Genomic DNA, 115343 nt, shown 5'->3' with positions numbered 1-115343 from the left:
GAGAGCCCGTCGCCGCGGATGAGTACCGGCATCGCATCGGCTCCCCCGACGGTTGCGATCGGCACGATCGGTACCCCCGCCTTGATCGCCATGCGCACGAATCCGGCGCGGCCCGCCAGGTTCGCGACGTCACGCTCGCTCCACGGCCGCAGCGAGTCCACCTCACCGCCCGGCCAGACCGCCACATCGTGGCCCTCGGCCAACGCCGTGGCCATCGAATCGGGCGCGGCCGGCAGGACCCCCATGGCCCGGAAGTACCGGCCGATCACCGGCATCGCCATCAGCGCATCGTGCGCAGTGCCGTGCAGAGTGCGCTCCTGACCGAACCGGCGCCACCACTGCACCCCGACCGTCCAGGCATCCCAGACGAACGGGGCCCCGGAGTGGATACCGACCAGCAACACAGGCGGGTCGGGCAGGTTCTCCCAGCCGTCGAACTCCATCCGGAACCAGTGGTCCACCAAGAAGTTCCACAGGTACTTCTGGCGTTGCATCGTGGTTTCGTCCTGCCCACTGAGATCCCACTGCCCAGTGCGCTCGTTGAGCCAACCGCTGACGCCGCCGTCCGCGGTCTCCGCCCGTCGCTGCTCCATCTTGCGTCGGGCCTGGTCAGCGTGTCGCTGCGCTTGCCGGCGGACGGCCGCTGGGCGCGAATCAGTGTTGGTCATGTCGCCGGTGTACCCCGGGTGTGGGGCGGGTCACACGTACCAAACCGCGGCCGGCGCCGGAATGTCCCGGCAGCACCTTGAGACCGACAACCGCCACGATGATGCCCGCCAGGCACAGCAACTTCGGCACGCTCACCGGCTCGGCGCCGGTGACGATCGCGAAGCCGACCGTCAGCGCCGCTCCCAAGCCGGTCCAGATGGCATAGGCGGTACCGATGGCAATGGTTTTCGTCGCCATCGCCAGGCCCAACATGCTGAACACGAGTGCCATCACGAATACCGCAGTGGCCCGTGGATTGGTGAAGTTGTCGATCTCACCCAGCGCGGTGGCCCAGACCGCCTCCAGTACGGCGCTGACGAGCAGGACCGACCACGCCACGGCTAGCTCACCACCTTGAGTCCGACGACCGAACCCACCAGCAGCACAAGCATCAACAGACGGCCCACGGTCGCCGCCTCGTGTCGCCGGACCATCGCCCAGAGCACGGTCAGTGACGCGCCGATGCCGACCCAGACCGCATAGGCCGTACCGGTCGGCACTGTGCCCATCGCCGAGGCGAGGCCGATCATGCTGCCGATGAGCGCGAGGACGAATACCGCGGTCGGCACCCGTCGGCGCAGACCGCGTGACTCCCCCAGCGCTACGGCCCAGACGGCTTCCAGAATTCCGGAGAGCACCAGAATCACCCATGCCATGACCAGACTCCTCCTGCGAGTCAGTCTTGTCCTGGGCGGGTACTGCTCCCTCGTCCGCCAACACCCGGAATCGGGGTCGCGACAGCCAGTTTAACCGACCGGCCGGCTCGGGTCACCCAGGTTGCCCAGCCGAAATAGTCTGTGCTGTGGCCGGATTCGCTGCGACAAGCGCAGACACGCGATCGGGAGAGACCCATCACCATCGGTGATGGCCGCCGTGACAAGTTTCTTACGGGCCAACCCGACGGAGTGGGTATGGGGGAAGATTGCACGAGATGCGCACTGGAGTACACCGCGAATCCCAGAACAGGAGAAAGTCCGTGGGACCCGTCGAACCGGCTGGTGAGAAGTCGCTGCTGGTGCCCGGCGACACGTGTTGGCGCACGGCGGAAGCCGACCGCTTTGCCGCGATCATCGACGGCGCGGACTACCTGCGGCACCTCAAGGCCGCCATGTTGCGGGCCCGGCACCGGATCGTCGTCGTCGGCTGGGACCTCGACTACCGAACCGCCTTCGAACGCGGCGGGAAGACTCTGGACGGGCCTAACCACCTCGGACCGTTCCTGCATTGGCTGCTCGAGCGGCGTCGCGGACTCAACGTGTACCTGCTCAAGTCCAACCTTCGCCTCCTTCCCGCGTTCGACGGGTTCTGGTTCGGCGTGACCCCGGTTAGTGTGCTCAACCAATTCACCTCGGCGCGTATGCATTTCGCCGTCGATGGCGCGCACCCCACCGGTGCGGTGCACCACCAGAAGATCGTGGTCATCGACGACGCCGTGGCGTTCTGCGGCGGGCTGGATCTGACGCTTGGGCGGTGGGATACCTCCGAGCACCTCCCCGCCGACCGCCGCCGGACCGGCTTCGGCGGCGCCTACGGCCCCCGCCACGAAGTGATGGCCGCGATGGACGGCGCCGCAGCGGCTGTACTTGCCGAACAGGCCCGAGACCGGTGGGAGGCGGCGACCGGACAGGCATTGCCGCCAGTGAAGTCGTCGCCGCCCGCCTGGCCCGATGGGCTCATCCCCGGTCTGCGCAAAGTCGAGGTCGGGGTGGCACGCACGCTTCCCCGGCTGCAGGGCCGCAGCGAAGTCCGGGAAGTCGAGGCGCTCGATCTCGCGGCCATCGCCGCCGCGCGCGACGTCATCTACCTTGAGAACCAGTACTTCGCGTCGCGCCGAATCGCTGGAGCGATCGCTGCCCGACTGCGTGAGCCTGACGGACCAGAAGTCGTGATGGTTCTTCCGCGCAGCTCAGAAAGCCGGCTGGAGCAAGAGTCGATGGACAGTGCCCGCCAACGACTCCTCCGGATGCTCAAAGAGGCTGACGAGCACGCGCGGCTGGTGGTCTACTGGCCGGTGGCGGGCCGGGGCGTCTCGGTCTATATCCACTCGAAGGTCCTCGTGATCGACGGCCGGTTACTTCGTATCGGCTCGTCGAACTTCAACAACAGGTCGTTGGGCTTCGACAGCGAGTGCGATATCGCGATCGAATCCCTGCCCACGCGTGACGATTCCGCGGCGGTGCAGGAGGAAATCCTGCACGTGCGAAACACGCTCGTAGCCGAACACCTCGGTGTGTCGGCCGATACTTTCCGCGACGAGATGGCAGGCCACGGTTCATTTTTGGCGACTGTCGAAGCGCTACGAGGGACCGGGCGATCACTTCGGGCGCTCACCGACACGATGGTGGCCGCAGACGCGAGTCCGTTCGCGGAGAACGACCTGATGGATCCCGCCCGAGTGCCGCAGTCCCTCCCGGAGAGTGCCCTGAGGCTCATCGAGTCGGTGGTGACGTGGCCGCTACGGCATACCGTCCTCGGTGGCTGGCTCCGGAAACTTCGGGGTTTGTGACTCGGGTCAACACGAAATCGACCTCATGGTCGTCAACCGCGGGGCGTCACAACCCTCAGGTCGATCTCGCGACCCGCAAGGCGCTCAGCCCAGTGCCAGTCACGCGGCGGCCGGCTCCGCGCTGTAGGGTTCCTCGCCCTCCGGCCCGAATCTCGCACCGGACCTGGCCAGGCGGCGCTCGAACAGCCGCTGTAACGGGGTTGCGACGAACGTGGTGATGATCGTCATGACCGCCAGAATCGTGTAGAGCTTGCCGGAGATCAGGCCTGCTTCGAGACCGATGTTCAGCAAGATGAGCTCCATCAAGCCGCGGGCGTTGGCCAGTGCTCCCATGGAGCCCGCCTCGTACCAGCTCATGCCCTGCCACCGCGCGGCCAGACCGACGGCCCCGAACTTCGCGGCGAAGGACACGACCAGGACGATGCCCGCCATGAGCAGAGTCGACGAGTCGAGTATCAATGTCAGTTCGGTGTTGAGTCCCGAGTAGATGAAGAACGCCGGAAGCAGCAAGTAGGCCACCAGCGGCTCGAATCGCTCGCGGATCGCATCCAGAAATGCGCCACGGGGCATCACCACGCCCGCCACGAAAGCACCGAAGACGGAATAGATTCCGACCAGATCGGTGAACCAGCTCGCGGTGAGTACGACCAGGAGCACGACGCTCATCTGCGCGATCGGTAGCCCGCCGGTGCGCTCGACCGCAGCACGTGGCGGCGTCCAGGTCTCCAGCCGGCGCAACAGTGGACGGCCGACATAGAGCATCAACAGCAGGTAGGCGACCCCACCTCCGATGGCCAGAATCGCCCCGGACACATGCCCTTTCGCAGTGGCTACCACCGTCGCCAGCAGTATCCAGGAGCAGGCGTCGTCAATTGCCGCGCAGGACAACGCCATCGTTCCCAGCCGGGTCTTGAGCAGTCCGGAGTCGTAGACGATCCACGCCAGCATCGGGAACGCGGTGATGGCCACCGCGGCCGCCACGAACAGGCCGCCCTGCCAGTGCGCCACCTTGTCGGTGAAGTAGCCGCCGAGGCTCACCATCACCCAGCCCAAGACTCCCCCGAGGATCAGAGGTATTCCGATGCCGGTGGCGGCGGTGGCACCTGCCTGTCTCGAGTGGGCTCCCAGGATGCTCAGCTGAAACGAGGACCCCACCAGGAACATGTACAGGACGAGGCCGAGCTGACCGACGACATAGATGACCGTGAGGTTCGGGTGCACGATCGTTTCGGCGCCGATCGTCAGCTTCGCGGGAAAGAGCCACTGCTGCGCGGCGGGCCAGATCCAGCCCAAAACCGAAGGCCCGAGCAGGAAACCGGCGACCATGATGGCGACGACCTGCACCTGGGCCAGCCTGCGGAACACCGGCCACAGCAGCCGGTAGGTCAGCAGAATGACCGCGATCTGCAGGAAGAAGTGGTAGGCGATGGTCAGCAGCGGCGGCATGGGTGTCAGCTCTTGTCCGACCACCGGAAGATGTACAGGCAGGCCATCAGACCGCCGATGCTCCATCCGGCCAGCACCAGGAAAATGCGCCCGTGATCCCAGCTGCCGGCCGGCTCGAAGGCAACCATCTGCGCGGGCAGCAGCACCGAGCGGAATCCTTGCGCCATCCACTTGACCGGGAAGATGGACCCGACGATCAACATCCAGGTCGGCAACGCCATCAGTGGCACGTAGGTGCCCGACACGAACTGCAGACCGACGGCCGGGCCGTTCGTCATGACCGCGGCGGAGACGGCGTTTCCGGCGAAGTTGCTCACCAGGATGCCGAGCAGCGAGCAGCTGATAATGCCCAAGACGAACACCCAGGCCAGCGTGAACCACGCGTACACGTCGGTGGGCAGTTGAAGCTGAAAAGCCGCCACCCCCAACACCACGAGCACGACCGCCTCGGCGAGGCTGGCGATGGCAACCAACGTGATCTTGCCGATGAAGTACGACGATGCGGTCGCCGGCGTCCCGCGCAGCCGCCGCAGAGCACCGGTTTCCCGGTCGGCCGCGATACCGATGCCGAGATTGATGAACGACGTGGAGAGGATGCCGTAGGCCAGCATGCTGGCGGCGATCACCGCGCCGGTACTGGTCTGCGTGCCAGGGATCTTCGCGGAGAAGATGGATCCCAGCAGTACGCAGATGATCGCCGGCATCGAGAACGTCAGCACCACTTGCTCGGGGCGCCGGTAGAACATCTTCAGCTCGGGGACGACTCGCGAGAACCCGATTCGTACGGCCGAGGGCAAGGCCGCTGCCGGTGCGAGGCTGCGATGCCGCAGCTGGGCCGGGTTGCGCGGGGTTGACTCGACCGCCATCACGCCATCCCGATCAGTTGCAGGTAGGCATCCTCGAGGGTGGGCCGGGTGACGGTGAGCTGGGCCAGTTCGGTGCCATCGGCGGACTGTTGCCTGATGAACTCGGTCGGATGGTCGGTGTGCTGCACCCGCAGCTGGTCGCCGTCCATCCACTGCACCGTCGCCGCCGTGTTGACGTGCGCGGTCAGCCGCGCGGGCGAATCGACGGCCGCCACCCGGCCACCGGCGACCACGGCCACCCGATCTGCCAGTGCGGCAGCCTCTTCCAGATAGTGGGTAGTCAGAACGATCGTCGTGCCGTCGCTGGCCAGGAGCCTGATCAAGTCCCAGAACTGTCGCCGCGCTTCCGGATCGAATCCGGTGGTGGGCTCGTCGAGAAAGAGAAGTTCCGGTTGGGCGATGATGCCCAGCGCGACGTCGAGGCGGCGACGCTGCCCTCCCGACAGAGTCCGGACCCGCGAGCCGGCGCTGGACGCCAAGCCGACCAGTTCGAGCAGCTCCTCGGGGACCCTGGCCCGCGCCTCGCCGTAGCATTTCGCGAACATCCGCACGGTTTCCAGCACCGTGAGAACCCCGAAGTCGCTGGTCTCCTGCAAGACGATGCCGATTCTGGCGCGCCAACTGCGTCCCGCTTCTGCCGGATCTTCGCCGAGCACCTGGACCCGCCCGGAGTCGCGTTTGCGGTGCCCTTCCAGAATCTCGATGGTCGTGGACTTGCCCGCCCCGTTGGGCCCGAGGATCGCGAAGATCTCGCCGTAGCCGACCTCGAGATCGAGATCGCGAACCGCCTGCAGCCGCCCATAGGACTTGGACAGTCCCTCGACCTGCACCGCCGATCCGGCGGTCATGAGATAGCCTCTCCGGCACCCGATTCGGGCTCGTCCGCCAACTGTGCCAGGAGTTCCTGCAGTTCCGCGTCGGACATCTCGGCCATCAGCTGGTCCAGCTCGTCGCCGAGATCCGCCGCCTCGGTCGGCTCTGTCGGTTCGGCGGTCGCCGTGGCGACTTCCCCATGGATGAAGTGCAACTCGGCCAGTACCCGGTCGGCCAGCGAGTTCACGCTCACGCCGCGAAGTATCTCGAGCACCGGCAGGTCGATTGAGAAGGTCATGTTGATCCGCACTCGGAACTCCATCGCCATCATGGAATCCAGACCAATGTCCTCGAGCATGTCATCCGGCTCGAAATCATCTATGGCACAGTCGAAGACGGCTGCCACGAGATGCCGCAGCCGGTCAGCGATGACAGCAGGCCGGTCAGCTTCGGGAGTCGTCGCGAGCATCATGAGTATCGAACCGTCGGATTCGGCTGCGCCGGGCACTGTCTCGGAGGTCCCGAGTTCGGCGAACATCATCGGCAGGCGGCTGCCGAGCCCGGCGTGGCGGGCCCGGCCCCAGTCGGCGCTGATGGCGACCACATCGGGCGGTTGCTGGTTGATGAGCCGGTCGAGGACCAGGGCGCCCACCGCGGGGGTGATGAGTTCGATGCCCCGCGCAGCGTAGAGCTTTTCGAGGTTGAGCTCTTCCACCATCCCCACCGACCAGGGGCCCCAGCCGATCGTGAGTGCCGGCAAGCCCTGCTCCCGCCGATAGTGCGCGAATGCGTCGAGGAAGGCATTGGCGGCTGCATAGTTGCCCTGCCCCGGCGAGGCGATCGTCGATCCGGCAGAGCCGAACATCACGAAGAACTCGAGCTCGTGGTCTTCCAGGGCGTCGTGCAGCACGCGGGCACCGGTGACCTTGGCCGCCATCACCGCGGTGAAGTCATCTTCGCTGATGTTCACCAGCAGCTGATCGTTGACCGATCCTGCGGCGTGGACGATTCCGCGCACGGGCTGTCCGCCGGCGCGGGTGTGGTCGCGCAACCATGCCGCCACCTGATCGCGCTCGGCGACGTCGATGCTCGCCGTGCTGATGTGGACGCCGCGGCGTTCGATGTCGACGATCGTCTTGACGGTCTCGTAGTGGGCATGCTCTTCGGTGAGGCCGGACCAGCTCTCTCTCGGAGGGAGGGCGCTGCGGCCCCACAACGCGATGTGCCGCGCTCCCCGCTCCGCCAGATACGTGGCCACCACCCGGCCGAGAGCGCCGGCGCCGCCGGTGACGACATAGGTCGCGTCCGGGCTGAGTTTGGTGGGAAACGGCCTCGTCAGCTGATCGCACGGCCGCAGACGCGGCACGTAGGTCATCTCACCGCGGATGGCGATCTGGTCTTCGGGCCCGCCGTTGAGAACGTGTTCGCACACGCGGGCTGCGGTCCGGGCGTGGTCGTCGGCGGCGTCGATGTCGATGAGTCCGCCCCAGTGTTCCGGCAACTCTTGGTGGCCGATGACGCGACCGAGACCCCACACCGCGGCCTGGTCGACACCGCGGAGTTCGGTTCCCGGTGCGGGTTGGGCGTTCGCGGTGACCAGGTGCAGGCGAAGCTGGTCCGAGGTGTCCTGTCGGGCAAGGGCTTTCGCGAGCCGCAACGCGGTGAGCACACCGAGCTGTTGTTGGTCCTCGACTGAACAGGAGTCCGTGATGTCCAGCGGCCAGCAGTCGATGATCCCGCGGAGATCGTCGTCGAACAGTGCGGCGAAATCTATCGCAGCGAGTTCAGCTCGGCCGTCGTGGCCGACTACGCGGACGCGGTGGCCCCGGCGACACATCTCCTGGGCGATTGCCGTACCGACTCCGGTGCCATCGGTGAGCAGCAGCCACGACGCCGGGTCGGCGGCGCCGATCCCCTCCTCGGCCGGATGGACCTCCATCGGCTGCCACTGAATCTGCAGGACTCCCTTGTCGATACGGTCGGGCGACATCCGCGATGACTCGCTCAGCGACTGGACCACGAACCCGGTGATGACCGCGAGCGGCGTACCGGTCGGGTCGGTGATCGTGATGTCGCTCTCCACGTGCGACCTCGTCGCCGACACCACGTGAACGTGAACCGCCATCTGGGGCACGGGTGCGCCGTAGACGGCACAATGCCGAATCCGGGTCGGCAGGAACGGATCCTCGTTCTCGTCCTGTCCGAGGAACGGGGCGCCGAACAACGCCTGGAACGCCCCGTCGATGAGTGCCGGGTGGAAGTGGAATCTGGCTACCTCATCGGCGATCGAGTCAGGTACCGCGATGTCGGCGACGGCCCAGTCCTCCCCCGCGGTGACCTTCCGGACGGTCCGGAAGGAGTCGCCGTAATCGAACCCGATGGACTCGGTGCGCCGGTAGAAGTCGTCGCCGCTGACCGAGACGACCGCCTCGGCGCTGTCTGACGCGCGCGGCGGCTTGGGTGCGGGTGGCAGAACGTTGAGTTCGGCGGTGGCGGTGACGGCCCACTTCGGCTCGCCGTCGGCAGTCGCGGTGAACGACGCGAATTCCAGTGTGCCGTCGTCCTCGTTGAGGGTGGTCCGCAGGATCGGATCGCAGGTGTCGTCGAGGATCACCGCACGATGCAGCACCACATTGTCGACGCTGAAGTTCGAGCCGTAGACGGCGTGCGCCACCGCCATACCCATCTCCACGTAGACCGCACCCGGCACGACCACACTGCCCTGCACCCGATGGTCGGCGATGAAGGGGTTGAACACGGTGCTCAGTTCTGCTTCCCAGGTGGGGTGCAGGGCGCTGACCTGCTGGCCGAGAAGGGGATGCACTGGCTTGTAGAACAGGGCTTCGGTGGCTTCCCGAGTCTCATTCCAGAAGCGTTTGGTCTGCCATGGATAACTCGGCAGCTTCACCGGGCGGGCGTCCGCACGGTGCTGAAGTGCGCCCCACGCCACATCGTGTCCGTTGCAGTGCAGCGTGCCAACACAATTGAGGAGGGTGCGGACGTCGTCGTGGTCGCGCCGCTGGACCGCGGCCACCGAGACTCTCTGCTGGCCTGCGGTTTCCACGATCGACCCAGCCAGTGCCGGGTGCGGGCCCAGCTCGACGAAGTGGGTGTACCCGTCCTCCACCATTCGCCGGATCGCAGGCTCGAAGAGCACGGTCGCCCGCGTGTTCTGCCACCAGTACGCTGCGCCGGCCTGATAGCCGTCCAACCGCTCGCCGGTGACTGTCGAATACAGCGGCATGGTGGCGTCCTTCGACGACATCCCGTCGAGCGCGCCGAGCAGGTCGTCCTTGATCGCATCCATGAAATGCGTGTGGTACGGCACCTTTCCGGTGAGATACCGGTTGAAGATGCCGAGCTCATCCAACTGCGGAGCCAACGCGGCGAGGACGTCCGCGTCCCCGGCAACGGTGACCGCCGACGGGCTGTTGATCGCCGCTATCGAGATCTGCCTGCCGAATGCTGCCTGCAACTGCGGGTCCATCACCCGGATCAGCGAGTCGGCGTCCGTGCCGACGGCGAGCATCCGGCCCTGCCCACTGGTGCGCTGCTGGAGACGGCTCCGGTGGTAGACGACCTCAACCGCCTGCTCGAAGGTGAGCAGCCCCGCGAGGTGATGGGCGGCGACTTCGCCTGCACTGTGCCCGACTACGGCATCCGGACGGATTCCGTACTGCGCCAGCTGTTCGGCCAGAGCGATCTGGACGGCGAAGTTGGCCGGCTGAGCCACCTCGGTCTCGGACATCCGTGAGCTCGTCTCATCACGTCGCAGTTCGTCGACCAGCGACCACCCGGTGTACTGCGCAAGTTCGCGATCGCTGCGCAGGATGCTGTCGGTGAAGGCGGGAAGGACGTCGAGAAGTCCTCGGCACATCCGCCACCACTGCGGGCCCATCCCCGTACACACGAAGGCGAGTTTGGGCGCGGTGCCGGCGGTGCGTCCCGAGATCGGACCACCGTCGGCTAGGAGCCGAAGTTGTTGCCGTGCATCATCTGTGCTCTCTGCGATGACGACATGCCGGTGGTTCAGATGTGAGCGGCGCATACCCAGCGTGTACTGAAGATCCGGCAGTGCCAGGTCCGGGTTCGCGTCGAGATGTCCGGCGAGCCGGTCGGCTACCGCAGCCAGTGCCTCCTCGCTGCGCGCCGAGATCGGAAGCACCGCAGGCATTTGCGGTTCGCGCGATTCGGGGGCGGGTGCGGCGGTGGCGGGTGGCTCCGCGAGCACCACGTGGGCATTGGTACCGCCGAAGCCGAACGAGTTGACGCCGACGAGCCGTCGCTTGTCGGCGGGGAACGGCCGGCCGGTTGCGGGCACGTCGATCTTGAGTTCCGTCAGGGAGACGTGGCGGGTGGGCTCGTTCAGATGCAGGTTGGCCGGAATGTAGCCGTGCTTGGCCACCAGCGCGGCCTTGATCAGCCCGGCGACACCGGCGCCGGCTTCGAGGTGCCCGATGTTGGTCTTGATCGACCCGATCAGCAGCGGATCGGACGGCGGTCGGTCCGCGGTCAGCGCACTGGCCAGGGCGCGCATCTCGATCGGATCGCCGACGGGCGTGCCGGTTCCATGCGCCTCGACATATCCGATGTCGTGGGCCGCGACGCCTGCTCGCTCCATGGCCGTCCTGATGGCGGCTTCCTGAGCCTCCTGACGCGGAACGGTGATGCCGTCGGTGTGACCGTCCTGCGACACTGCGGTGCCGAGGATTTGGGCATAGATGTCGTCGCCGTCGTCGAGCGCTTGGCGCAGCGGTTTGATGACGACGATGGCGCCACCTTCGCCGCGGGCGTAACCATCGGCGGAGTCACTGAAGGCTTTCGAACGTCCTTCTGGACTGAGAAATCCGCTCTTGGACTCCGCGATCGCCGTGTTGGGCCCGCCCATGATGTTGACCCCGCCGGCCAACGCGACAGTGCACTCCCCGTTCCAGATGCTTTGCGCGGCAAGGTGGACGGCGACCAGCGAACCCGAACAGGCGGTGTCGACCGTGACGCTGGGGCCGCGGAAGTCGAATGCGTGTGACAGCCGGTTGGCCAGCATCGTCATCATCATCCCGGTGGCCGAATGCGCCTTGAACCGGTAGCGACTGGTACGGCCCTGGTTCTGCAGCAGCTGATAGTCGAGGGTGAAGCCGCCGATGAAGACCCCGACATCGCTCCCGGCGAGGCTGTCGGCGGGAAGTCCGCCGTCCTCCAGCGCCTCCCACGTGACATGCAGGAGCAGCCGCTGCTGCGGATCGAGTGAGTGCGCCTCACGCGGCGAGATCCCGAAGAACTGGGGATCGAATTGGTCGATCTCGCTGAGGAACCCGCCGCGGCGAGTGACGATCTTGCCGACCTTGGCCGGATTGGGGTCGTGATAGCGGTCGGCGTTCCAGCGCGACTCGGGAACGACACAGGTCGCGTCGGTTTCGCTGCAGAGCAGGTTCCACAGACTGTCCACCGAATCGGACCCGCCGGGCAGGCGGCAGCCGATACCGACGATGGCCAGCGGCTCGCGGCCACTGTAATCACTGAGCATGGTCACGGTCAGCTCGTCTGAAGCGCGGGCGAGGTACTGACGATCCAGTCGCTGCTGAGGGGGTCGTGTTCCTGCTGCCTGCGGTAGGCGGACCGCAGCTCGTGCAGCAGCGGATCGCGTTGCCACACCTGCACCTGGTGCATGACGTCGTCGTCGCCGAACATCGCCGACTTCTCGGCGAGGACCGTCTCGACCAGCTGTCCGGCCAGTCGGCGCAGCATGTCGGCGTTGGCGTCGAACTGCTCGTCGAAGTTCTCGCTCGGGCCCATCATCGCTTTGTGCAAGGTCACCATGAAGTTAAGCGGTGCGTACAGGTCGACGAACGACACCGCGGGAGTGCCGGTTTCGACCGCAGCCCACTCACGGAAGAACTTCTGCACGCGATTGCTCAGGGCGATGAGTCCGTCGAGATGAGGAACAAAGCCCGGATCGTCGGCGAGACTCACGTACCGGCCGTTGACGTACAACAGCCCGATGAACCCCCAGTAGAAGGCGACGTCCCAGATGATCTTCGCCGACATCACACTCGGCACACCCATCAGCGAGTACTGGTCCTGGTAGACCGCAAGCCACATCTCGGTGAGTGAGCGAAAGAGGGTGTCGCTGATCTGGGCGCGTGCGACGACGTCGTCACCGTCGAGTTCGCGGGTGATCATGTCGGTGATCAGACCGTTGCCGATCGCGACGAGATCCAGCCCCGACGAGTACAGCGGGTCGAGGAAGATGCCCGCATCGCCGGTCAGGCACCAGCGCGCGGTTCCGTCGTACACCTGCGCCGCGCCGTGGCTGTACTTCTTCATGACCCGGAAGTCTTTGATGTCACTCGCATGTGCGTCGACCACGGCGGCACACTGGGGCTCACGTTCGCGCAGCCATGCGGTGGCCTTGGCGAGCGTGTTGAAGGAGTCGAACGGATGGTAGGCCGGGTCGGCGACGATGCCGACGCTGGTGGCGCCGGACGCGAGACGGATCAGCCAGACCCAATAGCCCTCTCCCATCAGGTGATTGGTGGACAGCGCGCGGTCACCTTCGACCAGGCGGCCCTGCCAGTCCGGGTCGTCACTCCACCGCCCGACGTCGATTTCCGTTGCGACGCGGAACCATACGGCGTTGCAGTCGTGTGCGTTGGCCCGCCGGATGTTCAAGTGGCGGGGCAGGAATCGGTTGCGTCCCGATGCGTCGACCACCCACCGTGCCGTGGTCCGGGTGACGGACTCGCCGTCCTGGACCGAAATGGTGTGCGGACCCTGGCCCTGACTCAGTTCCACCGCACTGACCCGGCCGTGGGTGATCTCGACACCCTCAGCCAGGCAGCGCCGGCTGAGTTCGTTCTCCAGTCGCCCGCGGTCGATCTGGTAGGTCACCTGCGGCACGAACGACGAACTGCCGAGCTCCATCCGCTGGGCGACGTCGGTGTTGCGATCGACGGAGAAGAACATCCGCAACCCCATCTTGCGGATCTGCGCGGTGCTCAGGTGGTCGCCGAGGCCGAGGCGGTCGCGCAGGTAATGAGCCGATACCTCGACGGTCGACTCCCCCACCGTGTGGGTCATTTCCGGGACCGGGTGCACGCGCGGTTCGATCACCTGGACTCGGGTGGTCGGCCGCGCCCGGCGGAGTTCCAGAGCCAGTGTCAGTGCCGCAGCGCCGCCACCCACGACACTGACATCGTGATCGACGGACGCTCCATCGGATTGGGCCATTCGGGACCGGATGCGCCGGGCCAGCGCGTCACGTCGTTCGCGACTCAGCTGCGAAACCTGCGCTTGGGCATCCACCCGTGACCTCCCTCGAGTCGTGGCCGATGGGTACCCCGCACATCTGACGGGTACGCATGGCGGCGCTCTTGCGATAGGCAACGTCTCGGCACCGGATCGCTCATTGCATCGCGACGCCAGACCTCGACGAAGCGCTCTTTCGAGCGAATCACAGCTACGGCAGGGGTGCCATGTCGAGAGCCATTACCGATTGCTGACGTCTGCGTCGAGAATGTCCGCGGCCCGAGTCAGGAAGACCCGATGGGATATACACACCGGATGAGTGAGCACCGTGGAGCCGACGACTGCGACGTACTGGTGATCGGTGCCGGTCTCGCGGGGTTGCGATGCGCGGTTGTATTGGCCGAGCGCGGGTGCGAGGTGGCGGTATGGGAGGCCGAGGACCGCGTGGGCGGGCGCATCCGCACCGACGTTGTCGACGGGTTTCGCTGCGACCGCGGCTTTCAGGTGCTCAATCCCGCCTATCCGGCGCTCCGACGAGCGGTGCCGGTCCGCGACCTGGGGCTGCAGCCGTTCGACGCCGGTGTGGTGGTCCGCCGCGACCACGACCGCGTGAAGTGGGTGCATCCGCTGCGTCAGCCACGCGAAGTCCCGCGCATGCTGATGGGCGGCGGCCTGTCGCCGCGTCAGGTGGCGGCTCTGCTTCGATGGGCTGCTCCTGCTGTGCGTTCGGGGGTCCTCGCGGCGGCGCACCACGACACGGATCTTCGGGACGCCCTTGATCACTGCCGAGTCGACGGCATCAGCCGCCGCGTGCTCGACCGTTTCCTGGCGGGCGTGCTCCTCGACGACACCGGCTCGACATCCAACGCGTTCGCTCTCCTGCTCACGCGGATGTTCGCGCTCGGCGTTCCAGGTCTGCCCGCCGATGGCATGCAAGCGCTACCCGAGTTGCTCGCCCGGCCGATCTTGGACCGGATTCACCTGCAGCACAAGGTGACTCGGATTGCGCGCACCGGAGCCGACTGGACCGTCACCGCCGGTGACGTGACCGTACGGGCCCGTGAGGTGGTCGTGGCCACCGATGCGCCCGCGAGCAGCGTCCTGACCGGCGCGCCCCCACCAGCGACGAAGGGGGTGGTGACCGACTGGTGGGCCGTGGACGACCTACCGCCCCGTCCGGCGATGCTGAGTGTCGACGGGCGAGCCAGGCCGCCGGGACCGGTTCTCAACACCGCGGTGATCAGCTCGGCAGCGCCCACCTACGCGCCGCCGGGCCGCCACCTCATCGCCGCTTCCGCACTCATCGGCCCGCAGCACCCGACGCCGTCGGAGGCAGTGCTACGTCGGCACGCCGCCGACATACTCGGTCTGGATGCATCCACGTGGACATTGGTTGTCCGGCACGAGATTCCGGATGCGTTGCCCGCCCAGCCCGCTCCCCTGGTGGTTCGGCGCCCGGTGCGCAGTCCGGACGGACTGTGGTTGTGCGGCGACCATCGAGACACCGCGTCGATCCAGGGTGCGCTGGTGAGTGGACGCAGAGTCGCCGAGGCGATCATGGCGCGCCGAAGCGCGGCCACGATCTGACCGTGCCGCCGTCAGCGCTTGGCGCGCGGAATCCCCGTCGCCCACAGCGCCCACGCGACGAGCACCGGTTGGAACAGCAGCCTCACGAAGCGACTGGTGTCGCTGTTGAGACCGAAGCCGTCGGCGTGGTTGACGTACTGCGCGATGTTGCCCGGGAAGATCAGGATGAAGAACGCCGCCAGCAGCCTGCCCACCAGCACACGGTCCCGATTCAGTACGGCCAGTCCGACGCCGAGCGTGATCTCGACGCCTCCGGAAGCCATGACGACCCCGTCGGCGTCCATCGGCACCCACCGCGGGACCTGAGCCTGGAATTCCTCACGGGCCCAGAACAAGTGACTGAATCCGGCGAAGATCATGGCACCCGCCAGGGCAAGTCGTGCGATCGTCCGCGCACGGGTGGTCGGCGGCGGTGGAGGCAGTTCGGACAAGGTTCAACCTTTCGTCGGATTCGGGTCGGAGAAATCAGTTGGTGGTGCGGGCGTGCAGCTCCGCGGTGATCAGGCGCAGGGCCTCACGCAGCGCCGCGAGATCCGCGGCGGCCGAATCGTCGGAGCCCAACAGCCGGTCCGGAATGCAGGCCGCTCGCTCTTCGAGGGCACGCCCCTTGGCCGTGAGGGTGATCTCGACCCGGCGCTCGTCGGCCGGGCTGCGCTGCCGACGCACGAAGCCGGCCGATTCGAGCCGTTTGAGCAGCGGTGACAAGGTGCCCGAATCGAGATGGAGCCGGCCGCCGAGATGGCTCACCGTGCACGGCTCCTCTTCCCAGAGCACCAGCAGCACCAGGTACTGCGGGTAGGTCAGGTCGAGTTCATCCAGCAATGGGCGGTAGGCGGCAGTGACGGCCCGCGACGCCGAGTAAAGCGCGAAGCACAGTTGTTCATCAAGACGCGGACCGGGCATGCAGCCACCGTATCGCATGCAATCTAATTGTGCACAATTGAATCTGATCGATCGGACGCGCCGCCCTCGAAATGACCGTGACCTGTGGTGATGTCGTGCTGTAAGCACGGCCACGGTTGCGGCTGCACGAGAAAGTCGTACCGGCCGCTTACGATTCCACCGGCGACGCATCCAAGGGAAGGGCCAGACGTGAGCTACACCGCCGCTGACATCACCGAGCTCGACGATGTCCAGCACACACGCCTTCGGCCGGCGGTCAACCTCGGTCTGGACGTTCTGAACACCGCATTGCGGGAGCTGATCGACAACGCGGTGGAAGAGGTGGCCGATCCCAGTCACGGCGGGTCCCGCGTCACCATCACGCTGCACGCCGACGGATCGGTCACTGTTGCCGACGACGGGCGCGGGTTGCCCGTCGACACCGACCCGACGACCGGAAAGAACGGCATCGTCAAGACGCTGGGCACCGCGCGGGCCGGCGGGAAGTTCTCCGCACATACCGACGCCACCAGCACCGGCGCCGGCCTGAACGGAATCGGCGCGGCCGCGGCCGTCTTCATCTCCGCGCGCACCGACGTCTCGGTGCGGCGGGCCGGAAAGACCTACCTCCAGAGCTTCGGCAAGGGCTATCCCGGCGTGTTCGAGGGCACCGACTTCGACCCGGATGCGCCGTTCACCCGGTCCGACACCCAGAAACTGCGCGGCACCAGCAACCGCAAGCCCGACGCTCAGGGCACCGAAGTGCGCATCCTGTTCGACCCGGCCGTCGTGCCGGATTCTCGCGTCGACATCGGCGAGGTGCTGCTGCGCGCCCACGCGGCGGCGCGGATGTCGCCCGGTGTGCACTTGATCGTCGTCGACGAAGGGTGGCCCGGCGAGGAGATCCCGCCGGCCCTGCTCGCGCCGTTCGACGGCCCCTGGGGCACCGACACGTTGCTCGACCTCATGTGCACCGCCGCCGACACTCCGGCACCCGCCGTGCGGGCTGTCGTGGAGGGCCGGGGCGAATACACCACCAGCCGTGGCCCGACGCCGTTCCGGTGGTCGCTGACGGCGGGCCCTGCCGAGCCTGCGACGGTGGCCGCGTTCTGCAACACCGTGCGAACCCCGGGCGGCGGGTCACATTTGACGGCGGCCATGAAGGGAGTGTCCGAGGCCCTGGCCGATCGCGCATCCCGCATTCGCGACCTGGGCCTGGCCAAGGGCGAAGAAGGCCCGGAGCCGCAGGATTTCGCGGCGGTGACCGCACTGGCCGTCGACACCCGCGCTCCCGACGTGTCGTGGGATTCCCAGGCCAAGACAGCGGTCTCGTCGCGCTCGCTGAACGTGGCGATGGCCCCGGATGTGGCACGCAGCGTCACCGTCTGGGCGGCCAACCCGGCCAACGGCGACGCGGTGTCGCTGTGGACGAAGCTGGCGCTCGAGTTCGCCAGGGCGCGGCGCAGTGCCGAAGGCGCCAAAGCCCGATCCCGTGCGGCGTCCAAGGCCAAGGGGCTGGGCACGAACCTGTCGCTGCCCCCAAAACTGCTGCCCAGCAGGGAAACCGGGCGGGGCTCAGGTGCAGAGCTGTTCCTGTGCGAGGGCGACTCGGCGCTCGGCACCATCAAAGCCGCACGCGACGCGACCTTTCAGGCCGCGTTCCCGCTGAAAGGCAAGCCGCCCAATGTCTATGGATTCGCCCTGAGCAAGGCCCGGGCCAAGGACGAGTTCGATTCCATCGAACGCATTCTGGGCTGCGGGGTTCGGGACAACTGCGATCCCGAGCAATGCCGCTATGACCGGATCCTGTTCGCCTCCGACGCCGACCCCGACGGCGGCAACATCAATTCGAGCCTGATCTCGATGTTCCTGGACTTCTACCGCCCGCTCGTCGAGGCCGGGATGGTCTACGTGACGTTGCCGCCACTGTTCGTGGTGAAGAACGGTGACGAGCGGATCTACTGCCAGGATGAATCCGAGCGCGATGCCGCTGTCGCGAAGTTGAAGGAGACTTCCAAGAAGCGGGTGGAAGTGCAGCGCAACAAGGGTCTCGGCGAGATGGACGCCGACGACTTCTGGAACACCGTGTTGGATCCTGCGCGGCGCACAGTGATTCGGGTCCATCTCGATGACGACGACAAGAAGTTGCACCACACGTTGTTCGGCGGACCGCCCGAGGGCCGGCGCACGTGGATGGCCGACGTGGCCGCCCGTGTCGACACCTCCGCGCTGGACCTCGACTAGGAGTATCACGTGACCGCCACCCTGGACATTCCAGAGCAGAACGCCGACCTGGTGCTCGACCAGAGTGCCGACGAGTACTGGAACCACTACCAGTTGACGTTCGCGCTGTACAGCGTCAGCGACCGCGCGATACCGTCGGCGTTCGACGGCCTGAAGCCGGGCCAGCGACGCCTGCTCTACCAAATGCACGACTCGAGGCTGCTGCCCGGGAACAAGCCGCAGAAGTCTTCGAAGGTCTGCTCGGCGGTCACCGGAAACCTGCACCCTCACGGTGGTGCGTCGATGTACGGCGCCGCGGCCCTGATGGCTGCCGAGTTCCAGCGCGTGAAAGTCATTGACGGACAAGGCGCTTTCCCCCGCATCCAAGGTGACATCCCCGCCGCCGATCGCTACACGGAGATGCGGTTGTCTGCGCCCGGCGCGGCGCTCACCGCGGAACTCGACGACCACGCCGTACCGATGGTGGCGACGTTCGACGGCGAGTGGACCGAACCGACGATGCTGCCCGCGCAGTGGCCGGTGCTGTTGTGCAACGGTGCCGTGGGCATCGCCGAAGGGTGGGCCACGAAGGTGCCCGCGCACAATCCCCGCGAGATCATGGCCGCCTGCCGCGCGCTGTTGAAGACCCCGAACATGACCGATGACAGGTTGGTCAAGCTCATTCCCGGACCCGACTGGGGATGCGGGGCGACGGTCGTCGGCACCGCCGGACTGCGGGAGTACATCACCACCGGCCGCGGCGCGTTCACGGTGCGCGGCACGATCACTGTGGACGGCAAGAACTGCGTCATCACCGAACTGCCACCCGGCGTCGCGAGCAACACTGTGCAAGAACGCATCCGGGCTCTCGTCGAATCCGGCGAGATGTCCGGCGTTGCGGACATGTCGGACCTCACCGACCGCCGCAACGGGTTGCGCATCGTCGTCACCGCCAAGCGTGGCCACAGCGCCGAGGACATCCGCGAGCAGTTGCTGGCACTGACCCCGCTGGAGTCGACATTCGCAGCCAGCCTGGTCGCACTCGACGAGAACCGGGTGCCGCGCTGGTGGTCGGTGCGTGAATTGATTTCCGCTTTCCTGCATCTGCGTGACTCGGTGGTACTGCACCGCAGCGAGTATCGGCTGGAGAAGGTGACCGCGCGCCGGCACCTGGTGGCCGGGTTGATGACGATCCACCTGGACATCGACGCCGCGGTCGCGGTCATTCGCGGCTCAGACACCGTCGACGAGGCGCGCCAGGGACTGCAGGAACGATTCGCCATCGACGCCGTCCAAGCCGATTATGTTCTGGCGCTTCAGCTTCGCCGGCTCACCAAGCTCGACGTCATCGAACTGCGCGCCGAAGCCGAGAAGCTCGACGCCGAGTTCGCCGCGTTGACCGAGCTGGTGTCTGATCCCGACGCGCGCCGCAAGGTCATCGACTCCGAGCTCGTCGAGACCGCGAAACTGTTCAAGGGCCCGGAGTTCGACCGCCGGACCGTCCTCGACGCCGAGGCCACTCCGGTGACCTCGACTGCCGACGAAGACGGACCTCGCGAGCGAAAGATGAACGCCGCCTGGCGGTTGGACGATCGCGGGGTGTTCTCCGACAGCCACGGCGAACTCCTCACCTCCGGCCTCGGTTGGGCGGTGTGGAGCGACGGGCGGGTGAAATTCACCACCGGCAACGGTCTGCCCTACAAGACTCGCGATATACCGGTCGCACCGGACATCACCGGGCTGTTGTGCTCGGGAGTGCTCCCGCCGGGTTACCACCTGGCGCTGGTGACCCGGCGTGGCAAGGTACTGCGGATCGACCCTGCCGCGGTGAATCCGCAGGGCGCGGCGGGCAATGGTGTGGCCGGGGTGAAGCTCGCGGCTGGCGACCCGGAGGACACCGTGATCGCCGCATTGCCGGTCTCATGCGGCAACGGCGAAGCCATCTTGTCGACGTCGGAAAAGAGTTGGAAGGTAACCGAAGTCGCCGATATCCCGGTCAAGGGACGAGGCGGCGCCGGCGTCGGCTTCCACCCGTTCGTCAAGGGTGAGGACGCCCTGCTGTCGGCGTCGATCTCGGCGACCGGCTACGTGCGGGGCAAGCGAGCGGTGCGCGCGGAGAACCGCGCGAAGGCGTCGATCAAGGGGTCCGGGACGGACGTGACGCCAGCGGACTGATCACGTTTCGGTGGTGAGCGCCCGCGCGACCGCAGCGCGCCACCCGGCGGCCTCGGATCGGCGGATACGGGCGTCCATATCCGGGTACCACGCCGCTGCGACATGCCGGTTAGCGCGTAGAGCGGCGCGGTCGGACCAGTATCCGACCGCGAGCCCGGCCGCATAGGCTGCGCCCAGCGACACGGTCTCCGAGACGAAGGGCCGCATCACCGGCACGTCGAGCACGTCGGCGACGAACTGCATGAGCAGGTGGTTGGAGGTCATTCCGCCGTCTACCGCCAAGCGCGCCAAAGGAACACCCGAATCGATCGTCATCGCGTTGACGACTTCCCAGGTCTGCCACGCCACTGCCTCCAGTACAGCGCGCGCCAGGTGTCCTCTGGTGATGTACGACGTCAGTCCAACGACGATGCCGCGCGCATCGGAATCCTAATGGGGAGAGAAGATTCCGGAGAAAGCGGGCACGATGTAGCAGCCGCCGTTGTCCTCGACGGTACGCGCCAGGGTTTCAATCTGGGGTGCGGTGTTGATGACGCCGAGCGAATCGCGGAACCATTGGACCAACGAGCCGGCCACCGCTATCGGGCCCTCCAGGGCATACATGGGTTCGGCCCCCGGCGCAGCGTAGGCCACCGTCGGCAACAGCCCGTGCGTGGACCGAACGATGGACGTTCCCACATTCATCAGTAGAAAGGCTCCGGTGCCGTACGTACATTTGGCGTCGCTGGGTTCGAAACACATCTGCCCGAACAGCGCGGCCTGCTGGTCACCGAGTGCCGCAGCGATGGGCACACCGGCCAGCACGGTCGCGCAGCGGGCGTAGACCTCTTGGTTGGAGACGATGCTGGGCATCATGGCCTCCGGGATGTCGAAGACCCCAAGCAGCTTCGAACTCCATTGCAGCGTATGCAGATCCATCAACAGGGTTCTGCTGGCGTTGGTGACGTCAGTGACGTGGACTCCCCCTTTGGGGCCGCCGGTGAGATTCCAGATCAACCACGATTCGAGGGTCCCGAACAGGACGTCGCCCTTGCGCGCCCGTGATTCGAGTCCGCGGATGTTGTCGAGAAGCCATCGCAGTCGGGGCGCGGCGAAATAGGTTGCCGGGTCGAGTTCGGCGATGCGGCGGAATTCCCCGGCGTGCTCGGCGATCTGGTCGACAACCGGGCTGGTCCGGGTGTCCTGCCAGGTGATGGCCGGTGCCACGGGCTTGCCGGTGCGGCGGTCCCAGACCACGGTCGTCTCACGCTGATTGGCGATTCCGAGTGCGACGACGCGGGACCTGTCCAGCCCCGCCGCCGACAAAGCCTCCGGCACGATTCGCCGGACGTTGCGCCACAGCTCAAGGGCATCCTGTTCAGCCCAACCGGGCTGCGGGAAGCTCTGGCGTTGCTCACGCTGGGCGATCGAGAGCATCCGTCCGCGCTGATCGAACACCATGCAGCGCGCGGACGTCGTGCCGAGGTCGATCGCTGCGACGACGCGTTGTTCGCTCACCGCGCGAACTCGAGTGCATGGACCACCGCTGCCGCGGCGTGCCGCAACTCATCGAGGAGGTCCGGCCGGGGATTGCCGTCGCGGGTGAAGAGTTCTTCGGGCGCGCCATGTAGCGCCATCGCCGCAACCCCTGAACGCCGGCCGTGGACGGGAACGGCGATGTCGGCGAAGTCCGGGTCGTACTCGCCGTCGGCGGTTGCCACCCCTGTGGTCCTGATCAGCGTGACCGCAGCAGCCAATCGGGCGCGATTGGTCGACGTTCGGCGAGTGAGCCGATCGAGGGTCAGGTTGCGCAAAAGGCGTTCCCGCAGTGGCGAATACGCGAGCACCAGCTTGCCGCACCCCGTTGCGTGTAACGGGAGGAGTTCGCCGACGCGCAGTGTCTGGCGCTTATCGTCGGGTCGGAAGACGTGGTGGACGATCTCGGCCTCCTGACCGTTGAGCATCGTCATCAAGACCTCGAACCCGGTTCCCAGCGCCAGAGCGTCGGCCCACGGCATCGCCGTCGAGCGTAGGTCGTTGCCGTCCAGTTCGACGATGTCGTGGGAGAACAGCCGCGGCCCAGGCGCATAATCGCCGGTGTCCGGGTCCTGCTCCAGGTATTCGAGGTCGACCAGGGTACGCAGAATCCCGTGAGTGGTCGTCTTCGACAGACCGACATCCTGGGCGATCTCGCGCAGTTGCATCGCCCGGTCGCTGCGCTCGATCAGGTCGATGATCGCGGTGGCTCGGGCGATGGCCTGGATGGGACCGGGCATGGGTGCTCCTCACTTCACGCCTGAGACGAAGGCCATGGCGCCGCGTTCGACATTGTCGAACAGCGGCGGTTGATGTGCGTCACACGGGGTCCTTACGTTCGGAACACGTCACTAATCCAGTGCCCGTTCTCGGGACGTCGCGAACGCTCATAGAGGAGTCAACGATGAAGACGAAGCATCCATTTCTCGGCGAGTTGTCCGGAGAGATGCTTGGTACCGCCATCCTGGTCTTGTTCGGCTGCGGCGTCGTCGCACAGGTCGTCGCCGGAGGGTTCCCCAAGTCGGTCGGTGCCGGCGACCACAACTCGATCGCGTTCGGGTGGGGACTGGGCGTGACCATGGCCGTCTTCGTCGCCGGCCGCATCAGCGGCGCTCACCTGAATCCGGCGGTCACCGTCGCCCTGACCGTCTTTCGCGGCTTCGAGCGACGAAAGGTGCTGCCCTTCATCGGCGCACAGACGGCGGGTGCTTTCTTGGGCGCGTTGATCGTACGGTTCGTCTACGCCGACCAGATCGCCGCTGTCGATCCCGGCCACACTCGAGCAACGCAGGGCATCTTCTCCACCTCCCCCGGCGAGGGCGTGTCGATCACGACCGCATTCGCCGATCAGGTCGTGGGCACCGCCCTGCTGGTCATGGTGATCTTCGCCCTGACCAGCGCGATCAACAATCCGCCGATGGCCAACATGGGCCCGGTGATCATCGGTCTGCTGGTGGTCGCCATCGGCATGGCATGGGGGACCAACGCCGGATACGCCATCAACCCGGCGCGCGATTTCGGCCCCCGACTGGCCTCCTGGATCAGCGGCTACCAGGACGCGATGTACTCGGCCAACGGTCCCGAGTTGTACTTCTGGCTACCGATCGTCGCCCCCATCATCGGCGGATTGCTGGGCGGGGCGCTGTTCGTCTACGGCATCGAGCGGTTCCTGCCGCCCGACGATGCGCGACCCGACGAGATAGGTGTCTCCGAAGCGACCGCAGTTCCCCACCGCTGAACCTGCTCGTCATCGTTGTTTCCGACCCCCAACACGTCAGGAGAGTAATCCCATGCCCGATTTCGTCGGTTCTGTCGACCAGGGAACGACCAGCACCAGATTCATGGTCTTCGACCACGGCGGCAATGTCATCGCCGCGCATCAGCTCGAACACGAGCAGATCCTGCCCCAGGCCGGCTGGGTGGAGCACAATCCGGTGGAGATCTGGGAGCGCACCTCCTCGGTCATCCAGACCGCGCTCGGCAAGGCCGGGCTGGTCAGCAACGACCTTGCCGCCCTGGGCATTACCAACCAGCGTGAGACCACGGTGGTGTGGAACAAGCGGACCGGTCGGCCGTACTACAACGCCATCGTCTGGCAGGACACCCGCACCGACCGGATCGCCAGTGCGCTGGAGGCAGCAGGCCACGGCGAAACCATCCGGCACAAAGCCGGTCTGCCACCGGCGACCTACTTCTCGGGCGGGAAGATCAAGTGGATTCTCGACAACGTCGACGGTGTGCGGGAGGCCGCCGAGCGCGGGGATGCGCTGTTCGGTAACACCGACAGCTGGCTGCTGTGGCGGCTGACCGGTGGTAGCCACGGTGGCGTCCACGTGACTGACGTGACCAATGCCAGTCGCACCATGCTGATGAACCTGGAAACCCTGGACTGGGACGACGAACTTCTGGCAATCTTCGGAATTCCGCGTCAGATGCTGCCTGAGATCGTGCCGTCATCCTCACCCGAGCCGTACGGCATAACCCTGGCCGACGGACCACTGGGCGGCGAGGTGCCGCTGACCGGCGCGCTCGGCGATCAGCAGGCCGCCACCGTCGGCCAAGTGTGTTTCGCACCCGGTGAGGCCAAGAACACCTACGGCACAGGCAATTTCATGTTGATCAACACCGGCAACGACATCGTGCGCTCCTCAGCGGGCCTGCTGACCACGGTCGCCTACAAGTTCGGTGACACCGAGGCGGTCTACGCGCTGGAAGGCTCGATCGCCGTCACCGGTTCCGCTGTGCAGTGGCTGCGAGACCAACTCGGAATCATCAGCGGCGCAGCACAATCAGAGGTCTTGGCCCGTCAGGTCGAAGACAACGGCGGGGTGTACTTCGTTCCGGCGTTCTCCGGGCTGTTCGCCCCCCACTGGCGCTCGGATGCCCGCGGCGCGATCGTCGGTCTGTCGCGGTTCAACACCAACGCCCACGTGGCGCGGGCGACGTTGGAGGCGATCTGCTACCAGAGCCGCGACGTCGTCGAGGCGATGGAAGCCGACTCGGGGGTTCACCTCGAGGTGCTCAAGGTCGACGGCGGCATCACCGCCAACAACTTGTGCATGCAGATCCAGGCGGATGTCCTCGGCGTCGACGTGGTCAAGCCGGTGGTCGCCGAGACCACCGCGCTCGGCGCCGCCTACGCGGCGGGTCTGGCGGTCGGCTTCTGGAAGGACACCGATGAGCTGCGCAAGAACTGGCTCGAGGACAAGCGCTGGAATCCGGCCTGGTCCGACGAGCAGCGCCAAGCCGGCCACGCCCAGTGGCGCAAGGCCGTCCAGCGCACGCTCGACTGGGTCGACGTCGGCTGAGCCGGCAGCGCGCCGACTCCCTGCACCTCGAAAGGTCAAGTGACATGGAATCATTCCCGTTGTCTCCGCTCAACCGCGAGACCGCGCTCGTCGATATGTCCGAGACGCCGGTGGACATCCTGGTCATCGGCGGCGGCGTGGTGGGCGCCGGCGCCGCGCTGGATGCCGCTACGCGCGGCCTGCGGACCGGCTTGGTCGAGGCGCGCGACCTCGCCTCCGGGACCTCCAGCCGCTCCAGCAAGCTGATTCACGGGGGGCTGCGCTATCTGGAGATGTTCGATTTCGGACTGGTCGCCGAGGCACTTTCCGAGCGTGGGCTGATGCTGGAGAAGTTGGCCCCGCACCTGGTGCGACCGGTGAAGTTCCTCTACCCGCTCAAGCATCGGGCATGGGAGCGGGTCTATCTGGGAGCCGGACTGGCGCTGTATGACGCGATGTCGAAGGCATCCGGGCACGGTGCCGGCGTCCCCCTGCACCGACACCTGACGCGTCGCGGTGCACTGCGGGTTGCGCCATCGCTGGACAAAGGCGCACTCGTGGGTGCTCTTCAGTATTACGACGCCCAGGTCGACGATGCCCGGCACACGATGACCATCGCCCGCACGGCGGCCGCCTACGGCGCGCGGATCGCGACGCGCACGCGTGTCGTCGACCTGCTGCGCGAGGGAGAGCGGGTCACCGGAGCCCGGGTGATGGACCTGGAATCCAACCGCCAGTACATGATTCGGGCGCGTCAGGTCATCAACGCGACCGGGGTGTGGACCGACGATACGCAGACACTGGCCAACGAGCGCGGACAGTTTCATGTGCGCTCGAGCAAGGGCATCCACCTCGTGGTGCCGCGCGACCGCATCCGGTCGTCGAGTGGCATCATCCTCCGAACCGATAAGTCAGTCCTGTTCGTCATCCCGTGGGGCCGGCATTGGATCATCGGCACCACGGACACCGACTGGTCGCTGGACAAAGCCCATCCCGCGGCCAGTCAGCGTGACATCCGCTACCTGCTCGACCAGGTGAATTCCGTGCTGCGAGTGCCGCTGACCGAAGCCGACGTCGAGGGGGTCTTCACGGGACTGCGTCCGTTGCTGGCCGGCGAGAGCGCCGATACCTCCGCACTGTCGCGCGAACACGCGGTGGCGCATAGTGTTCCGGGCCTGGTGGTGATCGCGGGCGGCAAGTACACGACCTACCGGGTGATGGCCAAGGACGCTGTCGACGAGGCCGTTCACGGGCTGGGCGAGACCTTCGACCGCAAGATCCCCGGCTGTATCACCGAGGACATCCCCTTGCTCGGCGCCGAGGGCTTCCGGGCGATGTGGAACGCCCGGACCCAGCTAGCGGCCGAATCCGGGCTGAATGAGGCGCGCATCGCTCGGCTGCTGAATCGATATGGCTCGATGGTCGGTGAAGTGTTGGCCCTGATCCGAGATGATCCGTCACTGGGCGCACCGCTGCCGGCCGCCGACGACTACCTACGTGCCGAGGTCGTGTACGGCACCACCCACGAAGGGGCGCTACACCTCGACGACGTGTTGTGCAGGCGGACCAGGATCTCCATCGAGACGTTCGACCGGGGAACCGAATCCTGCTCGGAGATCGCCGATTTGATGGCGCCGGTGCTGGGTTGGTCTGACGAACAGAAATCGCGCGAGGTTGCGCATTATCTGGCCCGTGTCGCCGCCGAGCGGGAAAGTCAGTCGATGCCGGACGACGAGACAGCCGATGGTGCGCGGCTCGGGGCCGCCGACATCGTGCCAGTAGGCTGACTGACTGACTGACTGACGGGCCCGACAGTTCAGCGGAGACGACGTCGCCGAGATGGCGTAATCGCCGGCGGATACCTCCTGTGCAGCCAGAGTTTCCGACAGAAATGGACGCAGATGACCTCGGAGATCCCGGCTACGACGCGCTCACAGCACATCCTCGCGCTTGTCGTATCGCTCGTCGCTGTCGCCGCGGTAGCAGCCCTGGGCGGGCTTGCCTCTGCTGGTGCCGCGAGCGAGTACGGACGGCTCGCACAACCCGATTGGGCGCCGCCGCCCAATGTTTTCGGACCGGTGTGGACCATCTTGTACGCACTGATGGCGATCGCCGCCTGGCTCGTGTGGCGGGCCGACCCTCGATTCGGTAACCCGGCGATCATCCTGTACGCCACGCAACTGGTCCTGAATCTGATCTGGTCGCCGCTGTTCTTCGGCCTCGGCTGGCGTGGTGTGGCACTCGTGGACATCCTCCTGCTCGACGTAGTCCTGGCCGCGACCCTTGTGCTGTTCTTAAAGGCCAACCGCATGGCGGCCGCGCTGCTCATCCCGTACTTCGCGTGGAGCCTCTTCGCGACGGTCCTGAACTACTCGGTGTGGTCGCTGAACAGCTGACCCAGCTCGGGATCGAGGCAGGGGCGCACCAAAGTGGACGTGACGCCGACGGACTAACCGTCCGTTCGTTCGCCGATGAACTCCACCCCGGCATTGATCGCGGGACGGTGCCGAAGGACTCGGTAATGGGCCAGTCGGCCGAGCCCTTTGGTCGTCAGTAGTCGCGCGCCGTGCCATGACGCTGCCAGTCGCTCGGTGGCGGCATACGGGCTGTCCGGGTCGTCGGGGTCGTGGATGAGAAGCAGCGGAGGGTAGTTGGCTCGTCGACCGACTCGCGTCATGTTGGTCTCATGCAGCGGCATGTCGATTCGTTTTTCCAGACGGCGGTGGAGGCCGGCACGGATACGGCGGCCGAAGCCATGGCGTGCGGCGAACAAGTCGAGATAGAGCGGAAAATCTGCCATCGGCGCGAAAAAGACCAGCCGTCCTACCGGTGCGCCCTGCGCGGCCGCCAACGCCGTCGCGTTCGCGCCAAGTGAGTGGGCGACCACAGCGTGCGCCGGCCCATGAGTCTGGATCATCGCCGCGATCGCGTCGGCACACTCGGTGGCGGTGGTACGCCCGGGAGCGAGCGCACCCGGGTCGGATTCGTTGTGGCTGGGCAGGTCGAACGCAACGACCCGGTGCCCGGCCTCCACCAGTGGTTTGACGAACATCGCCAGATGCGGGCGCTGTCCGCCCCACCCGTGAACCAGATATATCGGCGGCCCCTCGCCCCATTCCTCACCAACGACCCGATGCCCATCCCAAAACGCTTCCACCGGCCTGCCGGGGGGCACACCCGGCGGCATGCGCAGAGCTGACTCGAGAACCGGTGGGGTGCACCACAACTCGACCGCCCACCGCGATCCCAACCATGGCGCGAACCGCTCGAGAAGGCCGAAGCGTCGGCGCACTTGGACATCGACCTCGGGAAGGATGCCCGAGCCGACGACATCGAGCGGGGGGATCTCGCCGACCGGCCCCTGCGCCGATGCTGGGTGGGGTGCTCCTTGCGTCATCAGCCTCGATCGTAGTACGGGCGTGACACCGGTGAGCTAGCCGGTGAAACCCTCCCCCGCCGTCGAGCGATCGTGGTGGCTGAAGGTCAGTGGAATGTGCTTACCGCGGGCGATCTTGTTCAGCATGGCAATCCGCTCGCGGGCGGCCGCCCCGCTCTTCTTCCTGCTCTCGCGGATGGGGTTGGAGAACGGCAGCAGGTCCGTGACCCGCGCGATGCCGACGTTGAGCCGGGTGATGTCGGTGAAGATGCGCACTCGTCGTTCGAAGTTGTAGCCGAGCGGCTCGAAGAGCGTGCCCGCCACCATGGCCTCGATCTGCTTGTAGCCGAACACGACTCCTGCCGGTGCCAGGGCGACGCTGGCGGTGATCTGATTGACGTGCCGGGCGACCACCTTCTTGACCACTCCGGGAAGCGCGTCCGTCAACGTCGTCAGGTGTACAGGACCCGCGATGGCATCGACGAGTTGGGCACGCCACGGGGACGGGTTGCCCCCTCGGGCCAGAACGTAATTCAACGATTTGATCAGCTCGATGCCGTTCGCGGAGTGCAGCGCCTCGGGGGCACCCCACAGCCGCCCGGAGAACGACGAGTATTCGGCGAGGTCCTCGAGTTGTTGCGGGGTCAGTTTGCGGCCGAAGGCATGGTCGACGAGGCGTCCGAGCAGCATGCCGCTGCCGAACCCGAGCAACGATGTGACGGGGATCGGTTCACCGAACTTGAGATAGACCTCGTCGCCCCATTTCCGTCGGAGCCCGCGGCTGGCCAGGGCGTGCATCAATCGCACCCGCACCACGTCCTGGAACGCATCCGAATGCCGATCGAAGATGTCGGGCAGCGTGAATTCGGCGAAAACCCGTGCGGTCTCGATGAATCGGCGCGGGCCGTCATCGGCGAATCGCCCGGTCGCTCCGGTGGCCGCGGAGATGTCGCCGGTCATCGCGGTCTCGTAGAAGGCCCACCCGCGGATGATCGTTGTGGCGGCCCACGTGCTCGACATCGCCAGCATCCGGCCCCGCTCGGCCGCGACGAGATCGAATTGGGCAGGCAGCTGATCGAGGTGGTCGAAGAGATCGACGAACTCCTGCGGCGGGTCCTCGAGCGTGTCGATGCCCTGGGTCAGCGCTTGTTCGAAGAGCGCCCGACCCTGCTCATGGCCGAGGCGCTCGAAGGCCTCGACCGCGCCGATCATGAGCTCGTCGCGCTGCCAGAAATAGTCGTCTCGCAGACGCGTGAGGTCGCTGGGTTGGACCTCTCGGTCGATGTCGATCCACTCGCCGAAGATGAACTCCCGCATGAATCGCCACTGCTCGGCGAAGTGATCGCGGCCGGGCGGGATGGGACGCAACGGCCGGTCGGGATGATCACGCCGATTGAAGTCGACCTCGGAGAGCAGGATCTCCGGACGTTCCCCAGTCACCGTCATGAGGCGACGGTAGCGCGGGCGCGCCTTTCTGGCAACGCCCGTTGTCAGTTGGCGCGGATCGGTGGGGCTGGGAGCTCCTCGTTGGTTTCCAGCGCACGCATGAGTGCCGGCAGCACAAGATGGCGGCGCAGTCGCCAGTTCGATTCACGAAACAAGCTGGCCATTGCCGCGACGGTGCCGCCGATGTCGTCGCGGCCGGTGAGGTAAGCCCAGCGGTGCGCGTCCGGCAGCGAGAAGAACTGTTCGAAAAATCCGGGGACCTCGGCGGCCGGCATCCGTAACAGCGCTTCCAAGCCGATACGCCGAACGCGGTGGATCACCTTCGCGGCGGTGGGCCAGACCGTCGCCTGCGCTGCCGCGAGCGCTCGATCCGGATCCGCCGGGAGATGCTCGGCGAATGCGCACGCCACCCGCGGCGCCAGGTGAAGCGAGCTTGCCACACTGAATCCGCTTGCCGGATGGATCAGCGGCGCGGCCGCGCCGAACCCGACCACACCCGGCCCCGAATGTCGGGTTTGGTCGACAGGGAATGAAACCTTCTCCGTGCGTGCCTCTTTCGGCGCCGTGATGCCGTGGTGGGCCAGCCTGGCATGAAGCCGGCGGCGCAAGGTCGCCAATGGCAGTCCGGGTCGGCGGGCCAGTGACGTCTCTTCCACCAGCACCGCGCCGCCACCCAGCGGAACGACGTAGAGGAACGTGGGCCACCCAGACTCGCCATGATCGGCGCGCCAATCCATGAACAACGCCTCGCCGGGAGCCACCAGCGGGGCCACCGCCGCTTCGTCGAGGACCACGCCGTAGGCCGTCTGCTCGGCGGGTACGCGGCGCGACCGGTTGGGATCCAGCGGGCGCGAGCGGCCGGTGGCATCCACGACGACCGAAGCTCGCAGTGTCGAGCCGTCGGCCAGCGACACCACACCCCGCTGCGGCGATCCGACGGCCCGCCCGGTGTAAACGGTCACGCCCGCACTGTGGTCGGCCAGGTGGGCACGCAGCGCATCGATGTCGAGGATGACGTATTCCCAACCCAGACGATGCTCGGTGAGCGCGATGGCCCGACCCTCGGCCCGCGCGGCGACTGTGGCGGCCGGAAGGTCGGCGGGAAGTTCGGGGCTCCACATGCCGTAGGTCGCCACCCACCGCCGCTCCGGGTTCGGATCCAGCAGACCGACGGACATTCCGCGTTGGCCGCAAGCCGCTGCCAACGCCATACCGGCCGGCCCCGCCCCGATCACCAAGACGTCCACGCGCTCCATCGTGCCCTCTTGGGCAAGAGCATCTACCGCGCCGTCTCCGCGGCGGCGGCCGAACCGTCATCCACCTGTGAATACGCGGCTCGCAGAATCCGTAGCTGCAGGTACGTCGTCAGCAGCAGTAAGGGCACCCCCATCACCATGCTGGCGATGCCCAGCGCCAGCACGTTGTCGTCGAGGTAGAAGGGGATTTTGACGGCGCTGCGCACAATGACGGCGACGGCCCAGATGACGGTGCACAGGTCATAGGCCCGACGTTGAACGCGATCGGAGTACCACCGTGTGTCTGCGATAACTGGGCCGATGAGCACGCCGAGGAGTGGGCGGCGGACCAGCAGCGAGGTAACCAAGACGACGCTCAACACCGACGTGCGGGCGATGTCCAGGAGATAGAAGTCCGTCCCGTCACCGGTAGTGACGACCGCGAGGGCGGACACCCCGATCAACGCCGCGCCGGCCAGCGCAGTCCGCACCGGCTGCCGACTGTGCAGTCGTATCGCTGCCATGACCAATGCGAGCGCCAGCGCGGCGCAGGCGGCCGGGCCGATCTGCTCTGTCGCCAGGTAGACAGCGAGGAACACGGCGTGCGGTCCTAGCGCATCAGCCAGACCGTGCCATCCGCCCACGAGATTGATCAGCGGTGTCTCAGGTGACGTGATGATGGTGGCGAAGGCAGCCCCTGTGCTGTGAAGTCGCTGCCGAAGCCGTTGGCCCCGCGGGACTTTACCTGTCGTCGAGTGTCGAGTCACGACGGCAGAGCATCCAGCCAGGCTGTAACGGTGTCCACGTAGGTCTGCGGTTGGTGTCCGTGCATGGAGTGCGGCATCTGCGGAAAGTTCATGCAGTGGAACGAGTTTCCGGCCTGTTCGACGAGACTCTGCACATATTGCACCTGCTGGTCGGAGATGGCGCCGAGGAGACTACCGGTCGCCGGATCAAGCATGCGGAAGTGGTGGGTGAAAAGAACCGGGACCTTCACGTGAGCCAGCATCGTTTCGTGGTCACAGTTACGGGCCACCGACCCGGTCGAAAACGCGTGGCCCCATTCCGGGTCGTACTCGCGCAGACTTTGCGGAACCTCGCTGTTGATCCCGTGCTCCCCCGAAGCTTCGGCGGCGCCGAGTAGACCGGCCGGAATCCACTTGGGTAGTTCCACATCCTGCGCGTTGCGCATGCCGTCGAAGTCGGCGATGCTCCACTGCGCTCCCAACCACTTGTAGAAAAGCTCGAAGAGCGGGCCTGCAGCCTGCCGAATCGACGGTCCCACTGCGGGATTGACTTCCGATGAGAAGAGTGGGGCGTCTTCGTAGACGGCTGCGCGGATCTGCCCAGGCGCGGCGTAGGCAGACAACCACGCTGCGACGACTCCACCCGACGACAGCCCGCTGACCACCACCGGTCGTGCGATCACTCGGTCGATGAACCGAACCAGGTCGGACCCGAACAGGTCGAGGCTATATCGGCCGGGCGTCCAGGTGGACCGCCCTTGCCCGCGCAGGTCGACGGCATAGACCTGGAAGCGTTGCGAAAGCAGCTTCATCACATCCTCGTAACCCCACCAGGATTCGGTTTGGCCCGGGATGAGCAGTATGGCCGGGTTGTGCGCCTCGCCCGCGGTCGCGTAGTTCATCCTGACCTCGCCGAGGTCAACGATCTGCTCCGGATACCCATGCGGCACAAATATTTCCGGATGGTGCTCGTAGTCCAGATATGTCACAGTCACAGTGCGTTCCGATCAGTTCAGTGGATGTCCAGGTCGTCGGCGAACGTGACCGACCCCCCATAATGTGCCCCGATAGCGATGCGGGCCTTGGCCATGTTTTCCGGCGTGAGCGGATTGTGGGTGATGACAATCGATTTGACGTCTGCGCGGCTTGCCAACAGCCCGACCTCGTGGGCGGCCAGGTGTTCGAGTTCGAAGCGTCGTTTGATCGCAGCGAGCGCCGACGGCGGAAATGAGAATGCGCGCGATATGTTCGACACGACCTGCTCCGGGTCGGTGATCTCGCTCACCAGCATGTCCGCCCCGGCGGCCAATCGTTCGACGTTCGCGCTCGGACCGGTATCGCCGGTGTAGGCAATGCTGCGCGTCGGTGTGGTGAACCGTAGTGAAAGTGACTGGTAGCGATGCGCTTCCGGGCTGCCGGCGGGATACGCATAGTGCGTATTCGTGGCGGTGACAGAGTCGATGTCACCCACGGTGAACTGTGACCCGTCGGTGATCTCGATGACGGTGATCTCGGCGTCAAAGTGCTGCACGAAACCCGGCACCTGTGACATCGAGCCGGAGGCGAAGTCGAACGACGACCGGATCGCATTGACCGTGCGCAACGTGCCGCGTGGGCCGTAGATCGTCAACGGGCCAGGGATATGGGCTTGTAGCCTGCGCCCAAGCAGCCCATACAGACCGGCGGTGTGGTCGATATGCAAGTGGCTGAGTATGACGGTGCGCACCGCCGCAAGAGGAACTCCTGCCTTACACAGCTGATCGACCGCGCCGTCGCCACAGTCGACCACGATCGCCTCCACTCCGTCATAGAGCACGTTCGCCGGCTGGTGCCGCTCGGCACTGGGAAGTGGACCGCTCATTGTTCCCAATGTGATCCACCGGAACTCCTTGTTCCCGTCCGGTGCGGTCGCGGCGGCGTCCACGCCATCGACTTCGTCGAGCATCGGTTCTCCTTTCGATCGAGCATCGCCGGAGTTCACTTTACGGCCGTTAAATGAAATGTCCAGCGCGCCGCGAAAAGGTGATCCACCTAACAGCCGTAAAGTGAACGCGTGACCCCGCCCGACGCCGAGCCCAGGACTCGTGCAGAGCGCGTACGCCAGACTCGAGAGCGCATCGTCAGTGTGGCGCTGACGTTGTTTGCCGAAAAAGGTTATGAGGCAACGTCTTTACAAGACATCGCCAGCGAGATGGGCCTGACGAAGCCCGCGGTCTACTACCACTACCGCGGCAAGCAGGAGATCCTGAACGATCTCGCCGAACCGGTCCGCACCACCCTGTCCGAGCTGTTGGACCGTGCCCGTGCCCAACCGCTCGGGCCACAACGCACGGACATCCTGGTGACCGGACTGGCGGATCTGTTTCTCGCACGCCGCAAGTTCGCGCGAATCATGGCCCAGCAGGCGGCATTCCGCGACGCCATGCGCACAGCAGTTGGCGGGCCAGGAATTCTCGATACGCTCATCGAGGTCACCTACGGCCCGAATCCAAATCTGGACCAGCGCTTCGCCATATATTCAGCGACATCGGTAGGGCCGGCACTCTCGGCGCTCGGAGACCACCCGGAGGAACAACTGCGGGCGGTCCTGATGCGGGCATTTCGCAGGATAGCCAGCGTTCAATGAATTCTCGGCGTCGCTACAGTTGAGAAGCACCATGGTGGTGTTGATCGGCAAGGACGGCGGCGAGAAACTGCGGGTCACCGACGTCCCGGACCTTGAACGAATCTACGCCGTGATCGACGGTATGCCGATGCGCAGCAACGAGATCCGCGCCAACCCGAGGATTTGCTGATGTTTCGGCGCGGTCTGGTCGGCGCCATAGCAGCACTGTCGACACTTGTGATGGTCTCGTGCGGAAGCATCGAAAGATCCGCACACGCCGGACCCGAGGTCCCGCTGGTTTCCCTGGACGCCGGTTGGACGACGGTCAATGACCCCGTCATGGGCGGTCGGTCCACCTCGACGGTCACGGACAGCGATGGGGGCCTTGTGTTTTCGGGAACCATCTCACTGGAGAACAACGGCGGTTTCGCCTCCGCCCGCAGTCCGGAAGATCCCGATATCGGGCGACGAGCCGCGGGCGTGACGTCGATCCGCGTGCGTGCGGTGGGCGACGGTAAGACCTACGTGGTGAAAGTGGGCGCCGCGGGGCAGTCGTGGTCCTACATTCAGCGGTTCCGCACTGAAGCCGGCGTCCAACGGACCTACGAGCTTCCCGTGGCAGCTTTCCAGCCGGTGGGGATGCGGCTGGATCCAGCGCCGCAGGCCCCTGCGACTCTGGACCCGTCGAGCATCAGCGGAGTATCGGTCTACATCCTCGACAAACAGCAGGGCCCGTTCGCCATCACCATCACGGGGATCGACGCAGCGTCCTGAGTGCGGCGGTCCGAGTCAGGACACCGTGACGTGGACGTGGTTGAAGTGGTTGGCCACCCGCCACATGGTGTAGGACACCCCGAAACGTTGCGCCTGGCTCTGGACGTCTGCGTTGATCGCATCTCCCAGCGCCATATCGCTGCCGATCATGATGTCGATGGCGTGGCCGCTCGGATGATCGGGAATCGGGTCCGGGCGTACCCCGCCGATGGACTGCACACCCGGGAAGGTCGCGATGATGTACGCCGCGAGGGTTCGGGCGTTTGGGGTCAGGCCGCTCATCCCGACAGTGGGGATCGCGCCGCCCGGACCTAACAACGCTTGCTGAGCGGCAGGCAGCGAGTAGTAGGTTGCCCGCACCAACCTGACCTGGCCTTCGACCTCCGACTGCTTGCTCTCCAAATCGGCTCGCACCGTCGCGGCGGCGTCAGCGGCCGCTTTGGCGGTGGCCGCGGATTCCGCGGAGGCCGCCGCGGCGACCGCCGCCTGTCGCTGGGCCTCGCGGAACTTCCGCATCTGTCCCGTGATCTGGTCGGTGATCGTCCGCTGGAAGGCCAGTTGGTCGATCAGGCGCTGGGGCGACGCGGCCGAGAAGAACGCCGTCACGCTGTCGGTGCTCCCGCCGGCGTAGATCGCAGCCGCGGCCCTGTCGACGGTCCCCTGATAGTCAGCCAGCTGCGCCCGGGTGAATTCCAGCGCGGCCAGGTCGTCGGTGTGCTTCTGCTCCGCGGCGCTCTGCAGCTGCAACTTCTTGTCCAGGTCCTGCTGCACGGATTGAGCGGTCTCGATCAACTCCTGCGCCTGTTTGGTCAGCTCGTTCAGCTTGGCCAGCTCGTCGACTTCCGGCTCGGCGACCGCAGAGCCCGCCGACACCACGCACAGCGCAGTGACGATCGCGATCACTCCCGCTGCCCTGCTCGGACCAGTTTTCGGTGCGAAGGGCCGGTGAAACTTCACGACTGCGCATCCTTTGACTGCCAGGCGACGTCGTCTCCGTCGAATTGCAGACCCACATGGCTCAGGTCTCGGAAAGGTTACGAAACGGGGCGGAGGTTGTCCAACCGTGCGACCTACCGGACCACGAGCACCGGGCACTCTGCGTGATGAATCAGGTTCTGGCCGACCGAGCCGAGGATCGAGCCGGCCAGCCGCCCGCGGCCGTGACTGCCCACGACCACCAGCTGAGCCTCCCGCGACAGGTCAGTGAGCCCTTTCGCCGGGCTGACGTCCTGAAAAATCTTGACGACGTGGGCGTTGGGATACTTGCTGGCCAGCGGTTGCACCAGCTCGTCCATCCGCCGGCGCTGCTGGGCCTCCAGCACGTCCAGCAACTGCCAGTCCATATTTCCCGCGCCGCCGAGGTCGCCCATTCCGACCGCCGCGTCGATCTCCCACATGTGCACCACCGTCAGCTGCGCATGCAATACGCGGGCGATGTCAAAGGCTTCCGCGAGCGCCCGTCCGGACGCATCCGAGTCGTCGATACCGACCACGACCGGCAACGGTTTGCCGGTCCGCCTGGCGACCGGGGCCCGCCAGACCGCCACCGGACAGTGAGCACGGTGGACGATCCTCACAGCATGGCCGCCCAGCGCTCGGTGGTCCGCCGCACCGGTGCCGACCACCAGCAGCCGGGCTGATTGCGCGGCATCGGCAAGGGCCGTCGCGACCGCGGACTTGACCGTCGCCGTACTGATCACAAGATCGGGGTGAGCCGACCGCACGTCCGCTTCCGCCGCCGCGAGCACCTTGTCGCCGTTGCCCTCGGGTCCGGTGGGTGCTTCATCGCCGGCGAAATGCCATTCGAGCCGCGGGACCGCGTGCAGCAACGTCAGCGGGAGGGCATGGGTTGTGGCGAACTCCGCGGCCCAGCGGGCAGCGCCGAGCGAGGCGTCCGATCCGTCGATGCCGACAACGACGGACTGTTCTTGGGCAGCGGAGGTCACGATCCGAGACTAGGGGACCCGCTCGGCCGGAACGGGTATTCCCGGGCCGGAGCTACCCGACCCAGCAGGGAGCGTCGCCGGGGGTGTAGTACGGCAGGCCGTTGGGAGAGATGCAGGGCTGTTCGCCCGGGAATGCGGGGACCAGCGAGAACGCGTACGTCTCCGGCAAGCCGTACCGAACCCAGTCACCCGCGACAGCCGCGTCCACGGCATCGCCTGCGATGCCCGGTGTGCACCCGCCGACGGTCACATGCCGACCACCGATGTCTCCGCATACGTCGGCCTGGGCCGCCGGAGCGATCGCCGCCGGGATTGCCGCGAAGGCGGCCGCGCTGAACAGGACAACAGCAATTTTCTTTACCATGCCGTCAGTATCGCTGCCGGATGTGCGTTGCGTTACCGAGCTCGACGATATTCACGTTTGCTGCGGTCATGGCGCGTACGAACGGCGCGTAGATTTGGTGCGCGGCGGACAGATCTACTGCTCGTGCGCCGAGCCTGAGGAGAGCGAGTGGCCGCATCGAACAGCTCCGATTTGGTCGACGTTCACGCCCACTTCCTGACCGACGAGTACGTCAGCGCCGCGATCGGCGCGGGGATCGAGCATCCTGACGGCATGCCCATGTGGCCGTCATGGAGTATCGAAGCACAGCTGAAACTGATGCAGGACAATCGGATTCGTCACGCGGTCCTGTCGATGTCCTCGCCAGGGGTGTCCTTCGCCGACTCATCGGAGGCGTCCGCACTGGCCCGGCACGTCAACGACTTCGCCGTCACGACGGTCGCCGCCCATCCGGGTCGCTTCTCCTACTTCGCGTCCCTTCCGCTACCCGACGTGGACACGGCGGTCGTCGAAGCGCAGCGCGCCATCGACCGTCACGCGGCGGCCGGCGTGATCCTCCTGAGCAACCACCGCGGACAGTACCTCGGTGACGCGGCGCTCGAGCCGCTGTGGGAGTGTTTGAACGCTCGGCGTTCCATCGTTTTCGTCCACCCGACGTCGCCGCCGCAGGCCGAGGTAGTGGCGCTCGGTCGCCCCCGGCCGATCATCGAGTTCATGTTCGAAACCACCCGCACCATAACCGATTTGGTGTTCGCGAACGTTGTTGGTCGGTACCCCGACATCAAGTTCTTGATCCCGCATTGCGGGGCCGCCCTGCCGCTGCTGGCGGCGCGGATAGAGCAGTTCCGGAGCCTGTGGCCGATGCCTGATGGCAGTCCACCCGGACCGCTGACCACCGAAACCCAATTGCGTCGCTTCTGGTTCGACCTCGCCGGATATCCGATGCCCACCCAGGCGGCGGTCTTGGCGGATGTGGTCGGCACCGAACGCATCCTCTACGGCAGCGATTCCTGCTGGACGCCTGAGTTCGGCATCGGCAAGCAAGTCGCCGCACTGGACGCCGACCGGAGTACTGATTGGCGTCGGGTGACATCCGAGAACGCGCAGCGGATTTTCGCCTGACGTCGCCGCTAGCGCGGTGTGGTGGTGATGTGCACGTGGTCGAAGTGTCCGTAACCCGTGGCTTGAGGCCCGGCCGGCGTGGAGTAGACGCCCCGCCAGATCACGTCCTGCAGTCCGAATCGGGAGGCGTTGGCCATCGCGAACGCGCGGATCTGGTCGCCGAGCGCGATGCCCTCCGGGCTGTCCGGGTTGGGGATCATGATGTCGATCGCCAGACCGCGCGGATGCCACGGCTTCGAATCGGGCCGTACCCCGTCGATGGTGGCGATCTGCGGAAACTGCGCGCTGATCGTCCGCGCGGCCAAGATCGTATTGGGTTGTAAGCCAACCTCATTGGCGACGCCGACGGGCAATGCCGCGGGATCGTCCGGGACGACGGCAGCTTCCGGTGGCGGAGCCAGGTCGCCGGGCGGCAGGCCGGGCATCGCGACGATCGCCGGGTCCTGCGGGGGCCCTGGATCGGGGGGCGGTGCGGCGTTGTCGATCACCGCTTGCTGCTGGGGAGTCAACGCCGCGTACTGGGCTTCCGCGGCGGCGATCTGACGCAGCAGTTCCTGCCACGTGGCTTGCAGGTCCGCTTGAATAGCGGCAGCGCGCTCGGCCGCGGCGCGCGCGTCCGCGGCTGATTGCTCTGAGGCACGGGCGACAGCAGCGGCACGCTCGCGCGTATCTCGATATCCCCTCATCTGATCGGCGGTCGTGGCGTTCACCAGATGCTGCAGCGACAACTTGTCGATGAGGCGTTGCGGCGACGACGCACTGAGAACGGCCGCCATCTGGCTTTCACCGCCGCCCATATAGGTCATCGCCGCAAGGCGGTCGACCGCGGCTTGATACGGCGCCAGTTGTTGGTTCGCGGCCTCCAGCGCCGCGACGTCGGCGCGTTGGCGATCCTCCGCCGCGGCCTGCTGGGCCTGCGCAGCCTCGGCGTCACGCTGGGCTGCGGTGACGGCTTCGCGGCCGCGCACCGCCTGCTGAGACAACTCTTTGAGCCTGGCCAACGCATCGTCGGCAGGCTCCGCATGCACTGCACCCAGCGACGCGGCCACCACCAGGAGCACAATCCCGGCACCACATACGGTCCGGCGAAGGCAGTGGCGAATCCCGGTCATGCGGATTGTCACGATCCTTCGGTCATGGAGCGGTCCTGGCGCGGCTGTCGATGTTCCGGGCAAGGCTACGAACTGTGCTGAACGTTGTCGAGCCGAGCAGCGACATGGCGCTGCGCCCTTGCGGCGCCGGCGGACTAAGCGTGATCCGACGTCGAATTTCCGTAGTCCCAGGACACGGTTCGAACAGGTGTCACGCGGATGTAGGCGGCGCCCGGTCTGGGTGCGGTGGGGCAGTCGGACTCTGCCACGCCCCGCGCCCGAGCGCCTTCCCTCGAGAGCTCGAGTGCCTCCCCTGGTTCCCGAACGATGCGGGCACGGCCTTGGATCATCACACCGCGGATGTCCGCCATCGTGGAGCCGTCTTCGAGCAAGACACTCACGTTCGGGTTGCTTTCGATGTTGGCCACTTTGCGTGTGCCGTCCCGGACACCCATGATGACGTCGCTGCCGAGCCGGAAGTAGCCGAGGGGAACGGAGTGCGGGAACCCGTCTTTCTCAATGGTGGTCAGTATCGCCCAGCCCGGACGGCTATCCAGATACGCCTCAACTTCTTCGTCACTGAGTTTGCGTGGCATCAGCACAGGCTAAGCGTCGGCAGATTCCTCAGCTCGAACTGCCCACTAGGTCAGTACGCATCCAGGTCGACCTCGAACAGCGACACGGGTCCGATGATCACGCCGTTTTCTTCGACGTAGCGGTCCCACAGTTCCAGCAGGTCGGCCAGCTTGTCGGGCCGCGCGGCGGCCTGGTCATGCACCTCGCCGGGATCACTCGAGAGGTCATAGAGCTGCCAGGTGCCTGAGCCGTAGGGCGCGGGCAGATGAAGCGCCTTCCAATCGCCCTGGCGAATTGCGCGGCGGCCGAACAACTCCCACCCCGTGCCGGTGTCGGCATCGTGCACCACCTCTGCCTGTCCCGACAGGTAGCGCACCATCGATCGACCGCGCATCGGCTCCACCTCCCTGCCCTGGTACTCGGTGCCGGGATGCGCGGCGCCGGCGAGCTCGAGCACGGTCGGTGCAATGTCCATCACGGTGGTGAACGCCGTGCCGATCTCACGCTGGCGGGCGAAGCCCGGCCAGGTGACGAAGCCCACCACCCGGATACCTCCCTCGGTGGTGAAGGCCTTGTGCAGCCGCGACGGGGCGGTGGCGGCCTGCGCCCAGCGCGGGCCGTACCAGGCCCAGGAGGTGGGGGCACCGAGGTTGTCCACGCTGTTGTCGCAGTGCTTGGCGACGAACGCTTCGATTTCGGGGCCGCGCAGCGGCATGGCCTCGACGATCGTCCCCTCCGCGCCGTTGTCCGACAGAAAGATCACGACCGTGTTGTCTAACTCGCCGGTGCCGTCGAGGTAGTCGATCACCCGGCCGATGTTCCAGTCCATCCGGTCCACCATGGCGGCGTAGACCTCCATGTTGCGGGCGGAGACGGCGCGCTCCTCGTCGGTCATGTCCGCCCATTCGGGGGCGCCGTCGGCGACCACCGGGTGCGGCTCGACGTCGGGTGGGCACAAGCCCAGTCGGGTGAGCGCGGCAAGCCGTTCCTCGCGCAGTGCGTCCGGTCCGGCGTCATAGCGGCCGTGGTAGGTGGCGATGGTTTCCTGCGGCGCGTGCAGCGGCCAGTGCGGCGCCTGGAAGGGCAGGTAGGCGAAGAAGGGCTGGTCTTCACCGTCTTGGGGACGTTCGTGGAGGTACCGCAGCAGCGTATCGGTGTACGCATCCGACGAGTAGAAGTCCTCGCCTACCGTGACGAACTGATCGTCTTCGGTGAACATCGTCGGCACCGGAGAGAGCCCGCCACCGCCGCGGGTGCCGTAGTGGCTGGCACCGGCCGGCAAAAGGGCGAATGAGCGGTCGAATCCCCTTGCCCACGGCGACCTGTCGATCGTGTCGCCGAGATGCCACTTGCCCGACATGAGCGTCAGGTAACCGGCGTCGCGAAGCAGCTCGGGCAGCGCCACGACCCGGTCGTTGAGATACCCCTCGTAGCCGGGGGCGCCTTGGAATTCCGGGGCGGCCATCTCGAGCATCGTGCCGATGCCGGCGACGTGGTGATCGGTTCCGGTCAGCAGCATCGCCCGCGTCGGCGAACAGGCCGGAGCGGAATGGAAATCGGTGAGCCTGATGCCCGAGTGGGCCAGTCGATCCAGGTTCGGGGTGTTGATTTCGCCGCCGAACGCGCCGATATCGGAGAATCCGAGGTCGTCGGCCACGATGACCAGGAAGTTGGGACGAGTCACGCTGAAGCATCCTGTCACGGGCCGCCACCAGACCCGCCGATAACTTGCTTTTTAACCAGCGCGCCGTGCTTCCTGCGGTTTCTCGACGCCGCTTGGTTGGCGGCCTGGGAATTCTGCGAGGTCTAGCGTGGGCGGAATGGGTTTGTTCAGTCATGAGGAGTTCCCGGATCCGGCCGCCGGCGTTGGTGGTGGTGGGGCGGTTGAGCGAGCTCGGCGTGCTGAGGTGGACGAGTACGGGGTGGATGAACCTGTGGTCGTGGGTCCGGGGTTGCCGCCTGAAGATGGTTCGTGCGGTCAGTTCGCTGTGCAGTTTCACGTGTCTACGTCAATGCTGCTCGGGCTCAAACGTATTGCGGATATGCGTGGGGTGAGCGTGCCGGAGGTATGCCGGCAGGTGATCGGCGTGTTTGTCGCCCAGCAAGAGGGGGAGCTGGGCGCATTGCTTGCCGCCGAGGCCGAGGCGGCTGATTACCGGCCGAGCTTGGGTGAGGCATAAGTCGGGCTGAATTGCGTACTGGCACAACGGATTTCCTCGAACCGGATCTTTCATGATCCGGACATTTCCGAACCGAGGCTCCTCCATGTAGGTCATCGCTCAGGCGGTGGCGCAGCGGTGCTGAAGATCGGCCGATAGATCTCGCGGCGGTGAAGGCCGTTGGCTCCGAAACCGTACTGCCGAGGTAGTGTTCGCGGATCGGCCCCTGGTGGGTGAACAGATGCTCGTTTGCCTTGCCCTATCGACCACTGCCCACCAAACTCGTCAGCGCAGTCATGCCCGAAATGATTGCCGGCGAAGGCGAATCCTCAGAAGACTTCGCCGAGCGTGTCAGGGACTCAATGCAGGCGGGGATCCACGCCCTGACTGCGCACCGCACTCCGCTGCTCGGATCAACGACTAGGCAACCAAGCTTTGAGTGGCTGGCACTGTCGGGCCTGCCCTGGGTCCCACGGCCAAAGATAAGTGACAGCACCGCATTTCACACTTGACCGACGGCTAACCGCCAGTATCCGCGAGATCAGTCGGCACTTTTGTCGGCAGAAACCGTGGCCGACAACTGCCACGGGGCCGGAACTGGGTGCGATCGTGGGGAGCGGCGACATGAACCGCCTGCCCTCGACTCCGACCGCCCGGCCTTAAGGTGATCCGTGTGCAGCTGAGCGCGAGGATGCCTGACCTGACCTCGTTGGAGGTCCTTCTCGCCATCGCCCGCACGGGCAGCTTGAGTGGGGCCGGCCGCGAGTGCGGACTTACCCAGCAGGCTGTGTCGGCGCGCATCGCTGCCCTGGAGCGGCAGACCGGTGTGCGGCTGGTCATCCGGACCAAGACGGGCTCGCGGTTGACCTCCTCGGGTGCGGTTGCCGCGCAGTGGGCCGACCGCCTGCTCAGTGTGGCGCACGAAGTCGACGCCGGCCTGGCCACCCTCCGCGACGACAGCAAGACCCGGTTGCGCATCACCGCGAGCCTGACGATCGCCGAGCAGCTGCTGCCCCGCTGGTTGGTCAGCTGGCGCGACACCGTCTCTCGGCAACGCGCCGAGCCGCCGGACGTGACCCTGACCGCCGCCAATAGCGATCAGGTGATTGCGGCCATCCAGGACGATCGGGCGGATCTCGGCTTCGTCGAAAGTCCAGGTGTGCCACGCACATTACGCAGCAGCACCGTCGCACACGACGAGCTGGTTGTGGTGGTACCGCCGACGCATAAGTGGGTCCGTCGCCCGCATCCGGTCGGTGCCGAGGAGCTGGCCGCAACGGCGCTGGTGACCCGCGAGAAAGGCTCGGGCACCCGAGAGTTCTTGACTGCCGCGCTGCGCCGGGTTACCGACGTCGGCCAAGCACCGCCCGTACTGGAACTGTCCAGCGCGGCTGCGGTCCGCGCCGCCGTCATCGCGCAGGCGGGGCCCGCCGTGCTCAGCAAGCTCGCCGTCGCCGACGACCTCGAGCTCGGACGTCTGCGTGCCGTCGCTGTGGACGGCCTCGACCTGCGCCGTGCCCTGCGCGCCGTGTGGCTTGCGGGTAGTACTCCCCCAGCGGGCGCGGCGCGTGACCTGCTCAGCCATATCGCTGCTGCCCGACGCCATCGAAGTGAGTGATTAGGTCACAAAGATTGCTTGTGACCAGGCGGCTACCGCCGAGGTCCGTCGGCTCGTAGCGTGACAAACATGCAGCAATCCACGCTTACGTTCGCAAAGCCTGCTCCCGTTCCCGCCGCGCCGCGGCGCCGCCTTCACGAGGTGGGTCCCAACTGGTTCGCGTCTGTGATGGGTACCGGGATCGTCGCCACCGCCGCGGCGGGTTTACCCGTTCAGTTTCCGGGCCTGCGTGGCTTCGCCGAGGTGGTCTGGCTGCTGGCTGCGGCGGTGCTTGCGGTACTCGCCGTGCTGGTGGGCGCGTGTTGGTTGCGCCATCCCACCGTCGCCCGCAGCCACGCTCGCAACGCTCAGATGGCACATTTCTACGGCGCCGCCCCGATGGCGTTTCTCACCGTAGGTGCCGGAGCGCTGCTGGTGGGCGGGGAGGTCATCGGTGCGCAGGCCGCCTTGCGACTCGACTGGATTCTGTGGATCCTCGGTTCCGCCGGCGGATTGTTCACCGCGGCCACCATCCCGTTCCTCATGATCACCCGGCACGAGGTCGGCCCAGACGCCGCATTCGGCGGCTGGCTGATGCCGGTGGTACCTCCGATGGTGTCCGCAGCAACGGGTGCTCTGCTCATTCCGCACATAGCCTCGGGCACCGGTCGCACCACCATGCTCTACGCCTGCCTCGCGATGTTCGGGATGTCGCTGATCGCGGCGTTGATCATCACCACGATGATCTGGAGCCGACTGGTCCACTACGGGACGTCGGGCACCGCCCGAGTGCCGACCCTGTGGATCGTGCTCGGGCCGCTTGGGCAGTCGATCACCGCGGCGGGGCTTTTGGGCGGTAACGCTGCTGCTGCGGTCGATCCGCAGGTCGCAGGTGGTCTGCAGGTGTTCGCAGTGCTCTTCGGTGTCCCAGTGTGGGGTTTCGCGGTGCTATGGATCGTGCTGGCCACCTCACTGACTCTGCGAACTCTGCTGCGCGGCATGCCATTTGCGTTGACATGGTGGAGCCTGACGTTTCCTGTCGGCACGTTCGTTACCGGCACGACCCAGCTGGCAGTGCACACAGGTCTGCCGGCACTACGGGTGGCCGCGGTGATCGGCTACCTGTGCCTGCTCGGTACCTGGGGTCTGGTGGCGACGCGCACCGTTCACGGCAGCGTGCGGGGCGACTTGCTCGGCCCGCGACTGAGATAACTCAAACAATATGAAGGAGAAAATCATGACGACCGTCCCGGAATACGACGTCGTGCCAGCACAGCGGCCAACGCCACAACGTGTGATCGTTGTGGCCGACGACGGCGCACCCGCTATGGATAGCGCTGGGGCATGGGCCCACGACGCTGCCAGAATTCGGCGGAGCGCGGTGCTCCGCGTGCACCTCGACCTTCACAACCCAGCCGCCTTTGCCGAACGACTCCCCGCGGGCACCGAGCTCGTCGTGGTACCCGCGCCACACGGTCTCCTACACAAAAGGATTCACAATCAGGCCGTCACCACGCTGCTGGATTATGCCGATGTCGTCGTCGTGCCGCAGGAGCGTGGGGCGAGATCCGATGCACCGGTTCTAGTGGCGGTACACGGATCTTCGCCAGCAGACCGGCGCGCCATCGGGGCAGCGTTCACCGCGGCTTCGCAGGCCGCGGCTCCCTTGGTGGCAGTGCACTGTTGGAGTGAGCCGGGCGCACTAGATCTTCCGGCGGCGAGTTGGCTTCCCATCGACTACGCCAACTACCGGGAGCGCGAGTCAGAACTGGTCGCCGAGAGCCTGGCCGGCTATCAGGAGTCCTTCCCCGACGTCTCGGTGGAACGCGTCATCCGCAGCGGCCGGGCCGGGAGTGCCCTGTTACCCCTGGCACGCGACGCCCAGATCGTCGTGGTGGGCGGTGGTCGCCAGACAATAGGGCTGCCGAAAGGCGCCTACTCGGCGCTGCTGCGCGACGCTGGTGTGCCGGTGCTGATCGTGTCTGACCGAGGCTGAATGCCGTCCCGCGGGGTAATTGTCCGTGCTCGGCGTCTGGCATCTGGGAAGCGCTGGCATTCTGCCCGTTCAGGTGCTGACGCTGGTGTTCTACCGCCTGATCCGCCAGGCCGGCGAACTGATTTCGACGCTCTGCAGTGAGCCGATCGCACGGTGTCGGACAACGGGCTCCTGCGTGCTCATCCGCCGGGCGGCCGGTTCCACGGATCTGCCGCCGATCGCCACAGCGGTACCTCCACGGGCTGCCCGGTGATGAACTCCCCGATCAGGCGGGTGAACAATGCCGGCTGGTCTTCGGTGATGCCGTGTCCGGCATGGTCGACGGGAACGAGGGCTGCTCCGGGGATGGCATCGACGTAGCGCCGGGTGACCGACCAGTGGACGAAATCACATTGTGCCGCCATAACCAGCGCAGGGACATGCGCCTGCGCGAGGGCCGGTCGCGGGTCGGCGGTTGCCGCGAAATCCGCGACGAGCATCTGATTGCTGTAGAACCCCTGCAAGTTGTGATGTGCCGAGGCTCGAGGGGGCCCAGAACACGCGGTGGCGCCCCGACCGGTCAGGGCCACTGCCCGCATCCAGCTGTCAGCTTCCCGATCCGGCACGAAGGAGTGGGCCGCGTTGGGGTTGACCTCGAGCAGAATGCTCTGCAGCAGCGTTCGAGCTCGTCCCGTGAGCTGCTCGTACTCGCGGCGCCCCGCGGCGTCGCGTGCTGGCCAGGGTTCACCGACGTCCTCCGAGAGCCCACCCCAGATGGTTCCGGGTGTGACAAAGACGGCCCGCTCGACTCGGTCAGGGTGACGTGCCAGGTATTGGGCGAGCAGCGAACCGCCCCAGGATCGGCCGATCAGGATCATCTTCTCAGCGCCGATCGAGCGCCGTACTGCATCGAGATCGTCGACCGCGTGCTCGACGGTGTACTGGGTGACGTCACTCAACCGGGAGGAGCGTCCCGCTCCGAGTTGGTCGTAGGCATAGACGTCGTAGCCTCGCGCGGCCAGTTCCGCACTGCCCGTTGGCAATCCTTCGCCTGGCGTCCCTGGACCCCCGTGCAGAAACACGACCGGTGCACGCCTGCCGGGCATGGGAGGTGCCGATTGGTGGTAGTACGCGAGTCGGCCGTCGGGAACCGACCAGTATCGGACGCCCGCCGGATCGGGCTCGACCGGCATCGGGGGGAATCGGTCCAAGATGGTGTAGTGAGCGATGGTCGCCGAAATCATCGCCAGGCCGACGCTGACTGCCGCGGTCGATCGCCACGTGCCGGTGAACCGGAGAATCCTGCGAACCGCGAGCACGGCTACCACGCCGCTCGCCACGAGTACGACGTAGCCCGCGCCGAGGAAGACCCATGGCGCGTCGATGAGACGGGCCGAAAGGAGCACAACGACAAGGCCTAGCACGACGGCTAGCGCCACCCCGGTCACGCCCACCGCGACCGCCATCGCCACCCGCATCGCAGTACGCCCCGATCGAGCGCCCACGGCCACTTACATTTCTCCCTGTCTGCTGCGCGGACGCTTCAGCGAAGCGCTCTCGGCCGGTGTTCACTAGTTTCGTCTATGACTTCCTCGACCCGGTGGCCAACGACTTCTAGAATCCGGCCGTGTGGCCCGCGGTGAGAATTGGAGACCAAACTTTCGAAGCCACAGATCGTCGATGTCGTTATCTCGCCATGTTCGTGAACCGAGACAAGTGCAGCTGGTGCGCGACTGTGACCGTACGCGTCGGCCCCGCACGGTGTTTCGCGACAATCAGGTCGGCTTCACCACCGCGCGGGTCATCGGTTTCGAACGCATCAGGCCGGTGCAGCAAAATCACCATATCCGCATCTTGCTCGATACTACCGCTTTCACGTAGATCAGCTAACATTGGTTTCTTGTCGGTGCGCTGCTCGGGACCGCGGTTCAGCTGGCTCATCGCAACCACCGGAACCTCTAGCTCCTTCGCCAAAAGCTTGATCTGCCTTGAGAATTCGGAGACTTCCTGCTGACGCGACTCGACCTTCTTACCCGAGGTCATCAGCTGCAGGTAGTCGAGCACGATCAGCCGCAGCCCGGCCTTCTGATGCAGCCGGCGCGCCTTCGCACGGATCTCCATCATCGTCAGGTTCGGCGAATCGTCGATATACAAAGGCGCTTCGCTGATTTCGCTCATCCGGCGCGCCAAACGGGTCCAGTCGTCGTCGGTCATCTTTCCCGAGCGCATGTCAGCGAGCTTGATCTTGGCTTCGGCCGAGAGAAGTCGCATCACGATCTCGGACTTGCTCATTTCCAACGAAAACACGATGCTCGGAAACCGGTGCTTGATCGAGCAGGACCGCAAGAAATCCAGTCCCAGGGTCGAGTTGTGCGTTGGGATCATCGCCCGCCCCGCGAGATACATGTGGTCACCGTTATCGACCTCGACGCAGCGCACTGGAACGCTCGCGATGGGCCGGACGTCGGTGATGAATCGCGACGACACCCTCTCGGTCCCGCTGGCCCGCCGTTCCTTGTGCAACAGGGCTTTCCGGGGCAGCCCGAAGACCTCGTCATCGGTGGAGAAATTCAGGATGAACGCGGTTGAGCTTTCAACGCGGCGGCAGTCGTAACCGAGACTGACGATCAACTCGAACACTTCATCCGCCAGCCGCTGATCAGTCGTCGAAAAATCAACTGACCCGTCGCTACTCACCGCTCCGGTGGCATCCAATAAGCCGCCAAGCAGTGCGCGCCGCTGAGCTTCGGAAGCGCGGAGGTATTCCGCGGGGATGTGCGTGGCGTCGGAGGCGCCGAGCTCGCTTCCCTCGCCCTCGGCTCGCATGACGATCTCGGGTTCGACTGGGCCCATTCCCTGGCCCAGCCAAACACCCAAGGCGTACGGCGCCACGGGGAGCACACGGACCGTCGCCTGGAGTGGCTTCGAATTGGCGACGGCGTGGTTCCGGTGCAATGTCTCCGCGATGTCGCGCGTAGTCCTCACAAGCGCAGACTTCCGCGAAGCGCGGGTCTCCGTCAGCCACTGGTGCTCGGCGTCGGCGATAAGGACTGTGCCGTCGGAGAATTCAACCTCGTAGCACGGCCGGCCCACCATGATGTCCGTTGCCGCGACTACGCGCGTGGGGCGTCCGTCGGCGTCGATCAGGTAGTCCCCGACCTTGACCTCGCCCATCGTGGTCCAGCCCGTCGGCGTCGGCAGCGGCGTGTCCAGACTCAGAGCCTTGCCCATACCGGGCCTGGCCGCCACCACGATCATCTGGCCGGGATGCAAGCCGTTGGTCAACGCGTCGAGTTCCTCGAAGCCCGTCGGGACGCCCTTGGACAGCCCGCCGTTCGAGGCGATGGCGTCGATCTCGTCCATCGTCGGCTGCAGCAGATCTTCCAGCGGCAGGAAGTCCTCCGCGGTGCGCCGCTCGGTGACGTCGTAAATCTCGGCCTGCGCGCGGTCCACGATCTCGTTGACGTCCGCGCCTTCTGCGCCCGCGTAGCCGTACTGCACCACCCGGGTGCCGGCCTCCACCAGGCGCCGCAACAAGGCCTTCTCCGCCACGATTCCCGCGTAGTAACCCGCGTTGGCGGCCGTCGGCACCGTGGAGATCAACGTGTGGAGATACGGAGCACCACCGATGCGGCGCAATAGCCCGCGGCGGTCCAACTCGGCGGCGACGGTGACGGCGTCCGCGGGCTCACCCCGGCCATAGAGGTCCAGGATCGAGTCGTAGACGTTCTGATGGGCCGGCCGGTAGAAGTCACCCGGGCGCAGCCGCTCCAGCACGTCGGCGATGGCGTCCTTGGACAGCAGCATGCCGCCCAGCACAGATTGTTCGGCGGCTAAGTCCTGGGGAGGCTGGCGACCGAAGTCTTCAGAGGGAGGAGGACTGTCCATCCCGGGCTGACCGAGATCGTCGACGACCGCCATTGGGCTGCCCCACCTCCTCTTGAATTCGTCGAACTTCTGTTCGATGCACTATCAGAGGTTGTATCCCACGCCCCCGACAAGCACTCGGCGTCACGCTGACGAACCGCACCGCCGACGGCTCACGCTAGACGTTGCTGGAGCCCTCGCAAACCGAGCCTGTTCATCAACCTGTTAGTGGTTTGTGGATAGCTGGGGAAAGGGGTGTTGAGGCGTTGGGGAAAACCTGTGGATGACCGACCGTTTTTGGGTTATCACCCCAGCTAAACGCAGGGTAGCCCCGGGTGTGTGTTGTGGATGGCAAGTTCACCGGCGTGTCGGCCCCGGTTGCGATCTCGGGCGTGTTGTGTTGCCGGAGCTTATGCGCCAGGTTAACGGACGGTTAGATTAGCTGTGGCGACCCCGCCCGGATGTGTTCGCCAGAGATACAGCAATTCCCCGAGGGCAGCCACGAAGGGCTGCCACCCGGGGAATTGACGCGGACGGCTAACTCTGGGCCACGACGTCGACAGTGATGTCGACGTTCACCTCGGGGTGCAAGTGCACTCCGACGGTGTGGGCGCCAGTCGCCTTGATGTGTGCCTTGGGCAGCTGCACGGTGCGCTTGTCCAGGCTGGGTCCGCCGGCCTTCTTGATCGCCCCGACGATGTCGTTGGCGGTCACCGAGCCGAACAGCTTGCCCGAGTCGGCAGCCGACTTCACCGGCAGCTGGATCGAACCCAGCGCGGTGATGGCGGCCTTGATCTCGTCGGCGTGCTCACGATCGCGCACGGTCTTGGTCTCGCGGGCACGACGAATCTCGTCGGCCTGCTTCTGTGCACCGCGCGAGGCCACGATGGCCAGGCCGCGCGGCAGCAGGTAGTTACGTCCGTAGCCGTCCTTCACCTCGACGGTGTCGCCGGCCGTTCCGAGGTGCTCGACCTCAGCGGTCAAAATCAGCTTCATCTCGATACTTCCGTTCTCTACCGCGCCGCCGACGTGAACGGCAGCAGAGCAACCTCACGCGCGTTCTTGACGGCGATCGCGATGTCGCGCTGGTGCTGCACGCAGTTACCGGTCACCCGGCGGGCGCGGATCTTGCCGCGCTCGCTGATGTAGGTGCGCAGCAGTTGCGTGTCCTTGTAGTCGATGTCCTGCCCCTTCTTGGAGCAGAACACGCATTTGCGGGTCTTGACCGGCTTTTCCGGTGCGGGACGCCGCTTGTTGGTCTTGGCCATGGGTCAATCTCTTTCGTTCTTCACAGTCGCGCCACTGGCGCGCAAAGGATTTCGTTGGGTATCAGAAGGGCGGTTCGTCATCGCCGCCGGCGAACGAACCCGACGCCGGGGCACTGCCCCACGGGTCGTCGCCCGACTCACTGGCCGCCGCTGCCGCCGGACGGGAGCCCCCGCCACCGCCGCCGCCGCCGAAGCCGCCACCACCGCCGCCACTGCGCGAGGCCTTATTGACCTTAGCGGTGGCGTAACGCAGCGACGGGCCGATCTCGTCGACCTCGAGCTCCACAACGGTGCGCTTCTCACCCTCACGAGTTTCGAAGGAGCGCTGCTTCAGCCGGCCCTGAACGATCACCCGCGAACCGCGGGTGAGGCTCTCGGCCACGTTCTCGGCCGCCTCACGCCAGATGTTGCAGCGCAGGAACAGCGCCTCGCCGTCTTTCCATTCATTGGTCTGACGGTCGAACGTGCGGGGTGTGGACGCCACCGTGAAATTGGCGACGGCTGCACCCGACGGGGTGAACCGCAGTTCGGGGTCGGCCGTCAGATTTCCGACGACGGTGATGGTCGTGTCACCGGCCACAAGGTCCTCCTGGCATAGGCGGATGGATTCACCGCGAAGCCTACGTAAGAGCTCCGACGCGCGGCGAGGTTATCCACTGGAGCGGATAGTGAGTCCGAACCGGACTCAGTGCTTGTCGGTCCGCATCACCTTGGTCCGCAGCACGGACTCATTCAGGTTCAGCTGCCGGTCGAGCTCGGACACGGTGGCCGGCTCGGCCTTCACATCGACGACTGCATAGATGCCCTCGGCGTGCTTGGCGATCTCGTACGCCAGCCGGCGCCGGCCCCAGATGTCGACCTTGTCGACCGATCCGCCGTCACTCCGGATGACGTTCAGGAACGTCTCCAGGGACGGGGCAACGGTGCGCTCGTCGAGAGTGGGGTCAAGGATGACCATGATTTCGTATGGACGCATGGGAACCTCATCACCTCCTATGGTCGTAGCGGCCACGGCGTGTCCGTGGCAGAAGGGTCGCCTGCGTCGGCAACCCCGCTAGGTTACCGGAGTGCAGGCTGATCAGCGAAATCAGCTCCGCTGGCCGAAGTACTCCAGCGCCAGCTGCAGAGTCGCATCCGAGACCTGGTCCACCGCGCCGGCGTGGAACGGCGGCTGCGGGTCGTACTCGATCATCAGCTGGCTGGCCTCCGCGGCCCGGCGCCCGACCAGCAGCTCGACCAGCCGCAGCGCCATGTCGATGCCACTGGACACGCCGGCCGCGGTGATGATGCGCTGCGGCAGATGCTCGACGACCCGCTGCGGGGTGTAGATCGCACCGAAGGACTCCAACAGCTCGGTCGCCCGCCAATGCGTCCCGGCTGTCAAACCGGTCAGCAGTCCCGCAGCCGCCAACACCAGGCTGCCGGTGCACACCGAGGTGGTGAAGGTGGTGTGACGGTGTACCTCGCGAACCCAGTCCAGGACCGCGGCGTCCTCGACGAGCGTGCGGGTGCCGATCCCGCCGGGGAACACCAGGACGTCGGGTTCGGTGACTTCGTCGAAAGTGGCGTCGACCGTCAGCCCGAGCATTCCGTTGTCGCTGCGGACCTCGCCGCGACGACGTCCGACGAACACCACATCGATCGACGGGATGCGCTGCAGGACCTCGTAGGGGCCGATCGCGTCCAGTGCGGTGTTACGCGGGAACAGTGCTATCGCGATTTGCATCCGGTGCCTCTTGTTCCTCGACCGCATCGGCGGCGGCCGCCACGCGCGGGCGCAACCATCGCGGGAACCACGTCGGGTACGCGTCTTGGGCGCCGTCGAACACGCCCCCGGCAGGATCGTCCACCCGGCCGCCCCAGCGCACCAAATCCAGGTCGGGACGGTAGATCTGGCGAACGACCAGAACCATCAGGCCCGCGACCGCGATGTCGCGAAGTAGCACGGTGGCGGTGAACCACTGCTCGGGCAGACCCTTGTTGGCTTCGCCATAGAGGTAGTACATCCGCGGCACCCATACGAGCATGTCGATGGTCATCCAGGCCAACAGAATTCGACGGTGCGGCAGGGCGAGCACCGCCAGCGGCACCAACCACAGCGAGAACTGCGGGCTCCACACCTTGTTCACCAACAGGAACGCCGCCACCGTGAGGAACGCCAACTGTGCCACCCGGGGCCGCTGCGGCGCGGTCAGGGCGATGTACGCGATTGCCGCACAACACAACACGAACACCACAGCGACGAAGATGTTGAGGATCACCGGCGGCTGCCAAAATCCGAGGTTCGTATCGAAACCGTCCCAGCCGGTGAACGACTTCACCACGTTGTACAACGAATCCATGTCATCCCCGCGCCGGGAGTTGAGCCGGAAGAATTCCGACCACCCGCGCGGAAACAGCACCATCACCGGGAGATTCACCACGAACCAGGCGCCCACCGCGGCCACCACGGTCTTGGCGGCCTCGGGCATCCGGTCGGTGCGGATCGCCAGCACCAGCAGCGGCAACAGCAGCAGCGCCGGATACAACTTGGCCGCCACGCCCAGACCGATCAGGATGCCGGCCAGCACCGGCCTCTTGCGGGCCCACGCCAGTAAGCCACCAATCGCCAAAGCCGTTGCCAGTGCATCGAAATTGGTGAAGATCTGGAAGATCAGAACCGGGGACGCGGCCACCAGGGCGGCATCCCATACTCGACGGCCCGCCAGCCACGACGATGCCCACACCGTGGTCAGCCACGCCAAGGCCAGCCCGAACGCCGCGAAGTTGAAGAACATCACCACTTCGGCGACGACAGGCAGCGACATCATCTTGGCGACCGCCGTGTAGGTCTTGGCCAGCGCCATCGACACGTACTGGTACACCCCGGTCAGCACCGGATACTCCATGTAGCGCACCGCGGGCTTGCCGTCGTACCGGATCTGCGGCCGGCCGCTCGAGTCGGTCTCGATCCAGCTCGACTTGTACGGAAAGCGGCCCTGGCTCAACAACTCTGCCCCGTAGAGCGGCACGGTGTCGGAGTAGCACAGCTCGAAGTAGGCGCGCTGGTTCTGCCAGTTGGCGACCCGCTGGTCGGGTGTGCCGGTGCCCACCGTCTGCAGGCACGGCGCCTTCGTCGACCAGCCCAGGGCCAACACCACCAACGCCATCAGGAACATGACCCGCAACGGGGTGAAGATCCGGGTCCGGCCGATCAACGCGTGCCGGCCCACCGGGCCGCCCACGACTTCCGAGAGTGCCGCGCCCACAGCGTCATTGCGGCTCGGCATGTCACGGTCGTCCGCGCTGCGCCGATCCTCGGCCAGCGGTGCAGGCGAAACGGTGGGTCGGCCGTCGATCACGGCGGCGGAGGCAGGGGCGCGTTAGGGTCACCGCCACCCGGCGGAGGCGGTTCGGGCCCACCCGGTGGCGGCGGCGGACCGCCGCCCGGCGGAATCGTGATGGTGGTCGGCGGTCCCAGCGGAATCGTGATGCCCGGAGCCACTTCGATACTGGGCTGGATGACGGTCTCTGACGGCGGCGCGGGCGGCGGAGGCGGCGGCGCCGGGACACCGGCGTACCCACCGATCTCGGTCGGCTTGGGGAACGACTCGTTGTCCGTGCCCTTCAGCGCGCCGTCCATCGTGGCCTTCCAGATGTCCGACGGGATACCCGAGCCGTACACCTGCCCACCCGACGACGTGACCAGCGGCTGCGTGCCGTCAGTGGTGCCGACCCACACCGCCGTCGACAACGACGGGGTGTAGCCGACCATCCATGCGTCGCGGTTGGCATCGGTGTCGCCGAGCTGATTGGTTCCGGTCTTGGCCGCCGACGGCCGGCCACCCGCCAGGTTGTGCCCACGCGAATAGCCGGCGATCGGCTGCATCGCCGCGGTCACGTTGTCGGCGACCGCCTTTGGAATGCGCTGCTCGCCGCTGTTGTCGGCGGTGCTGGCATCGAACAGCACCTCACCGCGGGAATTGACGACCTTCTGCACGAAGTGCGGCTTGTGATAGACGCCGGAGTCGGCCAGCGTGGCGTAAGCCGACGCCATGTCGAGCACCCGGGACTGGTACTGGCCCAGCACCACACCGTTGTTCGGCGGGCCGCCCTTGCCGTCCTCGGACAGCGTGTGGTCCACCCCCGGGAAGCTCTCCGCGATACCGGCCCGGTGCGCGGCGTCGGCCACATCACTCGGGCCGTTCTTCAGCTTGAGCATCAACCGGTAATACGACGTGTTCAATGACCGCTTGAGTGCCTCCGCGATATTGCAGACGCCGCAGCCCTCACCTTCGACGTTGGTGATCTTGATGCCGTTGACGGTGACCGGTGAGCTGTCGATCTGATAGCCCAGACCCATGCCTTGTTCGAGCGCAGCCACCAGCGCGAACACTTTGAACGACGAACCGGTGGGCAGGCCGGCCTGCGCGAAGTCGAAGCCTTGGGCGTCCGAGCCGCCGTAATAGGCCTTCACTCCACCGGTTTTCGGGTCGATGGACACCACCGCCGAACGCATGTCTGGCATCTGGCCGTCGAGGTACTTCGACACGGCGTCCTCGGCGGCCTTCTGCGCCTGCGGGTCGATCGTCGTGGTGATCTGCAAACCCTGGGTGTTCAGGGTCTGCTCGTCGATGTTGAACAGGTCGAGCAGTTCCTTGGTGACCTGACGTTCGATCAGGCCGTTCGGCCCGGTGGTGACGTTGTTCGAGCGGGCCTGCTCCGGCGACACCGTCGGCGGGAAAACCTGTTGGGAGCGTTCGTCCTTCGACAGCGCGCCCATCGACACCATGCCGTCGAGCACCCAGTTCCAGCGCTTGGCCGCACCGTCGGGATCGACCGCGGGATCCAGGGTCGACGGCCGCTGGATCAGCGCGGCCAGCAGTGCACCTTCGGCGACTGTCAACTGCTCGACCGGCTTGTCGAAGTACGCCTTCGCGGCCGCAGAGACACCGTAGGCGCCGCGGCCGAAATAGATGATGTTCAGGTACGCCTGCATTATCTCGTCTTTGGACCATTCGCCGGTCATCTTCGTCGAGATCACGAGCTCTTTGGCCTTACGCACGATGCCGCCTACGCCGGATCGGGCGTCACCGACGAGCGCGTTCTTCACGTACTGCTGGGTGATCGTCGACCCGCCCTGAAGGTCGCCGCCGAAAAGGTTGTTCTTGAGTGCGCGGGCGAAGCCGGTGAACGAAAAGCCCGGATTGCTGTAGAAGTCGCGGTCTTCGGCGGCCATCACCGCGTTGCGGACCTGCACCGGCACCTGGTCGATGGTGACGTCGACCCGGTTACCTTCCGGGGGAACGATTTTCGCCAGCTCCGAGCCGTCGCTGGCCAGGATCGTCGACACCTGATTGGTGCGCAGGTCACCGGGCTGAGGCACCTTGACGATCAGGTAGGCCATTCCGAAGGTGATCAGCGGCAGCACGATCAACACCACGGCGGCCAGATACAACGACCGGCGCACCCACTTCCAGTTGACCTGCTGGGAGAACGTCGGCGGCGTGAACGGCGGCGGGCCACCAGGGCCGCCGGACCCACCCGGACGCCGCGGCGGGGGCGGCGGTGGAAGCTTCGGCGGCGGCGTGCCGTCCAGAGCGGCCTTGACGACGTCGACCGGGTCACGCAGCAGCGGAGGGGTGTCACGGACCGGTTCGATGATCGACGTCAACCGGTCATCGGGCGGCACCTGCCGCCGGGGCGCCGATCGGGAGGGGCCAGAACTGTCGCCCGCCGCGGGGAAGCGCGTCGTCGGTGGCTCGGAGCTACCGGACGCACTGTCGGCCCCTGATCCCGTGCGGTTGTCAGTGGCAGGCCGGTCGGGACGCCCTTCGCTATTCACTGGCCGTACGCGCGCCGGAGCGCGCCGTCTGGGTGCCACGGCGTCCTCGCGTCCCGTTGGTGGGGCGCGGCGTTCCGAGCACGTAGGACTTGACCAGGTGATTCCACTCGCAGGTCCGGCATACCTCCACCACGTGTACCGAGAATTCGTCGAATCGAGTCGCCAGCAACACCAGCTCCTCGGCCGTGCGCGCGGATCCCGACACCGCACCGAGGTGATCGCCGAACACCCAGGACACCAATGTCAGCGGCTCCTTGCGGCAGATCGGGCACATCACCGAACTGGGCTTGCCGTGAAACTTGGCGGCGCGCAACAGATAGGGATTGGCGTCGCAAACCTCCGAAACCCCAGTTCGACCGGAGTAGACCTCGGCCAGCAGGGAGCGTCGCCGCAGGGCGTAGTCCACCACCTGTCGCTGCAATCGCACGATGACCAGAGTACGTCGGGGATCTGGGCACCGACACGCAACCGACTCGCGGCGCCGCGGAATATGCGGCTGGTCTGCGGTCTTGGCGCCTGAACTCTTACGATCATCGCCGTGGCGACATCGCAGACAGCCAGCACGCGCGCCAAGGACACCGACCGCAACGACACGTGCCAGATTCTGGACACCGCGCTGTCCGAGGGGCAGCTGTCCATGACCGAGCACCAGCAGCGCGTGAAGGCGGCCACCACCGCGATGACGCTGGGCGATTTGCGCGCTCTGGTGTCCGACCTGCAAACCGCGAACGCGCCGGTCCAACTGCCCACGCTGAAGAAGCCCCGCCTTTCCGCCCCGGGAACCAACGGAAGCTGGGGTATCCGGCTCGCGATCATGGGTGTCCTGGTCGTGCTCGGCATCGGCATCGGCTGGGGCTTGTACGGCAACACACCGTCACCGCTGAACTTCACCTCGGACCCGGGCGCCAAGTCCGACGGGGTGGCCCCGATCGTGCTGACCCCGCCGCGTCAGCTGCATTCGCTCGGCGGGCTCAACGGGTTGTTCGAGCAGATGAAGAAGAAGTTCGGCAACACCGACGGAAATCGGTTGGTGATTTATCCCGACTATGCGTCGCTGACCCGCCCGGACCCCAACGACGACCGCCGCGAACTCAACTACTCCTACCGTGGCGGCTGGGACGACCCGAGTACGTCGGGGGCCAGTAGTGACGCCAAGCTGGTGGACCTGAGCAAGTTCGACGCCAAAGCAGTCGTCGGCGTGCTGCGTGGGGCGCCGGAGACGCTGAACATGAAGCCCGGCGACGTCAAGAGCACCTACCTGATCATCGAGCCCAGCCGCGACCAGACCGTCCCCGGCACGCTGACGATCTCGGTCTACGTGTCGAGTGACTTCGGCAGCGGCTACATCCAGCTCAACCCCGACGGCTCGGAAAAGCAGATCAACTACCCGTAGCGGGGCCTCTGCCGCGAGCGTGCGGCCCGATCCGGTCAGCACCGCGTGTCGCGGATGAATTCGCACGGTCGTGCGCACTCAAGTAGCGCCGAATATATCGCTCCGATACTATCGCCGGAGGTGTCGAAGTGTCGTAACGGCCGAGCAAAGGAGGTGACCCGGTGCTGGAGCTTGCCATCTTGGGTCTTCTCCTCGAGTCGCCCATGCACGGCTACGAACTGCGCAAACGGCTGACGGGCCTGCTCGGGGCGTTCCGCGCGTTCTCGTACGGCTCGCTCTACCCCGCCCTGCGCCGGATGCAGACCGACGGCTTGATCGTCGAGGACACCGCACCCGCGGGAACCACGGTGTTGCGTCGTGCCCGCCGGGTGTACCAACTGACCGATGCCGGCCGCCAGCGGTTCGCCGAGCTGGTGGCCGACACCGGCCCCCAGAACTACACCGACGACGGTTTCGGTGTGCACCTTGCGTTCTTCAACCGCACACCGGCCGAGGCACGGATGCGGATCCTGGAAGGCCGCCGGCGCCAGGTGGAAGAGCGTCGCGAAGGTCTGCGGGAGGCCATCGCGCGGGCGAGCAATTCGTTCGACCGCTACACCAAACAACTGCATCAGCTGGGCTTGGAGTCCAGCGAGCGGGAAGTCAAGTGGCTCAACGAGCTGATCGCCGCTGAGCGGGTGGCCCAAAGCCACCCAGACCAGGCCTGACGCGGCCACCGCAGTACCTGAACAGCAGCCAGTAGAAGTACGAGTTAGGAGAACGTCCCATGACGGAGCACAACGGAGCGTCGACAGATGTGCGGGTCGCCATTGTCGGCGTCGGCAACTGCGCGTCCTCACTGGTCCAGGGCGTGCAGTACTACCAGGACGCTGACGCGAACGCCACCGTTCCCGGCCTGATGCACGTGAAGCTCGGCCCGTATCACGTACGCGACGTGAAGTTCGTCGCCGCGTTCGACGTCGACGCCAAGAAGGTCGGCTTCGACCTGTCCGAAGCGATCTTCGCCTCGGAGAACAACACCATCAAGATCGCCGATGTGCCGCCGACCGACGTCGTCGTGCAGCGCGGCCCGACACTGGACGGCATCGGCAAGTACTACGCCGAGACCATCGAGATCTCCGACGAGCAGCCGGTCGACGTCGTCAAGGTCCTCAAAGACAACAAGGTCGACGTGCTGGTCTCCTACCTGCCGGTGGGCTCCGACCAGGCCGACAAGTTCTACGCGCAGTGCGCCATCGACGCCAAGGTCGCGTTCGTCAACGCGTTGCCGGTGTTCATCGCTTCCGACCCGGTCTGGGCGAAGAAGTTCGAGGACGCCGGGGTTCCGATCGTCGGCGACGACATCAAGAGCCAGGTCGGCGCGACCATCACCCACCGCGTGATGGCCAAGTTGTTCGAGGACCGCGGTGTCACGCTGGACCGCACGTACCAGCTGAATGTCGGCGGCAACATGGACTTCAAGAACATGCTCGAGCGTGAGCGCCTGGAATCCAAGAAGGTCTCCAAGACCCAGGCCGTGACGTCCAACCTCACCGGCTCGCTGGCCGGCAAGGTCGAGGACAAGAACGTCCACATCGGCCCGTCGGACCACGTCGCGTGGCTCGACGACCGCAAGTGGGCCTACGTCCGCCTCGAGGGCCGCGCCTTCGGCGACGTGCCGCTGAACCTGGAGTACAAGCTCGAGGTGTGGGACTCGCCGAACTCTGCAGGCATCATCATCGACGCCGTGCGCGCCGCGAAGATCGCCAAGGACCGCGGCATCGGCGGCCCGATCATCCCCGCGTCGGCCTATCTGATGAAGAGCCCGCCCAAGCAGCTGGCCGACGACATCGCCCGTGCCGAGCTCGAGGAATTCATCGCCGGCGAATAACTCGCACCGAGAGTGCGGTCAGATCCGGATGGGACGCCCCATCGCGATCTGGCCGCACTTTCGCGTTAGATGAACTGCGTGATCTCCGATGACGAGCTGATCCGCCTCGACGACGAATTCGCCCTGTTGCCCGAGAACGCCGAACAGGCCGGTGTCAGCGACGAGTTGCCGCCGGTCACCAGGATCTCCTCCGGCCCGATCAGCGCGCTGAAGTGGGGTGCCGAGCCGCCGCGGATCGTTTTCCTGCACGGCGGCGGACAAAACGCCCACACCTGGGACACCGTGATCCTCGGCCTCGGCGTTCCGGCGTTGGCGATCGACCTACCCGGCCACGGCCGGTCAGCCTGGCGCGAAGACGGTGACTACGGTCCCCGGCTCAACGCCGACACGCTGCGGCCCGTGCTGAACGAATGGGCGCCCAGCCCGCGACTGGTGGTCGGCATGTCGCTGGGCGGACTGACAGCGCTGCGCATCGCGACCGTCGAGCCGGCGCTTGTTCCCGAACTGGTGCTGGTCGATGTCACACCCTCCGCCCCGGAACGGCATGAACAGATGAGCCAGGCTCAGCTCGGCGCGGTCGCGCTGACGCAGGGCGAGCGCACGTTCGAAAGCTTCACCGCAATGTTGGACGTCACGATCGCCGCCTCGCCCACCCGAAGCCGGGAGTCGCTGCGCCGCGGCGTCTTTCACAACTCGAAACAGCTCGACGACGGCACCTGGACGTGGCGCTACGACTCGTTCCGCAAGGGTGCCGGCTCCGACGGGGGGTTGCCGGAGTCGTTCGCCGGTTTGTGGAACGACGTCCCGTCGATCACGATGCCCACGACGCTGGTGCGGGGTGCCAATTCGTTCTTCGTCAACGACGAGGATGCCGACGAATTCGCCCGCACCGCACCGGGTTTCCAACGTGTGATCATGGTCCCCGACTCCGGTCACTCGGTACAGGGCGACCAGCCACGCGCACTGGTGGAGATCCTGCGCGACGTGCTCGCCGGCTGAGTTTGCTTGTTGTTCACCGGTTGATTCCCAGCTGATTCACAGCCGTGTCCTAGTTTCGGCCGCATGGCTATGGTCCCGCTGAACCTGCTGATCGATCACGACGGACGCTCGGCTCGCCAGCGGATCACCTGCCGTTACCGCTGCGGTGACGCCTGTGCGCATCCCGCACCGAACACGAGCGACAACGCCTACTTCGGCGACATGGTGCGGGAGGCAGTGACGCGCCGCTCGGCGTTGAAGGCCGCCGGAGTAGCAGTGCTCGCTGTTGGCGCGGGCTCTGCACTCGCGGCCTGCTCGCAGGACGCCAAACCGACGGGACAGACCGCGCCGCCGCCCTCGGCCCCGAACCCCGGCATGAACTTCAGCGCGATCGCGCCCAACACCGAGGACGCCGTCGTCATCCCGGAGGGTTACCAGCAGGCGGTGGTGATCAGCTGGGGTGACCCGGTGCTGCCCGACGCGCCCACCTTCGACGTCACCAAGCAGAGCGCCGCCGCGCAACGCCAGCAGTTCGGGTTCAACAACGACTTCGCCGGCCTGCTGCCGATCGACGGCGCCCCTGACCACTACCTCCTTGTGGTGAATCACGAGTACACCACCGAGCGATTCATGTTCCCCGGGTACGACGAAAAGCGGCCCACCCGAGAACAATTCGAGACTGCGCTGGCCGCGCACGGTCTGACCGTCGTCGAAGTCGAGCGCACCGCGAACGGCCTCAAACCGGTGCCCGGCCCCTACAACCGGAGGATCACCGCCGACTCCCCCTTCACCCTCACCGGGCCTGCCGCCGGCAGCGAGTTCGTCAAGACCGCGGCCGACCCAGGCGGTCGAGCCGTCAGCGGCACCATCAACAACTGCTCGGGTGGCGTCACACCCTGGGGCACCGTGCTGTCCGGCGAGGAGAATTTCAACTCCTACTTCGGTGCCGCCGAGGGAGCGCAGGCGCCCAGCCCGATCGACGCCGACCGCTGGAAGCGATACGGCATCAAAGTCAAACCCAGCGAACGGCTTTGGGAGACCTTCGATCCGCGGTTCGATCCCACCAAGACGCCCAACGAGGTCAACCGCTTCGGCTACGTCGTCGAGTTGAATCCGTGGGATCCGCGCTCCACTCCGGTCAAGCACACCGCGATGGGCCGCTTCAAACACGAGGCCGCCAACATCTACGTCACGCCGGACGGAACCGTGGTGGCCTACAGCGGCGACGACGAACGCTTCGATTACATGTACAAGTTCGTCTCCGCCAAGAAGATTCAGCCCGGTCGCGATGCGGCGGCGATGGCAGCCAACATGACGATCCTCGACGAAGGCACGCTGTACGTCGCCAAGCTCACCACCGACATCCCGGCCAACCAGATCGACGGCTCCGGCACCCTGCCAGCCGCGGGCGCCTTCCGCGGGTCCGGGACGTGGCTCCCGCTGCTGCGCTCGGGGCCTGACGGCGCCGCGGAGTCGTTGGTGGCCGGCATGACCCCACAGGAGGTCGCGGTGTTCACCCGGTTCGCCGCCGACAAGGCCGGCGCCACCAAGATGGACCGGCCCGAAGACTTCGAAGCCAACCCGCGCACGGGCAAGCTCTACGTGGCACTGACCAACAACAACGAGCGCGGAGCGCCGGGCAAGTCCACCGCCGATGCGCCGAATCCGCGCAACGACAACAAGAACGGCCAGGTTCTCGAGATCACCGACGACCACGCCGGCACCTCGTTCACCTGGGATCTGCTGCTGGTCTGTGGAGACCCCGCCGCGGCGGACACCTACTTCGGCGGTTTCGACAAGTCCAAGGTCAGCCCCATCTCCTGCCCGGACAACCTCGCCTTCGACAAGCACGGCAACCTGTGGATCGCCACCGACGGCAACGCGCTGTCCTCCAACGACGGCCTGTTCGCCGTCGCGCTCGAAGGACCCAATCGTGGTGAGACACGCCAATTCCTGACGGTGCCGCTCGGCGCGGAGACCTGCGGGCCGATCGTGCTGGACGACCTGGTCACCATCTCGGTGCAGCACCCCGGCGAGCACGACGACAACAGCATCGACGATCCGCTGTCGCACTGGCCCGACGGCGGCAACGGCACCGCGCGACCGGCCGTCGTGGCGGTGTGGAAGCCGGACGGGAATATCGGCGTATGACGCGACGTACGGTTGAGGTGTGACCTATCCCATTCGCATCGGCGTGCAACTGCAGCCGCAACATGCCCCCGACTACAACCAGATCCGCGATGCCGTCCGGCGCTGCGAGGACCTCGGCGTCGACGTGGTCTTCAACTGGGACCACTTCTACCCGCTCTACGGCGACCCCGACGGTGCGCACTTCGAATGCTGGACCATGTTGGGCGCCTGGGCCGAGCAGACCTCCCGCGTCGAGATCGGCGCGCTGGTCTCCTGCAACTCCTACCGCAACCCCGACCTGCTGGCCGACATGGCCCGCACCGTCGACCACATCTCCGGCGGCAGGCTGATCCTCGGCATCGGGTCGGGCTGGAAGCAGAAGGATTACGACGAGTACGGCTATGAGTTCGGCACCGCCGGCAGCCGCCTCGACGACCTCGCGGCCGCACTGCCCCGGATCAAGTCCCGGCTGGCCAATCTGAATCCGGCGCCGACCCGGCAGATCCCGATCCTCATCGGCGGACAGGGTGAGAAGAAGACGCTGCGCCTGGTCGCCGAGCACGGCGACATCTGGCACGGATTCACCAACGCCGAGAGCTACCCCGGCAAAGCCGAGGTGCTCGACCGTCACTGCTCTGACGTCGGCCGCGACCCGGCCAAGATCGAGCGATCATCGGGCGTCGAGGGCCGCGACCACGACACGATCGTCGCCAACGCCGAGGCGCTCACCGGACTGGGCGTGACCCTGCTGACGGTCGGCTGCGACGGACCGGACTACGACCTGGGCCCCGCCGAGGCTTTGGTGCGCTGGCGCGACAGCCGCTGAGGCCGATTGCCTCGCTCCTCCTCCGCCTCCTGCGTCGGCGGCGTCGGTCGACTCGGCTAACAGGGATCGAACTCCAGCGGAAGCGATTCCAGGCCGAACGTGCCGGCGGGCCACAACGTGGTGGCCTCGCCGGCCAACCGGTAGTCCGGGATGCGCGCGTGGAATTCCTCGATGGTGAGCCGTAATTCGCGGCGCGCCAGGTGCGAGCCCAGGCACCGGTGGATACCGCCGCCGAACCCGAGGTGCACGGCCTTCGCGTCGAGGTCCATCTCATTGGCGGTGTGGGCATACGGCCCGTCACGGTTGGCGGTGAACAGCATCAGCATGACTTGTGAATTCGCCGGAATCGTCACGCCTTCGACCTCCACGTCGGCCGTCGTCACGCGCGGCACCCCGGGCACGGGGCCGTCGAGACGCAGCACCTCTTCGATGAACGGCGGGATCAGCGACGGGTCCGCGGTCAACCTGTGCCGCAGCACCGGATCGTTCGCCAGGTTGAGCAACGCGAAGCCGATGGCGCCGGTGACGGTGTCGAGTCCGGCCAGGACGATCAGGAAGCACAGCCCCAAGATCTCCGCGTCGGTCCACGCCTCGTCGCCGTCGAGGGCCAGGATGTTGCTGAGCATGTCGTCGCCCGGGTGGCTGCGTTTGATCTCCAGCTGCTCGGCCAGGAAGGTGAAAAGCGCAATGCTGCAATCGATTACCGACTGCGACTGCTCACTCCCCAGTGACCCGATATCGGCACCCTTGATGATCCCGCTGACCCAGCCGAGGAACGTGGGCAGGTGCTCCAGGGGCAGCCCGAACAGCGTCAGGATGGCCTGGGTGGGGAACTTGTAGGACAGGTCGGCGACGACGTCGCAACGGCCGAGCGGAGCGAATTTGTCGATGTGCCCGCGCAGCTGAGTGCGCAGTTCGCCATCCATCGCTTCCATGCGCTTGGGTCCGAACATCGGATCGAGCACTCGCCGGTAGTCGGCATGCTTCGGCGGATCGATCGCGATCGGGATCATCGAGATGGCGTTGGCGACGCCGTCGAAGGCTTTCGCCGAGGAGAACAACTCGGGGTGCTTCTGGGCGAAGCGGACTCCCTCGTAACTGGTGATCAACCACATCTTCCCGACCCGGTATACCGGCCCCGGCCTGCGCAGATGGTCCACGGCCGCCGTACGCCCACTCGGGATCGGCGTAGCCGCGTAGTAGCCGTCGGGCATTTCCGTCGTCGTCATGGTCGGAGAGTAACGAGACTCACAGTCTCGTTACCGACGATTGCGCGAGATACCCGCAAGTAACCAGGAGGATTGCGACGAGTGCACGTCGTCTGGACGCCCCGGAGAGGGACCCGGAGAGGGAAATGCCCAAACGTTATGGGGTCAAAGAGAAAGACCTTGTCGTTGCGCACGTTCTCGACATGCTGCTCACCGGGCGGCTGCGGTCGGGAGATCGCGTGGACCGCAATCAGATCACCGCTGCCCTCGGACTGAGCCGGGTGCCCGTCCAGGAAGCCCTCAACCAACTCGAACACGACGGCATCCTGGAGTCGCGCTATCACCGCGGAGCGTTCATCCATCGCTTTGATGCCGACGTCCTGCGCGAGCACCATGAGGTGCACGGCCTGCTGACCGGTGCGGCCTCCGCGCGGGCTGCCGCCGATCCCCGCCCAGAGGTCCTCGAGCGGCTCGCCGAGCCGATGGCTGTCATGCGCGCCTCATCCGATTCGCGCGTCTTCCTCAACGCGGCCGACCTCTTCCGGGATATCGTCCTCGACGAATACGCCGGCCCACGACTGACTGCAGGAATTCGGGCATCGCGCGGGTTCATGCCTCGCGAATTCTGGGCCACCTACCCGCACACGGTGGACCAGCTCCTGCCGATCGCCGAAGCCGAACATGCCGCAATCCAGCAGTGCCGTCCGTCGGCCGCACGGCAGGCCTGCCTGGACCGCACCGACCTGATGGCCGATGTGCTCATCGCGGAACTGCGACAGGCCGGGGTGCTCACCGACTTGGATTCCGTCTGATCGCAAGGCGCACCGCGATTGCCGCGGGCAGTACCTTGCTAATGATGGCTGTTCACTGCGACCGGACACCGCGGGCCGGCATACGTCTGGCGGCACTGCTCTCGGTCCTGTTGATGATCGCCGGCCTGGTGGCCGCCGCACCGGCGGGCGCAGACCAGTGCGCCCCGCCGGGAGTCGATTCGGCCAGCGCGCTGCCGACGAACCTCGCCGCTGCAGCCAAGGGACCGGACGAGGACAAATACACCACCGCCACGGTGCAGCCGTTGACGTCGGTCAACCGGGACGCGCTCGGACTGATCACACCGGGCACACTGACGGTCGGCACGCTGTCGGACGCACCGCCGAGTATCTGCATCGACTCGAAGGGGCAGTTCACCGGGTTCGACAACGAACTGCTGCGGGCGATCGCCGACAAGCTCGGCCTGAAGATCTCATTCGTCGGCACCGAGTTCTCCGGTCTGCTCGCCCAGGTGGCGGCCCGGCGCTTCGACGTCGGGTCGTCGTCGATCACCACCACCGACGCGCGGCGGCGCACGGTGGGCTTCACCAACGGCTACGACTTCGGCTACTTCTCGTTGGTCGTCCCGTCCGGCTCGGCGATCACCGGGTTTCAACAGCTCGGGCCCGGCCAGCGGATCGGCGTGGTGCAGGGCACCGTTCAAGAGGCCTACCTCGTCGACACGCTGCATCTGCAACCGGTGAAGTTTCCGGACTACAACACCGTCTACGCCAGCCTCAAGACCCGCCAGATCGACGCGTGGGTGGCGCCCTCGCAGCAGGCGGTCGGAACGGTCAAGCCCGGCGACCCGGCACAGATCGTCGAAAACACCTTCAGCTTGGACAATTTCGTCGCATATGCGGTCGCGAATGAGAACAAGCCGTTGATCGACGCGCTCAACTCCGGCCTGGACGCCGTGATCGCCGACGGCACCTGGTCGAAGCTGTACGCGGAGTGGGTGCCGCGGGCTTTGCCGCCGGGCTGGAAGCCGGGCTCGAAAGCCGCGCCGGTTCCGCAGCTGCCCGACTTCGCCGCGATCGCCGCCGCTCACGAGAAACCCGCCGCCGGGGCGGCGGCGCCGAAATCGGTGCTGACCCAGCTGCGGGAGTCGTTCCTGGATTGGGACCTCTACAAGAAGGCCATCCCGGACCTGTTGACCACCGGGTTGCCCAACACGTTGATCCTGACGGTCTGCGCCAGCGTGATCGGATTGCTGCTCGGCATGGTGCTGGCCGTGGCGGGGATCTCCCGGTCGCGTTGGCTGCGCTGGCCGGCCCGGGTCTACACCGACATTTTCCGGGGTCTGCCCGAGGTGGTGATCATCCTCCTGATCGGTCTGGGCATCGGGCCCGTGGTCGGTGGTATCACCGGCAACAACCCCTTCCCGCTCGGCATCGCCGCGCTCGGCTTGATGGCCGCGGCCTATATCGGCGAGATCTTCCGGTCCGGTATTCAGAGTGTGGACGCCGGCCAGCTGGAAGCGTCCCGCGCGCTCGGGTTCAGTTACTCCTCCTCGATGCGGCTGGTGGTGGTCCCACAAGGCATCCGCCGGGTGCTACCCGCCCTGGTGAACCAGTTCATCTCGCTGCTGAAGGCGTCGTCGCTGGTGTACTTCCTGGGGCTGGTGGCCAGCCAGCGCGAGCTGTTCCAAGTGGGCCGCGATCTCAACGCCCAGACCGGCAACCTGTCGCCGTTGGTGGCGGCCGGCCTGTTCTATCTGTTGCTGACAATCCCGTTGACGCACCTGGTGAACTACATCGACGCCCGGCTGCGCCGCGGTCGAACTCAGCCCGACGAGGACCCGCTGGCGCCGAGCACAACGAGCCAGGAGATGGTGTGATGGCGTCACTTCATGAACCGGTTTCGCTGGCCTGCAAGGACATTCACCTCGCGTTCGGCACCAACAAGGTCTTGCGCGGCGTGGACCTAGAGGTGCCCGCCGGCGCCACGACGGCGGTCATCGGCCCGTCGGGGTCGGGCAAATCCACACTGCTGCGCACGCTCAACCGGCTCTACGAGCCGGACCGCGGGGACATCCTGCTCGACGGCAAGTCGGTGTTGCACGACGATCCCGATGCGCTCCGGCAACGCATCGGCATGGTGTTCCAGCAGTTCAACCTCTTCCCGCATCGCAGCGTGGTGGACAACGTCGCGCTCGGGCCGCGCAAGCTCAAGCGGCTGTCTGCCGAGGAATCCCGCGAACTCGCGCTCGCCCAGCTGGACCGGGTCGGGTTGAAGCACAAAGCCGAGGTTCGGCCGGCCACACTCTCCGGTGGTCAGCAGCAGCGGGTCGCGATCGCGCGGACGCTGGCGATGGCGCCACAGGTGATGTTCTTCGACGAGGCCACCTCGGCGCTCGACCCTGAACTGGTCAAAGGGATCCTCACGCTGATCGCCGAGCTGGGTTCGGACGGGATGACGATGGTCGTCGTCACCCACGAAATGGGCTTCGCCCAGTCGACGGCGGACTCGGTGGTCTTCATGGACTACGGCCAGGTGGTCGAATCCGGGCCGCCGGATCGCATCTTCAGCGCCGCCGAGACCGAGCGTCTGCAGCGCTTCCTGTCGCAAGTTCTTTAACTCGGCCGCGTAATACCGCGTATCGCGCGGTTGACAACCGCGGACCGGTTAGACTAGCGAACTATGATTGAGGCCGAGCCGCAGGTCACTGACCTGTCCGGGGACCTACAGCGGGTCCTGTCGAAGCTCTTTTCGGTCTTGCGCCGCGCCGACACCAAGTCGACCACCGCCGGAGCCGACCTCACCCTCGCACAGCTGTCCATCCTGCTGACCCTGCTGGATCAGGGTCCGATCCGGATGACCGAGCTGGCCGCACGCGAACGGGTGCGCACCCCAACCACCACCGTGGCGATCCGCCGGCTGGAGAAACTCGGTCTGGTCAAGCGGTCGCGCGATCCATCGGACCTGAGGGCAGTGCTCGTCGAGGTCACGCCGCAGGGGCTGGTGCAGCACCGCGAGGCGCTGGCGGTCCGGCGGGCCAACCTGGCCGCGTTGCTCTCGAAGCTGAGCGACGAGGAGCGGGAGACCTTGGCCAAGGCACTGCGGCCGCTCGAGCGGTTGGCCGAGCAGGCCGAGAGCTAAAGGGCTTCTAACCCAGCCAGTCGAGGACCGCGGCCGCGGTCCAGGACTGTTGCATGCTGCCGAGCGGCTCGCCGGTGAACGGTTCGTAGTACTCGGCGAAGGTGCCGTCGCTGGCCTGCCTAAGGCCTTCCTGCCGAAGCAACAGCGAACGCTCCGACCATCCGCGGCGCGCGAAAGCCCACGAGAACAACCACGTCAACACCGGCCAGACCGGCCCGCGCCAGTACTCGCGCGGCCGAAAGTCCTTGGACACCGGCGACGTCGACGGGATCACCGCGTACCGCAGGTCCGGATGCCCGCAGAACCGCGGGCCCTCCAGCACGCGCAACAACGCCCGTTCCCGATCGTGCGGCAGGCCGCCGCACAGCAGCGGGGCGAACTGCGCGGCCGTCTCCGTCGCGATCCACTTGTCCGCTCTCACGTCGAAATCGCGTGCGGCACCGGTCCTTTGGTCGGTGGTCTCGACGACGCCGGTCCGGAACCGCTCAGCCCACGAGTACAGGTCGCGGACGTCGGCGTTGGGCCGCTTGTAGTCCTCGCCGATATTGGCCAGCACATCGCAGGCGACCGCGAAAATCGCTGACACGAAGACATCTTCGACGGCGAAACTCATCACCTTCGGCAGCAGATCGTCGTCGTAACGGACCGACTTCATCTCCTCGAGCAACCACAGATACCGGTCGTACTCGGTGTCCGACGGGCGCTGGCTGGCGTCGGTGACGATGTGGGTGTCCTCGCGCTGATACTCCGGAAGATTGCCGGGAATCACGTTGGCGTACGCGGAATCCCAGCGCGGCGAGTTGTCCATGCCGGACTCCCACCCGTGATAGAGCGTGACGCGACCGTGCTCGTTCTGGTCGCGCGCCTCGGCCAGCCAGCGGTGCCAGCGCACCAGATCCGGCCACCGGCGGTCCAGGAACGACTCGGCGACCGCGCGGGTGGACCGGCCCCTGGTACGGGCGCGATCCAGAATGCGTTGCACCGCAATGGCATGCACCGGCGGCTGGGTTATCCCCGAGGTGTGCCGGGTGCGCGGGGCGTGCGCTGCGAGCGCCGAGGTAGCCCAACGGGCCGGGCCGGGGAAGTACCCGTCGACGCCGTTGGCGAACACGATGTGCGGGATCATCCCGTTGGTCCACTGCGCGGACAGCAGGGTGTCCAGTTCGACGACCGCACGCTCGACACTCAGCGGGGCCAGTCCGACGGCGACGAACGCGGCGTCCCAACTCCACATGTGCGGGTAGAGCAGCGGCGCCGCGGAGGTCATCACACCCAGGTCGTTACCGCGCAGAAGGTAGGCCGCGCGGGCCGCCAACTGTGTCGGTCCGAAGCTCGGGTCGTATGCCACGCGTTCATTCTGCGGCGCGAACCTGCGAAACGCGCGTCGGTAGGGTGGCATGTGTGCCGACCGCGTTGATCACCGGTGCCGGCGGCGGGATCGGATCCGCGATCGCCGACGCTCTGGCCCCCACCCACACACTGCTGCTGGCGGGCCGTCCGTCCGATCGTCTGGACGCCGTCGCCACCCGCCTCGGCGCCACCACCTGGCCGCTGGACCTCACCGATCCCGACGGGATCGAGGCCGCCGCCGAACCGCTCGCCGAACTGGACGTGCTGGTCCACAACGCCGGTGTGGCATACCCGGGACGGTTCGACGAGTCGACGCCCGAGCAGTGGCGGGCCTGCTTCGAGGTCAACGTGACCGGCGCCGTCGCCCTCACCCAGGCGCTGCTCCCGGCGCTGCGTGCGGCCCGCGGTCACGTCGTCTTCATCAACTCCGGCGCCGGGCTGAACGCCTCGCCCGGGCTGGCCGCCTACTCGGCGAGCAAGTTCGCCCAGCGTGCGTTCGCCGACTCCCTGCGCGCCGACGTCCCAGAATTGCGGGTCACCAGCGTGCACCCCGGCCGGGTCGACACCGAGATGCAGCAGGACCTGGTCGCCTACGAAGGCGGGCGGTACGACCCGGCGAAGTTCCTCAAGGCCTCGACGGTGGCCCGGATCGTCGCCGAGGTGATCGCCAGCCCGCCCGACGCGCACACCCACCAGGTGGTGGTCCGGCCGCGCGGCTAGCGCGCGCCGAAATCGCTAGACGACCAGGTTGACCAGTCGGCCCGGCACCACGATCACCTTCTTCGGGGTGGCACCGGCCAGGAAGGCCTGGACCTTCTCGTCGGCGAGCGCGGCCGCTTCGAGACCGGCCTTGTCGGCATCGGCGGCAACGGTGATGCGTCCGCGGACCTTGCCGTTGACCTGGACCGGGTACTCGACGGTGTCGTCCACCAGGTACTGCGGGTCAGCCACCGGAAAAGGCCCGTGCGCCAACGACTTCGGATGCCCCAGCCGCTGCCAGAGTTCCTCGGCCAGGTGCGGCGAGAGCGGCGCGACCATCAACACCAGCGGCTCCAGTGCCGCCCGCGCGCTGATGCCCTCCTTGGTGAGGTAATTGGTGTACTCGATCAGCTTGGCCGCGGCGGTGTTGTTGCGCAGGCCCGCGTAGTCCTCGGACACACCCTCGATCGTGCGGTGCAGCAGCCGCAGGGTGTCCTCGTCGAGCGCCTCGTGCTCGGAAACCCTTGTCTCGCCGGTGGACTCGTCGATTACCAGCCGCCACACCCGTTGCAGGAAGCGGTAGGCGCCGACGACGTCCTTGGTCGCCCAGGGCCGGGACGCCTCCAGCGGGCCCATCGACATCTCGTACACCCGCAGCGTGTCGGCTCCGTAGCCGTCGCAGATCTCGTCCGGGGAGATCGAGTTCTTCAGGCTCTTGCCGATCTTGCCGAACTCCTGGAACACCTCCATTTCCGGGCGAGCGTCGCCGTCGTCGCCAGGCAGGAAGAACTTCCCGTCCCGCTCGACGACATCGGCGGCCGGTACGTAAGCACCGCGGGAGTCGGTGTAGGCGAACGCCTGGATGTAGCCCTGATTGACCAGGCGGCGGTACGGCTCGCGAGAGCTGACATGTCCGAGGTCGTGCAGCACCTTGTGCCAGAACCGGCAGTACAGCAGGTGCAGCACCGCGTGCTCGACACCGCCGACGTAGACGTCCACTCCCCCGGGGTCGTCCGGGCCGTGCTCGGCCGGCCGCGGGCCCATCCAATACTGCTCGTTCTCCTTGGCGCAGAACGTATCCGGGTTGTGTGGGTCCGCGTAACGCAGCTCGTACCAGGAGCTGCCCGCCCACTGCGGCATCACATTGGTGTCGCGGGTGTAGGTCTGCAGGCCGTCACCGAGATCCAGTTCGACGTGCACCCACTCGTCCGCCTTGTTCAGCGGCGGGGACGGCTCGCTGTCGGCGTCGTCCGGGTCGAACATCACCGGCGCGTAGTCGGCGATGTCGGGCAGCTCCACCGGAAGCGCCGATTCGGGCAGCGGATGCGCCCGGCCGTCGGCGTCGTACACGATCGGGAACGGCTCGCCCCAGTACCGCTGCCGCGCGAAAAGCCAGTCCCGCAGCTTGTATTCGACGCGGGCGCGGCCACGTCCGTCCGCCTCCAACCGCTCGGTGATCACCTTCTTGGCGTCTTGGACCGTCAGGCCGTCGAGGTACTGCGAGTTCACCAGCGCACCGTCACCGGTGTAGGCCGCCTCGGAGATGTCGCCACCAGAGATCACCTCGACGATCGGCAGGCCGAACTCGGTAGCGAACTCCCAGTCCCGCTGATCGTGTCCTGGGACCGCCATGATCGCGCCGGTACCGTAGCCGACCAGGACGTAGTCGGCGATGAAGATCGGAACTTGTTGCCCGTCAGCCGGATTGGTCGCATAGACACCCAGGAAGACGCCGGTCTTCGTCTTGTTCTCCTGGCGTTCCAGGTCGGACTTGGCCGCGATAGAGCGCCGATAGGCAGCGACCGCCGCGGCCGGGGTGTCGGCACCGTTGGTCCACCGCGGGTCCACCCCGTCCGGCCACTGCGCGGCGACGAGCTGGTCGACCAGCTCATGCTCGGGAGCCAGCACCAGGTAGGTGGCCCCGAACAGGGTGTCGGGCCTGGTGGTGAAGACCTCGATGTCCGCGCCGTCGGCGTCGAACAGCACCGACGCTCCGGTGGATCGGCCGATCCAATTGCGCTGCATGGTCTTGACCTTCTCCGGCCAGTCCAGCACCTCGAGATCGTCGAGCAGCCGATCGGAGTAGGCGGTGATGCGCATCATCCACTGCCGTAACCGCTTGCGGAACACCGGGAAGTTGCCGCGCTCGCTGCGACCCTCGGAGGTGACCTCTTCGTTGGCGAGCACGGTGCCAAGCCCCGGGCACCAGTTCACCAGCGAATCGGCCAAGTAGACCAACCGGTAGCCGTCGATGACGTCTGCTCGCTCACCCGCGGACAGGGCGGACCATTGCCTGCCGTCGTCCAGAGTGCGTGCGCCGGAATCGAATTCGGCGACCAGATCGGCGATCGGGCGCGCCTTGTTCTGCTCGGTGTCGAACCAGGCGTTGTAGATCTGCAGGAAGATCCACTGGGTCCACTTGTAGAAGTCCACGTCGGTGGTCGAGAAGCTGCGCCGCTGGTCGTGCCCCAGGCCGAGTCTGCCCAGCTGGCGGCGGAAGTTGACGATATTGGCCTCGGTGCGGATCCGCGGATGGGTGCCGGTCTGGATCGCATACTGCTCGGCGGGCAGGCCGAAGGCGTCGAAACCCAACGCGTGCAACACATTGCGTCCGGTCATCCGGAAATAGCGTGCGTAGACGTCGGTGGCGATGTAACCCAGCGGATGTCCGACATGCAGACCCTCACCGGAAGGGTAGGGGAACATGTCCTGGACGAACATCTTGTCGTCCGCGACGGCCGACCCGTCGGCGGGTGCCAGCGACCCGACCGGGTTCGGGACATTGAAGGTGCCCCACCACTGCCAGTTGTCCTGCCAGGTGCGCTCGATCCGTCCGGCCAGCTCGGCGGTGTAGCGGAACCGCGGGGTGTCGGCGTCTGCGCTGCCCTGCGGTGCGGCGGTCGGGGTTTCGGTCACGCACACAGGGTATAAGGGCCGTTCACCGGTCCACCCCCGCGATAGCGCTGTGTGACCCTGGTCGCACCCTGTGCAACAGCCCGGTCTCGGATGGATTGCAGTGCGGTCGACGGTTGGTTCCAGCTCTGTTCCAGCCCTATCCGGCCTGCCCGGCGGGCCGATACAGTCGGCCTCCTGACAAGGGGTCTTACCTGGCCCGACCGTGTCGAAAAGGACAGTTGCGATGATCACGAATGCCCGTAATTGGCGGGTGGTAGTAGGTGGGATGGCCGCCGGTACGGCCGCCGTCCTCGGTTTCACCGGCGCGAACGCGTCAGCGGATCCGGTCGTTCCCGTTCTGCCCGCGCCCGTCACCGTCACCCAGACCGTCACGGTCGCCCCCGAGGTCGCGGATGCGAACGCCGTCCCCGCCGCCGCGCCCGCCGCGGCACCGGCCGCCGTCCCACAGGTCGCCGCTGTTCCGCAGGTCGCCGCTGTTCCGCAGGTCGCCGCCCCGGCCATCGCGCCTGCCGTGGCAGCTCCGGAGACCCTGGCCCCGGCCGCGTCGGGCACCCTTGCCGACTTCTTCAAGGACAAGGGCGTCAAGATGGAGCCGCAGAAGGCCAGCGGATTCACTGCGCTCAACCTGGTGCTTCCCATGCCGCGCGGCTGGACCGTCGTACCCGATCCGAACGTGCCCGACGCGTTCACCGTGCTCGCCGACCGGCTCGGCGGCGACGGGCTGTACACCTCGAACGCCCAGTTGAAGGTCTACAAGCTGGTCGGTGACTTCGATCCGAAGGAAGCCATCACCCACGGCTACGTGGACAGCCAGCAGCTGTTCAACTGGCAGGCCACTGACGCCTCGCTGGCCGATTTCGGCGGTTTCCCGTCGTCGCTGATCGAGGGCACCTACCGCGAGAACGACATGACGCTGAACACCTCGCGCCGCCACGTCATCGCCCAGTCCGGGCCGGACCGCTACCTGGTGTCGCTGTACGTGACGACCGCCGCCAACCAGGTGGTCGCCACCGCGGATGCGACCGACGCCATCGTCAACGGCTTCCGGGTCTCGTCGCCGACGGCCGCCCCAGCCCCCGCACCTGCCGCGGCGCCGCTGACCGATGCGTCGGCACCGGCCCCCGCACCCGCTCCGGCCGTCCTTCCGGCGGTGCCCGCTCTGCCGCACTGAACCCGGGCTCGTATTGTGGCCCCATGTTCATCGTCGGCCTGGTGTGCCTGGGAATGGCCGTCCTTGTCGGCGGCTCGGGCGCGTGGACACTGACCCGACCGCCCGGCGCTGACGTCACCGCCCAGGTCACGCGTGCGGTCGCACCGACCCAACTGGCCGCGGCAGTGATGCTGGCGGCGGGCGGAGTGGTCGCGCTGGCCGCACCCGCACGCACGGGGCTGCTGGTTCTGATCGTCTGCGTGATCGGCGCTCTGGGAACGATCGGCGCCGGCTCCTGGCAGGGCGCCCGATACGCCGCGCGACGGGAAGCTCAGGCCAGCGGCTGCGCAGGGAGCTGCGCGAGCTGCACGCTGTCCTGCAAGTGAGTCGCTCGGCGACCTGATGCGCGCGCTGCGTCGCGGCGTCGGACTCGACCCGTTCCTGCTGCTGCTTGTCGCAGTCGTCGCGCTGGCCACCGTGCTGCCGGCCCGTGGGACGCCGGCCGACGCCCTGTCGCTGGCAACCAAGATCGTCATCGCCCTGCTCTTCCTGTTGTACGGCGCGCGACTCTCACCGCAGCAGGCCTGGCACGGGGTGCGGCAGTGGAAGCTGCACCTGCTGGTTCTGGGCACCACTTTCGTGGTGTTCCCGTTGCTCGGACTCGCGGCCCGCGCGCTGGTTCCGTCGGTTCTGACCGACGAGCTGTACACCGGGCTGCTGTTCCTGTGCCTGGTCCCATCGACGGTGCAGTCCTCGATCGCCTTCACCTCGATGGCGCGCGGGCACGTGTCGGCGGCGATCGTCAGCGCGTCGTTGTCGAACATCGTCGGAGTGTTTCTGACCCCGCTGCTCGTTCTGGTGCTGATGCCGCTCGGCGGGGCACCCCGGGTCGACGGCTCCGCGATCGGAGACATCGTGCTGCAACTGCTGGCGCCGTTCGCCGTCGGGCAACTGCTGCGCCGGTGGCTGGCGCCGCTGGTGACCCGGCACGCGGCGCTGACCAAGGTGGTCGACCGCGGCTCGATCCTGCTGATCGTCTACGCCGCGTTCTCGGTCGGGATGACCGAGCACATCTGGAGCAGCGTGCAGCCGTGGCGGGTGGTGGCGGTCGCCGCGGTCAGCGCGGTGTTGCTCGCGGTGGTACTGGCCTTCACATGGATCACCGGCAGGCTGGCCCGGCTGGACCGCGCAGACGCGATCGTGCTGTTGTTCTGCGGGTCGAAAAAGAGTCTGGCCTCCGGGCTGCCCATGGCGCTGGTGCTGTTCCCTGCCGCCAGCGTGGGCTTGATCATGTTGCCGCTGATGCTGTTTCACCAGATCCAGCTGTTCGTCTGCGCGGTGATCGCCGCCCGCCTGGGCCGCGGCGCGGCGGCGGTCAGTTCCGGCTGACGTCGATCGGATGCGTCGCCAGCAGTGACAGCGGCAGCGGCTGGCGGCGCAACACCCGCGACCACAAGTCCACCCGTGGCTCGACCAGCACATCGGAAGGCAACGCGGACAACACAATCCAGTCGTCGCGCTCGATCTCGCCCTCCAGCTGGCCGATGGTCCAGCCGGAGTAGCCTGCGAAGATCCGCACCCCCTCCACGGCCGGGGCGATCAGATCGGGATCAGCGTCCAGGTCGATCATCACCATGCGGCCCGCGACGTGGCGCAGACCGGGCATCCCCTGCGGATCGGTGCCCACCCGTAGCGTGCCAAGACACAGCGCGGCGTCGCGCTTCACCGGCCCGCCGATGAACATCGTCTTGGGCTTGGCCGCGAGTTTCGACCACTGCGGCAACACGTTGTACACGGCGGTCTCGCTGGGGCGGTTGAGCACCACACCCAATGTGCCGCCGTCATTGTGCTCGACGACGTAGATCACGCTGCGCCGAAATGTCGGCTCCATGAGATCGGTGTTGGCCAGCAGCAACGTTCCCGGTCGTACCCGGTTCGCCGCAGGCGCGACGAAATCTTCGGGGTCCTCGGACTGTGCCACCCCACCATCATGGCATCAGCTAGGTGTTGCTGTGGTAACGGGCGCGTGTGGATATTTGTACTGTTGGTCCGATGGTCGACGCCCGCGCACCCGGTTCGCTCTGGCGATCCGTGCGCAGCCTGCCCGAGTTCTGGCGGTTGCTCGAGTTGCGGACCGCCAGCCAGTTCGGCGACGGGCTGTTTCAAGCCGGGCTCGCCGGCGGGCTGTTGTTCAACCCGGAACGGGCCGCCGACCCGTGGGCGGTGGCAGGCGCGTTCGCGGTGCTGTTCCTGCCGTACTCGATCGTCGGCCCGTTCGCCGGAGCACTGCTGGATCGCTGGGATCGCCGGGCGGTCCTGGTCGCGGCGAACCTCGCCAGGCTGCTGTTGGTGGTCGGCGTCGCGGTGCTGCTGGCCGTCGGGGCCAGCGACCTGACCGTGCTGTGCGGCGCGCTGATCGTCAACGGGTTCAGCCGGTTCGTCACCTCCGGGTTGTCGGCGGCGCTACCGCACGTCGTGCCCCGCCAGTCGGTCGTCGTGATGAACTCCGTCGCCACCGCCACCGGAGCCACCGCCACGTTCCTCGGCGCGAACTTCATGCTGTTGCCGCGCTGGCTGTTCGGCTCGGGCGACGCGGGCGCGGCCACCATCATGTCGATGGTGGCGGTGCCGATCGCGGTCGCGTTCGTGCTGTCACTGCGCTTTCCGCGGCACGTGCTCGGGCCGGACGACACCGCCCGCGCCGTGCACGGTTCGGTGTTCTACGCCGTCACCACCGGGTGGATCTACGGCGCACGCACGGTACTGAACACGCCCACCGTCGCGGCCACGCTCTCCGGCCTGGCCAGCCACCGGATGGTGTTCGGCATCAACACCCTGCTGGTCCTGGTCATCGTGCGGCACAGCGACACCCAGGCCGTCGGTGGTCTGGGCACCGCCGTCATCTTCGTCGCGGCCACCGGCCTCGGCGCGTTCCTGGCCAATGTGCTGACCCCGATGTCGATCAAGCGGTGGGGCCGGTACGCGACCGCCAACGGGGCGCTGGTGTGTGCGGCCGTCATCCAACTGGCCGGCGCCACCCTGCAGTTGGTGGTGATGATCGTGTGCGGGTTCCTGCTCGGACTGGCCGGCCAGATGGTCAAGCTGTGCGCCGACACCGCCATGCAGATCGACGTCGACGACGCGCTGCGCGGACACGTGTTCGCCGTGCAGGATTCGTTGTTCTGGATTTCGTTCATCGCAGCGATCACAGTCGCCGCGGCGGTGGTCCCGGCCGACGGCCGCTCCCCCGTCTTGGCATTGGTCGGGTCGGCGGTCTATCTGCTCGGCCTGGCAGTGCACAGCGCGGTCGGGCGTCGCACCTGAGTTTCCAAGGATGGGACTAGGTTCGTCCCATGGCAGCCGCGGACCCCATCATCGACGACCTGCGTGACGAGAGCGACGCGCTCGACGCCCTCGTCGCGCCGCTGGACCCGTCCGGCTGGGCGCGGTCCACACCGGCGCCCGGCTGGACCATCGCCCACCAGATCGCGCATCTGCTGTGGACCGATCGGGCGTCGCTGCTGTCGATCACCGACGAACCCGCGTTCGGCGCCCTGCTCGCCGCGGCCCAGGCCGACCCGACGGGCTTCGTCGACAAGGCCGCCGAAGAGTTGGCGCTCACCCCGCCCGTTGAACTACTGGCGCAATGGCGAGACACCCGCACGCAGCTGCACGCCGCGCTGCGCGGGGTGGCCGACGGCCGCAAGCTGGTCTGGTTCGGGCCGCCGATGAGCGCACCGTCGATGGCCACCGCCCGGCTGATGGAAACCTGGGCGCACGGCCTGGACGTGGCCGACAGTCTCGGTGTCGCGGTCGCGCCGTCGGCGCGGCTGAAGTCGATCGCCCACCTCGGTGTGCGCACCCGCGACTTCGCGTTCACCGTGCACGGACTCACCCCGCCGGCCGACCCGTTCCGCGTCGAACTGACGGCGCCCGACGGGAGCTGCTGGGCGTGGGGACCCGAGAACGCGGCCCAACGCGTAACCGGGTCGGCGCGTGACTTCTGCTACCTGGTCACCCAGCGCAGGCCGAGCCGCGAGCTCGACATAGTCGCCGAAGGAGCCGATGCCGCACGGTGGCTCGGCATCGCGCAAGCCTTCGCCGGGCCGCCCGGCCAAGGACGCTGACGTACCGGCCGATCTTTGCTTTGGGCAGTATCATCGCCCATCATGCGCAACCGCCTCCTGGCCGCCATCGCGGCGGGGACGGTAGGGATTGCGGTCGGCGGGTGCACGACCGGACCCTCCCTGGACCACCCCTCCTCGGCCGCAGCGGAATCGGCATCCGGTCAGGGACGCAACCCCTACGCCGCCGGGACCGTGGACCCGCCCGCTCCGGGCGCACCGGTGCTCACCGTGACGGGCGGGACGACGTCGCTGTCCCTGACCATCGACCAACTGAATGCCATGGGCAACGCGACGATCTCGATCGACGAACCCTTTGTCAACAAGCGCGAGACCTACAGCGGTGTGCCGCTGGCCATCGTGCTCGCCAAAGCCGGAATCGCCGATACCGCAACGATCGACACCGATGCGATCGACCACTACCACTACGTCAGCGTCGTCAAACCGATGATCGAATCGCAGGCCCTGATCGCCACCGAACGTGACGGCGCACCCATTCCCTACGAGCAGGGCGGCCCCATCCGGATCGTCTTCCCCGACCGCACCCCGCTGTCGTCGGTGCTCGAAGCCTGGAACTGGAGCCTGACCTCGATCACGGTGAAGCATCCGGGCGGCCCGTGATCACCGACCGCTGGCTCACCCCGCCCGGCCCTCGGCTGACCCTCAACCGCGGCCAGCAGATTGTGGCAGCTGTGCTGGTGCTGCTGCTCATCGCGCTGGTCGCGATCGGCTTTCAGTCCTCGGCCGACCAGAACGCGTACAGCCGGCACAGCGCCCGCAGCGAAGCCGCGACCACCAACACGTTTTTCACCGTGCGCGATTCGCTCACCTACATCGACCGCGCACAGCGGTATCTGCTCGGCGTCGTTCCCCGGCGCGACGTCCAGCTCGCCAGGGCGATGCTGGCTCAGCGCCTGCGGGTGATCGCGGCCAACGGTGTGACCGCCGGCGACAGCACGAGCCCCGACTACCGCACCGCACTTGCCGCACTGGACGCGGTGGTTGCCAAGGCGCCGCCCGGTCTGCTGCCCGTCGGGCAACGCGACCGCTGGGCCGGCGCCATCCTGCCGCTCTCCGAGGCCCTCTCCGAGCGGGCACACGAGCTGGCCGCCGACAACCAGATCGAACAGCACCGGATGGATCGCCTCGCCGAGCGGAACCTGCTGCGCGGCCGGGTGGTCCAGCTGACCATGCTGATCGCCGCCCTGATCCTCGCCGGGATTCTGCTGTGGTGGGTTGCAGCCAATGTGGTGCGCCAATACCGAAGCGCCCGAGAGGCTTTCGATGACGAGCGAGAAGTGCTGCGCCAGACCGAATTCCGCCTCGATCGCGTTTCCGCGCTGGAACGCGGCCAGGCGCAGATCCTGGAGCGCATCGCCACCGCTGGCCCGGTGTCATCGGTCCTGCGCCAGATCGTGCAGCTGGCCGCCGACGTGTCCGGGGCACCAGCCGTCCGACTGTCGATCGGCAGGCGCACAGTCATCTACCCGCCGGGCGCCGACGTGTCGGGCACGCCGGCGTGGGCCGGCGTCGTCACCGACAACGTCGACGGGTCAGGGACGCTCCAGGTGTTCGGCGACCCCGAAGCCCTCGACGAACTCGCCCACACCGCCCTGGTGCGGTGCCGGGACCTGGCGGTGCTGTCGCTCGAACGCGATGCGTCCGCGCGCCGGCTGTCCTACCAAGCCAGCCACGACGCCCTCACCGGCCTGGCCAACCGCAGCCTGCTGCTCACCCGGCTGTCGAAAAGCCTGCTGCTGTCCCGCCGCCGCGGAACGCCGCTGGCGCTGCTTTTCTGCGATCTGGACCGCTTCAAGATGGTCAACGACTCGATCGGGCATGCCGGCGGAGACCAGCTGCTGATCGAGGCGGCCCGGCGGCTGTCGGCGACCGTGCGCGAAAGCGATACCGTGGCACGCCTTGGCGGCGACGAGTTCGTGGTGCTCTGCCCGGAACTGCCGGACCGCGCGCAGGCCCTCGCATTGGCCGAACGAATCCGCACCGCACTCAGCGTGCCGTACACCATCGACGGCAAGGAAGCGTTCGTCGACGTCTCCATCGGCATCACCTTCGCCGACGAATCCACCGTCTCCGGTCACGAGCTGATGCGGGAAGCCGACGTGGCGATGTACCGGGCCAAGCTCACCGACGGCCACCACATCAACGTCTTCGACTCGACGCTCGAAGCCGAGGTCGCCCAGCGCCTGGACCTGGACGCCGCACTGCGGCACGCCGTGGAGCGTGGCGAGCTGCGGGTCTCCGCCCAACCGATCGTCGTGCTCGACACCGGAGTGATCACCGGCTTCGAGATGTTGCTGCAATGGCACCGCCCCGGACTGCCCGTCCTGTACCCCGGTGCGTTCATCCCGCTGGCCGAGGACAACGGCATGATCGTCGAGATCGGCCGCTGGGTGCTGCGCGAAACCATCCAGACCCTCGCCCAGTGGCGCGCCGACGGGCTGGCGCTCGACCTGACCATGTCGGTCAACGTGTCACCTCGCCAGGTGCGGGAAGCCGGCTTCGCCGAAGAGGTGCTGCAGATGCTGGCGGCGGCCGGCTTGCCGCCCGAGACACTCATGATCGAACTCACCGAACACGCGCTGGTCGACCTGCGGGTGGCGCACCCGACCCTGGCCCGGCTGCGCGAGGCCGGCGTCCGCGTCTCCCTGGACGATTTCGGCACGGGCTATTCGTCGCTGACCCAGCTGCGCACGCTGCCCGTCGATCAGATCAAGCTCGACCGCTCGTTCGCCGCCGCCCTCGACGAGGGCGACGACAAGCAACGCGCGGTCGTCCAGTCGGTGGTCGCTTTGGCCAGCGCGCTGTCGCTGGACCTGGTGGTGGAAGGCATCGAGACCGTCGCCGAGCGCGACACCTTGCTGGATCTCGGCGCCGACAAGGGGCAGGGCTTCCTCTATCACCACCCCGTGCTGTGGGACGCCGCCCGAGCGCTGCTCGAGTCGGGCGGGGTGTGCACGGTGCCGTCGGACGGCGACTACACCGGGCCTGCGTCGTCGGAGAATCCGTCACCGTCGGAGTCGACGAACGTGACGTCCCAGCGGCCATCCCCGTCGGTGTCGACGTAACCGGTGTCGAATCCGCCGCCGGGCCCGCTGCGCAGTGCCCGATCGGCCAACCCGTCGTGGTCGACGTCCAGCACCCGGTCCGGCCGCCCGTCCCCGTCGAAATCGATCGGCCCGGCCGCCGTGTGCTCGACGCCGTCGAGACCGAACCAGCGCAGCGGGCCGGCCGGGCCGGCCGGAGTCATCGCCCATGTCCCCGACCCGTCGTCGGTGAATACGTGCTCCGCGGCATCGTTATCGAGGTCGACGGCAGCATGGTCGGCCAGACCGTCGTCGTCGAAATCGGCCAGTGCATCATCGAAGGCGCCGTCGCCGTCGAGGTCGAGGCGCACCCCGTCGAGGTCGCCGTCACCGTCGACGTCCACCTCGGGGTGACCGCTGAACATCGCCGCCGTGCCGTCCCCATGCCCCAGGCAGTAGTCCATACCTACCTCAGACGCCGGGCGGGCCCTTCGGGTTCCGTTCGTTCCACCACGCCAACAGTTCGGCCACGGCCTCGTCGTGCTCGAGCGGGCCGCGGTCCAGGCGCAGTTCCTTGAGGAACGACCAGGCCTGCCCCACCTGCGGGCCGGGCGGGATGTCGAGCAACCGCATGATCTCGTTGCCGTCGAGGTCCGGACGCACCCGTTGCAGGTCTTCTTTGGCCGCCAATTCGGCGATCCGCTCCTCGAGCTCGTCGTAGTTGGCCTGCAACCGCGCCGCCCGGCGCTTGTTGCGCGTGGTGCAGTCGGCGCGGACCAGCTTGTGCAGCCTGGGCAGCAGCGGTCCGGCGTCGGCGACGTAGCGGCGCACCGCCGAGTCCGTCCACTTGCCGCCGCCGTAGCCGTGGAACCGCAGGTGCAGATACACCAGCTGCGACACGTCGTCGACCATCTGCTTGGAGTACTTCAGCGCCCGCATCCGCTTGCGGACCATCTTCGCCCCGACCACCTCATGGTGGTGGAAGCTCACGCCGCCGTCGGATTCGTGGCGGCGGGTGGCCGGCTTGCCGATGTCGTGCAGCAGCGCGGCCCAGCGCAACACCAGATCCCGCTGGTCCGGCTCTTCGAGAGCCATCGCCTGCCGTAGCACGGTCAGCGAGTGCTGGTAGACGTCCTTGTGCTGATGGTGCTCGTCGATGGCCATCTGCATGCCACCGATCTCGGGCAACACCACGTCGCCCATCCCGGTCTGGACCATGAGGTCGATGCCGGCCACCGGATCCTCGCCCAGCAGCATCTTGTCCAGCTCGACGGCGACCCGCTCGACCGTGATCCGGCCGAGTTGCGGCGCCATCTCCACGATCGCGCGACGCACCCGATCGGAGACGCCGAAGCGCAGCTGGGAGACGAAGCGCGCCGCCCGCAGCATGCGCAGCGGGTCATCGCCGAACGACACCTCGGGCGCCGCCGGGGTGTCCAGGACCCGCTCCCGCAACGCCGCCAGGCCGCCCAGCGGATCGATGAAGTCGCCGGGGCCATCCGCGGTGATGCGCACCGCCATTGCGTTGACCGTGAAGTCGCGGCGGACCAGATCGTCCTCGAGCCGGTCGCCGTAGTGGACCTGGGGGTTGCGGGACACCTGGTCGTAGCTGTCGGCGCGGAAAGTGGTGATCTCCAGCCGCTCGCCGTACTTACCGACGCCGACCGTGCCGAACTCGATGCCGGTATCCCACAGCGCGTCAGCCCATGGCCGCACGATCCGCTGAACCACCTCGGGCCGCGCGTCGGTGGTGAAGTCCAGGTCCGGGTTCAGCCGTCCCAGGACGGCGTCGCGCACACTGCCGCCGACGAGGTAGAGCTCGTGGCCGGCCGCGTCGAACAGCGCACCGACTTCGCGTAACAGCGCACCCTGTCGATTGAGCGCGACAAGGGCCCGGGCGAGCAGTTCGACGTCGTGGTGGGCTTCGGACACGTGGCAGAAGCCTAGTCGTGTACCGGCGAGTGCGGTCGGGACGCCATCGGTGTGCCAGCTACTATCGCTTGGGTGTCGGACGGCGAACAGGCCAAACCACGACGGCGCCGAGGGCGTCGCCGCGGCCGTCGCGCGGCCGGTCCGGCAAATTCCACCCCGGCGGACTCCGGCGCCACCGAAACCTCGGACAACGCCACCGCATCCCCCGCCGTCAACGGCAGCAACGGTGCGCCCCGACCGGGCAAACCGGGCCGCCCCCGTCGGACGCCCGCGCGGCTGCGCACCGTCCACGAAACCTCGGCGGGCGGACTGGTCATCGACGGCATCAACGGGCCGCCCGAAGCTCAGGTGGCCGCCCTCATCGGGCGGGTCGACCGGCGCGGGCGGATGCTCTGGTCACTGCCGAAGGGCCACATCGAACAGGGTGAGACCGCCGAGGAAACCGCCATCCGCGAGGTCGCCGAGGAGACCGGTATCCGCGGGCAGGTCCTGGCCGCGCTCGGCAGCATCGACTACTGGTTCGTCACCGAAGGCCGCCGGGTCCACAAGACGGTGCACCACTACCTCATGCAGTTCTCCGGCGGTGAACTGTGCGACGAAGACGTCGAAGTCACCGAGGTGGCCTGGGTTCCGGTCGGTGAACTGCCGAACCGACTGGCCTACGCCGACGAACGCCGACTCGCCGAAGTCGCCGGCGAACTGATCCAACTCCTGCAGTCCGACGGTGTCGCCGCGCTGCCGCCGCTGCCGCGCACCACCCCTCGCCGGCGCCCCCAGACGCATTCCCACACCCGCAACCGTCGCTCGGACGACTCAGGACCGCGTCAATCCGGCCCGCGCACGAACGGCTGCGGACCGGGAACGTGACCATGCCGAGGCGGGTCGGCAAGCTGCCCCGGATCGTGCTGGTCCTCGGTTTCCTTGCCTTGCTCGCGATGCCAACGACCGCGCCGGCCGCCGCCGGCGAGCCCGGGTCGGCGCCCTTCCTGCACGTGCGGGTGGACAGCGTCACCCCGGATCTCATCACCACCACCAGCGAGCCGACCGTCACCGTCACCGGCACCGTCACCAACGTCGGCGACCGTCCGGTGCGCGACGTCGTCGCCCGCCTCGAACACGCGCCCGCGGTGACCTCCTCGGCGGGACTGCGCACCAATCTCGGCGGAGCCAACGACCAATTCCAGCCCGTCGGCGAATTCACCGCCATCTCGCCCGAGATGCAGCGCGGCCAGGCGGTCGGATTCACCTTCAGTTATCCGCTCCGCTCGCGCGCCGCGCCGTCACTGGACGTCGAACAGCCCGGGGTGTACCCGCTGCTGGTCAACATCAACGGCACCCCGGACTACGGCGACGCCGCCCGCCTCGATGACGCCCGCTTCTTGTTGCCGGTCTTGGGTGTGCCGCCCGACGCGGCCAGCGCCCCGGCGGACGCCTTCACCGACGTCGTCCCTCCGGATACCACCAAACCTGTTGCGGTGACCATGCTGTGGCCGCTCGCCGACAAGCCGAGGCTGGCCCCCGGGGTGCCGGGCGGCAGCACACCGGTGCGGTTGATGAACGACGACCTGGCCGTGTCGCTGGCCGCCGGTGGCCGGCTGGACTCGCTGCTGTCGGCGGTCGATTTCGCCACCAGCCCCCCGGTGGATCCCGGCGGGGATACCGCGCGAGCGCTGTGCCTGGCGGTCGACCCGGACCTCCTGGTCACCGTCAACGCGATGACCGCGGGCTACGTCGTCTCCGACTCGCCCGACGGGCTCGGCGCCGCCTCGCATCCCGGTACCGGACAGGCCGCCGCGGCGGCCTGGCTGGACAGGTTGCGCGCCCTGGCCAAGCGGATGTGCGTCACGTCAACGCCGTACGCGCAGGCCGATCTCGGCGCGCTACAGCGGGTCGGGGATGCCGGGCTCAACGCCGCGGCAACCGTCAGCGGCAGCGACATCATCGATCAGATCCTGGGCATCGCGTCGTTGCGCGGTGCGACGGTCCTGGGCGACGGCCCGCTGACGCCCGCCGCGGTCGACCTGCTCGGCGGCCAGGGCCCGACAGTCGCGATCGCGGCCGCCAACTGTTCAGCCCAGGACTCCGCGACCGGGGAGCCGATGATCGCCGACGTGAGCCCACGCCGAGTGTCGCCGCAAGTGGTGATGGCGCCGTTCGACCCGGCCGTCGGCGCCGCGCTGGCCGGCGTCGGTACCGACCCCGATCTGCCCACCTATCTTGATGCGTCGCTGGACGTTCCGCTCGAGCACGACTCGATGGTCGCGCGGCGTCAGGACGCCATCGCGTCCATGCTGTGGCGGGGATTGCAGCCGAGCGCCGAACCGCGCCAGCAAATTCTGCTTCCCCCGCTGAAGTGGAGCCCGCAACCCAGCGACGCGCAGTCGATGCTGACCGCGCTGGCCACCACCATCCGCTCGGGCTTGGCGTTCGCCCGCCCCCTGAGCGACGTGATCACGCAGGCGGCGCAGACCGGACCGGGACCCGGCCCCGACCTGTCGCAGGACACCCGAGGCGGCTTTGACGACGACGTCATCTCCACGATCACCGGGCAGATCGGCCGGCTGTGGGGGCTGACCGCGGCGCTCACGACCGATCCTCGGACCGGGCTGACCGGGTCGCAGTACACCGCGCCGCTGCGCGAGGACATGCTGCGCGCCCTGAGCCAGACCGAACCGCCCGATGAGCGCAACAGCCTCGCCCGGCGCAGGCTGGAAGTCGTCGGCACGACGATCAACGACCTTTTCGGCGCGGTGACGATCGTCAACCCCGGCGGGTCGTACACGCTGGCCACCGAGCACAGTCCGCTGCCGCTGGCGGTGCGCAACGACCTGGCCGTCCCGATCCGGGTTCGCCTGCAGGTCGATGCCCCGCCCGGGATGACCGTCACCGATCTCGGCGAGCAGGAGATCCCGCCGGGGTACCTGCCGCTGCGAGTCCCCATCGAGGTGCACTTCACTCAGCGCGTCGCCGTCGACGTCACCCTGCGCACCCCCGACGGGCTGCAACTCGGTGAACCGGTCCGCCTGTCGGTGCACTCGAACGCATACGGCAAGGTGCTCTTCGCGATCACGCTGATCGGCGGCACCGTGCTGGCGGCGCTCGTCGGGCGCCGGCTCTACCACCGCTTCCGCGGCCAGCCCGACCCCGCCGACCTGGACCGCCCGCGCCGGGCCTGGACCGAAGGCCGCGAATGACGCCGCCGCCCCGTCGGCCGGTCGCCTACGTCCGGCCCGGTCCCCGCACCCGCGCGGTGCGCGCCGAACTGTCCGACGCCGCGGTGGTGTCGCGGTCCTGGGGCATGGCGCTGGCCACTCTGGTCAGCCGCATCACCGGATTCATCCGCATCGTGCTGTTGGCCGCGATCCTCGGTGCGGCACTGTCGAGTGCGTTCACCGTCGCCAACCAGCTGCCGAACCTGATCGCGGCGCTGGTGCTGGAGGCCACCTTCACCGCGATCTTCGTCCCGGTGCTGGCCCGCGCCGAGCGCGACGACGCCGACGGCGGCGAAGCGTTCGTGCGACGGCTGGTCACGCTGGCCACCACCCTGCTGCTGGTCGCCACCATCCTGTCGGTGGCGGCGGGTCCGCTGCTCGTGCGGCTGATGCTCGGCCAGGACCCGCAAGTCAACCAGCCGCTGACCACCGCGTTCGCGTACCTGCTGCTGCCGCAGGTCATCTTCTACGGACTGTCGTCGGTGTTCATGGCAATCCTGAACAACCGCAATGTGTTCGGGCCACCGGCCTGGGCTCCGGTGGTCAACAACATGGTCGCGATCGCCACGTTGGGGTTGTATCTCATTGTCCCAGGCCAGCTCTCGGTCGATCCGGTGCAGATGGGCAACGCCAAGCTGTTGGTGCTGGGCATCGGAACAACGCTGGGTGTGGTGGCCCAGACGGTCGTGCTGCTGGTGGCGATCCGCGCCGAGCGGATCAGCCTGCGCCCGCTGTGGGGCGTCGACGACCGGCTCAAGCGGTTCGGCGCGATGGCCGGCGCGATGGTGCTCTACGTCCTGATCAGTCAGATCGGTCTGGTGGTCGTCAACCAGATCGCCAGCACCGCGGCCGCCTCCGGCCCGGCGATCTACAACTACACCTGGTTGGTGCTGATGCTGCCGTTCGGCATCATCGGCGTCACCGTCCTGACGGTGGTCATGCCGCGGCTGAGCCGCAACGCTGCCGCCGACGACACGCCCGCCGTGCTGGCCGACCTGTCACTGGCCACCCGGCTCACGATGGTCACGCTGATCCCGATCGTCGCGTTCATGACCGTCGGCGGTCCGGCGATGGGCAGCGCGCTGTTCGCCTACGGCAAGTTCGGCGAGGTCGACGCCAACTACCTCGGCGTGGCGATCAGCCTGTCGGCATTCACCCTGATCCCCTACGCGCTGGTGCTGCTGCAGCTGCGGGTGTTCTACGCGCGCGAACAGCCGTGGACACCGATCCTGATCATCATCGCGATCACGGTCGTCAAGATCGCGGCATCGCTGGTGGCCCCGCACCTGACCGACGACAAGGAACTCGTCGCCGGCTACCTGGGCCTCGCCAACGGGCTGGGCTTTTTGGCCGGCGCAATCCTGGGTTATGTGCTGCTCCAGCGGGCGCTGAAACCGCCGCGTGGCACGCTGCTCGACCTGGCCGTGGTTCGCACGATCCTGGTCACCACCGCCGCATCGCTGCTGGCCGGGCTGATCGCCTACGTCATCGACCGGCTGCTCGGACTCAAGGTGCTGACCGAACACGGCGGCGGGGCGGGGTCGCTGCTGCGGCTGGTCGTGCTCGGCGTGATCATGCTGCCGATCCTCGCGGCGGTGATGCTCGCCGCGCGCGTTCCCGACGCGGTGGCGGCCTGGGGCGCGGTCAAACGCCGCATCGCCCGCACCCCGCCGCAGACCGTCACTTCGGCCGCTGCGCTCGACCGGCCGCAGGTCCCAAGGCAGTTCCCGTACCCTGAGCACAGCAATTCGTACGGGGCCACGGGCTCGACGGGGAAAGGACCGGAGGTGAACGACCAGCCCTCGGGCAGTCCTGCCGGCGAGCCAATCGGAGACGCCACCACAAAGATCCCGCGCCAGTCCGCGGACGACTTCCAGCCCGATGTGGCCCCTGAGCCCCACGACGTGCCCGACGTCCGCGTCGGCTCCGTGGCACCCACAGTCCCGCCCAAGCAGCCCAACGCCGACTTCGCCGGCGACCCGACCCGCGAGCCGCTCGGCTTCGAGTCGCCCCGGGAACCGGCAATGGAATCCAGCGCCGCCGACGAGGACACCAACCTGATTCCGGGAGCCAGCATCGCCGGCGGGCGGTACCGATTGCTGGTCTCGCACGGCGGCCCGCCCGGACTGCAGTTCTGGCAGGCGCTCGACACCGCGCTCGACCGGCAGGTGGCGCTCACCTTCGTCGACCCCGAGCGCACCATGTCCGACGAACAGGTGCAGGAAATCCTTTCCCGCACACTCAAACTCAGCCAGATAGAACGGCCGGGCATCGCCCGGGTCCTCGACGTCGCCAACACCGGCGCCGGTGGTCTGGTGGTTTCGGAGTGGATTCGCGGCGGCTCACTGAAGGAAGTCGCCGACACCTCGCCATCGCCGATCGGCGGAGCGCGCGCGGTTCAGTCGCTGGCCGCGGCGGCCGACGCAGCGCACGGCGCCGGCGTCGCGCTGTCGATCGACCATCCCAGCCGGGTGCGGGTCAGCATCGAAGGCGATGTCGCGCTGGCATTCCCGGCGACGATGCCCGGCGCCACCCCCGAAGACGACATCCGCGGTATCGGTGCCGCCCTGTACGCCCTGCTGGTCGACCGGTGGCCGTTGCCGGAGAATGGCGTGCCCAGTGGGTTGGAGTCGGCCGAGACCGATCCGGCCGGTGAGCCACTCGAACCGCGTGCGATCGACGGCGCCATCCCGTTCCAGATTTCCGCAGCCGCCGCGCGCTCGGTGCAAGTCGGCGGTGGAATTCGTTCGGCCCCAACTCTTTTGAACCTGCTGCAGCAGGCCACCGCGACCGCGGACCGCACCGATCTGATCGAGCCCGTCGACCCGGTCGGCGGCCCTGCCGCAGCCCTGCCCGCCGAACCGGCGGATGCCGTAGCCCAGGCTCGTCGCAGGCGCAATCTGCTGATCGGCGTCGGTGTGGGAGCCGGAATCCTGGTGCTCGCGCTGATCGTGCTGGCCTCGGTGCTCAGCAGCATCTTCGGCGACGTCGGCGGCGGCCTCAAGGGTGATCAGCTCGGGCTGAACCCCACGACGTCGCAGACCGCCGCCGACAACAACGCGGCCAGTGGAAGCGTCGTGAAACCCGTTAAGGTGACCGTCTTTTCACCGGGCGGCGGCGCCGACAATCCGGACAAGGCAGAACTGGCCGTCAGCGGCGGGCCCGGTACCGGCTGGTCCACCGACACCTACACCGACCCGAATCCGTTCCCCAACTTCAAGAACGGCGTCGGCCTGCTGCTGCAACTGCCCCAGCCGACCACGGTCGGCAGTGTGTCGCTGACGGTGCCCAGTACCGGTACCGAGGTGCAGATCCGCTCCGCGTCGTCAGCCAACCCCACCACCCTCGACGACACCACGGTGTTGACCCAGCCCACCGCAATGCAGCCGGGCGCCAACACAATTCAGGTCAACGCGAAGTCACCGACCAGCTACCTGGTGGTGTGGATCTCCACGATGGGCACCACCGACGGCAAGAACAAGACCGAGATCTCCGGGTTGACGGTCAAGGCCGCCGGCTGATTCCCTAACAGCCCGTCCCCCGGGTGAAGTGCCTGCGGACGGCGGGAAACCTAATGTCCGGCCATGCTCAGCTTTCTCGGCCCGGCCGTCGTTCGCAGCGATGCCCAGCTGCTGGCCGCTCATGTCGCCGGCGACCGCTACGCCTTCGAGGAGCTGCTCGGCCGACACCACCGCAGGCTCTACCAGCTGGCGCGTCGGCGGACCCGCAGCCCTGAGGACGCCGCCGACGTCATCCAGGACGCGATGCTGGCCGCGCACCGCGGTGCACCGTCGTTCCGCCACGACGCGGCGGTCGGCAGCTGGCTGCATCGCATCGTGATCAACGCTTGTCTGGACCGGTTGCGCCGTGATGCGGCACAGCCGCCCACCGCCCCGTTGGTCGACGAGCACGGCGTCGGTGACCGGACCGGCGGGGTCGACACCGCGCTGGTGGTGCGGCGCGCGCTGATGCGCCTGCCGGCCGATCAGCGGGCCGCCGTGCTGGCCGTCGACATGCACGGCTATTCGGTGGCCGACGCGGCTGCACTCCTGGGCGTTGCCGAGGGCACCGTGAAGAGCCGCTGCGCGCGCGGGCGGGCCCGGCTGACGGGCCTGCTGCGCCCCGACGGCCCGCCCGCACCCGGCTGACACACTGGTCGAGTGGAGCCCACGCACACCGTCACCCCGGCGTCTGACGGCCCCGCAGCCCACGCGCGGCGCCCGGCCGGCCGCACTGGCCGGCTGGTGGCCGCCGGCATCGGCGCGGTGGCCGTGCTCGCCGCGATCGGTCTCGGCACCACGGCACTGCTGACGTCCGGTGGCCCCGCCACCAGCACCTTGACGAGTGCGAGCATGATCACCGTCACCCCGAAGATGCCGATCAGCAGCCGTGAACTCAACTCACTGATCGCCCGCAGCCCGGACTTCGGCGCGCTGGCCGACCCCAAGCGACGGGCCGCGTGCCTCAGTGCGCTCGGCTATCCCGGATCGGTGCAGGTCCTGGGCGCCAAGCAGGTACAGGTCGACGGCAAACCGGCCATCGTGCTGGTGCTGCCCGGCGACCAGCCCGACGTGATCGTGGGCGTCGCCGTGGCCGCCTCGTGCAGCTCCGTGGACACCGGATTGATCGCTGACACGACCGTCCGACGCCCATAGTGCACGGCGGGGAACAGCGCGGCCTACCCTGTTGTTTGACCAGGTGCCCACAAGGCACCCGACGCAGAAAGGCTGGTATGAGCGCCAACCCAGTTCATGACGTCATCGTCATCGGATCAGGCCCCGCCGGCTACACCGCGGCCATCTACACCGCTCGCGCGCAGCTGCAGCCGCTGGTCTTCGAGGGCACGTCCTTCGGCGGCGCCCTGATGACCACCACCGAGGTGGAGAACTTCCCCGGCTTCCGTTCGGGCATCACCGGTCCGGAGTTGATGGACGAGATGCGCGAGCAGGCCCTGCGCTTCGGCGCCGATCTCCGGATGGAAGACGTCGAATCGGTCGACCTGGACGGACCCGTCAAGAAAGTGGTGACCGGCGACGGCGAAACGCACCTGGCCCGATCGGTCATCCTGGCGATGGGTGCCGCGGCCCGCTACCTCGGCGTGCCCGGCGAACAAGAGCTACTCGGCCGCGGCGTCAGCGCCTGCGCCACCTGTGACGGTTTCTTCTTCAAGGAGCAGGACATCGCCGTCATCGGCGGCGGCGACTCCGCCATGGAAGAGGCGACGTTCCTGACCCGCTTCGCGCGCAGCGTCACCCTGGTGCACCGCCGCGACGAGTTCCGGGCGTCGAAGATCATGCTGGAGCGCGCCCGCGAGAACGACAAGATCACCTTCTTGACCAACACCGCGGTCGACGCGGTCGAAGGTGACACCACCGTCTCCGGCCTGCGCGTTCACAACGTGCTCACCGGCGAAGAGTCCGTCCTGCCGGTGACCGGCGTGTTCGTCGCGATCGGTCACGACCCCCGCTCGGAGCTGGTGCGCGGCGCCGTCGAGCTCGACCCCGAGGGCTACGTGCTGGTGCGCGGCCGAACCACCGCCACCTCGATCGACGGCGTATTTGCCGCAGGCGACCTCGTCGATCACACCTACCGGCAGGCCATCACCGCGGCCGGGATGGGCTGTTCGGCCGCGATCGACGCCGAACGCTGGCTGGCCGATGCCGACGACACTGCAACCACCGAGATGATTGGAGCACACCAATGAGCGAAGGCGGCGCGACCGTAACGGTCTCCGACGACTCCTTCTCCCAGGATGTCTTGTCCAGCAATACCCCTGTGCTGGTTGACTTTTGGGCCACCTGGTGCGGTCCGTGCCGGATGGTCGCCCCCGTCCTCGAGGAGATCGCCACCGAGAAGGCCGGCGCGCTGACGGTGGCCAAGCTCGATGTCGACGCCAACCCGGCGACGGCCCGCGACTTCCAGGTGGTCTCGATCCCGACCCTGATCCTGTTCAAGGACGGTCAGCCGGTGAAGCGGATCGTGGGCGCCAAGGGCAAGGCGGCCCTGCTGCGGGAGATCGCCGACGTCGTCTGACCCAGGCGGACCAACCTTGTGCTCCTCCCCCGTCTGAGGCAGGAGCGGCCTATTCGCCGCACGCCTGAGACGATTCCGTTATCAGCGGCGTCGCCAGCCGTTTTCCGGAATGCGGTGAGGTTCTGAGAGAATGCTCCCTAGCCTGTGTGCAATCGTCAGCCCTGGCGACACGGAGCTGACAACGGCGATCGAAGGGCCCTGTATGTCGAGTCTTCGCCACGGTGCCGGGGGCGATGCCTCCTCGCACCGGAGCGGTCGTGATGACGTGTTGCGCCGCGGTGACCGCAGCAACGCTGTCATCGAGATCCGCGAGGCGCTCTCTGCGCTCGGCCTGGTCGACAGTCCCGACGCGAACCTGACGACTGGTAAGCGGGTGGCTGTCGACGTGTTCGACGCCGACCTCGACCATGCGGTGCGGGCGTTCCAGCAGCGCCGCGGTCTCCTGGTCGACGGGATCGTCGGTGAGGCCACCTATCGTGCACTGAAGGAAGCCTCCTACCGGCTGGGGGCCCGCACCCTGCTACACCAGTTCGGCGCCCCGATGTACGGCGATGACGTCGCGACGCTGCAGGCCAAACTGCAGGAGCTCGGCTTCTACACCGCCCTGGTGGACGGCTACTTCGGCTTACAGACCCACAACGGGCTGATGTCGTATCAGCGCGAGTACGGCTTGTCGGCCGATGGCATCTGCGGCCCGGAAACGTTGCGTTCCTTGGACTTTCTGGGTTCGCGCGTCACCGGCGGCTCGCTGCACGCCATCCGCGAGGAGGAGCAGGTCCGCCGCTCGGGACCGCGGTTGTCCGGCAAGCGGATCATCATCGATCCGGGCCGCGGCGGTTCTGATCACGGCCTGATCACCCAAGGACCAGACGGGCCGATCAGCGAAGCAGACATCTTGTGGGACTTGGCAAGTCGGCTCGAGGGCCGGATGACCGCGATCGGCATGGAGACCTTCCTGTCCCGGCCGGCCAACCACAGCCCGCTGGACGCCGAACGTGCCGCCACCGCGAACACCGTCGGCGCCGATCTGATGATCAGCCTGCGGTGTGAGACGCAGCCCAGCCCGTCGGCCAACGGCGTGGCGTCGTTCTACTTCGGCAGCTCGCACGGCTCGGTGTCGACGATCGGCCGCAACCTCGCCGACTTCATTCAGCGAGAAGTCGTGGCGCGCACCGGATTACGCGACTGCCGGACCCACGGCCGGACCTGGGATCTGCTGCGGCTGACCCGGATGCCGACGGTCCAGGTCGACGTCGGCTACATCTCCAATCCGCGGGACCGGTCCATGCTGGTGACCAGTCACGCCCGCGACGCGATCGCCGAGGGTATCTTGGCCGCCGTCAAGAGGCTTTATCTGCTGGGCAAGAATGACCGTCCCACAGGCACTTTCACGTTCGCCGAGCTGCTCGCCCACGAGCTCTCGGTCGAACAGGCCCGGCCCGCTTTCTAGCTAGCCGCGAACCTCCGCGCCGGCGCCGACCGGCTGCTGCAGCTGCGCGCTTTCCAGCAGCCGCTCCAGTGCGGCCTCGACTTCGGCCTTCCAGCCCAGCCCCTTGTCCAGCTCGAGCCGAAGCCGCGGGAAGTACCGATGCGGCGCGACGATGGTGAAGCCGGCGTCGAGCAGGAAGTCGGCGCTGATCATGCACTGGTCGAAGGAGCAGTCCCCCAGCACTTCGACCGCAGGCCGCAACTCGGGGTCGACGGCATCGGGGTCGAGTAGTTCAGTGGCGTCGGCGGTGCGGCCGAACGCCTCGAGGGCTCGCACGCCGCGTCGAACCAGTTCGTTGACCACCTGGCTGATCAAGGCCTGGGGCAGTCCGTCGGCCTGCCCGGACTCGACGCCGATCGACGTCAGCAGAACGGCGTCCGCGCTCACCGGTCCGGTCGGGAACAGTTGCGCGCGCGGTACCGCCCGCGGCGGGGCGTACAGCACATAGCCGAGGCACGGCTGCTCGTCGTCCGACGCCGATCCGTCGGCGGGCGTCGCGCTGGCCACCTGACCACACGAGCCCCACTCCAGCATGACCATCGACAGCCATGCTTCTTTCTCGAACTCGGGATCCGGAAGGTAGTCACCGCCGAGAGTCGCGGGGTCGACTTCCCAGAACACACATCGGCGCGCGTGCTTGGGTAGTTGCTCGAATCCCTCGAGCCGAAGCGGCGTGATACGGACGGACACTAACCTTCCCGGCTTTCTTGCGGTGCGGATGCGCGCAACAGCCCCTCCAGGATAGGAGAGGCGACCGGGACGGTGCCAGTGATGGCGTAGCTACCGAAGTCTGCGCTCAGCGGGAGCGGAATTCGTTGGCGCACTGTGCGATTCCTCGCTGGAGTCACTCGGCAGCGAACGCGGACGGGAGTTGGCGTCACTGTGACGGAACTGGCTGGTGTGGTCGTACCTGGATTTTCAGCCCGCAGGCCGGTTCATCATGTCCACAATGCGCTGCAAATCGTCCACCGAGCCGAACTCGACGACGATCTTGCCCTTGCGCTTGCCCAGGCTCACGGTCACCCGGGTGTCGAAGGTACTCGACAGCCGTTCGGCGACGTCCTGGAGCCCGGGCATCTGGATCGGCTTGCGCCGCGGCGCGGGCGGAGTCTTGGTGTCGGACCGGTTGGCCAGCGTGACGGCTTCCTCGGTCGCTCGCACCGACAATCCCTCGGCCACGATCCGCGCGGCGAGCTCCTCCTGAGCCTCGGCGCCCGCCTCGAGTGCGAGCAGCGCGCGTGCATGCCCCGCCGACAAAACACCGGCTGCTACCCGGCGCTGGACGGCGATCGGCAGGCGCAGCAACCGGATCATGTTGGTGATCACCGGACGCGAACGGCCGATGCGTGCGGCCAGTTCGTCGTGGGTGACTTCGAACTCGTCGAGCAGTTGCTGGTAGGCAGCCGCCTCTTCCAGAGGATTGAGTTGAGCGCGGTGGATGTTCTCCAGCAGGGCGTCGCGCAGGAGGTTGTCATCGGTGGTCTCTCGGACAATTGCCGGGAGGGTGGCGAGGCCGGCCTCCTGCGCCGCTCGCCACCGCCGCTCCCCCATCACCAGTTGGTAGCGCGCCGGGGCTCCTGGTGCGGAGTCCGGCAGCTCCCGCACCACGATCGGCTGCATCAGCCCGAACTCGCGGATCGAGTGCACCAGTTCGGCAAGTGCCTCTTCGTCGAATACCTGGCGCGGCTGGCGTGGATTCGGCTCAATGGCCGACGGGTCGATCTCGCGATAGACCGCCCCGACACTGTCCACGTTCAGGGGCGCTCCCCCACCGATCACCACGTCGGCGGCGGCAGCCCCGAGCCGCGGGCCACCGTCGGTTGGCCCGGTCGGAATCAGCGAGGCCAAGCCGCGGCCAAGACCGCCTTTGCTTTTCGATGACATGTGCGCCTCCACCTATGCCCGGGTAGCCCGCTGCGCGAGCTCTTTGCTTGCGTCGAGATAGCTCATCGCACCTCGCGAGCCGGGGTCGTAATCGATGATCGTCATGCTGTATCCAGGTGCTTCGGACACCTTGACGCTCCGGGGAATCACGGTCGTGAGGACCTTGTCGCCGAAATAGTTGCGCACCTCGGAGGCGACCTGGTCCGCCAATTTGGTACGGCCGTCATGCATCGTGAGGATGACGGTCGAGACGGTCAGCTGCGGGTTGAGGTGTGCCCTGACCATCTCGATATTTCTCATCAACTGCGAGACGCCCTCCAGCGCGTAGTACTCGCACTGGATCGGGATCAATACCTCGGGAGCCGCGACGAGAGCGTTGATGGTGAGCAACCCGAGTGAGGGCGGACAGTCGATGAAGACGTAGTCGAAGTCCGAATCCTCGAGCGCAGCCAGCGCGTTGCGCAACCGATTCTCCCGCGCCACCATGCTGACGAGTTCGATCTCGGCACCGGCGAGATCGATCGTCGCCGGCACACAGAACAGTCGTGGGCTGTGCGGGCTCTGCCGGATGGCCGCTTGTAGCGGGATCTCCCCGAGGAGCACTTCGTACGACGACGGGGTGCCCGATTGCCGATCGGCGATGCCGAGCGCGGTACTCGCATTGCCCTGCGGATCGAGGTCGACCACCAACGTCTTCAATCCCTGGACCGCGAGGGCGGCCGCTAGGTTCACCGCGGTCGTCGTCTTGCCGACCCCGCCCTTCTGATTGGCGACGGTGAAAACGCGCCGCCGTCCCGGCCGCGGGAGTTGTCCGGCGGTGGTGTGGAGGACCTGCATCGCACGTTGTGCCGCGGCGCCGATCGGGGTCTCGAACTCATCGGGCGGATTCCATGTTTCACGTGAAACATCGGTGCCCGTGGTCCCGGAGGGATCCGGTTTCGATGGGACGGTCATGATCCCCTTTTCTCCGATGTTCGCGCGGACTTCTTCTTCCCGCCTGGCGCTCGCTCCCCCCGCACCGCGATCACCACGGTCGCGGGAGGATCCGAATAGCTCTCGCCACATCTCACCACCCTCACATCGGTTGCGCCCAATGACGCCATCCCGCGCCGTCCCTCGACGACTTCCTCTTCGGCGCGTTCGCCCTTCATCGCCAGCATGCGCCCGCCGGGGCGCAACAGCGGCAGGCTCCATCGCGTCAGTTTGTCGAGCGACGCCACCGCGCGCGACACCACCACATCCGCGCCGCCGGCCCGAGTGCGGACACCCGGCTCCTCCGCCCGGCCGCGGATGATCTCGATGGGGAGCCCCAGGACCGCCACCGACTCCTCGAGGAATTCCGTCCGGCGCAGCATCGGCTCGATCAAGCTCACCCGAACGTCGGGCCGCGCGATCGCGATGGGAAGACCTGGCAGACCGCCACCGCTCCCGATGTCGAGCACCCGAGCGTCCGGCTCGATGAGTTCAGCCACCGCGACGCTGTTGAGGATATGGCGCTCCCACAGCCGGTCTACTTCCCTCGGACCGATCAGACCGCGTTCGACGCCAGGGCCGGCGAGCAGATCCGCGTAGCGCTGAGCCAGATCCACCCGGTTGCCGAAGACGGCCGCGGCCGCCGACGGAGGCGGGGGCGCAGTGCCATGTTTCACGTGAAACATCCTCCGGTCATAAGTGCGTCCGGGTCACGAACTACACCGATGTAACTTCAGCCCTTCAGGACGACAACGCGACGCGACGGCTCCACGCCCTCACTCTCGCTGTGCACACCGTCCACGGCCGCAACCGCGTCGTGCACGATCTTCCGCTCGAACGGAGTCATCGGGGCGAGTTCCTCGCGATCGCCGGACTCCAGCACCCGGCGGGCCACCTTGTCACCCAGCGCGCTCAGTTCTTCGCGACGGCGACGGCGCCAGTTCGCGATATCAAGCATCAACCGGCTGCGCTCCCCCGTCTTCTGGTGAACGGCCAGTCGGGTCAGCTCCTGCAACGCATCGAGGATCTCGCCCTTGCGGCCAACCAGCTTCGAAAGGTCCTCGCCGCCGTCGATGCTGACGATCGCCCGGTTCCCCTCGACGTCCAGATCGATATCGCCGTCGAAGTCCAGGAGGTCCAGCAGCTCCTCCAAGTAGTCGCCGGCGATCTCGCCTTCGGCTACGAGGCGCTCCTCGAGATCCTCACCCTTCACTTCGGCCCGGTCCGAGTTCTGGTCAAGGTCGTTGTCGACCGCGACGTCAGACTCGGTCACTTCAGTGGTATCGGCATCCGCCATGTGTCTCTCCCTCTTTCGCCGGAGCGATCTCCGGTCAACGCTTACGTTTCTTGGGCCGCGCTCCCGGGCGCGGGGTCCGGCCGGCCGATCCATCGTCGGCCGCCTTCGTGGACTCGGCATCGGTCTCGGTGTCTGCGACGACGGAGGCATCCTCCGACGCCTCCGTCGCGGCACCGTTGGTCGCCGCGGGCGCACCCTTCTTCGGCTTGGTGGGCTTCACACCCGGCGCCGGAGCATTCGCCGCTCGACGAGCCAGCGCCTCTTCCTTCTTGGCTTCTTCTTCCTTCTCGATCTTGCCGAACACATAGTGCTGCTGGCCGAAGGTCCAGATGTTGTTGGACACCCAGTAGATGATGATCGCGATCGGCAGGAACGGACCGCCGACAACCACACCGAGCGGGAAGACGTACAGCGCGAGCTTGTTCATCATCGCGGTCTGCGGGTTGGCTGCCGCTTCCGGACTCTGGCGCGCAACCGAGGCCCGGCTGTTGAAGTAGGTGGCGATACCGGCCAGCACCATCAGCGGAATGCCAACAGCGATCACCGCGGGTCGGCTGAAGTCGAAGTTCTTGAACGCCTCCAGGCCTGAGCTCTGGGTCATGCTCGCGCTCAGGGGGGCGCCGAACAGATTCGCGTCGAGGAAGTGTCCGACGTCGGTGGCGCTGAAGAAGTAGTTGCCGGTGGCCCGGTTCTCTTCCACCGACATGCCGAGCTGACCGAAGCCGTGCTGGGTGCGGTTGAAGGAGCGCAACACGTGATACAGACCGAGGAACACCGGGATCTGCGCCAGCATCGGCAGACAGCCGAGAATCGGGTTGAACCCGTGTTCGCGTTGGAGCTTCTGCATCTCCAGCGCCATCCGCTGGCGGTCCTTGCCGTACTTCTTCTGCAGGGCCTTGATCTGGGGCTGCAGTTCCTGCATCTGCCGGGTGGTGCGGATCTGACGGACGAACGGCTTGTAGAGCAGCGCGCGCAAGCTGAACACCAGGAACATCACCGACAGGGCCCAGGCGAAAAAGTTCGTGGGTCCCAGGATGGCGGCGAACAGCTTGTACCAGAGCCACATGATCCCGGACACCGGGTAGTAGATGACGTCCAGGCTGAACCAGTTAAACATGCGTGCTCCTGCGTTCGTTGCACTCGGACCCGGGCGCCTGCGGGCGCCGCTCGGGTATTGGGTCCCATCCTCCCCGATGCCACGGACCACACTTCCCCAGCCGGATCACGGTCAGCCATCCACCGCGAATCAATCCGTACTCGGTCAGTGCGTCCACGGCGTACTGACTGCAGGTCGGCGTGAACCGGCATGTCGGCAGTCGCAGTGGCGAGATGGTGTGTCGGTAGAGCTCGACGAGGAAGATCACGACGCGAGCCGGAAGATGGCTCACTGCGTCTTCTCCATCAAGGAGTGGGTGCGCCGGATGCTCGCTCGTAGCTGCTGTTCCAGGCGGGCTGAAATCGCGTCGCGGCTACTGGGTAGCGCGCGGATCACGATGCGTTCGTCGGACGTCAGGTCCGAGAGGACAGCTCGGGCGACGTGACGCAGACGACGAGACACCTGGTGCCGTTGCACGGCGTTGCCGACCGACTTCGAGACGACCAGGCCGATCCGGGGACCGTCGACGCTGTCGGCCATGCGTCGTGCGTGCACGACGAGATCAGGCTGCGCCGCTCGCACCCCGTGCTTGATGGTGGCGCCGAACTCCGCAGACCGTGTCATCCGGAACTGAGCCGGGAGCACGACGCGTGATCCCGTGGATCAGGCAGTCAGTGACTGACGACCCTTGCGGCGCCGGCCTGACACGATGGCGCGCCCGGCGCGCGTCCGCATACGCAGACGGAAGCCGTGAACCCGCGCCCGGCGCCGGTTGTTCGGCTGGAAGGTCCGCTTGCCCTTGGCCACGGCTATATCTCCTCGTCGTTTGGCGGTCGCTGCCCGGAGCACACGCTTTCGTGTGTACCCGAACGAACGCGACTGCCGTTGGTAAGCTCTGGTCTCGCTCTAACCGGCGCGGTCCCGAATCGGTCGCAGCCGTATCGCCGACGTATGGGCGACTGTTCGAGGGTACTGACCTCACTTCCCCTGGTCAAACCGCCTTGTCGTGCCCTTGATCACCGCACTGACCCACTGGTGCCACAGCCGTCACCGGTCACCCGGCGCGCCGTTATCTCGTCGTGATCCGAATGTTGCAGAACGGTTGGCACTCGCCCCGAAAACTGTTAGCTTCTGCCAAAGCCGTTTCAGACGAGGCGGCACGCAATCACCAAGCGGGGGAACAGGTCGGCGAACGGTCCACACGAGATCAATGCGGGGATTACTGCCGACCCGCGACCCTGCGCCGATATGCTCCGAGGCGAGCCGAGTGTCCTGTCCACACCTGTGGATAACTTTGTGGACAGATCGTTCGTCGGCTCAGCTATTGGTTTCTTGCCCGACCTTGCGACCAGGGGGATCTGTCGTTGACCGATGATCCCGGTTCAGCGTTCGCCACGGTGTGGAGTTCGGTAGTCGCCGAGCTCAACGGCGACGGAACTGCGGACCAGCGCCCCAGTAACGGAACTGGCGGCGATGCACCGCTGACTCCGCAGCAACGCGCATGGCTCAAATTGGTTCAGCCCCTGACCATCGCCGAGGGCTTCGCCCTGCTGTCGGTGCCGAGCAGCTTTGTCCAGAACGAGATCGAGCGTCATCTGCGGACCCAGATCGTCGACGCCCTCAGCCGCCGCCTCGGCCAGCGGGTCGAGCTCGGTGTTCGGATCGCCCCGCCGTCCCTGGAAGAAGACAACGAACCCGCCGCACCGGAGCCGGCCGTCATCGACTCCGACCTCGACGAGGTCGACGAAGACCGCGAGGCTTTGGCCAGCGCTCACGAGACATGGCCGAGTTACTTCATCGAGCGGCCGCGCAGTAATCCGTCGGCCGAAGCGCCAGGCATCAGCCTCAACCGCCGCTACACCTTCGACACGTTCGTCATCGGTGCGTCGAACCGATTCGCGCATGCGGCGGCCCTCGCGATCGCCGAAGCGCCGGCCCGCGCCTACAACCCGTTGTTCATCTGGGGTGAGTCCGGACTGGGCAAGACCCATCTGCTGCACGCCGCCGGAAACTATGCGCAACGGCTCTTCCCCGGCATGCGGGTGAAATACGTCTCCACCGAAGAGTTCACCAACGACTTCATCAACTCGCTGCGCGACGACCGCAAAGTCGCGTTCAAACGCAGCTACCGCGACATCGATGTGCTCCTGGTGGACGACATCCAGTTCATCGAAGGCAAAGAAGGTATCCAGGAAGAGTTTTTCCACACCTTCAACACGCTGCACAACGCCAACAAGCAGATCGTGATCTCGTCCGACCGGCCACCCAAACAGTTGGCCACCCTCGAGGACCGGCTTCGGACCAGGTTCGAGTGGGGCTTGATCACCGACGTCCAGCCGCCCGAACTCGAAACCCGTATCGCGATCTTGCGGAAGAAGGCGCAAATGGAGCGCCTCGACGTCCCCGACGACGTCCTGGAACTCATCGCCAGCAGCATCGAACGCAACATCCGCGAACTCGAGGGCGCCTTGATCCGCGTCACCGCGTTCGCCTCGCTGAACAAGACACCGATCGACAAGGCTCTCGCCGAGATCGTGTTGCGCGACCTGATCGCCGACGCAGGCACAATGCAGATCAGCACCGCGGCCATCATGGCCGCGACCGCCGAGTACTTCGACACCACCGTCGAGGAATTGCGGGGGCCCGGCAAGACCCGGGCACTGGCTCAATCGCGGCAGATCGCCATGTATCTGTGCCGTGAGCTCACCGACTTGTCACTGCCCAAGATCGGGCAGGCATTCGGCCGTGATCACACCACGGTCATGTACGCGGAGAAGAAGATTCGCGGTGAGATGGCCCATCGGCGTGAGGTGTTCGATCACGTCAAGGAGCTCACCACGCGGATCCGCCAGCGCTCCAAGCGCTGAAATCCCCATTTTTTCTGTCGCCATGCCGAAAAACTTCGGCCACAGCCGTACCACCCGTCACAGTTTTGGCCTGTGCACACAGTTGTGGACAACAGCTCACATCGCGGCAGAGGTACTGGAATGACAATGAACAACCGGCGGCTGTCCACACCCGTCCTGTGATTCGCCCTCGGTCATGCACAACCGGTCCACATGGCCTCACCCTGCCGGAGCAGGCAATCGATCGGCTAGTCCACAGGTTGCACAGGCCCTATTACTATTGCCGTTCTCTCTCTTCCATTTTCTTCTTTGAAGACAGCCTTGGGGAGTAGCCGGTTCACAGGGTGTCCGGCACGGTGTCGCGGTGCTCTTGTCACCGCGATCGATTAGCTTTCAAGATGGCGTCCGACGCTCTACGGTTGTTGTTCTGACTGCCGTTCAGCGGCTGTCGCTCACAGATCACGCTCATCCGTGCTCCGGCACGCGGTGGACGCTGGTCGGGGTTATTGGGTGATGAAGGGACTATGTAGACGTGGCAACGACGACGGTTGGCTCCGACCTGAAGTTCCGCTTGGTGCGGGAGGACTTCGCCGACGCGGTGGCCTGGGTTGCCCGTAATCTTCCGACCCGGCCGACGGTGCCGGTGCTGGCCGGAGTGCTGCTCACCGGCACCGATGAGGGTTTGACCATCTCGGGCTTCGATTACGAGGTGTCCGCCGAGGTGCGAGTCCCCGCCGAAATCGCTTCTCCGGGAAGCGTTTTGGTCTCCGGGCGGTTGCTGTCCGACATCACCAGGGCGCTGCCGGCCAAGCCTGTCGACGTCAGCGTCGAAGGCACCCGAGTGGCGCTGACCTGTGGAAGCGCACGGTTCTCGCTGCCGACGATGGCCGTCGAGGACTACCCGGCGCTGCCGGAACTGCCGGAGGAGACCGGCGTCATCTCCGCTGACCTGTTCGGTGAGGCGATCGGCCAGGTGGCGGTCGCCGCCGGCCGCGACGACACACTGCCGATGCTGACCGGCATCCGGGTGGAGATTTCCGGTGAGACAGTGGTTTTGGCGGCCACCGACCGGTTCCGGTTGGCCGTGCGTGAACTGACCTGGTCGACCTCCTCCCCCAGCTTGGAAGCCGCGGTCCTGGTGCCGGCCAAGACGTTGGCCGAAGCGGCCAAGGCAGGCACGTCCGGCTCTGAGGTTCACCTGGCTCTGGGTGCCGGTTCGGCGGTGGGCAAGGAAGGCCTGTTGGGAATCCGCAGCGGCGGCAAGCGGAGCACGACTCGCCTACTCGACGCCGAATTCCCGAAGTTTCGTCAGCTGCTTCCCGCCGAGCACACCGCGGTGGCCACCATCGGAGTCGGCGAGCTCACCGAAGCGATCAAACGTGTGGCGTTGGTCGCCGATCGCGGCGCGCAGGTCCGGATGGAATTCGGCGACGGCGTGCTGCACCTGTCGGCCGGTGCCGATGACGTCGGTCGTGCCGAGGAGGACCTGGACGTCGAGTTCGCCGGCGAGCCGTTGACGATCGCCTTCAACCCCACCTACCTGACCGACGGATTGGGCTCGCTGCATTCCGACCGGGTCACGTTCGGATTCACCACTCCCAGCCGCCCCGCCGTGTTGCGGCCGGCAAATGCGGAAACACAGGTAGATGGCACCGGGCCGTTCCCCGCCGTTCAGACCGACTACGTATACCTGTTGATGCCGGTCCGGCTGCCGGGCTGACCGGATTCCCTGACGTAGAGAGGCAGTCATGCAGCTGGGTTTGGTCGGTCTTGGCAAGATGGGCTTCAACATGCGCCAGCGGTTGCGCGAGGGCGGGCACGAAGTCATCGGGTACGACCCCAGACCCGAGGTCACCGATGTCCCCACCCTCGCCGCACTCGCCGAGGCACTCACCGCGCCGCGGGTGATCTGGGTGATGGTGCCGTCGGGCCCGATCACCGATGACACGATCAGCTCGCTGGCGGAGGTCCTCAGCCCGGGCGACCTGGTCGTCGACGGCGGCAACTCCAAATACACCGAAGACGGCCCACACGCTGAATTGCTTGCGGCAAAAGGGATCTCGTTTGTCGATGCGGGTGTCTCCGGCGGTATCTGGGGCCTGGCGGAAGGCTACGGCCTGATGGTCGGCGGCAGCGACGAGGACGTCGCCCGGGTGATGCCGATCTTCGACACGCTGCGTCCGCCCGGAGATCTGGCCGACGGTTTCGTACACGCCGGTCCGGTCGGTGCGGGTCACTACGCGAAGATGGTGCACAACGGCATCGAATACGGGCTGATGATGGCCTACGCCGAAGGCTATGAACTGCTGGCCGCCGAACCACTGATCACAGACACCCAAGCGGTGATCCAGGCCTGGACCAACGGCACCGTCGTGCGGTCGTGGCTCCAGCAGCTCCTGGCCAAAGCGCTCAAGGAGGACCCCGCGTTCGATGCGATCTCCGGATACACCGAGGATTCCGGCGAGGGCCGGTGGACGGTCGAAGAAGCGATCCGTCACCGAGTGCCGATGCCGGTGATCGCAGCATCGCTGTTCGCACGTTTCGCATCGCGGCAGGAAGATTCGCCGACGATGAAAGCTGTTTCGGCACTTCGCAATCAGTTCGGCGGACACGCGGTCAAGCGGGTCTCGGTGTCGGGATAACCAGCGTCAATGTATGTCCGGCACCTGACGCTTCGCGACTTCCGGTCGTGGGAAAACGTCGATCTCGAATTGGCGCCGGGCCGAACGGTCTTCGTCGGACAGAACGGATTTGGCAAGACCAATCTTGTTGAGGCGCTGTGGTATTGCGCAACACTGGGATCGCACCGGGTCGCCACGGACGCCCCCTTGATCCGGGCCGGTGCCGAGCGTGCGGTGGTCTCGACGATCGTCGTCAACGAGGGTCGGGAATTGGCGGTCGATCTCGAGATCGCGGCGGGCCGGGCGAACAAGGCGCGACTGAACCGTTCTCCGGTGCGCAGTACCCGCGAAATACTCGGCGCGGTGCGCGCGGTGCTGTTCGCACCCGAGGATCTCGCGCTGGTGCGCGGAGACCCTGGTGAACGCCGCCGCTATCTCGACGAGCTCGCCTCAGTCCGCAGGCCGCGGGTCGCGGCCATCCGCGCCGACTACGACAAGGTGCTCAAGCAGCGCACCGCGTTGTTGAAATCCGCTGCGGGAGCGCGCTTCCGGGGCGATTCCGGCGTGCTGGAAACTCTCGACGTGTGGGACGGTCACCTGGCCGCGCACGGTGCGCAGCTGATGGCCGCGCGGATCGAACTGACCAATCTCCTGGCGCCGGAGGTGGAGAAGGCTTATCAGCTCTTGGCTCCGGCATCGCGTCCGGCGGCGATCAGTTACCGCAGCAGCGTCCTCGACGGTACAGACGACGGTCACGATGTCGAATTTCTGGAGGCCGCGCTGCTCGCCGGACTGGCCACCCGGCGCGGTGCGGAGCTGGAACGCGGGATGTGTCTGGTCGGACCGCACCGCGACGACCTCGAACTGCGGCTCGGTGATCAACCGGCGAAGGGGTTCGCCAGCCACGGCGAATCCTGGTCGATGGCATTGGCGTTGCGGCTGGCCTCCTATGAACTGCTGCGCACCGAGGGCAGCGAACCGGTGCTGATCCTTGATGACGTGTTCGCCGAACTGGACAACGCCCGGCGCCGGGCGCTGGCCGATGTGGCCGCCGACGCCGAACAAGTGCTCATCACGGCCGCGGTCGGGGAGGACATCCCGCCCGATTGGGACGCCACCCGGATCGGTATCACCTTGCGGGACGACGACGAAGGCCGGATGTCGGAGGTGGTGACGCCATGACCGAACCCGAGGACGAGCAGGCCGGTCCGCCCGAGCACCTCGCGAATCTGGCCGGCATGGATCTGGTGCGCCGCGCACTGGAGGAAGCCCGCGGCGCCGCCCGCAGCCAAGGCAAGGAAGTGGGTCGTGGCGGCCGCTCCCCCCGGGCCCGGCGGGGCGCCGAGCGAGGCAATCGCCGAACCTGGTCGGGGCCGGGGCCGGATCGGCGTGATCCACAGACGTTCGGGACCGTTGCCAACGACCTGGCGAAATCGCGGGGTTGGACGGGCCGGGTCGCCGAGGGTGCGGTGTTCGCCCAGTGGGCAACCGTGGTCGGCGAGCAGATTGCCGAGCATGCCCAGCCGACCGCGCTGCGCGACGGTGTGCTGAGCGTCGCGGCGGAATCGACCGCGTGGGCGACCCAGCTGCGGATGGTGCAGTCGCAGCTGTTGGCCAAGATCGCCACCGCTGTCGGCGACGGGGTGGTGAAGTCGATGAAGATCACCGGTCCGGTGGCTCCGTCGTGGCGAAAGGGTCCGCTGCACATCTCTGGGCGCGGGCCTCGGGACACCTACGGCTGAACTCGACTAGCACAGTCGGCTGACAGCCACGAGACGCGCGCCGACCACCGTGTCAAGCGTCACCACGTATGCCGATCCGAGAAATTCCGTGCACGGCGCAACTAGGTGTGTAGAAACGCCGCCGCAGAATCAGTCCGGAATGCACTTACCGGTAGACTGGACAAGACCCGCGCGCGGCCCGTGACACCGTGTGCTTGCGAACCCCAAGGAGAGCGTTCCGCTAGTGGCTGCCAACGAACAGTACGGTGCCGACTCGATCAAAGTCCTCGAAGGCTTGGAGGCGGTCCGCAAACGTCCCGGTATGTACATCGGTTCGACCGGTGAACGAGGGCTCCACCATCTTGTCTGGGAGGTCGTCGACAACTCCGTCGACGAGGCAATGGCGGGTTTCGCCACGAAGGTGACGGTCCGGATCCTCGAGGACGGCGGCGTCGAGGTCACCGACGACGGCCGCGGAATCCCGGTTGCCATGCACGCCACCGGAATCCCGACCATCGACGTGGTCATGACCGTCCTGCACGCCGGCGGCAAGTTCGAAGAGGGCGCCTACCAGGTGTCCGGCGGCCTGCACGGCGTGGGTGTCTCGGTGGTCAACGCGCTGTCGAGCAGGCTCGAGGCTGACGTTCGCACCGACGGTTACGAGTGGTTCCAGACCTACGACCGATCGGTGCCGGGCACTCTGCGCCAGGGTGAGAAGACCAAGAAGACCGGCACCACGATCCGGTTCTGGGCCGACCCCGACATCTTCGAGACCACCACCTACGACTTCGAGACGATTGCCCGCCGCCTGCAGGAGATGGCGTTCCTCAACAAGGGCCTCACCATCGAGCTGACCGATGAGCGGGTAACCCCCGAGCAGGTGGTGGACGAAGTCGTCAGCGATACCGCAGAGGCGCCGAAGTCGGCGGAGGAGAAGGCCGCCGAGGCCGTCGCCCCGCACAAGGTCAAGCACCGGGTGTTCCATTACCCGGGCGGTCTGGTCGATTTCGTCAAGCACATCAACCGCACCAAGAACTCGATCCAGCCCAGCGTCATCGACTTCGACGGCAAGGGTGAGGGCCACGAGGTCGAGATCGCGATGCAGTGGAACGCAGGCTATTCGGAGTCGGTGCACACCTTCGCCAACACCATCAACACCCACGAGGGCGGTACCCATGAAGAGGGGTTCCGTGCCGCGCTGACCACAGTGGTCAACAAGTACGCCAAGGACAAGAAGCTCCTCAAGGAAAAAGACGCCAACCTCACCGGTGACGACATCCGCGAGGGCTTGGCCGCGGTGATCTCGGTGAAGGTCTCTCAGCCCCAGTTTGAGGGGCAGACGAAGACGAAACTCGGTAACACCGAGGTGAAGTCGTTCGTGCAGAAGATCTGCAACGAGCAGCTCACCCACTGGTTCGAGTCCAACCCGACCGAGGCCAAGACCGTCGTGAACAAGGCGGTGTCCTCGGCCCAGGCGCGGATCGCCGCGCGCAAGGCGCGAGAGCTGGTGCGGCGCAAGAGCGCAACCGACATCGGCGGGCTGCCCGGCAAGCTCGCCGACTGCCGCTCCACCGATCCCAGCAAGTCCGAACTGTATGTGGTGGAGGGTGATTCGGCCGGCGGCTCGGCAAAGAGCGGCCGCGATTCGATGTTCCAGGCGATCCTGCCGTTGCGCGGCAAGATCATCAACGTCGAGAAGGCCCGCATCGACCGGGTACTGAAGAACACCGAAGTCCAGGCCATCATCACCGCGCTCGGTACCGGCATCCACGACGAGTTCGACCTCGCCAAGCTGCGCTACCACAAGATCGTGCTGATGGCCGACGCCGACGTTGACGGACAACACATTTCGACGCTGCTGCTGACCCTGTTGTTCCGGTTCATGAAGCCCCTTGTCGAGAACGGCCACATCTTCTTGGCGCAGCCGCCGCTGTACAAGCTGAAGTGGCAGCGCAGCGAGCCCGAGTTCGCCTACTCCGACCGCGAGCGCGACGGTCTGCTGGAGGCGGGCAAGGCGGCCGGCAAGAAGATCAACGTCGACGACGGTATCCAGCGCTACAAGGGTCTCGGCGAGATGGATGCCAAGGAACTGTGGGAGACCACGATGGACCCGACGGTCCGGGTGCTGCGCCAGGTCACGCTGGATGACGCCGCCGCGGCCGACGAGCTGTTCTCGATCCTGATGGGCGAAGACGTCGAGGCGCGTCGCAGCTTCATCACCCGTAACGCCAAAGACGTTCGCTTCCTTGATGTTTAGTGACGTATCGCCCTTCGTAGGGACAACAGAGGAATCACATGACTGACACCACCCTGCCCCCCGGCGACGAGGCCGGCGACCGCATCGAACCGGTCGACATCCAGCAGGAGATGCAGCGCAGCTACATCGACTACGCGATGAGCGTCATCGTCGGTCGTGCGCTTCCCGAGGTTCGGGACGGTCTCAAGCCGGTGCACCGCCGCGTGCTCTATGCGATGTTCGACTCCGGATTCCGGCCGGACCGCGGCCACGCCAAGTCGGCGCGGTCGGTCGCCGAGACGATGGGTAACTATCACCCACACGGTGATTCGTCGATCTACGACACCCTGGTGCGCATGGCGCAGCCGTGGTCGTTGCGCTACCCCCTGGTCGACGGACAGGGCAACTTCGGCTCACCGGGCAACGATCCGGCGGCCGCCATGCGGTACACCGAGGCTCGGCTGACACCGCTGGCCATGGAAATGCTGCGCGAAATCGACGAGGAGACAGTCGATTTCATCCCGAACTACGACGGTCGCGTCCAGGAACCCACGGTTCTGCCGAGCCGGTTCCCGAACCTGTTGGCCAACGGATCCGGCGGTATCGCCGTCGGTATGGCCACCAACATCCCGCCGCACAACCTTCGTGAGCTGGCCGAGGCCGTCTACTGGTGCCTGGAGAACCACGAAGCCGACGAAGAAGCCACCCTCGCCGCGGTCTGTGAGCGAGTCAAGGGCCCCGACTTCCCCACGCACGGTTTGATCGTCGGATCCCAAGGCATCCACGATGCGTACACAACGGGCCGCGGCTCGATCCGGATGCGCGGTGTGGTGGAGATCGAGGAGGATTCGCGCGGGCGCACCTCGATCGTCATCACCGAGTTGCCCTACCAGGTCAACCACGACAACTTCATCACCTCGATCGCCGAGCAGGTGCGCGACGGCAAGCTCGGCGGCATCTCCAACATCGAAGACCAGTCGAGCGACCGGGTCGGGCTGCGCATCGTCGTCGAGATCAAGCGCGACGCCGTGGCCAAGGTGGTGTTGAACAACCTTTACAAGCACACCCAGCTGCAGACCAGCTTCGGCGCCAACATGCTGTCGATCGTCGATGGCGTGCCCAGGACGCTGCGCCTGGACCAGATGATCCGCTACTACGTCAACCACCAACTCGACGTGATCATCCGGCGTACCCGGTACCGCTTGCGCAAGGCCAACGAGCGGGCCCACATCCTGCGCGGCCTGGTCAAAGCCCTGGACGCTCTCGACGAGGTCATCGCCTTGATCCGCGCGTCGGAAAGTGCCGACGTGGCGCGGGTGGGCTTGATGGAGCTGCTCGACGTCGACGAGATCCAGGCCCAGGCCATCCTCGACATGCAGCTGCGCCGCCTGGCCGCATTGGAGCGCCAGCGCATCGTCGACGACCTGGCCAAGATCGAGGCCGAGATCGCGGACCTGGAGGACATCCTCGCCAAGCCGGAGCGGCAGCGCGCGATCGTCCGTGACGAACTCAAGGAACTCGCCGACAAGCACGGCGACGACCGTCGAACCCGGATCGTGGCCAACGACGGTGATGTGTCCGATGAGGACCTGATCGCCCGCGAGGACGTCGTCGTCACCATCACCGAGACCGGCTACGCCAAGCGGACCAAGACCGACCTGTACCGCAGCCAGAAGCGCGGCGGCAAGGGTGTGCAGGGCGCCGGCCTCAAGCAGGACGACATCGTGCGGCACTTCTTCGTGTCGTCGACGCACGACTGGATCCTGTTCTTCACCACCCAGGGCCGGGTGTATCGAGCCAAGGCCTACGAGTTGCCGGAGGCCTCGCGCACCGCGCGCGGCCAGCATGTGGCGAATCTGCTGGCGTTCCAGCCCGAGGAGCGGATCGCCCAGGTCATCCAGATCAAGAGTTACGAGGACGCGCCGTATCTGGTGCTGGCCACCCGCAACGGCTTGGTGAAGAAGACCAAGCTCACCGACTTCGACTCCAACCGCTCGGGCGGAATCGTCGCGATCAACCTCCGCGACGGCGACGAACTGGTCGGCGCGGTGCTGTGCTCGGCGGAGGACGACCTGCTGCTGGTCAGCGCCAACGGCCAGTCGATCCGGTTCTCGGCCACCGACGAGGCGCTGCGGCCGATGGGCCGCGCCACCTCGGGGGTGCAGGGCATGCGGTTCAACGAAGACGATCGGTTGCTGTCCCTCAACGTCGTGCGGGAGGGAACGTATCTGCTGGTCGCGACTGCCGGCGGTTACGCCAAGCGCACCGCCATCGAGGAGTACACCGCCCAGGGCCGCGGCGGTAAAGGCATCCTGACCATTCAATACGACCGGCGACGTGGCAGTCTGGTGGGCGCATTGGTGGTCGATGAAGACAGTGAGTTGTACGCCATCACCTCAGGTGGGGGTGTCATTCGCACCGCTGCCCGTCAGGTCCGCAAGGCCGGGCGCCAGACAAAGGGCGTTCGCTTGATGAACCTGGGTGAGGGCGACACACTGTTGGCTATCGCCCGCAATGCCGAGGAGCAGGACAGCACCGACGAAGTGGGCGGGCTGGACTCTGAATCCGACGGCACGTCCGACGAGACGTAGCGCGGCGGGGCGACAGGTTAGGAGTGGCGGTGAGCGCACCGAACGAGCCGGGCCAACCCGGACCGAGTGAGGGCCCGGGTAACGGGACCGGCTCGGCCGAGCGGACCGGTCCCCGACTCACCAATGGTGGGTCCGGCGAGGCCCCGCCGTGGCAGCGTGGTGCTGCGCGAGCGCGGCAGGGCGGTGCACCTCAGCGACCGGCCGGTGAGGCGCAGGCGCAACCTCGCCAGGCGCCGCCGGGAGGTCCGGGCCTCGAGCAACGGGTGAACCGCTTCATCAGCGGTACCGCGGCGCCCGATCTTTCGGGGACGGGCGCTCCGCAACAGCCGCAACAGCCGGAGCGGCAGCAGCCGGAGCCGCGGCCCGAGCCCCGCGCCGAGCTTCGTCCGGAAGCCAGACCCGAACCTCGTCCCGAAGCCAGGCCGGAGCCGCGCGCTGAGGGCAACCGCCCGGAGGCCGCCCGCCCCGAGGGCTATGTCAGCGAGCTACCGGATCTGTCGGGCGTTGCCCCGCCGAAGCCGGTTGCGCAGCAACGCAAGCAGGCCCCGGAGCAGCCGGCGCGAGCGGCCGGGCCGGCCACCCGCGTTCAGGTCGGCGCCAACCGCGCACGCGGGCCGGTGCGGGCCAGCATGCAGATCCGGCGCATCGATCCGTGGAGCGCTCTGAAGGTGTCGCTGCTGCTGTCGGTGGCGTTGTTCTTCGTGTGGATGGTCGCGGTGGCGTTCCTGTATCTGGTGCTCGGCGGTATGGGCGTGTGGAGCAAGCTGAACAGCAACGTCGGCGACTTGTTGACGGCCACCAGCGGTGGTGGTGGCGAGCTGGTGTCCAGCGGTGCGATCTTCGGCGGTGCGGCGCTCATCGGTCTGGTGAACATCGTGCTGCTGACGGCGATGGCCACGGTCGGAGCATTCATCTACAACCTCAGCACCGACATCGTCGGCGGTATCGAGGTCACGCTGGCCGACCGGGACTAGCGCCGGTGCACCGGTTTGGGTGCAGCACCTCCGGTGCGGTAATCTCGGCGCTCGGTCGTATGCGAATACGGGCCTATAGCTCAGGCGGTTAGAGCGCTTCGCTGATAACGAAGAGGTCGGAGGTTCGAGTCCTCCTAGGCCCACGATGTCTCGGTCATCGGGAAGGGCGCCCGTGCGGATTGCATTGCTGTTGGCAGTGTTGGTCGCGGGCGCCGCGGTCATTCGGGCCCGCCGCGGCGAGGTCTGGCACACCCTCGACGAGTGAGACGTACGGGGCCTTAGCTCAGTTGGTAGAGCGCTGCCTTTGCAAGGCAGATGTCAGGAGTTCGAATCTCCTAGGCTCCACAAGATCCGGCCGGCCAATAGGTCAGCGGGTGGCGGGTACCGCCAGGCGACGCGGGAGCGTCTTCTTGCATCGACGACAGGTGAAGGTTTCCCTGTCAATGAGCAGCGTCTGTTCGTGACTGCAGATCGCACACTTGACCTTCTGGTGCATAAGGCTCCCCCAACCCATGCCGAACATAATGCACCTTAGGTCGGCTCCGGCAAAGCAAAACCGCCAATTCTTCAGAAGCGGTGCTCGAGGGTGAGCCAACAGCGCTCCCTCGCTGAGTGACCAACCGTGGGGCGCCTGCGTCGACTCCGAGATCCGATACAACGTTTACTGATCTGTGCTCCGGGTAGGCACGACCGCGTACGCGAGTAATACCTACGGAATTGGAGAACTGTCCATGAAGTCGAAGGTGTCCACACGCTTTCTCACCGCATCGGCCGGAGTGGCGGCCGCCTTGGCAATGGTGACGGTCGGGGCCTGCAGCAACAACGACAACGACAAAGGCCCCGCCAGCCCCGGCGACTCCGTGACGACCACGGCGCCCGGCATCGGCAGTTCGATCTCGAGTGGAGTCAGTTCAGCGTCGAGCCAAGTCAGTTCAGCCATCAGCTCCGCCACCAGCTCCGCCCCGCCGTCTCCGTAGCGGCTAAATCTTGGGCGCAACCTCGACACTGGGGGGCAGCGCCGACGGCTCGGACGTCGACGACCGTCGCGCAATCACGAACGCCACTGCCCCACCCACACTCGCCAGCCCCAGGAAGCCGAACACGAACAGCCGCGGGCGCCGGCGATGCCGCGCCGTCCGGACCTCCTGAAGGGCCTGGGGAAGCTCGGCAACCACCTGCTTGACCGCCTCGAGTTCGGCGCCGAGCTCTTGCTGCACGGCACGGGCCTCGCGGGCGCGGCGCTTGAGCGCGACCGCGGCCGATTCCGCCGAGTGTGCGGTGATGCCGACCACGCCGCGGGTGATGTCCACCGGGCCGACGGCGGTGTAGTGCAGTCCGCGATTCAGCCGCTCCCGCGACGTGAGTTTGGGTTCACTCTTGCGGCCCATTTCATCCTCCCGACAGTGGTGACGCGTTGATGCCGTCAACACTGCCACAGCAGTACGGGGGTGGCCGCGGGTTCGGGCACTCGCCCCTAGTGGCACACTGAGTTCCCGTGACGAGCGACATCGCAACCGCAACAGCGACCCTGCACACGAACCGCGGCGACATCAAGATTGCCCTGTTCGGTAACCACGCCCCCAAGACCGTCGCCAACTTTGTTGGTCTGGCTCAGGGCACCAAGGAGTACTCGACG

At 66.7% G+C, this 115343-nt stretch carries 101 protein-coding genes, 2 tRNA genes, 1 pseudogene and 1 riboswitch (2 of these 105 only partly in view); of the genes and pseudogenes, 53 read left to right on the top strand and 51 right to left on the bottom strand.

Going from position 1 to position 115343, the window contains the following annotated elements:
• The 3 genes in view from BST42_RS06875 to BST42_RS06865 are tightly spaced (at most 2 nt apart) and all read right to left on the bottom strand, a layout consistent with a single transcriptional unit that may run on beyond the window.
• On the bottom strand, nucleotides 1-668 hold the 5' portion of the coding sequence (locus BST42_RS06875; RefSeq protein WP_083117787.1) for a lysophospholipid acyltransferase family protein. Its footprint begins 271 nt before the window's first position; 668 of the gene's 939 nt are visible here — the first part of the coding sequence; its start codon is at nucleotides 666-668; the stop codon falls past the left edge of the window.
• Nucleotides 655-1047 (bottom strand): DMT family transporter, encoded by a 393-nt coding sequence (locus BST42_RS06870; protein WP_083117786.1) that lies wholly within the window; start codon nucleotides 1045-1047, stop codon nucleotides 655-657. Before BST42_RS06870 ends, BST42_RS06875 begins: the two co-directional genes overlap by 14 nt.
• Nucleotides 1048-1049: 2 nt before the next feature.
• Complete coding sequence (locus tag BST42_RS06865; protein ID WP_083117785.1) at nucleotides 1050-1364, bottom strand: DMT family transporter; 315 nt, start codon at nucleotides 1362-1364, stop codon at nucleotides 1050-1052.
• Between the two features lie 14 nt (nucleotides 1365-1378).
• Nucleotides 1379-1446: riboswitch (guanidine-III (ykkC-III) riboswitch) on the bottom strand.
• Between the two features lie 193 nt (nucleotides 1447-1639).
• Between BST42_RS06865 and BST42_RS06860 the strand changes: the two genes are divergently transcribed.
• Nucleotides 1640-3214: a phospholipase D-like domain-containing protein gene (locus BST42_RS06860; protein ID WP_083117784.1), complete on the top strand. Its 1575-nt coding sequence runs from the start codon at nucleotides 1640-1642 to the stop codon at nucleotides 3212-3214.
• Nucleotides 3215-3313: 99 nt separating this feature from the next.
• Here the strand turns inward: BST42_RS06860 and BST42_RS06855 are convergent, their stop codons facing one another.
• The 5 genes from BST42_RS06855 to BST42_RS06835 are packed head-to-tail and all read right to left on the bottom strand — an operon-like array spanning nucleotide 3314 to nucleotide 13641.
• Nucleotides 3314-4660: a cation:proton antiporter gene (locus BST42_RS06855; RefSeq protein WP_083117917.1), complete on the bottom strand. Its 1347-nt coding sequence runs from the start codon at nucleotides 4658-4660 to the stop codon at nucleotides 3314-3316.
• Between the two features lie 5 nt (nucleotides 4661-4665).
• Nucleotides 4666-5526: an ABC transporter permease gene (locus BST42_RS06850; RefSeq protein ID WP_083117783.1), complete on the bottom strand. Its 861-nt coding sequence runs from the start codon at nucleotides 5524-5526 to the stop codon at nucleotides 4666-4668.
• On the bottom strand, nucleotides 5526-6374 hold the full coding sequence (locus tag BST42_RS06845) for an ABC transporter ATP-binding protein (protein ID WP_083117782.1): 849 nt from the start codon (nucleotides 6372-6374) through the stop codon (nucleotides 5526-5528). Before BST42_RS06845 ends, BST42_RS06850 begins: the two co-directional genes overlap by 1 nt.
• Nucleotides 6371-11863 carry a type I polyketide synthase gene (locus tag BST42_RS06840; RefSeq protein ID WP_083117916.1) on the bottom strand — a complete coding sequence of 1831 codons (5493 nt, stop codon included), beginning with the start codon at nucleotides 11861-11863 and terminating at the stop codon, nucleotides 6371-6373. Before BST42_RS06840 ends, BST42_RS06845 begins: the two co-directional genes overlap by 4 nt.
• 8 nt (nucleotides 11864-11871) lie before the next feature.
• A complete protein-coding gene (locus tag BST42_RS06835) occupies nucleotides 11872-13641 on the bottom strand; it encodes an NAD(P)/FAD-dependent oxidoreductase (protein ID WP_083117781.1) in 1770 nt (589 codons plus the stop codon).
• A gap of 258 nt (nucleotides 13642-13899) precedes the next feature.
• On the opposite strand from BST42_RS06835, the gene BST42_RS06830 reads away from it, so the two are divergent.
• On the top strand, nucleotides 13900-15171 hold the full coding sequence (locus BST42_RS06830) for an NAD(P)/FAD-dependent oxidoreductase (protein ID WP_083117780.1): 1272 nt from the start codon (nucleotides 13900-13902) through the stop codon (nucleotides 15169-15171).
• Between the two features lie 11 nt (nucleotides 15172-15182).
• Here BST42_RS06830 and BST42_RS06825 read toward each other — a convergent pair whose 3' ends face one another.
• Together BST42_RS06825 and BST42_RS06820 are read right to left on the bottom strand one after the other, a co-directional pair.
• Nucleotides 15183-15530: a DoxX family protein gene (locus tag BST42_RS06825; RefSeq protein ID WP_308207534.1), complete on the bottom strand. Its 348-nt coding sequence runs from the start codon at nucleotides 15528-15530 to the stop codon at nucleotides 15183-15185.
• A gap of 106 nt (nucleotides 15531-15636) precedes the next feature.
• Complete coding sequence (locus tag BST42_RS06820) at nucleotides 15637-16074, bottom strand: MarR family winged helix-turn-helix transcriptional regulator (RefSeq protein ID WP_083117915.1); 438 nt, start codon at nucleotides 16072-16074, stop codon at nucleotides 15637-15639.
• A 189-nt stretch (nucleotides 16075-16263) separates the two neighbouring features.
• On the opposite strand from BST42_RS06820, the gene BST42_RS06815 reads away from it, so the two are divergent.
• Nucleotides 16264-18297: a toprim domain-containing protein gene (locus BST42_RS06815; protein WP_083117778.1), complete on the top strand. Its 2034-nt coding sequence runs from the start codon at nucleotides 16264-16266 to the stop codon at nucleotides 18295-18297.
• A 9-nt stretch (nucleotides 18298-18306) separates the two neighbouring features.
• Nucleotides 18307-20451, top strand: a complete 2145-nt coding sequence (locus BST42_RS06810) for a DNA gyrase subunit A (protein ID WP_083117777.1) — start codon at nucleotides 18307-18309, stop codon at nucleotides 20449-20451.
• Here BST42_RS06810 and glpK (BST42_RS06805) read toward each other — a convergent pair.
• Both glpK (BST42_RS06805) and BST42_RS06800 read right to left on the bottom strand, forming a co-directional pair.
• Nucleotides 20452-21948 (bottom strand): annotated as a pseudogene (gene glpK / locus BST42_RS06805) (glycerol kinase GlpK).
• On the bottom strand, nucleotides 21945-22706 hold the full coding sequence (locus tag BST42_RS06800) for an IclR family transcriptional regulator (protein ID WP_083117776.1): 762 nt from the start codon (nucleotides 22704-22706) through the stop codon (nucleotides 21945-21947). The pseudogene glpK (BST42_RS06805) and the gene BST42_RS06800 overlap by 4 nt, the downstream one beginning before the upstream one ends.
• A 164-nt stretch (nucleotides 22707-22870) precedes the next feature.
• Here BST42_RS06800 and BST42_RS06795 point away from each other — a divergent pair, with 164 nt between their 5' ends.
• From BST42_RS06795 to BST42_RS06780, 4 genes are all read left to right on the top strand, one after another.
• Nucleotides 22871-23704 (top strand): MIP/aquaporin family protein, encoded by an 834-nt coding sequence (locus tag BST42_RS06795; RefSeq protein ID WP_083117775.1) that lies wholly within the window; start codon nucleotides 22871-22873, stop codon nucleotides 23702-23704.
• Nucleotides 23705-23756: 52 nt separating this feature from the next.
• Nucleotides 23757-25274: a glycerol kinase GlpK gene (gene glpK / locus BST42_RS06790; protein WP_083117774.1), complete on the top strand. Its 1518-nt coding sequence runs from the start codon at nucleotides 23757-23759 to the stop codon at nucleotides 25272-25274.
• Between the two features lie 44 nt (nucleotides 25275-25318).
• Nucleotides 25319-27040 carry a glycerol-3-phosphate dehydrogenase/oxidase gene (locus BST42_RS06785; protein ID WP_083117773.1) on the top strand — a complete coding sequence of 574 codons (1722 nt, stop codon included), beginning with the start codon at nucleotides 25319-25321 and terminating at the stop codon, nucleotides 27038-27040.
• A 114-nt stretch (nucleotides 27041-27154) separates the two neighbouring features.
• Nucleotides 27155-27649: a TspO/MBR family protein gene (locus BST42_RS06780; RefSeq protein WP_083117772.1), complete on the top strand. Its 495-nt coding sequence runs from the start codon at nucleotides 27155-27157 to the stop codon at nucleotides 27647-27649.
• A gap of 53 nt (nucleotides 27650-27702) precedes the next feature.
• On the opposite strand, the gene BST42_RS06775 is transcribed toward BST42_RS06780, so the two are convergent.
• From BST42_RS06775 to BST42_RS06750, 6 genes are all read right to left on the bottom strand, one after another.
• Nucleotides 27703-28650 carry an alpha/beta fold hydrolase gene (locus BST42_RS06775; protein ID WP_083117771.1) on the bottom strand — a complete coding sequence of 316 codons (948 nt, stop codon included), beginning with the start codon at nucleotides 28648-28650 and terminating at the stop codon, nucleotides 27703-27705.
• A gap of 36 nt (nucleotides 28651-28686) precedes the next feature.
• Nucleotides 28687-30075, bottom strand: coding sequence for an oxygenase MpaB family protein (locus tag BST42_RS06770; RefSeq protein WP_083117770.1), 1389 nt, complete (start codon nucleotides 30073-30075; stop codon nucleotides 28687-28689).
• 44 nt (nucleotides 30076-30119) lie between these two features.
• Nucleotides 30120-31331 (bottom strand): lycopene cyclase family protein, encoded by a 1212-nt coding sequence (locus BST42_RS06765; RefSeq protein WP_083117769.1) that lies wholly within the window; start codon nucleotides 31329-31331, stop codon nucleotides 30120-30122.
• Between the two features lie 23 nt (nucleotides 31332-31354).
• Nucleotides 31355-31954 (bottom strand): DUF3159 domain-containing protein, encoded by a 600-nt coding sequence (locus BST42_RS06760; protein ID WP_165760793.1) that lies wholly within the window; start codon nucleotides 31952-31954, stop codon nucleotides 31355-31357.
• 119 nt (nucleotides 31955-32073) lie between these two features.
• Complete coding sequence (locus BST42_RS06755; protein WP_237159272.1) at nucleotides 32074-33051, bottom strand: alpha/beta hydrolase; 978 nt, start codon at nucleotides 33049-33051, stop codon at nucleotides 32074-32076.
• A gap of 17 nt (nucleotides 33052-33068) precedes the next feature.
• Nucleotides 33069-34001 carry an MBL fold metallo-hydrolase gene (locus tag BST42_RS06750; RefSeq protein WP_083117767.1) on the bottom strand — a complete coding sequence of 311 codons (933 nt, stop codon included), beginning with the start codon at nucleotides 33999-34001 and terminating at the stop codon, nucleotides 33069-33071.
• 108 nt (nucleotides 34002-34109) lie between these two features.
• On the opposite strand from BST42_RS06750, the gene BST42_RS06745 reads away from it, so the two are divergent.
• The 3 genes from BST42_RS06745 to BST42_RS06735 are packed head-to-tail and all read left to right on the top strand — an operon-like array spanning nucleotide 34110 to nucleotide 35435.
• Entirely contained in the window at nucleotides 34110-34682 is a 573-nt protein-coding gene (locus BST42_RS06745; protein WP_083117766.1) for a TetR/AcrR family transcriptional regulator, read from the top strand.
• Between the two features lie 31 nt (nucleotides 34683-34713).
• On the top strand, nucleotides 34714-34851 hold the full coding sequence (locus BST42_RS06740) for a DUF4174 domain-containing protein (protein WP_083117765.1): 138 nt from the start codon (nucleotides 34714-34716) through the stop codon (nucleotides 34849-34851).
• The gene (locus BST42_RS06735) at nucleotides 34851-35435 is read left to right on the top strand and encodes a CIA30 family protein (RefSeq protein WP_083117764.1); all 585 of its coding nucleotides are present in this window, start codon (nucleotides 34851-34853) and stop codon (nucleotides 35433-35435) included. The genes BST42_RS06740 and BST42_RS06735 overlap by 1 nt, the downstream gene beginning before the upstream one ends.
• 15 nt (nucleotides 35436-35450) lie before the next feature.
• On the opposite strand, the gene BST42_RS06730 is transcribed toward BST42_RS06735, so the two are convergent.
• The 3 genes from BST42_RS06730 to BST42_RS06720 form a co-directional block, all read right to left on the bottom strand.
• The gene (locus BST42_RS06730) at nucleotides 35451-36338 is read right to left on the bottom strand and encodes a coiled-coil domain-containing protein (protein WP_083117763.1); all 888 of its coding nucleotides are present in this window, start codon (nucleotides 36336-36338) and stop codon (nucleotides 35451-35453) included.
• A gap of 167 nt (nucleotides 36339-36505) precedes the next feature.
• Nucleotides 36506-37381 (bottom strand): universal stress protein, encoded by an 876-nt coding sequence (locus BST42_RS06725; protein WP_083117762.1) that lies wholly within the window; start codon nucleotides 37379-37381, stop codon nucleotides 36506-36508.
• A gap of 52 nt (nucleotides 37382-37433) precedes the next feature.
• Nucleotides 37434-37745, bottom strand: coding sequence for a hypothetical protein (locus tag BST42_RS06720; RefSeq protein WP_083117761.1), 312 nt, complete (start codon nucleotides 37743-37745; stop codon nucleotides 37434-37436).
• Nucleotides 37746-37892: 147 nt separating this feature from the next.
• Between BST42_RS06720 and BST42_RS06715 the strand changes: the two genes are divergently transcribed.
• The gene (locus BST42_RS06715) at nucleotides 37893-38846 is read left to right on the top strand and encodes an amidohydrolase family protein (RefSeq protein WP_083117760.1); all 954 of its coding nucleotides are present in this window, start codon (nucleotides 37893-37895) and stop codon (nucleotides 38844-38846) included.
• Between the two features lie 8 nt (nucleotides 38847-38854).
• Here the strand turns inward: BST42_RS06715 and BST42_RS06710 are convergent, their stop codons facing one another.
• The 3 genes from BST42_RS06710 to BST42_RS06700 form a co-directional block, all read right to left on the bottom strand.
• Nucleotides 38855-39958: a VldE C-terminal domain-containing protein gene (locus tag BST42_RS06710; RefSeq protein ID WP_083117913.1), complete on the bottom strand. Its 1104-nt coding sequence runs from the start codon at nucleotides 39956-39958 to the stop codon at nucleotides 38855-38857.
• Between the two features lie 134 nt (nucleotides 39959-40092).
• Nucleotides 40093-40533, bottom strand: a complete 441-nt coding sequence (locus tag BST42_RS06705; protein WP_133057418.1) for a pyridoxamine 5'-phosphate oxidase family protein — start codon at nucleotides 40531-40533, stop codon at nucleotides 40093-40095.
• A gap of 50 nt (nucleotides 40534-40583) precedes the next feature.
• A complete protein-coding gene (locus BST42_RS06700; RefSeq protein ID WP_083117912.1) occupies nucleotides 40584-42197 on the bottom strand; it encodes an arylsulfatase in 1614 nt (537 codons plus the stop codon).
• A 136-nt stretch (nucleotides 42198-42333) separates the two neighbouring features.
• Between BST42_RS06700 and BST42_RS06695 the strand changes: the two genes are divergently transcribed.
• From BST42_RS06695 to BST42_RS06680, 4 genes are all read left to right on the top strand, one after another.
• On the top strand, nucleotides 42334-42693 hold the full coding sequence (locus BST42_RS06695) for a hypothetical protein (protein WP_083117911.1): 360 nt from the start codon (nucleotides 42334-42336) through the stop codon (nucleotides 42691-42693).
• A 652-nt stretch (nucleotides 42694-43345) separates the two neighbouring features.
• Nucleotides 43346-44290 carry a LysR family transcriptional regulator gene (locus BST42_RS06690; RefSeq protein ID WP_083117910.1) on the top strand — a complete coding sequence of 315 codons (945 nt, stop codon included), beginning with the start codon at nucleotides 43346-43348 and terminating at the stop codon, nucleotides 44288-44290.
• A gap of 69 nt (nucleotides 44291-44359) precedes the next feature.
• On the top strand, nucleotides 44360-45481 hold the full coding sequence (locus BST42_RS06685; protein WP_083117758.1) for a TDT family transporter: 1122 nt from the start codon (nucleotides 44360-44362) through the stop codon (nucleotides 45479-45481).
• Nucleotides 45482-45506: 25 nt separating this feature from the next.
• Nucleotides 45507-46265 (top strand): universal stress protein, encoded by a 759-nt coding sequence (locus BST42_RS06680; RefSeq protein ID WP_165760792.1) that lies wholly within the window; start codon nucleotides 45507-45509, stop codon nucleotides 46263-46265.
• Between the two features lie 179 nt (nucleotides 46266-46444).
• Here BST42_RS06680 and BST42_RS06675 read toward each other — a convergent pair whose 3' ends face one another.
• The 10 genes from BST42_RS06675 to BST42_RS06630 form a co-directional block, all read right to left on the bottom strand.
• Complete coding sequence (locus tag BST42_RS06675; RefSeq protein WP_133057417.1) at nucleotides 46445-47755, bottom strand: alpha/beta fold hydrolase; 1311 nt, start codon at nucleotides 47753-47755, stop codon at nucleotides 46445-46447.
• A gap of 175 nt (nucleotides 47756-47930) precedes the next feature.
• Nucleotides 47931-50165, bottom strand: a complete 2235-nt coding sequence (dnaB, locus tag BST42_RS06670; RefSeq protein WP_083117755.1) for a replicative DNA helicase — start codon at nucleotides 50163-50165, stop codon at nucleotides 47931-47933.
• A gap of 483 nt (nucleotides 50166-50648) precedes the next feature.
• Complete coding sequence (rplI, locus tag BST42_RS06665) at nucleotides 50649-51107, bottom strand: 50S ribosomal protein L9 (RefSeq protein WP_036342194.1); 459 nt, start codon at nucleotides 51105-51107, stop codon at nucleotides 50649-50651.
• Between the two features lie 17 nt (nucleotides 51108-51124).
• Nucleotides 51125-51379: a 30S ribosomal protein S18 gene (gene rpsR, locus BST42_RS06660; protein WP_005142196.1), complete on the bottom strand. Its 255-nt coding sequence runs from the start codon at nucleotides 51377-51379 to the stop codon at nucleotides 51125-51127.
• 61 nt (nucleotides 51380-51440) lie between these two features.
• Entirely contained in the window at nucleotides 51441-51959 is a 519-nt protein-coding gene (locus BST42_RS06655) for a single-stranded DNA-binding protein (RefSeq protein WP_083117754.1), read from the bottom strand.
• Between the two features lie 105 nt (nucleotides 51960-52064).
• A complete protein-coding gene (rpsF, locus tag BST42_RS06650; RefSeq protein WP_036342207.1) occupies nucleotides 52065-52355 on the bottom strand; it encodes a 30S ribosomal protein S6 in 291 nt (96 codons plus the stop codon).
• A 111-nt stretch (nucleotides 52356-52466) separates the two neighbouring features.
• Nucleotides 52467-53105 carry a DJ-1/PfpI family protein gene (locus BST42_RS06645; protein WP_083117909.1) on the bottom strand — a complete coding sequence of 213 codons (639 nt, stop codon included), beginning with the start codon at nucleotides 53103-53105 and terminating at the stop codon, nucleotides 52467-52469.
• Nucleotides 53074-54648, bottom strand: a complete 1575-nt coding sequence (locus BST42_RS06640; RefSeq protein ID WP_237159295.1) for a glycosyltransferase family 87 protein — start codon at nucleotides 54646-54648, stop codon at nucleotides 53074-53076. The genes BST42_RS06645 and BST42_RS06640 overlap by 32 nt, the downstream gene beginning before the upstream one ends.
• 68 nt (nucleotides 54649-54716) lie before the next feature.
• Nucleotides 54717-57050 (bottom strand): transglycosylase domain-containing protein, encoded by a 2334-nt coding sequence (locus BST42_RS06635; protein ID WP_110918488.1) that lies wholly within the window; start codon nucleotides 57048-57050, stop codon nucleotides 54717-54719.
• 145 nt (nucleotides 57051-57195) lie between these two features.
• Complete coding sequence (locus BST42_RS06630) at nucleotides 57196-57630, bottom strand: DUF5318 domain-containing protein (RefSeq protein WP_036342215.1); 435 nt, start codon at nucleotides 57628-57630, stop codon at nucleotides 57196-57198.
• Between the two features lie 111 nt (nucleotides 57631-57741).
• Between BST42_RS06630 and BST42_RS06625 the strand changes: the two genes are divergently transcribed.
• The 6 genes from BST42_RS06625 to BST42_RS06600 all read left to right on the top strand — a co-directional run bounded on the left by BST42_RS06625 (nucleotide 57742) and on the right by BST42_RS06600 (nucleotide 64400).
• Nucleotides 57742-58596 (top strand): DUF1707 SHOCT-like domain-containing protein, encoded by an 855-nt coding sequence (locus tag BST42_RS06625; protein WP_207569449.1) that lies wholly within the window; start codon nucleotides 57742-57744, stop codon nucleotides 58594-58596.
• A gap of 161 nt (nucleotides 58597-58757) precedes the next feature.
• Nucleotides 58758-59303, top strand: a complete 546-nt coding sequence (locus BST42_RS06620; protein ID WP_005142205.1) for a PadR family transcriptional regulator — start codon at nucleotides 58758-58760, stop codon at nucleotides 59301-59303.
• A 59-nt stretch (nucleotides 59304-59362) separates the two neighbouring features.
• Complete coding sequence (locus tag BST42_RS06615; protein ID WP_083117750.1) at nucleotides 59363-60466, top strand: inositol-3-phosphate synthase; 1104 nt, start codon at nucleotides 59363-59365, stop codon at nucleotides 60464-60466.
• Nucleotides 60467-60535: 69 nt separating this feature from the next.
• Nucleotides 60536-61465 carry an Rv0045c family esterase gene (locus BST42_RS06610; RefSeq protein WP_083117749.1) on the top strand — a complete coding sequence of 310 codons (930 nt, stop codon included), beginning with the start codon at nucleotides 60536-60538 and terminating at the stop codon, nucleotides 61463-61465.
• 63 nt (nucleotides 61466-61528) lie between these two features.
• Nucleotides 61529-63595 carry a PhoX family protein gene (locus BST42_RS06605; RefSeq protein WP_083117748.1) on the top strand — a complete coding sequence of 689 codons (2067 nt, stop codon included), beginning with the start codon at nucleotides 61529-61531 and terminating at the stop codon, nucleotides 63593-63595.
• 19 nt (nucleotides 63596-63614) lie between these two features.
• Nucleotides 63615-64400, top strand: a complete 786-nt coding sequence (locus BST42_RS06600) for an LLM class F420-dependent oxidoreductase (protein WP_083117747.1) — start codon at nucleotides 63615-63617, stop codon at nucleotides 64398-64400.
• Nucleotides 64401-64456: 56 nt separating this feature from the next.
• On the opposite strand, the gene BST42_RS06595 is transcribed toward BST42_RS06600, so the two are convergent.
• Nucleotides 64457-65629, bottom strand: coding sequence for a cytochrome P450 (locus BST42_RS06595; RefSeq protein WP_083117746.1), 1173 nt, complete (start codon nucleotides 65627-65629; stop codon nucleotides 64457-64459).
• Nucleotides 65630-65754: 125 nt separating this feature from the next.
• Between BST42_RS06595 and BST42_RS06590 the strand changes: the two genes are divergently transcribed.
• From BST42_RS06590 to BST42_RS06575, 4 genes are all read left to right on the top strand, one after another.
• Nucleotides 65755-66420 (top strand): GntR family transcriptional regulator, encoded by a 666-nt coding sequence (locus BST42_RS06590; protein WP_083117745.1) that lies wholly within the window; start codon nucleotides 65755-65757, stop codon nucleotides 66418-66420.
• A 44-nt stretch (nucleotides 66421-66464) separates the two neighbouring features.
• Nucleotides 66465-68258 carry an ABC transporter substrate-binding protein/permease gene (locus tag BST42_RS06585; protein ID WP_083117908.1) on the top strand — a complete coding sequence of 598 codons (1794 nt, stop codon included), beginning with the start codon at nucleotides 66465-66467 and terminating at the stop codon, nucleotides 68256-68258.
• Nucleotides 68258-68998 carry an amino acid ABC transporter ATP-binding protein gene (locus BST42_RS06580; protein WP_083117744.1) on the top strand — a complete coding sequence of 247 codons (741 nt, stop codon included), beginning with the start codon at nucleotides 68258-68260 and terminating at the stop codon, nucleotides 68996-68998. The genes BST42_RS06585 and BST42_RS06580 overlap by 1 nt, the downstream gene beginning before the upstream one ends.
• Nucleotides 68999-69061: 63 nt before the next feature.
• Complete coding sequence (locus BST42_RS06575) at nucleotides 69062-69520, top strand: MarR family winged helix-turn-helix transcriptional regulator (RefSeq protein WP_036342236.1); 459 nt, start codon at nucleotides 69062-69064, stop codon at nucleotides 69518-69520.
• Between the two features lie 7 nt (nucleotides 69521-69527).
• On the opposite strand, the gene ggh is transcribed toward BST42_RS06575, so the two are convergent.
• Nucleotides 69528-70868: a glucosylglycerate hydrolase gene (gene ggh / locus BST42_RS06570; RefSeq protein WP_083117907.1), complete on the bottom strand. Its 1341-nt coding sequence runs from the start codon at nucleotides 70866-70868 to the stop codon at nucleotides 69528-69530.
• Between the two features lie 53 nt (nucleotides 70869-70921).
• Between ggh and BST42_RS06565 the strand changes: the two genes are divergently transcribed.
• Complete coding sequence (locus tag BST42_RS06565) at nucleotides 70922-71590, top strand: SDR family oxidoreductase (protein WP_083117743.1); 669 nt, start codon at nucleotides 70922-70924, stop codon at nucleotides 71588-71590.
• A 15-nt stretch (nucleotides 71591-71605) separates the two neighbouring features.
• Here the strand turns inward: BST42_RS06565 and leuS are convergent, their stop codons facing one another.
• Nucleotides 71606-74485: a leucine--tRNA ligase gene (gene leuS, locus BST42_RS06560; RefSeq protein WP_083117906.1), complete on the bottom strand. Its 2880-nt coding sequence runs from the start codon at nucleotides 74483-74485 to the stop codon at nucleotides 71606-71608.
• Between the two features lie 223 nt (nucleotides 74486-74708).
• Between leuS and BST42_RS06555 the strand changes: the two genes are divergently transcribed.
• Genes BST42_RS06555 through BST42_RS06545 form a run of 3 tightly spaced genes read left to right on the top strand, consistent with a single transcriptional unit; the run spans nucleotide 74709 to nucleotide 77024 of the window.
• A complete protein-coding gene (locus BST42_RS06555) occupies nucleotides 74709-75656 on the top strand; it encodes an LpqN/LpqT family lipoprotein (protein ID WP_083117742.1) in 948 nt (315 codons plus the stop codon).
• 23 nt (nucleotides 75657-75679) lie between these two features.
• Nucleotides 75680-76021, top strand: a complete 342-nt coding sequence (locus tag BST42_RS06550) for a hypothetical protein (protein ID WP_083117741.1) — start codon at nucleotides 75680-75682, stop codon at nucleotides 76019-76021.
• Between the two features lie 16 nt (nucleotides 76022-76037).
• Complete coding sequence (locus tag BST42_RS06545; protein ID WP_083117740.1) at nucleotides 76038-77024, top strand: bile acid:sodium symporter family protein; 987 nt, start codon at nucleotides 76038-76040, stop codon at nucleotides 77022-77024.
• On the opposite strand, the gene BST42_RS06540 is transcribed toward BST42_RS06545, so the two are convergent.
• Nucleotides 77011-77616: a YqgE/AlgH family protein gene (locus BST42_RS06540; RefSeq protein WP_083117739.1), complete on the bottom strand. Its 606-nt coding sequence runs from the start codon at nucleotides 77614-77616 to the stop codon at nucleotides 77011-77013. The genes BST42_RS06545 and BST42_RS06540 overlap by 14 nt on opposite strands.
• A 71-nt stretch (nucleotides 77617-77687) precedes the next feature.
• Here BST42_RS06540 and BST42_RS06535 point away from each other — a divergent pair, with 71 nt between their 5' ends.
• From BST42_RS06535 to BST42_RS06520, 4 genes are read left to right on the top strand one after another with little or no spacing between them, the layout of a single operon-like run.
• Nucleotides 77688-78959: an MFS transporter gene (locus tag BST42_RS06535; RefSeq protein ID WP_083117738.1), complete on the top strand. Its 1272-nt coding sequence runs from the start codon at nucleotides 77688-77690 to the stop codon at nucleotides 78957-78959.
• A gap of 29 nt (nucleotides 78960-78988) precedes the next feature.
• Nucleotides 78989-79762, top strand: coding sequence for a TIGR03084 family metal-binding protein (locus tag BST42_RS06530; protein WP_083117737.1), 774 nt, complete (start codon nucleotides 78989-78991; stop codon nucleotides 79760-79762).
• Nucleotides 79763-79804: 42 nt separating this feature from the next.
• Complete coding sequence (locus tag BST42_RS06525; RefSeq protein WP_083117736.1) at nucleotides 79805-80380, top strand: molybdopterin-dependent oxidoreductase; 576 nt, start codon at nucleotides 79805-79807, stop codon at nucleotides 80378-80380.
• Nucleotides 80377-82845 carry a putative bifunctional diguanylate cyclase/phosphodiesterase gene (locus tag BST42_RS06520; protein WP_083117735.1) on the top strand — a complete coding sequence of 823 codons (2469 nt, stop codon included), beginning with the start codon at nucleotides 80377-80379 and terminating at the stop codon, nucleotides 82843-82845. The genes BST42_RS06525 and BST42_RS06520 overlap by 4 nt, the downstream gene beginning before the upstream one ends.
• Here BST42_RS06520 and BST42_RS06515 read toward each other — a convergent pair.
• Both BST42_RS06515 and BST42_RS06510 read right to left on the bottom strand, forming a co-directional pair.
• Nucleotides 82755-83267: a pullulanase gene (locus tag BST42_RS06515; protein ID WP_083117734.1), complete on the bottom strand. Its 513-nt coding sequence runs from the start codon at nucleotides 83265-83267 to the stop codon at nucleotides 82755-82757. The genes BST42_RS06520 and BST42_RS06515 overlap by 91 nt on opposite strands.
• Before the next feature lie 7 nt (nucleotides 83268-83274).
• Entirely contained in the window at nucleotides 83275-84735 is a 1461-nt protein-coding gene (locus tag BST42_RS06510) for a CCA tRNA nucleotidyltransferase (protein WP_083117733.1), read from the bottom strand.
• A 72-nt stretch (nucleotides 84736-84807) separates the two neighbouring features.
• Here BST42_RS06510 and BST42_RS06505 point away from each other — a divergent pair, with 72 nt between their 5' ends.
• From BST42_RS06505 to BST42_RS06470, 8 genes are all read left to right on the top strand, one after another.
• Nucleotides 84808-85602: an NUDIX hydrolase gene (locus BST42_RS06505; protein ID WP_207569448.1), complete on the top strand. Its 795-nt coding sequence runs from the start codon at nucleotides 84808-84810 to the stop codon at nucleotides 85600-85602.
• Entirely contained in the window at nucleotides 85599-87929 is a 2331-nt protein-coding gene (locus tag BST42_RS06500; protein WP_083117731.1) for a DUF6049 family protein, read from the top strand. The genes BST42_RS06505 and BST42_RS06500 overlap by 4 nt, the downstream gene beginning before the upstream one ends.
• Nucleotides 87926-91468 (top strand): murein biosynthesis integral membrane protein MurJ, encoded by a 3543-nt coding sequence (gene murJ, locus BST42_RS06495; RefSeq protein WP_083117730.1) that lies wholly within the window; start codon nucleotides 87926-87928, stop codon nucleotides 91466-91468. Before BST42_RS06500 ends, murJ begins: the two co-directional genes overlap by 4 nt.
• Nucleotides 91469-91531: 63 nt before the next feature.
• Nucleotides 91532-92095 carry an RNA polymerase sigma factor SigM gene (gene sigM / locus BST42_RS06490; protein WP_083117729.1) on the top strand — a complete coding sequence of 188 codons (564 nt, stop codon included), beginning with the start codon at nucleotides 91532-91534 and terminating at the stop codon, nucleotides 92093-92095.
• A gap of 12 nt (nucleotides 92096-92107) precedes the next feature.
• Nucleotides 92108-92602 (top strand): RsmA family anti-sigma factor, encoded by a 495-nt coding sequence (locus BST42_RS28975; protein ID WP_110918487.1) that lies wholly within the window; start codon nucleotides 92108-92110, stop codon nucleotides 92600-92602.
• 77 nt (nucleotides 92603-92679) lie between these two features.
• Entirely contained in the window at nucleotides 92680-93651 is a 972-nt protein-coding gene (gene trxB, locus BST42_RS06480; protein WP_083117727.1) for a thioredoxin-disulfide reductase, read from the top strand.
• Nucleotides 93648-93980: a thioredoxin gene (trxA, locus tag BST42_RS06475; protein ID WP_036342267.1), complete on the top strand. Its 333-nt coding sequence runs from the start codon at nucleotides 93648-93650 to the stop codon at nucleotides 93978-93980. Before trxB ends, trxA begins: the two co-directional genes overlap by 4 nt.
• A 202-nt stretch (nucleotides 93981-94182) precedes the next feature.
• The gene (locus BST42_RS06470) at nucleotides 94183-95430 is read left to right on the top strand and encodes an N-acetylmuramoyl-L-alanine amidase (protein WP_165760791.1); all 1248 of its coding nucleotides are present in this window, start codon (nucleotides 94183-94185) and stop codon (nucleotides 95428-95430) included.
• Here BST42_RS06470 and BST42_RS06465 read toward each other — a convergent pair whose 3' ends face one another.
• The 9 genes from BST42_RS06465 to rpmH form a co-directional block, all read right to left on the bottom strand.
• Nucleotides 95431-96159 (bottom strand): acetyltransferase, encoded by a 729-nt coding sequence (locus tag BST42_RS06465; protein WP_083117726.1) that lies wholly within the window; start codon nucleotides 96157-96159, stop codon nucleotides 95431-95433.
• A gap of 228 nt (nucleotides 96160-96387) precedes the next feature.
• Complete coding sequence (locus BST42_RS06460; protein ID WP_083117904.1) at nucleotides 96388-97353, bottom strand: ParB/RepB/Spo0J family partition protein; 966 nt, start codon at nucleotides 97351-97353, stop codon at nucleotides 96388-96390.
• A 12-nt stretch (nucleotides 97354-97365) separates the two neighbouring features.
• Complete coding sequence (locus BST42_RS06455; protein ID WP_083117725.1) at nucleotides 97366-98307, bottom strand: ParA family protein; 942 nt, start codon at nucleotides 98305-98307, stop codon at nucleotides 97366-97368.
• Nucleotides 98304-99011 (bottom strand): 16S rRNA (guanine(527)-N(7))-methyltransferase RsmG, encoded by a 708-nt coding sequence (gene rsmG, locus BST42_RS06450; protein ID WP_083117724.1) that lies wholly within the window; start codon nucleotides 99009-99011, stop codon nucleotides 98304-98306. The genes BST42_RS06455 and rsmG overlap by 4 nt, the downstream gene beginning before the upstream one ends.
• Nucleotides 99012-99058: 47 nt before the next feature.
• Nucleotides 99059-99622 (bottom strand): Jag family protein, encoded by a 564-nt coding sequence (locus BST42_RS06445; RefSeq protein WP_083117723.1) that lies wholly within the window; start codon nucleotides 99620-99622, stop codon nucleotides 99059-99061.
• A gap of 34 nt (nucleotides 99623-99656) precedes the next feature.
• On the bottom strand, nucleotides 99657-100739 hold the full coding sequence (gene yidC / locus BST42_RS06440; protein ID WP_083117722.1) for a membrane protein insertase YidC: 1083 nt from the start codon (nucleotides 100737-100739) through the stop codon (nucleotides 99657-99659).
• Nucleotides 100732-101010 (bottom strand): membrane protein insertion efficiency factor YidD, encoded by a 279-nt coding sequence (yidD, locus tag BST42_RS06435; RefSeq protein WP_083117721.1) that lies wholly within the window; start codon nucleotides 101008-101010, stop codon nucleotides 100732-100734. The genes yidC and yidD overlap by 8 nt, the downstream gene beginning before the upstream one ends.
• Nucleotides 101007-101363: a ribonuclease P protein component gene (gene rnpA, locus BST42_RS06430; RefSeq protein ID WP_083117720.1), complete on the bottom strand. Its 357-nt coding sequence runs from the start codon at nucleotides 101361-101363 to the stop codon at nucleotides 101007-101009. Before rnpA ends, yidD begins: the two co-directional genes overlap by 4 nt.
• An 18-nt stretch (nucleotides 101364-101381) precedes the next feature.
• The gene (gene rpmH, locus BST42_RS06425; RefSeq protein WP_046365060.1) at nucleotides 101382-101525 is read right to left on the bottom strand and encodes a 50S ribosomal protein L34; all 144 of its coding nucleotides are present in this window, start codon (nucleotides 101523-101525) and stop codon (nucleotides 101382-101384) included.
• A gap of 557 nt (nucleotides 101526-102082) precedes the next feature.
• On the opposite strand from rpmH, the gene dnaA reads away from it, so the two are divergent.
• The 10 genes from dnaA (at nucleotide 102083) to BST42_RS06375 (ending at nucleotide 114052) form a co-directional block, all read left to right on the top strand.
• The gene (gene dnaA, locus BST42_RS06420; RefSeq protein WP_083117719.1) at nucleotides 102083-103585 is read left to right on the top strand and encodes a chromosomal replication initiator protein DnaA; all 1503 of its coding nucleotides are present in this window, start codon (nucleotides 102083-102085) and stop codon (nucleotides 103583-103585) included.
• Nucleotides 103586-104096: 511 nt separating this feature from the next.
• Complete coding sequence (gene dnaN, locus BST42_RS06415) at nucleotides 104097-105284, top strand: DNA polymerase III subunit beta (protein ID WP_083117718.1); 1188 nt, start codon at nucleotides 104097-104099, stop codon at nucleotides 105282-105284.
• 28 nt (nucleotides 105285-105312) lie between these two features.
• Nucleotides 105313-106206 (top strand): phosphogluconate dehydrogenase (NAD(+)-dependent, decarboxylating), encoded by an 894-nt coding sequence (gene gnd / locus BST42_RS06410; protein ID WP_083117717.1) that lies wholly within the window; start codon nucleotides 105313-105315, stop codon nucleotides 106204-106206.
• A gap of 9 nt (nucleotides 106207-106215) precedes the next feature.
• Entirely contained in the window at nucleotides 106216-107367 is a 1152-nt protein-coding gene (gene recF / locus BST42_RS06405; protein WP_083117716.1) for a DNA replication/repair protein RecF, read from the top strand.
• Complete coding sequence (locus BST42_RS06400) at nucleotides 107364-107927, top strand: DUF721 family protein (RefSeq protein WP_083117715.1); 564 nt, start codon at nucleotides 107364-107366, stop codon at nucleotides 107925-107927. Before recF ends, BST42_RS06400 begins: the two co-directional genes overlap by 4 nt.
• Nucleotides 107928-108150: 223 nt before the next feature.
• Entirely contained in the window at nucleotides 108151-110163 is a 2013-nt protein-coding gene (gene gyrB, locus BST42_RS06395; protein WP_083117714.1) for a DNA topoisomerase (ATP-hydrolyzing) subunit B, read from the top strand.
• A 38-nt stretch (nucleotides 110164-110201) separates the two neighbouring features.
• Nucleotides 110202-112733: a DNA gyrase subunit A gene (gene gyrA / locus BST42_RS06390; protein ID WP_083117713.1), complete on the top strand. Its 2532-nt coding sequence runs from the start codon at nucleotides 110202-110204 to the stop codon at nucleotides 112731-112733.
• 29 nt (nucleotides 112734-112762) lie between these two features.
• Nucleotides 112763-113707 (top strand): DUF3566 domain-containing protein, encoded by a 945-nt coding sequence (locus BST42_RS06385; protein WP_083117903.1) that lies wholly within the window; start codon nucleotides 112763-112765, stop codon nucleotides 113705-113707.
• Nucleotides 113708-113776: 69 nt separating this feature from the next.
• Nucleotides 113777-113850: transfer RNA gene (locus BST42_RS06380), tRNA-Ile, on the top strand.
• A 129-nt stretch (nucleotides 113851-113979) separates the two neighbouring features.
• Nucleotides 113980-114052 (top strand) — tRNA-Ala (locus tag BST42_RS06375).
• A 364-nt stretch (nucleotides 114053-114416) separates the two neighbouring features.
• Here BST42_RS06375 and BST42_RS06370 read toward each other — a convergent pair.
• Complete coding sequence (locus tag BST42_RS06370) at nucleotides 114417-114659, bottom strand: hypothetical protein (RefSeq protein ID WP_083117712.1); 243 nt, start codon at nucleotides 114657-114659, stop codon at nucleotides 114417-114419.
• Nucleotides 114660-114687: 28 nt separating this feature from the next.
• Entirely contained in the window at nucleotides 114688-115095 is a 408-nt protein-coding gene (gene cwsA / locus BST42_RS06365; RefSeq protein ID WP_083117711.1) for a cell wall synthesis protein CwsA, read from the bottom strand.
• A gap of 107 nt (nucleotides 115096-115202) precedes the next feature.
• Here cwsA and BST42_RS06360 point away from each other — a divergent pair, with 107 nt between their 5' ends.
• A protein-coding gene (locus BST42_RS06360) for a peptidylprolyl isomerase (protein WP_083117710.1) crosses the window boundary here: on the top strand, nucleotides 115203-115343 show its 5' portion. Its footprint extends 387 nt past the window's final position; the window shows 141 of its 528 coding nt (coding positions 1-141); the start codon lies at nucleotides 115203-115205; its stop codon lies beyond the right edge, outside the window.

Origin of the sequence: Mycolicibacterium rhodesiae, assembly GCF_002086695.1 — a bacterium.
GTDB lineage: Bacteria > Actinomycetota > Actinomycetes > Mycobacteriales > Mycobacteriaceae > Mycobacterium > Mycobacterium rhodesiae.
Note: the sequence above shows the minus strand (reverse complement) of the source record. Positions and strands in the feature narration are given on the sequence as shown.

What these genes read in the sequence shown, in the direction of transcription:
- BST42_RS06535 (WP_083117738.1), top strand. Translation starts at nt 77,688, where the DNA reads ATGGTCGACGCCCGCGCACCCGGTTCGCTCTGGCGATCCGTGCGCAGC.
- BST42_RS06685 (WP_083117758.1), top strand. Translation starts at nt 44,360, where the DNA reads ATGCAGCAATCCACGCTTACGTTCGCAAAGCCTGCTCCCGTTCCCGCC.
- rplI (WP_036342194.1), bottom strand. Translation starts at nt 51,107, where the DNA reads ATGAAGCTGATTTTGACCGCTGAGGTCGAGCACCTCGGAACGGCCGGC.
- BST42_RS06455 (WP_083117725.1), bottom strand. Translation starts at nt 98,307, where the DNA reads ATGACCGTCCCATCGAAACCGGATCCCTCCGGGACCACGGGCACCGAT.
- BST42_RS06780 (WP_083117772.1), top strand. Translation starts at nt 27,155, where the DNA reads ATGACCTCGGAGATCCCGGCTACGACGCGCTCACAGCACATCCTCGCG.
- BST42_RS06770 (WP_083117770.1), bottom strand. Translation starts at nt 30,075, where the DNA reads ATGACGGTGACTGGGGAACGTCCGGAGATCCTGCTCTCCGAGGTCGAC.
- BST42_RS06470 (WP_165760791.1), top strand. Translation starts at nt 94,183, where the DNA reads ATGTCGAGTCTTCGCCACGGTGCCGGGGGCGATGCCTCCTCGCACCGG.
- BST42_RS06525 (WP_083117736.1), top strand. Translation starts at nt 79,805, where the DNA reads ATGCGCAACCGCCTCCTGGCCGCCATCGCGGCGGGGACGGTAGGGATT.
- trxA (WP_036342267.1), top strand. Translation starts at nt 93,648, where the DNA reads ATGAGCGAAGGCGGCGCGACCGTAACGGTCTCCGACGACTCCTTCTCC.
- dnaB (WP_083117755.1), bottom strand. Translation starts at nt 50,165, where the DNA reads ATGGCGGTCGTCGACGATCTCGGTCAGCCCGGGATGGACAGTCCTCCT.
- BST42_RS06590 (WP_083117745.1), top strand. Translation starts at nt 65,755, where the DNA reads ATGCCCAAACGTTATGGGGTCAAAGAGAAAGACCTTGTCGTTGCGCAC.
- BST42_RS06795 (WP_083117775.1), top strand. Translation starts at nt 22,871, where the DNA reads ATGAAGACGAAGCATCCATTTCTCGGCGAGTTGTCCGGAGAGATGCTT.
- BST42_RS06865 (WP_083117785.1), bottom strand. Translation starts at nt 1,364, where the DNA reads ATGGCATGGGTGATTCTGGTGCTCTCCGGAATTCTGGAAGCCGTCTGG.
- BST42_RS06555 (WP_083117742.1), top strand. Translation starts at nt 74,709, where the DNA reads ATGATCACGAATGCCCGTAATTGGCGGGTGGTAGTAGGTGGGATGGCC.
- BST42_RS06750 (WP_083117767.1), bottom strand. Translation starts at nt 34,001, where the DNA reads ATGCTCGACGAAGTCGATGGCGTGGACGCCGCCGCGACCGCACCGGAC.
- BST42_RS06400 (WP_083117715.1), top strand. Translation starts at nt 107,364, where the DNA reads ATGACCGAACCCGAGGACGAGCAGGCCGGTCCGCCCGAGCACCTCGCG.
- BST42_RS06855 (WP_083117917.1), bottom strand. Translation starts at nt 4,660, where the DNA reads ATGCCGCCGCTGCTGACCATCGCCTACCACTTCTTCCTGCAGATCGCG.
- cwsA (WP_083117711.1), bottom strand. Translation starts at nt 115,095, where the DNA reads ATGGGCCGCAAGAGTGAACCCAAACTCACGTCGCGGGAGCGGCTGAAT.
- trxB (WP_083117727.1), top strand. Translation starts at nt 92,680, where the DNA reads ATGAGCGCCAACCCAGTTCATGACGTCATCGTCATCGGATCAGGCCCC.
- yidC (WP_083117722.1), bottom strand. Translation starts at nt 100,739, where the DNA reads ATGTTTAACTGGTTCAGCCTGGACGTCATCTACTACCCGGTGTCCGGG.
- BST42_RS06605 (WP_083117748.1), top strand. Translation starts at nt 61,529, where the DNA reads ATGGCTATGGTCCCGCTGAACCTGCTGATCGATCACGACGGACGCTCG.
- BST42_RS06800 (WP_083117776.1), bottom strand. Translation starts at nt 22,706, where the DNA reads ATGCCCGGTCCCATCCAGGCCATCGCCCGAGCCACCGCGATCATCGAC.
- BST42_RS06615 (WP_083117750.1), top strand. Translation starts at nt 59,363, where the DNA reads ATGACGGAGCACAACGGAGCGTCGACAGATGTGCGGGTCGCCATTGTC.
- gnd (WP_083117717.1), top strand. Translation starts at nt 105,313, where the DNA reads ATGCAGCTGGGTTTGGTCGGTCTTGGCAAGATGGGCTTCAACATGCGC.
- murJ (WP_083117730.1), top strand. Translation starts at nt 87,926, where the DNA reads ATGACGCCGCCGCCCCGTCGGCCGGTCGCCTACGTCCGGCCCGGTCCC.
- BST42_RS06585 (WP_083117908.1), top strand. Translation starts at nt 66,465, where the DNA reads ATGGCTGTTCACTGCGACCGGACACCGCGGGCCGGCATACGTCTGGCG.
- BST42_RS06705 (WP_133057418.1), bottom strand. Translation starts at nt 40,533, where the DNA reads ATGCCACGCAAACTCAGTGACGAAGAAGTTGAGGCGTATCTGGATAGC.
- BST42_RS06740 (WP_083117765.1), top strand. Translation starts at nt 34,714, where the DNA reads ATGGTGGTGTTGATCGGCAAGGACGGCGGCGAGAAACTGCGGGTCACC.
- BST42_RS06640 (WP_237159295.1), bottom strand. Translation starts at nt 54,648, where the DNA reads ATGCCGAGCCGCAATGACGCTGTGGGCGCGGCACTCTCGGAAGTCGTG.
- BST42_RS06580 (WP_083117744.1), top strand. Translation starts at nt 68,258, where the DNA reads ATGGCGTCACTTCATGAACCGGTTTCGCTGGCCTGCAAGGACATTCAC.
- rsmG (WP_083117724.1), bottom strand. Translation starts at nt 99,011, where the DNA reads ATGTTTCACGTGAAACATGGCACTGCGCCCCCGCCTCCGTCGGCGGCC.
- BST42_RS06785 (WP_083117773.1), top strand. Translation starts at nt 25,319, where the DNA reads ATGGAATCATTCCCGTTGTCTCCGCTCAACCGCGAGACCGCGCTCGTC.
- BST42_RS06860 (WP_083117784.1), top strand. Translation starts at nt 1,640, where the DNA reads ATGCGCACTGGAGTACACCGCGAATCCCAGAACAGGAGAAAGTCCGTG.
- BST42_RS06850 (WP_083117783.1), bottom strand. Translation starts at nt 5,526, where the DNA reads ATGGCGGTCGAGTCAACCCCGCGCAACCCGGCCCAGCTGCGGCATCGC.
- BST42_RS06530 (WP_083117737.1), top strand. Translation starts at nt 78,989, where the DNA reads ATGGCAGCCGCGGACCCCATCATCGACGACCTGCGTGACGAGAGCGAC.
- BST42_RS06445 (WP_083117723.1), bottom strand. Translation starts at nt 99,622, where the DNA reads ATGGCGGATGCCGATACCACTGAAGTGACCGAGTCTGACGTCGCGGTC.
- BST42_RS06575 (WP_036342236.1), top strand. Translation starts at nt 69,062, where the DNA reads ATGATTGAGGCCGAGCCGCAGGTCACTGACCTGTCCGGGGACCTACAG.
- sigM (WP_083117729.1), top strand. Translation starts at nt 91,532, where the DNA reads ATGCTCAGCTTTCTCGGCCCGGCCGTCGTTCGCAGCGATGCCCAGCTG.
- BST42_RS06765 (WP_083117769.1), bottom strand. Translation starts at nt 31,331, where the DNA reads ATGGAGCGCGTGGACGTCTTGGTGATCGGGGCGGGGCCGGCCGGTATG.
- BST42_RS06775 (WP_083117771.1), bottom strand. Translation starts at nt 28,650, where the DNA reads ATGACGCAAGGAGCACCCCACCCAGCATCGGCGCAGGGGCCGGTCGGC.
- BST42_RS06515 (WP_083117734.1), bottom strand. Translation starts at nt 83,267, where the DNA reads ATGGACTACTGCCTGGGGCATGGGGACGGCACGGCGGCGATGTTCAGC.
- BST42_RS06645 (WP_083117909.1), bottom strand. Translation starts at nt 53,105, where the DNA reads ATGCAAATCGCGATAGCACTGTTCCCGCGTAACACCGCACTGGACGCG.
- BST42_RS06695 (WP_083117911.1), top strand. Translation starts at nt 42,334, where the DNA reads ATGGGTTTGTTCAGTCATGAGGAGTTCCCGGATCCGGCCGCCGGCGTT.
- BST42_RS06595 (WP_083117746.1), bottom strand. Translation starts at nt 65,629, where the DNA reads ATGACGACGACGGAAATGCCCGACGGCTACTACGCGGCTACGCCGATC.
- BST42_RS06545 (WP_083117740.1), top strand. Translation starts at nt 76,038, where the DNA reads ATGCGCGCGCTGCGTCGCGGCGTCGGACTCGACCCGTTCCTGCTGCTG.
- BST42_RS06550 (WP_083117741.1), top strand. Translation starts at nt 75,680, where the DNA reads ATGTTCATCGTCGGCCTGGTGTGCCTGGGAATGGCCGTCCTTGTCGGC.
- gyrA (WP_083117713.1), top strand. Translation starts at nt 110,202, where the DNA reads ATGACTGACACCACCCTGCCCCCCGGCGACGAGGCCGGCGACCGCATC.
- BST42_RS06845 (WP_083117782.1), bottom strand. Translation starts at nt 6,374, where the DNA reads ATGACCGCCGGATCGGCGGTGCAGGTCGAGGGACTGTCCAAGTCCTAT.
- BST42_RS06460 (WP_083117904.1), bottom strand. Translation starts at nt 97,353, where the DNA reads ATGTCATCGAAAAGCAAAGGCGGTCTTGGCCGCGGCTTGGCCTCGCTG.
- BST42_RS06840 (WP_083117916.1), bottom strand. Translation starts at nt 11,863, where the DNA reads ATGCTCAGTGATTACAGTGGCCGCGAGCCGCTGGCCATCGTCGGTATC.
- rpsR (WP_005142196.1), bottom strand. Translation starts at nt 51,379, where the DNA reads ATGGCCAAGACCAACAAGCGGCGTCCCGCACCGGAAAAGCCGGTCAAG.
- BST42_RS06710 (WP_083117913.1), bottom strand. Translation starts at nt 39,958, where the DNA reads ATGACCGGGATTCGCCACTGCCTTCGCCGGACCGTATGTGGTGCCGGG.
- BST42_RS06735 (WP_083117764.1), top strand. Translation starts at nt 34,851, where the DNA reads ATGTTTCGGCGCGGTCTGGTCGGCGCCATAGCAGCACTGTCGACACTT.
- glpK (WP_083117774.1), top strand. Translation starts at nt 23,757, where the DNA reads ATGCCCGATTTCGTCGGTTCTGTCGACCAGGGAACGACCAGCACCAGA.
- rpsF (WP_036342207.1), bottom strand. Translation starts at nt 52,355, where the DNA reads ATGCGTCCATACGAAATCATGGTCATCCTTGACCCCACTCTCGACGAG.
- BST42_RS06820 (WP_083117915.1), bottom strand. Translation starts at nt 16,074, where the DNA reads ATGCCCGGTCCGCGTCTTGATGAACAACTGTGCTTCGCGCTTTACTCG.
- BST42_RS06830 (WP_083117780.1), top strand. Translation starts at nt 13,900, where the DNA reads ATGAGTGAGCACCGTGGAGCCGACGACTGCGACGTACTGGTGATCGGT.
- BST42_RS06720 (WP_083117761.1), bottom strand. Translation starts at nt 37,745, where the DNA reads ATGGTAAAGAAAATTGCTGTTGTCCTGTTCAGCGCGGCCGCCTTCGCG.
- BST42_RS06680 (WP_165760792.1), top strand. Translation starts at nt 45,507, where the DNA reads ATGACGACCGTCCCGGAATACGACGTCGTGCCAGCACAGCGGCCAACG.
- BST42_RS06825 (WP_308207534.1), bottom strand. Translation starts at nt 15,530, where the DNA reads ATGATCTTCGCCGGATTCAGTCACTTGTTCTGGGCCCGTGAGGAATTC.
- recF (WP_083117716.1), top strand. Translation starts at nt 106,216, where the DNA reads ATGTATGTCCGGCACCTGACGCTTCGCGACTTCCGGTCGTGGGAAAAC.
- BST42_RS06610 (WP_083117749.1), top strand. Translation starts at nt 60,536, where the DNA reads ATGAACTGCGTGATCTCCGATGACGAGCTGATCCGCCTCGACGACGAA.